This is a genomic window from Bradyrhizobium sp. USDA 4538, from assembly GCF_024171045.1.
Lineage (GTDB): Bacteria > Pseudomonadota > Alphaproteobacteria > Rhizobiales > Xanthobacteraceae > Bradyrhizobium > Bradyrhizobium australafricanum.
Genome location: NZ_JALJZE010000001.1, coordinates 4118639 through 4233981, shown reverse-complemented (window position 1 = coordinate 4233981; position 115343 = coordinate 4118639). Strand labels below are relative to the sequence as shown.

At 65.4% G+C, this 115343-nt stretch carries 99 protein-coding genes (2 of these 99 running past the window's edge); 49 read left to right on the top strand and 50 right to left on the bottom strand.

Features of this window, described 5'->3' with window-relative positions:
• The 5 genes from J2R78_RS19040 to J2R78_RS19020 form a co-directional block, all read left to right on the top strand.
• Positions 1-379, top strand: the final stretch of a protein-coding gene (locus tag J2R78_RS19040; RefSeq protein WP_253606134.1) for an NADH:flavin oxidoreductase/NADH oxidase. It extends 755 nt beyond the left edge of the window; the window shows 379 of its 1134 coding nt (coding positions 756-1134); its start codon lies beyond the left edge, outside the window; the stop codon is at positions 377-379.
• 2 nt (positions 380-381) lie between these two features.
• The gene (locus J2R78_RS19035; protein WP_057020165.1) at positions 382-1233 is read left to right on the top strand and encodes an IclR family transcriptional regulator; all 852 of its coding nucleotides are present in this window, start codon (positions 382-384) and stop codon (positions 1231-1233) included.
• Positions 1234-1463: 230 nt separating this feature from the next.
• Complete coding sequence (locus tag J2R78_RS19030; RefSeq protein WP_057020166.1) at positions 1464-2531, top strand: acyl-CoA dehydrogenase family protein; 1068 nt, start codon at positions 1464-1466, stop codon at positions 2529-2531.
• Between the two features lie 30 nt (positions 2532-2561).
• Positions 2562-3722, top strand: a complete 1161-nt coding sequence (locus J2R78_RS19025) for an acyl-CoA dehydrogenase family protein (RefSeq protein WP_018269158.1) — start codon at positions 2562-2564, stop codon at positions 3720-3722.
• 40 nt (positions 3723-3762) lie between these two features.
• The gene (locus J2R78_RS19020; RefSeq protein WP_253606132.1) at positions 3763-4563 is read left to right on the top strand and encodes an enoyl-CoA hydratase/isomerase family protein; all 801 of its coding nucleotides are present in this window, start codon (positions 3763-3765) and stop codon (positions 4561-4563) included.
• Positions 4564-4730: 167 nt separating this feature from the next.
• Here the strand turns inward: J2R78_RS19020 and J2R78_RS19015 are convergent, their stop codons facing one another.
• The 7 genes from J2R78_RS19015 to J2R78_RS18970 form a co-directional block, all read right to left on the bottom strand.
• A complete protein-coding gene (locus J2R78_RS19015; RefSeq protein WP_253606130.1) occupies positions 4731-6842 on the bottom strand; it encodes an acetate--CoA ligase family protein in 2112 nt (703 codons plus the stop codon).
• 204 nt (positions 6843-7046) lie between these two features.
• Positions 7047-7883: an IS5 family transposase gene (locus J2R78_RS19010; protein WP_253605076.1), complete on the bottom strand. Its 837-nt coding sequence runs from the start codon at positions 7881-7883 to the stop codon at positions 7047-7049.
• 194 nt (positions 7884-8077) lie between these two features.
• The gene (locus J2R78_RS19005) at positions 8078-8833 is read right to left on the bottom strand and encodes a hypothetical protein (protein WP_253606129.1); all 756 of its coding nucleotides are present in this window, start codon (positions 8831-8833) and stop codon (positions 8078-8080) included.
• Between the two features lie 3 nt (positions 8834-8836).
• Positions 8837-9631: an enoyl-CoA hydratase gene (locus tag J2R78_RS19000; RefSeq protein ID WP_076832822.1), complete on the bottom strand. Its 795-nt coding sequence runs from the start codon at positions 9629-9631 to the stop codon at positions 8837-8839.
• Positions 9632-9762: 131 nt separating this feature from the next.
• Positions 9763-10968, bottom strand: a complete 1206-nt coding sequence (locus J2R78_RS18995) for an ABC transporter substrate-binding protein (RefSeq protein ID WP_253606127.1) — start codon at positions 10966-10968, stop codon at positions 9763-9765.
• A gap of 158 nt (positions 10969-11126) precedes the next feature.
• Positions 11127-18644, bottom strand: coding sequence for an Ig-like domain-containing protein (locus J2R78_RS44910; RefSeq protein WP_309145004.1), 7518 nt, complete (start codon positions 18642-18644; stop codon positions 11127-11129).
• Between the two features lie 190 nt (positions 18645-18834).
• The gene (locus tag J2R78_RS18970; protein WP_253606125.1) at positions 18835-19134 is read right to left on the bottom strand and encodes a hypothetical protein; all 300 of its coding nucleotides are present in this window, start codon (positions 19132-19134) and stop codon (positions 18835-18837) included.
• Here J2R78_RS18970 and J2R78_RS18965 point away from each other — a divergent pair.
• Together J2R78_RS18965 and J2R78_RS18960 are read left to right on the top strand one after the other, a co-directional pair.
• On the top strand, positions 19122-19868 hold the full coding sequence (locus tag J2R78_RS18965; RefSeq protein ID WP_253606123.1) for a thermonuclease family protein: 747 nt from the start codon (positions 19122-19124) through the stop codon (positions 19866-19868). The genes J2R78_RS18970 and J2R78_RS18965 overlap by 13 nt on opposite strands.
• A gap of 72 nt (positions 19869-19940) precedes the next feature.
• Complete coding sequence (locus J2R78_RS18960; RefSeq protein ID WP_253606121.1) at positions 19941-21434, top strand: M48 family metalloprotease; 1494 nt, start codon at positions 19941-19943, stop codon at positions 21432-21434.
• Between the two features lie 174 nt (positions 21435-21608).
• Here J2R78_RS18960 and J2R78_RS18955 read toward each other — a convergent pair whose 3' ends face one another.
• Positions 21609-22010, bottom strand: a complete 402-nt coding sequence (locus J2R78_RS18955) for a cytochrome c family protein (protein ID WP_253606119.1) — start codon at positions 22008-22010, stop codon at positions 21609-21611.
• Between the two features lie 192 nt (positions 22011-22202).
• Here J2R78_RS18955 and J2R78_RS18950 point away from each other — a divergent pair, with 192 nt between their 5' ends.
• Positions 22203-23012, top strand: a complete 810-nt coding sequence (locus tag J2R78_RS18950; protein WP_253606117.1) for a transporter — start codon at positions 22203-22205, stop codon at positions 23010-23012.
• A gap of 137 nt (positions 23013-23149) precedes the next feature.
• On the opposite strand, the gene J2R78_RS18945 is transcribed toward J2R78_RS18950, so the two are convergent.
• Complete coding sequence (locus tag J2R78_RS18945; protein WP_253606115.1) at positions 23150-24439, bottom strand: MFS transporter; 1290 nt, start codon at positions 24437-24439, stop codon at positions 23150-23152.
• Positions 24440-24672: 233 nt separating this feature from the next.
• Here J2R78_RS18945 and cyoA point away from each other — a divergent pair, with 233 nt between their 5' ends.
• The 7 genes from cyoA to J2R78_RS18910 are packed head-to-tail and all read left to right on the top strand — an operon-like array spanning position 24673 to position 31587.
• On the top strand, positions 24673-25839 hold the full coding sequence (gene cyoA, locus J2R78_RS18940) for a ubiquinol oxidase subunit II (RefSeq protein WP_253606114.1): 1167 nt from the start codon (positions 24673-24675) through the stop codon (positions 25837-25839).
• A gap of 10 nt (positions 25840-25849) precedes the next feature.
• The gene (gene cyoB, locus J2R78_RS18935) at positions 25850-27853 is read left to right on the top strand and encodes a cytochrome o ubiquinol oxidase subunit I (RefSeq protein ID WP_253606112.1); all 2004 of its coding nucleotides are present in this window, start codon (positions 25850-25852) and stop codon (positions 27851-27853) included.
• A complete protein-coding gene (cyoC, locus tag J2R78_RS18930) occupies positions 27850-28482 on the top strand; it encodes a cytochrome o ubiquinol oxidase subunit III (RefSeq protein WP_225163208.1) in 633 nt (210 codons plus the stop codon). Before cyoB ends, cyoC begins: the two co-directional genes overlap by 4 nt.
• Complete coding sequence (cyoD, locus tag J2R78_RS18925) at positions 28479-28871, top strand: cytochrome o ubiquinol oxidase subunit IV (RefSeq protein WP_253606110.1); 393 nt, start codon at positions 28479-28481, stop codon at positions 28869-28871. Before cyoC ends, cyoD begins: the two co-directional genes overlap by 4 nt.
• A gap of 26 nt (positions 28872-28897) precedes the next feature.
• Positions 28898-29704: an SURF1 family protein gene (locus tag J2R78_RS18920; RefSeq protein WP_375166755.1), complete on the top strand. Its 807-nt coding sequence runs from the start codon at positions 28898-28900 to the stop codon at positions 29702-29704.
• Positions 29676-31061, top strand: coding sequence for an ATP-binding protein (locus J2R78_RS18915; protein ID WP_253606107.1), 1386 nt, complete (start codon positions 29676-29678; stop codon positions 31059-31061). The genes J2R78_RS18920 and J2R78_RS18915 overlap by 29 nt, the downstream gene beginning before the upstream one ends.
• Complete coding sequence (locus J2R78_RS18910; RefSeq protein WP_253606106.1) at positions 31051-31587, top strand: response regulator transcription factor; 537 nt, start codon at positions 31051-31053, stop codon at positions 31585-31587. The genes J2R78_RS18915 and J2R78_RS18910 overlap by 11 nt, the downstream gene beginning before the upstream one ends.
• 58 nt (positions 31588-31645) lie before the next feature.
• Here J2R78_RS18910 and J2R78_RS18905 read toward each other — a convergent pair whose 3' ends face one another.
• Positions 31646-32044, bottom strand: coding sequence for a nuclear transport factor 2 family protein (locus J2R78_RS18905; RefSeq protein ID WP_057015516.1), 399 nt, complete (start codon positions 32042-32044; stop codon positions 31646-31648).
• A 194-nt stretch (positions 32045-32238) separates the two neighbouring features.
• Between J2R78_RS18905 and J2R78_RS18900 the strand changes: the two genes are divergently transcribed.
• Positions 32239-32658, top strand: coding sequence for a hypothetical protein (locus J2R78_RS18900; RefSeq protein WP_253606105.1), 420 nt, complete (start codon positions 32239-32241; stop codon positions 32656-32658).
• Positions 32659-32992: 334 nt separating this feature from the next.
• On the opposite strand, the gene J2R78_RS18895 is transcribed toward J2R78_RS18900, so the two are convergent.
• The 6 genes from J2R78_RS18895 to J2R78_RS18870 all read right to left on the bottom strand — a co-directional run bounded on the left by J2R78_RS18895 (position 32993) and on the right by J2R78_RS18870 (position 40818).
• Positions 32993-33547: a hypothetical protein gene (locus J2R78_RS18895; protein WP_156436051.1), complete on the bottom strand. Its 555-nt coding sequence runs from the start codon at positions 33545-33547 to the stop codon at positions 32993-32995.
• A gap of 311 nt (positions 33548-33858) precedes the next feature.
• The gene (locus tag J2R78_RS18890) at positions 33859-34665 is read right to left on the bottom strand and encodes a CarD family transcriptional regulator (protein ID WP_080686805.1); all 807 of its coding nucleotides are present in this window, start codon (positions 34663-34665) and stop codon (positions 33859-33861) included.
• Between the two features lie 411 nt (positions 34666-35076).
• The gene (gene fdxA, locus J2R78_RS18885; protein WP_016844914.1) at positions 35077-35415 is read right to left on the bottom strand and encodes a ferredoxin FdxA; all 339 of its coding nucleotides are present in this window, start codon (positions 35413-35415) and stop codon (positions 35077-35079) included.
• Between the two features lie 136 nt (positions 35416-35551).
• Positions 35552-35836, bottom strand: a complete 285-nt coding sequence (locus J2R78_RS18880) for an RNA-binding S4 domain-containing protein (protein WP_076824784.1) — start codon at positions 35834-35836, stop codon at positions 35552-35554.
• A 30-nt stretch (positions 35837-35866) separates the two neighbouring features.
• Positions 35867-39403, bottom strand: coding sequence for a helicase-related protein (locus J2R78_RS18875; RefSeq protein ID WP_253606104.1), 3537 nt, complete (start codon positions 39401-39403; stop codon positions 35867-35869).
• Between the two features lie 584 nt (positions 39404-39987).
• Complete coding sequence (locus tag J2R78_RS18870; RefSeq protein ID WP_375167126.1) at positions 39988-40818, bottom strand: DUF3108 domain-containing protein; 831 nt, start codon at positions 40816-40818, stop codon at positions 39988-39990.
• Between the two features lie 354 nt (positions 40819-41172).
• Between J2R78_RS18870 and rpmB the strand changes: the two genes are divergently transcribed.
• The 4 genes from rpmB (at position 41173) to J2R78_RS18850 (ending at position 44742) form a co-directional block, all read left to right on the top strand.
• The gene (gene rpmB, locus J2R78_RS18865; RefSeq protein WP_028341882.1) at positions 41173-41481 is read left to right on the top strand and encodes a 50S ribosomal protein L28; all 309 of its coding nucleotides are present in this window, start codon (positions 41173-41175) and stop codon (positions 41479-41481) included.
• A 281-nt stretch (positions 41482-41762) separates the two neighbouring features.
• Positions 41763-42194: a DNA adenine methylase gene (locus J2R78_RS18860; protein WP_309145003.1), complete on the top strand. Its 432-nt coding sequence runs from the start codon at positions 41763-41765 to the stop codon at positions 42192-42194.
• 815 nt (positions 42195-43009) lie between these two features.
• Positions 43010-43237 (top strand): hypothetical protein, encoded by a 228-nt coding sequence (locus J2R78_RS18855; protein ID WP_028336196.1) that lies wholly within the window; start codon positions 43010-43012, stop codon positions 43235-43237.
• Positions 43238-43536: 299 nt separating this feature from the next.
• Entirely contained in the window at positions 43537-44742 is a 1206-nt protein-coding gene (locus J2R78_RS18850; RefSeq protein WP_253606101.1) for an ABC transporter substrate-binding protein, read from the top strand.
• 238 nt (positions 44743-44980) lie between these two features.
• Here J2R78_RS18850 and J2R78_RS18845 read toward each other — a convergent pair whose 3' ends face one another.
• From J2R78_RS18845 to J2R78_RS18830, 4 genes are all read right to left on the bottom strand, one after another.
• Positions 44981-45943, bottom strand: a complete 963-nt coding sequence (locus tag J2R78_RS18845; protein WP_253606099.1) for an alpha/beta hydrolase — start codon at positions 45941-45943, stop codon at positions 44981-44983.
• 29 nt (positions 45944-45972) lie between these two features.
• Entirely contained in the window at positions 45973-47748 is a 1776-nt protein-coding gene (locus J2R78_RS18840) for an NAD(P)-binding domain-containing protein (protein ID WP_253606097.1), read from the bottom strand.
• A gap of 75 nt (positions 47749-47823) precedes the next feature.
• Positions 47824-51294 carry an acyl-[ACP]--phospholipid O-acyltransferase gene (locus J2R78_RS18835; protein ID WP_253606095.1) on the bottom strand — a complete coding sequence of 1157 codons (3471 nt, stop codon included), beginning with the start codon at positions 51292-51294 and terminating at the stop codon, positions 47824-47826.
• A 287-nt stretch (positions 51295-51581) separates the two neighbouring features.
• On the bottom strand, positions 51582-51839 hold the full coding sequence (locus J2R78_RS18830) for a hypothetical protein (RefSeq protein WP_253606093.1): 258 nt from the start codon (positions 51837-51839) through the stop codon (positions 51582-51584).
• A gap of 52 nt (positions 51840-51891) precedes the next feature.
• Between J2R78_RS18830 and J2R78_RS18825 the strand changes: the two genes are divergently transcribed.
• Positions 51892-52512, top strand: a complete 621-nt coding sequence (locus tag J2R78_RS18825; protein WP_253609854.1) for a TetR/AcrR family transcriptional regulator — start codon at positions 51892-51894, stop codon at positions 52510-52512.
• Between the two features lie 20 nt (positions 52513-52532).
• Here J2R78_RS18825 and J2R78_RS18820 read toward each other — a convergent pair whose 3' ends face one another.
• Positions 52533-53531, bottom strand: a complete 999-nt coding sequence (locus J2R78_RS18820) for a winged helix-turn-helix domain-containing protein (RefSeq protein ID WP_253606091.1) — start codon at positions 53529-53531, stop codon at positions 52533-52535.
• Between the two features lie 151 nt (positions 53532-53682).
• Between J2R78_RS18820 and J2R78_RS18815 the strand changes: the two genes are divergently transcribed.
• Entirely contained in the window at positions 53683-54861 is a 1179-nt protein-coding gene (locus J2R78_RS18815) for an ABC transporter substrate-binding protein (RefSeq protein WP_309145002.1), read from the top strand.
• 160 nt (positions 54862-55021) lie between these two features.
• Here J2R78_RS18815 and J2R78_RS18810 read toward each other — a convergent pair whose 3' ends face one another.
• The gene (locus J2R78_RS18810; protein WP_028343281.1) at positions 55022-55441 is read right to left on the bottom strand and encodes a hypothetical protein; all 420 of its coding nucleotides are present in this window, start codon (positions 55439-55441) and stop codon (positions 55022-55024) included.
• Positions 55442-55661: 220 nt separating this feature from the next.
• Between J2R78_RS18810 and J2R78_RS18805 the strand changes: the two genes are divergently transcribed.
• Together J2R78_RS18805 and J2R78_RS18800 are read left to right on the top strand one after the other, a co-directional pair.
• The gene (locus J2R78_RS18805; protein ID WP_253606089.1) at positions 55662-57929 is read left to right on the top strand and encodes a DUF2235 domain-containing protein; all 2268 of its coding nucleotides are present in this window, start codon (positions 55662-55664) and stop codon (positions 57927-57929) included.
• Positions 57930-58160: 231 nt separating this feature from the next.
• On the top strand, positions 58161-59843 hold the full coding sequence (locus J2R78_RS18800) for a phospholipase D-like domain-containing protein (RefSeq protein WP_253606087.1): 1683 nt from the start codon (positions 58161-58163) through the stop codon (positions 59841-59843).
• Between the two features lie 66 nt (positions 59844-59909).
• On the opposite strand, the gene J2R78_RS18795 is transcribed toward J2R78_RS18800, so the two are convergent.
• Both J2R78_RS18795 and J2R78_RS18790 read right to left on the bottom strand, forming a co-directional pair.
• Positions 59910-61010: an LLM class flavin-dependent oxidoreductase gene (locus J2R78_RS18795; RefSeq protein WP_057015535.1), complete on the bottom strand. Its 1101-nt coding sequence runs from the start codon at positions 61008-61010 to the stop codon at positions 59910-59912.
• Positions 61011-61114: 104 nt separating this feature from the next.
• The gene (locus tag J2R78_RS18790; protein ID WP_253606085.1) at positions 61115-61753 is read right to left on the bottom strand and encodes a TetR/AcrR family transcriptional regulator; all 639 of its coding nucleotides are present in this window, start codon (positions 61751-61753) and stop codon (positions 61115-61117) included.
• 55 nt (positions 61754-61808) lie between these two features.
• On the opposite strand from J2R78_RS18790, the gene J2R78_RS18785 reads away from it, so the two are divergent.
• The gene (locus tag J2R78_RS18785) at positions 61809-63320 is read left to right on the top strand and encodes an FAD-dependent monooxygenase (RefSeq protein WP_253606083.1); all 1512 of its coding nucleotides are present in this window, start codon (positions 61809-61811) and stop codon (positions 63318-63320) included.
• A gap of 21 nt (positions 63321-63341) precedes the next feature.
• On the opposite strand, the gene J2R78_RS18780 is transcribed toward J2R78_RS18785, so the two are convergent.
• From J2R78_RS18780 to cobS, 5 genes are all read right to left on the bottom strand, one after another.
• The gene (locus J2R78_RS18780; protein ID WP_253606082.1) at positions 63342-64454 is read right to left on the bottom strand and encodes an NADH:flavin oxidoreductase/NADH oxidase; all 1113 of its coding nucleotides are present in this window, start codon (positions 64452-64454) and stop codon (positions 63342-63344) included.
• 137 nt (positions 64455-64591) lie between these two features.
• Positions 64592-65680: an esterase-like activity of phytase family protein gene (locus J2R78_RS18775; RefSeq protein WP_253606080.1), complete on the bottom strand. Its 1089-nt coding sequence runs from the start codon at positions 65678-65680 to the stop codon at positions 64592-64594.
• 3 nt (positions 65681-65683) lie between these two features.
• The gene (gene cobT, locus J2R78_RS18770) at positions 65684-67582 is read right to left on the bottom strand and encodes a cobaltochelatase subunit CobT (protein ID WP_028343273.1); all 1899 of its coding nucleotides are present in this window, start codon (positions 67580-67582) and stop codon (positions 65684-65686) included.
• Complete coding sequence (locus J2R78_RS18765) at positions 67579-67989, bottom strand: GNAT family N-acetyltransferase (protein ID WP_028343272.1); 411 nt, start codon at positions 67987-67989, stop codon at positions 67579-67581. The genes cobT and J2R78_RS18765 overlap by 4 nt, the downstream gene beginning before the upstream one ends.
• A gap of 3 nt (positions 67990-67992) precedes the next feature.
• Positions 67993-68991, bottom strand: coding sequence for a cobaltochelatase subunit CobS (gene cobS, locus J2R78_RS18760; protein ID WP_057015539.1), 999 nt, complete (start codon positions 68989-68991; stop codon positions 67993-67995).
• Positions 68992-69283: 292 nt separating this feature from the next.
• On the opposite strand from cobS, the gene J2R78_RS18755 reads away from it, so the two are divergent.
• The gene (locus J2R78_RS18755) at positions 69284-69946 is read left to right on the top strand and encodes a DedA family protein (protein ID WP_225646908.1); all 663 of its coding nucleotides are present in this window, start codon (positions 69284-69286) and stop codon (positions 69944-69946) included.
• Positions 69947-70006: 60 nt separating this feature from the next.
• Here the strand turns inward: J2R78_RS18755 and J2R78_RS18750 are convergent, their stop codons facing one another.
• The gene (locus tag J2R78_RS18750) at positions 70007-71230 is read right to left on the bottom strand and encodes a citrate synthase family protein (RefSeq protein ID WP_253606078.1); all 1224 of its coding nucleotides are present in this window, start codon (positions 71228-71230) and stop codon (positions 70007-70009) included.
• A gap of 76 nt (positions 71231-71306) precedes the next feature.
• On the opposite strand from J2R78_RS18750, the gene J2R78_RS18745 reads away from it, so the two are divergent.
• A complete protein-coding gene (locus J2R78_RS18745; protein ID WP_253606076.1) occupies positions 71307-72401 on the top strand; it encodes a citrate synthase/methylcitrate synthase in 1095 nt (364 codons plus the stop codon).
• A 390-nt stretch (positions 72402-72791) separates the two neighbouring features.
• Here the strand turns inward: J2R78_RS18745 and J2R78_RS18740 are convergent, their stop codons facing one another.
• Positions 72792-73430: a J domain-containing protein gene (locus J2R78_RS18740; protein WP_028338207.1), complete on the bottom strand. Its 639-nt coding sequence runs from the start codon at positions 73428-73430 to the stop codon at positions 72792-72794.
• Between the two features lie 109 nt (positions 73431-73539).
• Between J2R78_RS18740 and J2R78_RS18735 the strand changes: the two genes are divergently transcribed.
• Together J2R78_RS18735 and J2R78_RS18730 are read left to right on the top strand one after the other, a co-directional pair.
• The gene (locus tag J2R78_RS18735; RefSeq protein ID WP_253606074.1) at positions 73540-73815 is read left to right on the top strand and encodes a BolA family transcriptional regulator; all 276 of its coding nucleotides are present in this window, start codon (positions 73540-73542) and stop codon (positions 73813-73815) included.
• Positions 73816-73933: 118 nt separating this feature from the next.
• Positions 73934-74383 (top strand): hypothetical protein, encoded by a 450-nt coding sequence (locus J2R78_RS18730; protein WP_057015542.1) that lies wholly within the window; start codon positions 73934-73936, stop codon positions 74381-74383.
• A 176-nt stretch (positions 74384-74559) separates the two neighbouring features.
• Here J2R78_RS18730 and J2R78_RS18725 read toward each other — a convergent pair whose 3' ends face one another.
• From J2R78_RS18725 to J2R78_RS18715, 3 genes are all read right to left on the bottom strand, one after another.
• Positions 74560-75867, bottom strand: coding sequence for an HlyC/CorC family transporter (locus J2R78_RS18725; protein WP_253606072.1), 1308 nt, complete (start codon positions 75865-75867; stop codon positions 74560-74562).
• Between the two features lie 117 nt (positions 75868-75984).
• Positions 75985-77127 carry a 3-dehydroquinate synthase gene (gene aroB / locus J2R78_RS18720; RefSeq protein ID WP_253606070.1) on the bottom strand — a complete coding sequence of 381 codons (1143 nt, stop codon included), beginning with the start codon at positions 77125-77127 and terminating at the stop codon, positions 75985-75987.
• Between the two features lie 10 nt (positions 77128-77137).
• Entirely contained in the window at positions 77138-77758 is a 621-nt protein-coding gene (locus J2R78_RS18715; protein WP_076824827.1) for a shikimate kinase, read from the bottom strand.
• A gap of 145 nt (positions 77759-77903) precedes the next feature.
• On the opposite strand from J2R78_RS18715, the gene J2R78_RS18710 reads away from it, so the two are divergent.
• The 4 genes from J2R78_RS18710 to J2R78_RS18695 all read left to right on the top strand — a co-directional run bounded on the left by J2R78_RS18710 (position 77904) and on the right by J2R78_RS18695 (position 82043).
• A complete protein-coding gene (locus J2R78_RS18710) occupies positions 77904-78050 on the top strand; it encodes a hypothetical protein (protein ID WP_016843561.1) in 147 nt (48 codons plus the stop codon).
• Between the two features lie 16 nt (positions 78051-78066).
• A complete protein-coding gene (gene xerD, locus J2R78_RS18705) occupies positions 78067-79050 on the top strand; it encodes a site-specific tyrosine recombinase XerD (protein WP_057015546.1) in 984 nt (327 codons plus the stop codon).
• A gap of 289 nt (positions 79051-79339) precedes the next feature.
• The gene (locus tag J2R78_RS18700) at positions 79340-80302 is read left to right on the top strand and encodes an acetyl-CoA carboxylase carboxyltransferase subunit alpha (RefSeq protein ID WP_092083128.1); all 963 of its coding nucleotides are present in this window, start codon (positions 79340-79342) and stop codon (positions 80300-80302) included.
• Between the two features lie 229 nt (positions 80303-80531).
• Positions 80532-82043: a murein L,D-transpeptidase family protein gene (locus tag J2R78_RS18695; RefSeq protein WP_253606068.1), complete on the top strand. Its 1512-nt coding sequence runs from the start codon at positions 80532-80534 to the stop codon at positions 82041-82043.
• 465 nt (positions 82044-82508) lie between these two features.
• Here the strand turns inward: J2R78_RS18695 and J2R78_RS18690 are convergent, their stop codons facing one another.
• Both J2R78_RS18690 and J2R78_RS18685 read right to left on the bottom strand, forming a co-directional pair.
• Positions 82509-82739, bottom strand: a complete 231-nt coding sequence (locus tag J2R78_RS18690; protein WP_253606066.1) for a hypothetical protein — start codon at positions 82737-82739, stop codon at positions 82509-82511.
• A 68-nt stretch (positions 82740-82807) separates the two neighbouring features.
• Positions 82808-83884, bottom strand: a complete 1077-nt coding sequence (locus J2R78_RS18685) for a flavodoxin family protein (RefSeq protein ID WP_253606065.1) — start codon at positions 83882-83884, stop codon at positions 82808-82810.
• A gap of 184 nt (positions 83885-84068) precedes the next feature.
• Between J2R78_RS18685 and J2R78_RS18680 the strand changes: the two genes are divergently transcribed.
• Genes J2R78_RS18680 through J2R78_RS18670 form a run of 3 tightly spaced genes read left to right on the top strand, consistent with a single transcriptional unit; the run spans position 84069 to position 85515 of the window.
• The gene (locus J2R78_RS18680; RefSeq protein WP_253606062.1) at positions 84069-84692 is read left to right on the top strand and encodes a phosphatase PAP2 family protein; all 624 of its coding nucleotides are present in this window, start codon (positions 84069-84071) and stop codon (positions 84690-84692) included.
• Complete coding sequence (locus J2R78_RS18675) at positions 84689-85036, top strand: DUF3147 family protein (protein ID WP_057015633.1); 348 nt, start codon at positions 84689-84691, stop codon at positions 85034-85036. Before J2R78_RS18680 ends, J2R78_RS18675 begins: the two co-directional genes overlap by 4 nt.
• Positions 85033-85515, top strand: coding sequence for a DUF3147 family protein (locus tag J2R78_RS18670; RefSeq protein WP_253606060.1), 483 nt, complete (start codon positions 85033-85035; stop codon positions 85513-85515). Before J2R78_RS18675 ends, J2R78_RS18670 begins: the two co-directional genes overlap by 4 nt.
• Positions 85516-85521: 6 nt before the next feature.
• On the opposite strand, the gene J2R78_RS18665 is transcribed toward J2R78_RS18670, so the two are convergent.
• The 8 genes from J2R78_RS18665 to J2R78_RS18630 form a co-directional block, all read right to left on the bottom strand.
• On the bottom strand, positions 85522-86223 hold the full coding sequence (locus J2R78_RS18665; RefSeq protein WP_253606059.1) for an ABC transporter ATP-binding protein: 702 nt from the start codon (positions 86221-86223) through the stop codon (positions 85522-85524).
• Positions 86216-86950, bottom strand: a complete 735-nt coding sequence (locus J2R78_RS18660) for an ABC transporter ATP-binding protein (RefSeq protein ID WP_028343255.1) — start codon at positions 86948-86950, stop codon at positions 86216-86218. The genes J2R78_RS18665 and J2R78_RS18660 overlap by 8 nt, the downstream gene beginning before the upstream one ends.
• The gene (locus J2R78_RS18655; protein WP_253588262.1) at positions 86937-88031 is read right to left on the bottom strand and encodes a branched-chain amino acid ABC transporter permease; all 1095 of its coding nucleotides are present in this window, start codon (positions 88029-88031) and stop codon (positions 86937-86939) included. The genes J2R78_RS18660 and J2R78_RS18655 overlap by 14 nt, the downstream gene beginning before the upstream one ends.
• Positions 88032-88038: 7 nt before the next feature.
• A complete protein-coding gene (locus tag J2R78_RS18650; RefSeq protein WP_253606058.1) occupies positions 88039-89256 on the bottom strand; it encodes a substrate-binding protein in 1218 nt (405 codons plus the stop codon).
• A gap of 4 nt (positions 89257-89260) precedes the next feature.
• Entirely contained in the window at positions 89261-90118 is an 858-nt protein-coding gene (locus J2R78_RS18645) for a branched-chain amino acid ABC transporter permease (protein ID WP_028337306.1), read from the bottom strand.
• 54 nt (positions 90119-90172) lie between these two features.
• Positions 90173-91687: an amidase gene (locus tag J2R78_RS18640; RefSeq protein ID WP_253606057.1), complete on the bottom strand. Its 1515-nt coding sequence runs from the start codon at positions 91685-91687 to the stop codon at positions 90173-90175.
• Between the two features lie 164 nt (positions 91688-91851).
• Positions 91852-93036: a substrate-binding domain-containing protein gene (locus J2R78_RS18635; protein WP_253609852.1), complete on the bottom strand. Its 1185-nt coding sequence runs from the start codon at positions 93034-93036 to the stop codon at positions 91852-91854.
• Positions 93037-93115: 79 nt separating this feature from the next.
• A complete protein-coding gene (locus tag J2R78_RS18630; RefSeq protein ID WP_253606056.1) occupies positions 93116-94297 on the bottom strand; it encodes a substrate-binding domain-containing protein in 1182 nt (393 codons plus the stop codon).
• A 178-nt stretch (positions 94298-94475) separates the two neighbouring features.
• Here J2R78_RS18630 and J2R78_RS18625 point away from each other — a divergent pair, with 178 nt between their 5' ends.
• On the top strand, positions 94476-94919 hold the full coding sequence (locus J2R78_RS18625; RefSeq protein WP_016847408.1) for a MarR family winged helix-turn-helix transcriptional regulator: 444 nt from the start codon (positions 94476-94478) through the stop codon (positions 94917-94919).
• Between the two features lie 166 nt (positions 94920-95085).
• Entirely contained in the window at positions 95086-95520 is a 435-nt protein-coding gene (locus tag J2R78_RS18620; protein WP_092083116.1) for a VOC family protein, read from the top strand.
• Between the two features lie 56 nt (positions 95521-95576).
• Here J2R78_RS18620 and secA read toward each other — a convergent pair whose 3' ends face one another.
• The gene (secA, locus tag J2R78_RS18615; protein WP_253606055.1) at positions 95577-98441 is read right to left on the bottom strand and encodes a preprotein translocase subunit SecA; all 2865 of its coding nucleotides are present in this window, start codon (positions 98439-98441) and stop codon (positions 95577-95579) included.
• 392 nt (positions 98442-98833) lie between these two features.
• On the opposite strand from secA, the gene J2R78_RS18610 reads away from it, so the two are divergent.
• Positions 98834-99760 (top strand): peptidylprolyl isomerase, encoded by a 927-nt coding sequence (locus J2R78_RS18610; protein WP_028337312.1) that lies wholly within the window; start codon positions 98834-98836, stop codon positions 99758-99760.
• A 284-nt stretch (positions 99761-100044) separates the two neighbouring features.
• On the top strand, positions 100045-101286 hold the full coding sequence (argJ, locus tag J2R78_RS18605; RefSeq protein WP_253606054.1) for a bifunctional glutamate N-acetyltransferase/amino-acid acetyltransferase ArgJ: 1242 nt from the start codon (positions 100045-100047) through the stop codon (positions 101284-101286).
• Positions 101287-101577: 291 nt separating this feature from the next.
• Here the strand turns inward: argJ and J2R78_RS18600 are convergent, their stop codons facing one another.
• Positions 101578-102906, bottom strand: coding sequence for a TadE/TadG family type IV pilus assembly protein (locus J2R78_RS18600; protein WP_253606053.1), 1329 nt, complete (start codon positions 102904-102906; stop codon positions 101578-101580).
• 174 nt (positions 102907-103080) lie between these two features.
• Between J2R78_RS18600 and J2R78_RS18595 the strand changes: the two genes are divergently transcribed.
• Positions 103081-103491: a (deoxy)nucleoside triphosphate pyrophosphohydrolase gene (locus J2R78_RS18595; RefSeq protein WP_028343243.1), complete on the top strand. Its 411-nt coding sequence runs from the start codon at positions 103081-103083 to the stop codon at positions 103489-103491.
• Between the two features lie 364 nt (positions 103492-103855).
• Here J2R78_RS18595 and J2R78_RS18590 read toward each other — a convergent pair whose 3' ends face one another.
• The gene (locus J2R78_RS18590) at positions 103856-104698 is read right to left on the bottom strand and encodes a methyltransferase domain-containing protein (RefSeq protein ID WP_253606052.1); all 843 of its coding nucleotides are present in this window, start codon (positions 104696-104698) and stop codon (positions 103856-103858) included.
• A gap of 78 nt (positions 104699-104776) precedes the next feature.
• Between J2R78_RS18590 and J2R78_RS18585 the strand changes: the two genes are divergently transcribed.
• The 5 genes from J2R78_RS18585 (at position 104777) to J2R78_RS18565 (ending at position 107783) form a co-directional block, all read left to right on the top strand.
• The gene (locus tag J2R78_RS18585; RefSeq protein ID WP_253606051.1) at positions 104777-105586 is read left to right on the top strand and encodes a ComF family protein; all 810 of its coding nucleotides are present in this window, start codon (positions 104777-104779) and stop codon (positions 105584-105586) included.
• Positions 105587-105615: 29 nt separating this feature from the next.
• Entirely contained in the window at positions 105616-105888 is a 273-nt protein-coding gene (gene grxC / locus J2R78_RS18580) for a glutaredoxin 3 (RefSeq protein WP_057015554.1), read from the top strand.
• On the top strand, positions 105888-106763 hold the full coding sequence (locus tag J2R78_RS18575; protein WP_057015555.1) for a carbon-nitrogen hydrolase family protein: 876 nt from the start codon (positions 105888-105890) through the stop codon (positions 106761-106763). Before grxC ends, J2R78_RS18575 begins: the two co-directional genes overlap by 1 nt.
• On the top strand, positions 106760-107230 hold the full coding sequence (locus tag J2R78_RS18570) for a DUF1178 family protein (protein WP_092083110.1): 471 nt from the start codon (positions 106760-106762) through the stop codon (positions 107228-107230). Before J2R78_RS18575 ends, J2R78_RS18570 begins: the two co-directional genes overlap by 4 nt.
• 112 nt (positions 107231-107342) lie before the next feature.
• On the top strand, positions 107343-107783 hold the full coding sequence (locus J2R78_RS18565; protein ID WP_253606049.1) for an EamA family transporter: 441 nt from the start codon (positions 107343-107345) through the stop codon (positions 107781-107783).
• On the opposite strand, the gene J2R78_RS18560 is transcribed toward J2R78_RS18565, so the two are convergent.
• From J2R78_RS18560 to J2R78_RS18550, 3 genes are all read right to left on the bottom strand, one after another.
• The gene (locus tag J2R78_RS18560) at positions 107784-108683 is read right to left on the bottom strand and encodes a DMT family transporter (protein ID WP_092083108.1); all 900 of its coding nucleotides are present in this window, start codon (positions 108681-108683) and stop codon (positions 107784-107786) included.
• A 256-nt stretch (positions 108684-108939) separates the two neighbouring features.
• On the bottom strand, positions 108940-109722 hold the full coding sequence (gene ubiG, locus J2R78_RS18555) for a bifunctional 2-polyprenyl-6-hydroxyphenol methylase/3-demethylubiquinol 3-O-methyltransferase UbiG (RefSeq protein WP_225647091.1): 783 nt from the start codon (positions 109720-109722) through the stop codon (positions 108940-108942).
• 14 nt (positions 109723-109736) lie between these two features.
• Positions 109737-110204, bottom strand: a complete 468-nt coding sequence (locus tag J2R78_RS18550; RefSeq protein WP_057015559.1) for a PH domain-containing protein — start codon at positions 110202-110204, stop codon at positions 109737-109739.
• A 209-nt stretch (positions 110205-110413) separates the two neighbouring features.
• Here J2R78_RS18550 and J2R78_RS18545 point away from each other — a divergent pair, with 209 nt between their 5' ends.
• From J2R78_RS18545 to prfA, 3 genes are all read left to right on the top strand, one after another.
• On the top strand, positions 110414-111670 hold the full coding sequence (locus J2R78_RS18545) for an aspartate kinase (protein WP_253606048.1): 1257 nt from the start codon (positions 110414-110416) through the stop codon (positions 111668-111670).
• Between the two features lie 423 nt (positions 111671-112093).
• Positions 112094-114361 (top strand): phosphoenolpyruvate--protein phosphotransferase, encoded by a 2268-nt coding sequence (gene ptsP, locus J2R78_RS18540; protein WP_253606047.1) that lies wholly within the window; start codon positions 112094-112096, stop codon positions 114359-114361.
• A gap of 57 nt (positions 114362-114418) precedes the next feature.
• Positions 114419-115343, top strand: partial view of a peptide chain release factor 1 gene (prfA, locus tag J2R78_RS18535; protein WP_018269196.1) — the 5' portion only. Its footprint extends 155 nt past the window's final position; 925 of the gene's 1080 nt are visible here — the first part of the coding sequence; it begins with the start codon at positions 114419-114421; its stop codon lies beyond the right edge, outside the window.

The window sequence follows — 115343 nt, the reverse complement described above, 5'->3', positions numbered from 1 at the left end:
GGACTCGATCGCGTTTGCGGCGGAGCTGAAGGCGATCGGGATCGACATGGTGGACTGCTCGTCGGGCGGCATGAAGCTACCGCGCGGCAATTCGCTGGTGTCGCGCACCCCGGGCTTCCAGGTGCCGTTCGCCGAGCGCATCCAGAAGGAAGTCGGCATGCCGACGGTGGCGGTCGGGCTGATCCGCGAACCGGACTACGCCGAAGCCATTTTGCGGGACGGCAAGGCGACGCTTATTGCACTCGGCCGCGAACTGCTGTGGAATCCGAACTGGCCCGCGCAGACGGCACTTGCGCTCGGATGCGATCCGGAGTGGACGAGTTGGCCGGAGCAATATGGCTGGTGGCTGAAGCGGCGGGTGGCGCAGCAGGGACGATAGCGATGCCGGTGGCGAAGAAGGATGTAGCGAAGGCCGGCGCGGCTGCCGGCGCGCGGTCTTTCGACGGCCCCGATTTCCCCGGCGACACCTCGCGCGACCTGCCGAAGATGGACAATGCAGTCAAGTCGGCGCGGCGCGTGTTCGACGTGCTCGAATTCTTCGAAGAGCACCAGCGCGCCGCCTCCGCGATCGAAGTCGCGGCCGCGCTCAAGTTCCCGCAATCCAGCACCTCGGCGTTGATGCGGACGATGACGGCGTTCGGCTATCTCCACTATGACACCAGCCGCCGCACCTATATCCCGACGCCGCGGATCTCGATGCTGGGGCACTGGCTGAGCCCGGCGTTGTTCACGAAGGGACGCCTGGTCAATCTGATGGAAGAGCTCTCCGCGCGGACCGGAGAGACCATCATGCTCGCGGTGCGCAACGGGCTCAGCGCGCAGTATGTCCATATCATTCAGGCCAAGCTGCCGATGCGGCTGTATGTCAAGGCCGGAACGCTGCGGCCGCTGGCGCGATCCGCGTCGGGTTACGCGCTGCTGTCGGCCTATCCGGACAAGGAGGTGCGCCGCCTGGTGCGCCTGATCAACGCCAACGAGAGCCGGCCCGATCGTCAGGTCGACATCAAGGCGCTGCTGCTTGAACTGAAGAAGGTCCGCGCCAAGGGGCACGCCTTCTCGCTCGGCCTGGTCACGCCGGGCGCGGGCGCCGTCGCCATGAACCTGCCGCCGATTGCGGAATCGAACGAACCGCTGGTGCTGTGCGTGGCCGGATTGAACGACGCGCTGGTCACCCAGGAGACCGAGTTCGCCGACCTGATGCGGAAGGCAATCGAGTTTCATCTGGCGGACTGAACTTATGTCGGCGGCCGGTTTGCGCGTGTGCGTGGCATACAAACGGGGACAATCGAAAGTTCACTATGCGGAATTCATGCGCCAAGTCCGGCTTCATGCCATCCGCGCAAGTGGCCCTGCGGGCAGCGCTTGTCACGGCTATGGCTTTTCCGCATCATTGAGCGCAAGACAACATCGCAAGCAGGGCATGGCCGAACAGCCAGCCCGAGCCAATCAACACGAGGAACGCTGTGGCGGAGAGTGAAAACATCGTCGCCGAGACCGCGGAAAAGATTTTCGCCGATCTCGCGGATGCCCAAACCATCAATCACGACAAGCAGGGCGCATGGAAGGCGCCGCTGTGGCAGGCGCTGACCGAAGCCGGCCTGCCGCTGTCCTGGGTGCCCGACGATCTCGGCGGTTCCGGCGCCAGCCTCGCCGAAGGATTCAGCGTCCTCAACGTCGCTGGGCGGCATGCGATCGCTGTTCCGCTGGCCGAAACAATGCTGGCCGGCTGGCTGCTGACGCAAGCCAGGATCGCCTCTCCCGAAGGCGAGATGACCGTGCTGCCGGCAAGCCCGAAGGACCGCGTGACGCTCAACGCCGACGGCTCGCTCTCCGGCCGCGCCCGCGGCGTGCCGTTCGCCAAGGACGCAAAACATTTCGCGGTGCTGGCTGAAGGCAATGGCGGCGTGTCGATCGCGCTGATCGATGCAGCGAAGTGCCGGATCGAATCCGGCATCGGGCTCGGCGGCGATCACAACGACATTGTCACGCTCGACAAGGTGCAGCCGGTCACGACCAGGCCGGCGCCGAAGGGTTTTGACCAGTCCACGCTGATGCTGATGGGCGGCGTGGTGCGCAGCCTGCAGATCGCCGGCGCGCTGGAAGCGATGCTCGACATCTCGGTGCGCTATTCCAATGAGCGCATCGCCTTCGAGAAGAAAATCTCGAAATTCCAGGCGGTGCAGCACAACCTCGCGCGTCTCGCCGGCGAAAACGCCGCGGCACTGGCCGCTGCGACCTCGGCGGCGGACACGATCGTGAACGCCAAGTCGCTGGACACTGATGCGGTGTTCCTGGAAGCCGCAGCGGCCAAGGTCCGCTGCTCGGAAGCGGCGGAGAAGGGCAGCGGCATCGCGCATCAGGTGCATGGCGCGATCGGCTTCACCATCGAGCACATCCTGCACCGCTATTCGCTGCGGGCGCTGGCCTGGCGCGACGATTTCGGCTCGGAGAGCTACTGGGCGGTCGAGCTCGGCAAGCTCGTCGCGAATCGTGGCGCCGATGAATTGTGGCCGCTGGTGGCTTCGCGCTGAGATCAGGCAGAAAGATCAGGACTGGACATCATGACTGCAGCCCTTCGTTTCGATCCGATCCGCCTGCCGGAAAAATGCGAGCAGCTCCGCAAGGAGGTGCGCGCCTTCCTCGCCGAGGAAATCGCCGCCGGCACCTTCGATCCCCACGCGCCGAACCGCGAGGACAATGACGCGCCGGAATTCTCCCGTCGCGTCGGCGCCAAGGGCTGGCTCGGCATGACCTGGCCGAAGAAATACGGCGGCCAGGAGCGCTCGTTCCTCGAGCGTTATGTGGTGACCGAGGAGATGCGGGTGGCGAACGCGCCGACCCGGCGCTTCTTCGTCGCCGACCGCCAGAGCGGGCCGGTGCTGCTGAAATACGCGCCCGAGCACATCAAGATGGACATCCTGCCGCGCATCTGCCGCGGCGAGGTCTGCTTCGCCATCGGCATGAGCGAACCGAACTCCGGCTCCGATTTGTTCGCGGCGAAGACCCGTGCAACCAAGACCGACGGCGGCTATCTGATCAACGGCACCAAGATCTGGACCTCGTCGGCGCACATTGCCGACTACATGATCGCGATTTTCCGCACCTCGCCGCCGACCAAGGAAAACCGCCGCCACGGCCTGACCCAGTTCCTGGTCAAGATGAAGCAGCCGGGCATCCAGGTGAATCCGATCGGCCAGATCACCGGCCAGTTCGAGTTCAACGAGGTCGTGTTCACCGACTACTTCGTGCCCGACGATCACGTGCTGGGCGAGGTCGATGGCGCCTGGAAGCAGGCGACGTCGGAGCTCGCCTATGAGCGAAGTGGTCCCGAGCGGTTTCTCGAGACCTATTACGTGCTCACCGAGCTCGTGCGCGCGGTCGGTAAGAACCCGGACACCCGCAGCGCCGAGGGCATCGGCCGCCTGGTGGCGCAGGTTCACACCATGCGCCGCATGTCGGTATCGGTCGCCGGCATGCTGCAGGCCGGCAAGGAGCCGGTGGTGGAGGCCTCGATCGTCAAGGACATCGGCACGGTGTGGGAGCAGCAGCTGCCGCATCGCGTGCGCGATCTCGCCGCGTTCGTCGAGGAGACCGCGACCAACCGCGAGACGCTGGAAAAGCAGCTCGATTTCGCCATCAAGACCGCGCCCAAGCTGACGATCCAGGGCGGCACCACGGAAGTGCTGCGCGGCATCATCGCCCGCGGACTTGGTCTGCGCTAGCCGCGCGGGCTCGCCTGCGCTAATTCAACGAGGACAGATCATGACCAAGTACACTGATATCGGCGTCGAAACCCACGGCCATGTCGGCCTGATCGAAATCCGAAAACCCCCGCTGAACTTCTTCGACGTCGCGCTGATCAACCAGATCGCCGACGCGCTGGAGGAGTTCGACAACAATATCGAGATCCGCGCCTCGGTGCTCGCAGCCCAGGGCAAGGCGTTCTGCGCCGGCGCCAATTTCGGTGATCCCGCCCGCCAGGAGCAGGAGGAACGCGCCAAGAGCGATCCGGCCTCGAACCTGCCGATCAACCATCTCTACGTTCAGGCGGTGCGCATCTTCCGCAACAAGAAGTCGATCGTCGCGGCGATCCATGGCGCCGCGATCGGCGGCGGCCTCGGCCTTGCCGTCTCCGCCGACTTCCGCGTCGCGTGCCCCGAGGCACGCTTTTCGGCCAACTTCACCAAGCTCGGCTTCCATCCGGGCTTCGGCCTGACCGCAACGCTGCCGGAACTGATCGGCAAGAACAATGCCGAGCTGATGTTCTACACCAGCCGCCGCGTCACCGGCGAAGAGGCCTATCGCTGGGGCCTCGCCAATGTGCTGGTGCCGCAGGATCAGGTGCGGGCGGAAGCGATGAAACTCGCGCAGGAGATCGCCGAATGCTCGCCGCTCGGCCTGGTCTCGACCCGCGCCACCATGCGCGCCAACCTCGCCGACCGCGTGCTCGCCGCGACCAACCATGAGCTCGCCGAGCAGACCAAGCTGCGCGCGACCGAAGACTTCAAGGAAGGCGTCAAGGCCACCGCCGAGCGCCGCGTCGCCAACTTCAAGGGGCGGTAGCTGCAAGCGCCGCTCTCTCCACGGGTCGTCCCGGCCTAGTGCGCAATTGCGCACGGGAGCCGGGACCTATACGCCGCGGCCCGTGGAAAGGGCACAAGCGGCGTCGGCTCCTCTTACAACTCACTTCGGTGGTTATGGGTCCCGGCCTTCGCCGGGACGACACCGAGTTATTTCGGCACCACCAGCGCATCGACGATCGTGACGCCCTGCCCCTCCGGGTGCACCAGCACCGGATTGACCTCAATCTCGGCGATTTCGTTCGCGTGCTGCGCCGCCAGCACCGAAATCTGCGAGATCAACCGCGCCAGTGCCGCGACATCGGCCTTCGGCGCGCCGCGGAAGCCGTGCAGCAGCGGCGCGGCCTTCAGCGTCTCAAGCATCGTGCTCGCTTCAGCCGGGCTCACCGGCGCGGGGCGATAGACCACGTCCTTGAACAGTTCGGTAGTGATGCCGCCGAGCCCCACCATCACCATCGGCCCGAAGGTCGCGTCCGTCATGGTGCCGACGATGATCTCGACGCCCTTCCTGGCCATCGGCCCGACCAGCACGCCCTGGATTTCAGCGCCCGGCCGCTGCTTCTGCACCGTCTCCAGCATGTCGCGATAGGCCGTGAATGCCGCGCCCTTGGCGGCGATGTTGACGCGGACGCCGCCGACCTCGCTCTTGTGCGCGATCGCGGGCGACTGGATCTTCATGACCAGTGGAAATCCGGCGCGCTCGATCGCAGCGTCGAGCCCGTCGCGGTCGGTCACCAGCACCTCATCCGGCAGCGCAATGCCGGCCGCGCGCAGCAGCGATTTGCTGTCATATTCCGACAACGTCTTCGACGTGAGATGCATGGAGAGATCGTGCGCCGGCGACGCTGATGCCGAGATCTCCGGCGCGGGCTTGAAGGCGGCATAGTCCGCCAGCCGCCGCATCGCGACGCCGACATGGGTTAGCCCCGACAGCACCACCACGCCCGACTTCGCCAGTTCCTGCCGCGCGAATTGCGACGGCAGCGTGTAGGAATAGAACACCACCGGCTTGTTCTGCGCGGCGATCAACGGCTTCAGCTCGGCTTCCTTGAACGGCATCCGCGTCTCGCTCGACAGCGACAGCACGACCAGCGTCGCGTCCACTTCATCAGACGTGTCGAACAGCTCGATGCTCTTCTGCAGTCCGCCGGATGACACGCCCTGCGCGGTCACGTCGACCGGATTGCCCGCCGCTCCGTAGGACGGCATCCATTGCTTGATCTGGCTCTGGATCGCGGCTGAAAGCTCCGGCACGCGCAGGCCCTGCATCGAGACGGTATCGGCGCCCCAGATGCCGGCGCCACCTGACACCGTCAGCACCGCGACGCGATCGCCCTTCGGCAGCGGATTGGTGGTCAGAACCGCGGCAATGGTCACGGCCTCGTCGAGGTCGTTGGAGACGATGAAGCCGTATTTCGCGAACACCGCGTCATAGGCCGCCGACCAGCCGGCCATGCTCGCGGTGTGCGAGGCCGCCGCGCGCTCGCCAGCGCCGGAGCGGCCCACTTTAGTTACGATGACGGGCTTTTTGAGCTCTGCCGCGCGCTTCGCCGCCGCCAAGAACTTGTCGACGTCGCGGATACCCTCGATGAACAGCAGGATCACGTCGGTCGAGGCATCCTGCACCATGTAGTCGAGGAACTCGCCGGCGCCGAGATCGCTCTCATTGCCGGCGCTGACGACATAGCTGAGCGCGACGCCGAGCGCCTTGGCGCGATGATAGATCGCAAAGCCGATGCCGCCGCTCTGCGCGACGATGCCGATCCGCCGCTTGCCGGCGATCAGATCGGGCGCATCCGGCTTGACGTCGACGGTCGGGCTGAAGGTCGCGGCGACCTTCTGCGCCTGGCTGTAAAACCCTTCCGCGTTCGGCCCACTGATCCGCATCCCGGTCCGCTTCGCCAGCGCGACGATCGCATCCTGCATGTCAGCGCTGTCGCCGCCTTCCTCGGCAAAGCCGGACGAGATGATGACGGCGTTCTTCACGCCGGTGGCGGCACACTGCTCCAGCGCCGGCAGCACCGCACGGGCGGGAATGACGATAACGGCAAGATCGATCGGCGCGCCGATCTCGGCGACCGACTTGAAGCATTTCAGCCCGTCGATCTCGTCATAGTTCGGATTGATCGGATAGAGCGCGCCGGGATAGCCGTTCTTGCGCAGCATCGCGAGCAGCCGCCCGGGAATCTTCTCATGATCGCGCGAGGCGCCGATCAGCGCGATGCTTTTTGGGGCGAAGAAGGTATCGAGCGGATGCGGCATGGGGAGCGTGTTCCCGATTGTTGTTGTTGCTCTTGACGATATTGGATCACCGCCGCCGGCTCAACCGCTCTCCCCGCAAGCACCAATCGTTCACCGTCACCCTGAGGTGCGAGCGAAGAGAGCCTCGAAGGGTGCACGGCCACCAGCCGGGCCGTGCACCCTTCGAGACGCGCGTTCCGCGCTCCTCAGAGTCTGACTCATAAGTCACCCAACCTTACCAGCAGCGGCAAGTCTGCGGGTCAGGAGCCTGATGTGTGCAATCAGCAGCCAGGCAGCTTCGGTTGCCACCGTCGCCTCGAAGTCCTTGGCGAGGCGGCGGCATCTGCCGAACCAAGCGAATGTGCGTTCAACCACCCACCGCCTCGGCAGAAGCTGGAAGCCTTTGACGCCTTGAGGCCGCTCGACGATCTCGACAGTCCATGGACCGCAGTCTGAGAGCGCGTCGAGGAGTTGATTTCCGCGGTAGATCCGGTCGGCAAAGACGTGGCGCAGCCGGGGGAAGTTCATCCGCACGTTCTTCAGCAGCGGTACGGCGCCATGGCAGTCCTGAACGTTGGCCGGATGAACATGAACCCCGAGGAGGAGGCCATTGGTATCCGTCACGATATGCCGCTTGCGGCCGTAGATGCGCTTGCCTGCATCGTAGCCGCGCGGTCCGCCAGCTTGGGTGGTCGGCGCACTTTGACTGTCGATCACGGCTGCCGTCGGCTTCGGTGTCCGTCCAAGCTTTTTTCGCGCCCGTCGGACAAGCACGCTGACAATCCTCTGCCACCGGCCTGTATCCCGCCATCTATAAAAATAGCCCTGCACCGTCGAATAGGGCGGGAACTCCTGCGGCAACGCCCGCCACTGGCAGCCGGTCGAAACGATATAGAGGATCGCTTCGATCACACGACGCAGCTCCGTCTTACGCGGCCGGCCGCGCCGGTTCGCTCGCGGCAACAGGCGTCTGATCAGCGCCCACTCCGCATCGGTCATATCGCTTGCATAACGCAGATCGTCCCGCCGATATTGCTCCCGAGTGATCTTGGTCCAGGGCATCGTGCTCTCCCTCGAATCTCTGCAAATCCGATGGAATCACACCCCACTGAGATCACTCACTCATTTTTCAGTCAGGCTCTCAGGATGACGGGAGAAAGATGCGTAGCGCGGATGCAACGGAGCGCAATCCGGGGTCGGTCTACCCGCGGAGAGCACAGTCCCGGATTTCGCTCTGCTCCATCCGGGCTACGACGTCACGACGTCAGCTTGAACATCACGCCGCAGAGCAGGAACTCGTCGCCCTTCACCGCACAGCCTCTGGCTTTTGCGGCTTCCAGCACCTTCGCCTTGTCGGCGACCTTGAACGTCAAGCCGCTCATGATCTCGCTGTCGCCCTTGACGAAGCGGAAGGTGCCGTTCGGCAACTTCACCACGGCACCATCGGCGGGAATGCCGATGATCCTGCCCCAATGCGTCGCCAACGCCTCAGGCTCGGGGCTCTGCATCTCGACCGTGGTCAGCGCCAAAGTCGTGTCCTTGCGGATCGACTTCTGCCAGTCGGGGCCGGCCGGCGGGTACGGTCCCAGCACGTCGTCGCTGCCGTCGGTGTGGTTGAACTCGATGAAGGCGGCTCGGCAGTCGCGCGGGTGCAGTTGCACGCCGTGATACGGCGCGTGCGTGATCACGTTGGCGGTGCGCACGCCCATCGCGTTGGCCTTGGCGCCGCGCGCGTCGGGATCCTCGCAAGCGAAGATCGCCATATAGCCGCCGCGGCGGCCGGTCTTCTCGATGAAGCGGCCGGCCGCCGTGCCCGGCCCCGACTGGAACGGCGCGACGACTTCGAGCAGGATGGTATCGACCGGCAGCAGCGCATTCTCGAGGCCGTATTTCGCGACGTTGCCGTCGCGATAGCAGACGTCGAGGCCCATGATCGCGGAGATGTCCGCGATCACGGGCGCAAGCTGCGGCGCCACCAGGCAGATCTGCCGCAGCCGCATGTACTCGGCCATGGTTTACTGCCCCTGGAAGGTGGGCTTGCGCTTCTCGACGAAGGCTTTTGCCGCTTCCTTGTGGTCCGTGGTCTCGCCGGCACGCGTGTGATGGATCGCCTCGCCGTCGAAGCAGGCCTCCAGCGTCATGGTCTCGGCGTTGTTGATGTTGCGCTTGATGTAGCCGAGCGCCACTGACGGGCCCTGCGCCAGCGAGCGCGCCAGTTCCAGAGTTTCGGCCTCGACATCGGCATCGGGCACCACCTTGGAGACCATGCCGAGGTTGTAGGCTTCCTGCGCCGACAGCACCGGCGACATCATGTAGAGTTCGCGCGCCTTGGCGCTGCCGAGCATCTTGGTCAGGAAATAGGTACCGCCGTAGTCGCCGGAAAAGCCAACCTTGGCAAAGGCGGTGGTGATCTTGCAGGAGGCGCCGGCAACGCGGAGGTCGCAGGACAGCGCGATCGAGAGCCCGGCGCCGGCCGCGGCGCCGTCGAGCTGCGCCACCACCGGCTTCGGCATCTGGTGCAGGATGCGCGAGACCTCCATGCCGCGGCGCAGGTTGGCCATCTTGGCCTCGAACGGCAGCGGGGCGCGGCCTTCCGCCATCGACTTGACGTCGCCGCCGACGCAGAAGGTGCCGCCGGCGCCCCTGATCAGCACGGCGCGCACCTCGGTATCGTCCTGCGCCCGCCGCGCCGCCTCGACGAGGCCGCGCGTCATGTCGGGATTGAGCGCATTGCGCCGATCGGGACGGTTCATGGTGATGGTGAGCAGGCCCTTGTCGAGGGATTGGAGGACCATCTGATTATCGCTCATGGCGTTTTGCCTTTCGTTGTTATTTTGAATCCGTCGTTCCGGGATGGTGCGTAAGCACCAGCCCCGGAACCTCGAGATCCCGGGTTCGTGCTTCGCACGCCCCGGGATGACTGCGTGACTTCGTCACTTCGTCACTTCTTCACCAGCGGGCAGCGCGACTCCGACAGCGGCTGGAAGGCCTGGTCGCCCGGCACGGTCGCTACCAGCTTGTAGTCGTCCCAGCGGCCCTTCGATTCCGACGGCTTCTTGACCTCGAACAAATACATGTCGTGCACCATACGGCCGTCCTCGCGGATCTTGCCGTTCTTGGTGAACATGTCGTTGATCGGTGTCTCCTTCATCACCTTCATGACGGCGGCCGCATCGGTGGTGCCGGCGGCCTTCACCGCCTTGAGATAGTGCGTCACCGAGGAATAGACGCCGGCCTGTGCCGAAGTCGGCACCCGCTTGGTGCGTTCCATGAAGCGCTTCGTGAAGGCGCGGCTGTCGTCGTTGAGATCCCAGTAGAAGGCTTCCGCCAGCAACAGGCCCTGCGCGGTCTCGAGCCCGACGCTGTCGATGTCGGTGACGAAGGCCAATAGCGGCGACAGTTTCTGGCCGCTCTTGGTGAGGCCGAATTCCGCCGCCTGCTTGATCGCGTTGATGGTGTCGCCGCCGGCATTGGCAAGGCCGATCACCTTGGCCTTCGAGGCCTGCGCCTGCAGCAGGAAGGAGGAGAAGTCCGAGGTGTTGATCGGATGTCGCACGCTGCCGAGCACCTTGCCGCCCGACTTCACCACGACATTGCTGGTGTCCTTTTCCAGGTCCTGGCCGAACGCGTAGTCCGCGGTCAGGAAGAACCAGGTATCGAGACCGGATTTCACCGCGGCAAGGCCGGTCACATTGGCCTGCGCGAAGGTGTCGAACACGTAGTGCACGGTATAGGGGCCGCAGGCCTCGTTGGAGAGGCGGATCGAGCCCGGACCGTTGAACATGATGATCTTGTTGCGCGCCTTGGCGATTTCGGCAGCGGCGAGCGCGGTCGCGGATGCCGCGACGTCGAAGATCATCTCGACGCCCTGGTTGTCGATCATGTCGCGGGCGATGTTGGCGGAGAGGTCAGCCTTGTTGAGATGGTCGCCGACCACGATCTCGACCTTGCGGCCAAGCACCTCGCCGCCGAAATCCTCCACCGCCATCTTGGCGGCGGTTTCGCTGCCCGAGCCGGTGATGTCGGCATAGAGGCTCGACATATCGAGGATGCCGCCGAGCTTCAGCGGAGGCTTGTCCTGCGCCAGCGACGCATTCGCCGAGATCGCAAACGCACAGGCCAACACGCCGGCCAAAACTCGTCTCATTCCAATTCTCCCTTGCAGCGCGGACCTCGTTCCATCAGGTCCGTTTCGAGGGCCGGATCATGCCGCATGGCCTGTACTGCAGCAAGCCGCAGCGGCAGCAATCTGTTTTCCGCTAAGCGGAATGAAGCGCCGCGCCGGAGCTTCCGGCTGCGCTGCGATCAGAGATGAAAGTCGGGAACGGTCTGATGGGGCGTTCCCGCCGGCAGGCCGAGGAACAGATACTGCATGCCATAATGTCCGGCGAATGCCGATGCCGTTGCATCCATGATGATGCGACCGCCGAGATCCAGATGCAATTCCGGCCGGGTAATGGCGCCGAGTGTGTAGGCCGGCACGATGGTCTCGTTGATATGCAGGGCGTCGAACACGGCGGACACCGCCGAAAGCGAGGCCGCATTGCCGGCTAGGTCGACGACATCGGCGCCATTGGCGGCGAAGCCGGTCACCGCCAGCGAGCCGGCCCGATCCGTCGACGACACGATGTGATCGAATACCAGCTTCGAGGAATCGCCGAGCAACGCCGTTGCCGCAGCGTCGTAGATTGCGGTGCCGCCATCGTTCAGCGTCAGGCTCGGCGTGCCGCCATTGACGTGAACCGCCTCGTTGAACCCGACCGTCAGTTGCACCAGCGAACCCGGCGCCGCGACGCCGCCGGAGGGCGTCGCCGTGATCCCGGTGAAATGGGGCGCCGTGGTGTCGAGGGTGAACGTCAGGCTCGACGACGCGCTGACATTGCCGGCGGCGTCGACCTCCTGCACCGTGACGGAGTGCATACCATCAGTCGTAAAGACCGGCGCCGCCGTGGAGAAGCCCGACGCGCCGTCGGCCTTGTAGCGCAGCGTGTCGGCCGCATCGAACTTGGTGTAATCGATCAGCGGATTGCTGGTGATGTGGTCGGCGCTGGAGACGCCGGTGTCGCGGTGCAGTGCCAGCGTCGGCGCCGATGGCGCCTTGGTGTCGCCGGTGAAGCTGACCGCATTGCTCGCTCCGCCGGCATTGCCGGCGATGTCGGTGTAGCTCGCCCCGGCAACCGAAAGGTCAGCCGACAGATGGTCGGTGACATCGGCCGTGAAGGTCGCGGTGTAGATATCGTGGCCTGCGCCATTGATGCCGACATGGACGAGGCTGCCCAGCAGGCCGCCATGGACGGTGACGTCGCCGAGTCCGAAACCGGCGACCGCCTCGGAGAAGGTGAACGTCATCAGCGCGGTGTCGCCGGCGTGCAGCAGGGTATGATCGGCCGCCACCGATACCGTCGGCGGATGCGTGTCGCCACCGATCGCCGCGGTATTGCTCGCCGCGCCGGTATTGCCTGATACGTCGGCATAGCTTGCGGCGGTGACCCGGACCGAGCCCGCCACGACGTCGTTGATATCAGGCGTGAAGATCGCGGTGTAGACGTCCTGGCCTGAACCATTGAGCCCGACATGGACCAGATTGGTCACCGTGCCGCCGGCGACGGCCGTGTCGCCGAGCGCAAAGCCCGCGATCTCTTCGGAGAAGGTGAAGGTGACGGCCGAAGTCTGGCCGGAAAGCACCGTGCTCGGGCTCACCGCAACCGACACGGTCGGGGCCCTGGTATCGCCGGTGAAATTGATGGCGTTGCTGGCCGCGCCGCTATTACCGGCGACGTCGGTGTAACCAGACGCGGTGACCTGTACCGAACCGGCTTCAGTGTTGCTTTCGTCCGGCGTGAAAATTGCGGTGTAGACGTCCTCGCCCGATGCGTTGACGCCGAGATGGACCAGATTGCCCAACGCCCCGCCATGCACCGTGACGTCACCGAGCGCGAAGCTCGCGATTTGTTCGGAGAACGTGAACGTCACCAGCGCGGTCTGGCCCGCCAGCAGCGCGTTACGGTCAGCTACGATCGACACCGTCGGCGCCAGCGTATCGCCGCCGATCGTCGCGGTGTTGCTTGCCGCGCCGGCATTGCCGGCCACATCGCTGTAACCGGACGCATTCACCTTCACCGAGCCGGTCTCGGTGTCGCTGACATCGGGCGTGAAGGTCGCGGTGTAGACGTCCTGCCCAGCGCCATCGAGCCCGACATGCACGAGATTGCTCAGCGCGCCGCCATGGACGGTGATGTCGCCAAGGGCGAAGCCCGACACGGTCTCCGAGAAGGTGAAGGTCGCGACGGAGAGGTCGCCGGCCAGCACCGTGTCGGGATTGAGCGTGACGGAGACCGTCGGCGCCAGCGTGTCACCGGTGAAGTTGATGGCGTTGCTGGCGGCGCCGGCGTTGCCGGCCGTATCGCTATAGCTCGATGCATTGACCTGCACCGAGCCAGCCTCGGCGTTGGTGACGTCGGGCGTGAAGGTCGCGGTGTAGATGTCCTGGCCGGCGCCGTTGACGCCGACATGGACAAGGCTGCCCAGCGCGCCGCCGCTGACGCTGACATCGCCGAGCGCGAAGCCCGCGACGGCCTCGGAGAAGGCGAAGGTCACGACCGCGGTCTGGCCGGCGAGCAGCGTGCCATGGTCAGCTGAAACCGACACGGTCGGCGCCTTGGTGTCGCCGCTGAAGCTGATCGTGTTGCTCGACGAGCCGGAATTGCCGGCAACGTCGCTATAGCTCGACGCATTGACCTGCACCGAGCCTGCCTCGGTGTTGGTCACATCGGGCGTGAAGGTCGCGGTGTAGACGTCGTGGCCGGAGCCATCGACGCCGACATGGGTGAGATTGCCTAGCGTACCGCCCTGGACGGCGACATCACCCAATCCAAAGCCGCTGACGGCCTCGGAGAAGGTGAACGTGACAACCGCGCTATCGCCGGCAACCAGCGTGGTGTGATCGGCTGCAACCGCCACCGTCGGCGCCTTGGTATCACCGGTGAAGCTGATCGCGCTGCTTGCCGCGCCGGCGTTTCCGGCGCTGTCGGTATAGCTTGACGCGTTGACCTGCACCGAGCCCGCCTCGGCGTTGGTCACGTCGGGTGTGAAGGTTGCCGTGTAGATGTCCTGGTGCGCGGCGTTGACGCCGACATGCACGAGGTTGCTCAGCGCGCCGCCGCTCACCGTCGTGTCCGTCAACGCGAAGCCGGTGACCGCCTCGGAGAAGGTGAAGGTGACGGTCGAGGTCTGCCCGGCCAGCAGCGCGGTCGAACTCGCCGCAACCGACACGGTCGGCGCGATCGCGTCGATCACGAGATGCAAATCGGTCGCCGCATGGGTCACGTCGGCGTCCTGGCCGCCGGGATCCCTGATCGTGCCGCCGTTGAGCGAGAGGCTCTGCACCTGCAGATCAGACGTGCTGTCACCGTCCTGCACCGTGTAGCTGAACACCAGCGCCTGCGAGCCGCTGCCGCTGAGATAGGTCGCGGCCTTGCCGTCATTGAGCAGCAATTCGGGCGCGCCGGTCACGCTCACCGTATTGCTGAAGTTGACGGTGATGGTCACGACCTTGCCGGCGTTCAGCGTCGTGAGATGATCGGTGGTGTCAGCCGTGACCGAGGCGATGCTCGCCTGTGACCGGATCTCGAGATGCGGAGAGGCCGAGCCGTCGGAACCAAGAAGCAGCGAGCCGGCCGAGGCGCCGGCGCCAAAGCTCAGGTTCAGCGAGGCGAGCGTCGTGCCGCTGCCGCTCTTCACCAGCAACACGCCGTTCGCATAAGACAGCGTCGCCGTGGTGTCATAGGCGATGTTGCCGAAGTCGATGGTGTCGCCGCCGGAAAGGCCGGTGATCGACGTGCCAAACGAGGTGCCGGAGAATGCCGCAGCATCGAGCACGAGTTTTTCGGTGCTGCCGTCGGTGAAGGCGATCGCGCCGGTTCCCGCCGCACCGCTCGCCGCCAGCTCGAGGATCGAGCCCTTGATGACGGTGCCGCCGGAATAGGTGTTGTGCGCCGACAGCACAAGCCGCCCGCCGCCGGTCACCTCGACATCACCAGGCGTCGCGCCGTCGGAGATCACGCCGCTCTGGGTAACGGTTTCGCCGGCCGCGACATTGAAGACCGGATCGCCCGCGACGGTGATGTTGCGGGTCTGCGTGAAGCCGTCGGTGAAGCTGATGCCGGTGCCGTCGCCCAGCTTCAGCACATTGGTGACCGCGCCGAGATTCACGTTGGCGGAGATCGACACCCTTGTGCCGGCGCCGCTGACCGTGGTGTTGCCGGTGTAGGTGTTGTTGCCGCCGAGGATGACGGTGCCGCCGCCGCTGATGGCGAGGCCCCCAATGCCCGCATTGGCACCGGTGCCGCCATTGCCGCTCTGGTCCGCGATGTCGTTGGCAACCGTCAGCGTCTGGCCGCTGGCCGGCGTGAAGCTGAGATTGTTGTTGCCCTGGATGAAGATGCCGGAGCCGAAACCCGAGCCGCTGGCCTGGCCGATGCCATTGGTGCCGCCCTTGACGGCGCTGAAGCCGGAATCGTTCGACAGCGAGCCGCTCTTGATGGTCAGCGAGCCGCCTTGCTGGACGAAGACGTCGCCGCCCGCGCCAAGGCCGCCACCGCCGCCGGGCGCGCCGTTGCCGTTGGTGCCGCCATTGCCGCCGCCAAAGCCGCCGACACCGCCGATGCCACCGCCGCCACCGAAGCCGCCGTCGCCATTGTAGCCGCCGCCACCGCCGAAGCCGCCGTTGCCGCCATCGCCGCCGCCACCACCGAAGCCGCCATTGCCGCCATCGGCCCCGTTGCCGCCGCCGACACCGCCACCCGGACCATAGGGTGCGCGGACGCCGCTGCCGATCCACCCCGCCGCGCCACCGCCTCCACCGTTGGCGCCGCCTGCTCCGCCATACCAGTAAAGCTCGGTCCCGCCCCCGATCGAGACCAGGTAACCGTCGCTCCCTTTGCCGCCCCCAGCGGTGTTGGGGACAATGCCCGGTGAACCGTTTCTGAAGAGATCATCATCCGCGCCCTGAGCGCCGAGGCCGATCCCCCCGCCGCCGCTGCTTCCGCCGCGTCCGCCCATCCCGCCGCCGCCGCCGAAGCCGTAGCCGGAGCTGATACTGCCAGTGCCGCCGGCACCGCCGTTGCCGCCGATCGCGGCGCTGTTGTGGAAGGTGACGTTGTCGATGGTGGCGCTGCCGTTCGACGAGACGAACAGCGCGCCGCCGAGCCCGGCGCCGCCACCGCCGCCGCCGCGAACGACACCGCCGCCTGCGGCCACCGTGTTCTGGATGGTCAGGTTCTCGAGATTGACGTTGCCCGCATAGACGAAGAAGCCGCGCTGGGCGTTGAGGCCGTCGATCGTATGCGTGCCGCCGTGGCCGTCGCTGCCATTGATCGTGACGCTCGATCCGCTCAAGAGATTGAGCGCGTACAGCTCCGACGTCAGGCTGAAGTTCGCAGTGATGTTGATTGTGTAGTTGGCATTCGGCGCGGCGTTCTGCCCGCCGGAATCCATCTGCAGGATGGCCGCATTGAGCTCGGCGACGTTGGAGACGTTGAAGACGCGGGTCGAGACGACCTGCACGATCGTTCCGCCGTTGGCATCCTGCGAGAGCTGAAAACTGGTCCCGGCGCCGACGCCGGCAAGGGTCAGCGTATCGGTCGTGGTGCCGTTCGAGATCGAGAGCGTGTTGCCGGACAGGCTGACCGTGTTGAGCGACGGATTCTGGGTGTTGTACTGCAGCCCGGTCAGGTCGATGAGCTGGCCGGGATTGAAGTTCGCGATCGTGTTGGCGAACGCATTGCCGCTCAGCGCGGCGTTGTCGATCTTCAGCGTGCCGGCGATGCCGGTCGTGAACGAGATGTTGCCGGTTCCGGCGGCGCCGGCCGCGGTGAGCCACACCGTGCCCGAATAGATCGTCGTGCTTCCGTAGGTATTGGCGGCATGGCCAAGCACGAGCGTACCGCCGCCATCGACGCCGAGATTGCCGCTGCCGGTGACGAGGGCCGTGTCGGACACGGTCTTGCCGTTCGCGATCGACAGGATCGAATTGCCGGTGACCGAGAGCGTGTCGTCGAAAGTGCCGCTCGATGTCAGCGACAGATGCGCGCTGCTCAGACCGAACGTCCCGGTCAGCCCCGCGAGCTGACCCATCCCGAGCTGCAACGTGCCGGCGCCGGACAGCATGAACGTACCGGAGCCGCTGATCGAGCCGGTGTCCGCGATCGTGCCGGACGATATGTCGAAGGTGCCGCCATTGGCGGTGAGCTGAATATCGTGCGTGAAAGTGTAGCCGCCGGTCGTGGTCAGCGTGCCGCCGTTGAGGATCAGCGCACCGGCCGAACCGCCGATGTTGTTGTCGGCCGTGATCGAGAGAGTGTTGCCGGCATCGATCTGCGTACCGCCGACATAGGTGCTCGCACCCGTCAACGTCAGCGTACCGCCGCCGGAGACGACCAGCTTGCCAGTGGTGCCGCTGCCGCTGATGCCCCGCTCATCGGCGATGCTGTCGCCGATCGTCAGCGTGGTGACGGTCTGCAATCCCTCGAAGACCGTGGAAACGGCGTGCGTCGGCGTGACCACCATCGTGCCCTGGATGAAGATGTCGCCATAGGCGGAGCCGTTGCCGGCACCGTTGGCGCCGGTGCCGCCGGTCTCGGTGGCATCCATCAAGGTGCCGCCGATGACGGTCAGCGTTCCGCCTTGCTGAACGAAGATGTCGCCGCCGGCGCCAAGGCCCCCGCCTCCGCCGCCGGCGAGCGAGCCGCTGCCCGCGCCAAAGCCGCCGGTGCCGGGCGTGCCGTTCGAACCGCCGCCTCCGCCGCCGAAACCGCCATTGCCGCCGGTGTGCGCGTATCCGCTGCCGTTGCCGGAGCCGCCGCCACCGCCGGCGAAACCACCATTGCCGCCGCCATAAATGCCGCCGCCGCCACCGCCGCCCATGCCGCCGGCGCCGCCGAAGCCGATCAGGATGCCCGAGGGGCCGCCGCCCACCGAGTTGGCGCCGCCGATACCGCCGCCGCCACCACCGACACCGCCGCCACCACCGCCGCCGCTCGCGCCACCGCCGGCATGTGCGCCGTAGCCTGAGCCGCCGTAATTGTCGGCGCCCTGTCCGCCGCCCGCCGCACCTTCGATCGTCGCCGGCGTGCCGCCCGCGGTCTGCGCCCCGGTCGAGGGATGCTGGCTGTCGGAGCCCGCCTCGCTGTAACCGCTGCCGCCATTGCCGTGATAGCCGTAATAGTCCTGGCCGCCGAAGCCGCCGCCACCACCGCCGCCACCATTGCCGCTGCCGCCGTCGGCACCGATGCCGCCGCCACCGCCGCCGCCACCGGCCGGATCGACCACGCCGCCATCGCCGCCCTTGGCCGTGTTGCTGCCGAAATTGACGTTGTTCAGCGTGACGTTGGCGTTCTGTCCGACGAACAAGCCGCCGCCAAGACCCGCGCCGCCGCCGCCACCGCCGACCCCGCCATTGCCGCCGCTCGCAACCGCGTTGACGATCGTGAGGTTCTTGAACGTCACCGTGCCTGATGTGACGACGAAGCCTTGGTAGCCGCGCGCGTCGATGACGTCGCTATAGTCCTGTCCGCCGAGCTGATTGTTGTAGTCGGAGTTGCCGTCGAAGGTCAGCGTTGAGCCGTTCATCAGATTGATGGCCGGCAGATCGTCCAGCAATTGCAGCGTGCGCGCGCCGGACGAGAGCGAGAAGTTGATGACGTAATCGGTGTTGGCCGCAGCCAGACCACCGCCGACGCTGATCGCCGAGATCGCGTTGTAGAGCTGGAGATAATCGTGGAGCGGATCGCTGGTCGTCAGCGTCAGAACAACGGGATTCGACACAAGGACCTCGGCAATATGCGTGAGCGACCGCAACCGGTCGCCTTTCAAAAAATTGCCGAATAGTTACCTTGCGCCGCAAGTCATTGGCAACAATAACGAATTCTCATTCCGCGCACGGAGTTGCGATCATGAATGGGTAAGGTTGACGCGTGTGAGGGCCGCTCGACGCACGATCGGACGGCAATTTTCGTCACGACAAGGCGCGCTGAAGACGAGTTCGTCCCGCGACAGGCACGCATTGATGTGAAACACGAATCTCGCCTGTGCACGCGATGAGAAGCGCCGCAGAAAAATTGACCACCGAATCAACGATGGCATCCTCGATGCGATCTCGCTTCGCTTGTGGTGGCTCTGAAGCGATCTTTCCGTCAGACTGTCCTTGTTGGCGACCACGCTCCGAGCGGAGCGCGCCGAAGTGACGAGTGCCGTATGACGCCTCCACGCGATAGAGCATGGCGTCGCCGTCCGTGGGCGGTGATGATGACAGCATGCGTCCTCGCGATCGGCGCGTGCAGCGGACGCGCCGAAGCGGATGGATGCAATTTCGAGATTCAGGGTGAGGGTCGCGTCGCCGCCATCGTCGATGCGCGCAGCCTGCGGCTGGACGACGGCCGTGAGGTCAAGCTCGCCGGTATCGAGGTGGCCGACAAGGCGAAGACCATCGCTGCACTGACGGCGCTGCTGGTCGGCCGCGAGGTGACGTTGCGCGGACAGGATGACACGCCGGACCGCTATGGCCGGCAGCCGGCCTACGCATTCCTCGAAGGCAGTGAGAAGCCCGTGCAAAGCGAGCTGCTGCGCCAGGGCCTCGCTGTGGCGTCATCCGAGGTCGCCGACAAGGACTGTGCTGCGGCGCTGATGGCGGCCGAGGCCGAGGCAAGGGCCGCCCGATCGGGAACCTGGGCCGAGGCCACCGTCATAAAAAACGCCGAAAGCTCCGCCGATATTTTGACCGGGATCGGGCGTTTTACAGTGGTCGAGGGCAGGGTTTTGTCCGTGCGTCAGGCGGGCGCGACGACTTACCTGAATTTCGGTCGAAACTGGACTCAGGACTTTGCCGCGACTATTTCAAGGCGCATAGTCCCTGCGTTCGAGGCGGCCGGGCTTGCGCCCAAGTCTCTGGAAAATCGTAAGATTCGTGTACGAGGCTGGGTGGAAGCACGACGTGGGCCGCGAATCGAACTGCTCCGGGTGGGGCAGCTTGAAGTGCTCGGCGGGAACTAGAGGCCCAAGGGACTCAAGAAACCCAGGGGCCCTGCCCCGGTCTTTTTACGGGACAATTTGTGAGTTTTTGACGTGATTGAGCGCGCAGGACGGCGTGAAGAGGGGACTGGCCGCCGCCTTTTGGCTGCGCCGGCGCTCGTCTGCGCCGCCCTGACGCTGTCGGCCTGCGGCAATGTCGGCCGGTTCGAGCAGGCCGCGCCCACGGCAGCGGCGGCGCCGGTAAAGCCGAACCGCGTGGTGCAGCAGACGCCCACGAGCGAACGCGAGCATGAGCGCATCCTGTCGTCCTATGGCGGCGCCTATGACGACCCGAAGCTCGAGGCCCTGATCAGCAAGACCGTCGAGCGGCTGGTCGCCGCCTCCGAACGGCCCGACCAGGCCTACAAGGTCACCATCCTCAATTCCGGCGCGGTCAACGCCTTCGCGCTGCCGACCGGCCAGCTCTATGTCACGCGCGGCCTGATTGCGCTCGCCAGCGACACCTCCGAGCTGTCCTCGGTGCTGAGCCACGAGATGGCGCATGTGCTGGCCAAGCACGCGGCGATGCGCGAGGACCAGGCCCGCCAGGCGGCGGTGGTGACGCGCGTCGTCACCGACATGAGCACCGATCCCGATCTCACCGCGCTGGCGCTCGCCAAGACCAAGCTGACGATGGCGAGCTTCTCGCGCCAGCAGGAATTCGAGGCCGACGGCATCGGCGTCGGGATCGCCGCCCGCGCGCATTTCGATCCCTACGGCGCGGCGCGCTTCCTGACCGCGATGGAGCGCAATGCTGCGCTCAAGATCGGCAAGACCGCGCTCGATCCGCGCGCGCAGGACTTCACCTCGTCGCATCCGGCAACGCCCGAGCGCATCAACAATGCGCAGACCACCGCACGGCAATACTCGTCGCCCGAGAGCAACGAGCGCGATCGCGAGACCTATCTCGCCGCGATCGACAACATCGTCTATGGCGAGGATCCCAGCGAAGGGTTCGTGCGCGGCCGCCGCTTCCTGCATCCCAAGCTCGGCTTCACCTTCACCGCGCCCGATAATTTCACGCTCGACAACACCGCGCAGGCGGTGATCGGCGTGCGCGAGGGCGGCAGCCAGGCGATGCGCTTCGACGTGGTGCGGGTGCCGGCCGAGCAGTCGCTCGGCGATTACCTGAATTCGGGCTGGATGGAAGGCGTCGAGAAGTCCTCGACCGAGGACCTCAACATCAACGGCTTTCCGGCGGCGTCGGCCACCGCGCATGGCGACCAGTGGCAGTTCAAGGTCTATGCGTTGCGCTTCGGCAGCGACGTCTACCGCTTCATCTTCGCCGCCAAGCAGAAGTCCACCGAGAGCGAGCGTAACGCGCGCGAGACCGTCAACTCGTTCCGCCGCCTGACGCTCGACGAGATCCAGGCCGCGCGCCCGCTGCGCATCAAGGTCATCAACGTGCAGCCCGGCGACACCGTGGAATCGCTGTCGCACCGCATGTCCGGCGTCGACCACCCGTCCGAGCGCTTCCGCGTGCTCAACGGCCTCGACGCCCATGCCCAGGTGAAGCCGCGCGACCGCGTCAAGATCGTGGTGGATTGAGGTTGCGAGGTGTCGCGCTCGCGCCTCACTACCGCTGTCGTCCCGGCGAAGGCCGGGACCCATAACCACAGCTATCGATTGATTGAAAAAAGCTGGGGCCACAGCGCGCCCTAACAACGTATTCCGGTGGTTATGGGTCCCTGCTTCCGCAGGGACGACATGAGAGATAGCCCGCTACTTCGCCTTCTCCTTGAGGAAGGCAATGATGTCGGCGCGATCCTTCGGATCCTGAACCTCGTAGAACATCTTGGTGCCCGGAACCATCGTGTCCGGACCGGTGAGCCATTTGTCGAGATTCTCCTCGGTCCACACGATCTTCGAGTTCTTCAGCGCCGGCGAGTAGTCGTAGCCTGCGACGGAGCCGGCTAGGCGGCCGACGACACCCTTGTGCATCGGGCCGACGTCGTTCTTGTCGATCGAGTGGCAATCGCCGCAGCCCTGGTACAGCGTGGCGCCGCGCGCCGCATCTCCCGCGGCACGGGCGCTGTTCAGGGCGAGCAGAATCGCGATGGCCGCCATCGCGGCAATTCTGGCTTGCCGCGGCGCCAGCACGCCTGCGATCGAACGAATGGTCATTCCCGGGGCTCTCCTGTTTGCCACCACAACAGGAGCAGCCATGCTGCCATTCTATTCCCTAAAATGTCGCGCGCTCGCGCCGCCGACGACTGACGAAGATTTTTGAGCCAACCGGGAATTTCCCCGCGCGCCGCCGATCTCTATCGAAAGCTGCCACCTCCGCAGCGGCGCCGGGCTATTGGAGCATCCCCAGTGTTTCAGAATCGGTTCGGCGCCGTCGCTCGACTTGCCGAACTCGGGTGCGTGCTTGCTGCGCTCACACTCGCAGCAGCCACCGCCGCGCGCGCGGACGGCTGTCCCAAGCCGAGCGACGAAATCGCGACCGACCGGCCCGACGTCACCAATTCGAGTATCGTCGTGCCGGTCGGGAGCTTGCAGAACGAGAACGGCATCAACCTGACCGGCCGCAGCAGTGGCCGCAGCATCGACGGCAGCAATAGCCGCTGGCGGCTCGGGATTGCGCCCTGCCTCGAAGTGCTGGTCGACCTGCCGAGCTATGTCGGCACCGTGAAATCGCCCGGCGCCTCGGGCTTTTCCGACGTCGCGCCGGGGATCAAATGGCAGATCAGTCCGCTGCCGGGGAAGCTCGACCTCTCGATCACGGCCGGCGTCGCGCTGCCGACGGGCGCTGCCGAGATCGCCGGGCGCGGCGCGCAGCCCTATCTCCAACTGCCATGGTCATGGGCGCTGCATGACGGCTGGGGCGTCAGCGGCATGTTCACGGAATTCTTCCGCCCTGCCGAGCTGACCGGCCGGCACATGTCGGAAGCGACCTTCGTGATCGAGAAGAAGCTGACCGAGCGGATCAGCGTGTTCACCGAATATGTCGGCGACTATCCCGACGGCACGCGGCCGACTCAGCTCATCAACTCCGGCGGCCTGTACCAGATCACGCCGACCCAGCAGGTCGACTTCCATGTCGCGTTCGGACTCAACCGCAACTCACCGAACTACATCGTCGGCCTGGGCTACTCGTTCCGCGTCGACGGATTGTTCCGCTAGCCCACCTCCCCTTGAAAAGGGGAGGTCGCTTTGCTCGCCAGAGCAAAGCGGGTGGGGATCTGCTCTCTCCGCTTGCAGCGGAGCCTGTGGCTGACCCCCATCCCAACCTTCCCCCTTTCAGGGGGAAGGAGAAGAGCTCAACCCTCGGCTTCGCGCAATCCGCTCAGCCACAGCGCCAGCAGCGTCCACACCGCGCCCGACAGCAGGTAGGCGCCGGCCGAGATCAGGCCGAAATGCGTCGCCAGCAGCAGCGCCGCGAGCGGCGCAAAGCCGGCGCCGAACAGCCAGGCGAGATCCGAGGTCAGTGCCGAGGCCGTGTAGCGATAGTTGCGCGCGAAGCTCGAGGCGATCGCGCCCGACGACTGACCGAACGACAGGCCGAGCAGCACGAAGCCGAGCACCATGTACACCGTTTCGCCGAACGCGCCGGCGTCGAGCAGCTGCGGCGCGAAGCCGCTATACACCGCGATCGCGACCGCCGATCCCAGCAGCAGCGGCTTGCGGCCGACACGGTCGGCGATCATGCCGGAGGCGACGATCGCGGCGACGCCGACCATGGCGCCGATCATCTCGATGATCAGGAAGCGCACCGGGCTTTCCTTGGTGAACAGGAACACCCAGGACAGCGGAAACACCGTGACCATGTGGAACAGCGCAAAGCTCGCCAGCGGCGCGAAGGCGCCGAGCAGGATGTTGCGGCCCTCCTGCGCGATGGTCTCGCCGACCCGCGCCGGCTCCAGATCGCGGCTTTCGAACAGCTCGGAATATTCATCCGTCGCCACCATGCGCAGCCGCGCGAACAGCGCCACCACGTTGATGGCGAAGGCGACGAAGAACGGATAGCGCCAGCCCCAGTCGAAGAAATCATCCGCCGAGAGGTTGCCGGCGAAGAAGGCGAACAGCGCGCTCGCCACGATCAGCCCGAGCGGCGCGCCGAGCTGCGGCACCATCGCGTACCAGCCGCGGCGGTTTGCCGGCGAATTCATCGCCAGCAGCGAGGCAAGGCCGTCCCAGGCGCCGCCCCAGGCGATGCCCTGCAGCACGCGCGCGGCGGCCAACAGCCAGATCGCCGCGACGCCGATCGTGTCGTAGCCGGGCAGGAACGCGAGCGCCACAGTGGCGGTGCCGAGCAGGAACAGCGCGATGACGAGCTTGGCGCCCTTGCCGTGGCGGCGGTCGACCGCCATGAAGATGACGGTGCCGAGTGGCCGCGCGGCGAAGGCCAGCGCGAAGATGCCGAACGAATAGAGCGTGCCGGTCAGCTCATTGACGAACGGGAACACCAGCTTCGGGAACACGATGACCGAGGCGATCGCATAGACGAAGAAATCGAAGAATTCCGACGTGCGTCCGATGATGACGCCGATGGCGATTTCGCCGGGTTTCGCCTGCCCGTGACCTGATGCGGTCGGGGTGCCGTGAGCCATTGCTGGGGCTTGTGCCATCGCCGGAGAACCGTCCTTTTCAGCGTGATCCAACCGGTTTTCCGAATAGACCGTGCTCAAACAAGAAGTGAGGCCACGGGCAGATTGCCACGCGGTCCACCTCACCTTCTGCCCCTCCATCCCGCAGTGCAACATTGGACAAATTGTCCAATGTGAACTTTGCTGCATCGCAGCTACCCCTTGGCGGAACTCATAAAATTCAAGTGGGGTGAGCCGTGCGCGCCTTGAAATTATTGGCCTTATTGCCGTTCGCGGCGCTCCTTGGCGGGTGCGATTTCGTCGTCCTAGCGCCTGCCGGCGACATCGCCGCCCAGCAGCGCGACCTCGTCGTCATCTCGACCGTCCTGATGCTCATCATCGTGCTTCCGGTGATGGCGCTGACCGTGTTCTTCGCCTGGCGCTACCGCCAGTCCAACGCTGCGGCCCCCTATGAGCCGGAGTGGGATCACTCCACCCAGCTCGAGCTCGTGATCTGGTCGGCGCCGCTGCTGATCATCATCTGCCTCGGCGCGCTGACCTGGATGGGCACCCATCTGCTCGATCCCTACCGCTCGCTCGGCCGCATCGCCGCCGACAAGCCGATCGAGAGCAAGGACGCCCCGCTCAATGTCGAGGTGGTCGCGCTCGACTGGAAGTGGCTGTTCATCTACCCGGACTACGGCGTCGCCGCCGTCAACGAGCTCGCAGCTCCGGTCGACCGCCCGATCCGCTTCCGCATCACGGCGTCCTCCGTGATGAACTCGTTCTATATCCCCGCGCTTGCCGGCCAGATCTACGCCATGCCCGGCATGGAGACCAAGCTGCACGCGGTCGCCAACAAGGAAGGCACCTATCGCGGCTTCTCCGCCAACTACAGCGGCGCCGGCTTCTCCGGCATGCACTTCGACTTCAAGAGCCTGTCTGGCGCCGATTTCGACAAGTGGATCGCCACCGCCAAGACCAGCGCCAATATGCTCGGCCGCACCGACTATCTGCAGCTTGAGCGTCCGAGCCAGAACGATCCGGTCCGGCTCTACCGCTCGGTCGACCGCGATCTCTACAAGGCGGTCCTCAACATGTGCGTCGAGCCCGGCAAGATGTGCATGAGCGAGATGATGGCGATCGACGCCAAGGGCGGCCTCGGCCGCGAAGGCTTCAACAACACGCTGCCGCTGACCTACGACAAATACGCCCGCCGCGGCGCGCCGCTCGGCTCCGAGCCGACCTTCGTCGCCGGCATCTGTTCGATGGACGAGATCAAGGACGCGCCGTCGCACGAGATCACCGCGCCGCTCGACCTGACGCCGCTGCGCGGCTTCGGGCTGAAGCGCCCGCCGTTCTCGCCCGCGCACCCCTCGTCGACATCCTTGCTGCTCGGTCAGCGTCCGAAATCAGAGTCCTGAGGAGGACCGCATGAATCCCGATCTCGTCAAGATGATCTTCGGTCGCCTCAATCTGGAGGCGCTGCCGATCCACGAGCCGATCCTGGTCGGCACCTTCGCGGTGGTGGCGACCGGCGGCCTCGCGCTGTTTGCGATCGTCACCTATTTCCGGCTCTGGACCTATCTGTGGCGCGAGTGGTTCACCACCGTGGACCACAAGCGCATCGGCATCATGTACATGATCCTCGGCATCGTGATGCTGCTGCGCGGCTTCGCGGACGCGTTGATGATGCGGCTGCAGCAGGCGATCGCCTTTGGCGGCTCCGACGGTTACCTCCCGGCCCATCACTACGACCAGATCTTCACCGCGCACGGCGTGATCATGATCTTCTTCGTGGCGATGCCGCTGGTCACCGGCCTGATGAACTATGTGGTGCCGCTGCAGATCGGTGCCCGCGACGTCTCCTTCCCGTTTCTGAACAATTTCAGCTTCTGGATGACGGTCGGCGGCGCCGTGCTGGTGATGATGTCGCTGTTCGTCGGCGAATTCGCCCGCACCGGCTGGCTCGCCTACCCGCCGCTGTCGAACATCGGCTACAGTCCCGACGTCGGCGTCGACTATTACATATGGGGACTACAGGTCGCCGGCGTCGGCACGACGCTATCGGGCATCAACCTGATCTGCACCATCGTCAAGCTGCGCGCGCCGGGCATGACGATGATGAAGATGCCGGTGTTCACCTGGACCTCGCTCTGCACCAACGTCCTGATCGTCGCCTCCTTCCCGGTACTGACGGCGGTGCTGGCGCTGCTGTCGCTCGACCGTTACGTCGGCACCAACTTCTTCACGAACGACTTCGGCGGCAACCCGATGATGTACGTGAACCTGATCTGGATCTGGGGCCACCCCGAGGTCTACATCCTGGTGCTGCCGGCGTTCGGCATCTTCTCCGAGGTGACCGCGACGTTCTCCGGCAAGCGGCTGTTCGGCTACACCTCGATGGTCTACGCCACCGTCGTCATCACCATCCTGTCCTACCTGGTCTGGCTGCACCACTTCTTCACGATGGGCTCCGGCGCCAGCGTGAACTCGTTCTTCGGCATCACCACCATGATCATCTCGATCCCGACGGGCGCGAAGATGTTCAACTGGCTGTTCACGATGTATCGCGGCCGCATCCGCTTCGAACTGCCGATGATGTGGACGGTGGCATTCATGCTGACCTTCGTGATCGGCGGCATGACCGGCGTGCTGCTGGCGGTGCCGCCGGCCGATTTCGTGCTGCATAACAGCCTGTTCCTGATCGCGCATTTCCACAACGTGATCATCGGCGGCGTGCTGTTCGGCCTGTTCGCCGGCATCAACTACTGGTTCCCGAAGGCGTTCGGCTTCAGGCTCGATCCGTTCTGGGGCAAGCTGTCGTTCTGGTTCTGGGTCTCGGGCTTCTACTTCGCCTTCATGCCGCTCTACGTGCTCGGCCTGATGGGCGTGACCCGAAGGCTCCGCGTGTTCGACGATCCCTCCCTGCAGATCTGGTTCATCATCGCGGGCTTCGGCGCGTTCCTGATCCTGCTCGGCATCGTCGCGATGCTGGTGCAGTTCGCGGTCAGCATTCTGCGCCGCGAGCAGCTGAAGGACACCACCGGCGATCCCTGGAACGCGCGGACGCTCGAATGGGCGACCTCGTCGCCGCCGCCGGACTACAACTTCGCCTTCACGCCCGTGGTCTACGACAACGATGCCTGGTGGGACATGAAGCGCCGCGGCTACAGGCGCCCGCTGACCGGCTTCAAGCCGATCCACATGCCGTCCAACACCGGCACCGGCATCATCCTCGCCGGCCTCGCGACGGTAATGGGGTTCGGCCTGATCTGGTACATCTGGTGGCTCGCCGCCGTCAGCTTCGTTGCGCTGCTCGCGGTCGCGATCGGCCACACCTTCAACTATCAGCGCGACTTCCACATCCAGGCGGATGAGGTGGTGCGGACTGAAGACGCGCGGACACGCGTGCTCGCCGCGGGAGCCCAGACATGAGCGTAGCAACAACCGTCTCCACCCAGGACTCCGAGCCGATCTTTCACGTTGTGGACGAGCACGATCATCCGGAAGGCGCCAGCACCATGCTGGGCTTCTGGATCTACCTGATGAGCGATTGCCTCATCTTCGCGATGCTGTTTGCGACCTATGGCGTGCTCGGCGGTAACTATGCCGCTGGCCCATCGCCGAAGGACCTGTTCGACCTCAAGCTGGTCGCGCTCAACACCACGATGCTGCTGCTCTCCTCGATCACCTATGGCTTCGCCATGCTGACGATGGAGAAATCGAGGATCGGCGCGACGCAAGCCTGGCTCGCCATCACCGGGCTGTTCGGCCTCGCCTTCCTCGGCATCGAGCTCACCGAGTTCGCGCATATGATCCACGAGGGCGCAACGCCCCAGCGCAGCGCCTTCCTGTCGTCATTCTTCACCCTGGTCGGCACCCACGGCCTGCACGTCACCTTCGGCCTGGTCTGGCTGGTGACGCTGATGGTGCAGACCGCGCGCTTCGGCCTCACCGAAGCCAACCGGCGCCGGCTGATGTGCCTCTCGATGTTCTGGCACTTCCTCGACGTGGTCTGGATCGGCGTCTTCACCTTCGTCTATCTCCTGGGAATGCTGCGATGACAAAAGAAGCTCACGCTCTCGAAGCCAACGCCGGCGGGCACGGCCACGACGCTCACGGCGGGGCATCCCATGGCTCGCTGCAGAGCTATCTGATCGGCTTCGGTCTCTCCGTCGTCCTCACCGCGGTGCCGTTCTGGCTGGTGATGACCGGCGCCATCGCCGACAAGCAGGTCACCGCGCTGATCGTGCTGGTGCTCGCCGCGGTGCAGATCGTCGTGCACATGGTGTACTTCCTGCACATGAACACGCGGTCCGAAAACGGCTGGACCATGATGGCGATGATCTTCACCGTGGTCATGGTGGTGATCGCGCTGACCGGCTCGCTGTGGGTCATGCATCATCTCAACATCAACATGATGCCGCTGCACGACATGAGCCAGATGCCGTGACGATGCGGTCTGCCAGACCGTCGCTGTTGCTGCTCACGCTCGGCATGCTGGGCGTGGTGCTGCTGAGCGCGCTCGGGATCTGGCAGATCGAACGCCGGACCTGGAAGCTGGCGCTGATCGAGCGGGTCGAGCAGCGCATGCATGCGGCGCCGGTCGCGCCGCCGCCCCCATCGTCATGGCCGGCGGTCACGGCCGCGAGCGATGAATACCGACGCGTCACCGTACGCGGCACGTTCCTCAACGCCGATGAGACGCTGGTGCAGGCCGTCACGGCCGAGGGCCCCGGCTTCTGGGTGCTGACCCCGCTGCAAGCCGCCGACGGAACCACCGTGCTGGTCAACCGCGGCTTTGTTCCCTCTGATAAACGCGATCCCGCGACACGGCGCGATGGCGAGCGGCAGGGCGCCGTCAGCGTCACCGGACTGCTGCGGATGTCGGAGCCCAAGGGCGGATTCCTGCGCAGCAACGATGCTTCGGCCGGCCGCTGGTATTCCCGCGACGTCGCCGCGATCGCTGCCGCGCACGGACTGTCGAAAGCAGCCCCCTTCTTCATCGATGTCGATGCGACGCCAAATCCGGGCGGCGCCCCGATCGGCGGGCTCACGATCGTGCGGTTTCCGAACAACCACCTGATTTACGCGCTGACATGGTTCGCACTGGCCCTTATGCTGGTGGGCGCGCTCCTGCGCGTCTTCAGCGGCAGGAGCCGCGCCGGCGCCTCCGATCCAAGGTGGGGCTCACGGCGCGCCGCCGTGCGCCGCTTGATCGGCGCAGCCCGCAATCTGTCTCGCGACACAGGCCCAGATGCTCGAGCGCACATCGGATCTGCATGACGACAAGGCCGCGACCGGCGCGGCGGTAACGCCGTCCGCCGCGGGCGCGGCCGCCGGCATGCCGTTCGACCTCGCAGCGCCCGCCGACATCGCGACCAATCGCAAGAACATGGCCCTCCTGGTCCAGCTGCGCTGGATCGCCGTGATCGGCCAGATCGCCACCATCGGCTTCGTGCAGTTCTGGATGGGCGTCGCGCTGCCGCTGCTGCCCTTGGCGGCCGTGATCTCCGGGCTGGTGGCACTCAATGTCGTCAGCCTGCTGTGGCTGCGCTACCGCGCCGACATCAACAACCGCGAGCTGCTGGTCGCGCTGGCGCTCGACGTCGCGGCGCTGACCGCCCTGCTCTATCTCAGCGGCGGCGCCACCAACCCCTTCACCTCGCTCTACCTGCTGCAGGTGACGCTTGGCGCGGTGCTGCTCGATGCGCCTTCGACCTGGTCGCTGGTGGCGCTGGTCTGCATGAACTTCGCCTGGCTGACCAGCTATTACCGGCCGCTCGAGCTGCCGCAGCACGGCTTCGCCGATGCCTTCAACCTCTATATCGCCGGCACCTTCATCGGCCTCGTGCTCGACGCCGTGCTGCTCGTGGTGTTCATGACCCGGATCAACCGCAATCTGCGCGATCGCGACCTGCGCCTCGCGGCGCTGCGCCAGCACGCCGCCGAGCAGGATCACATCGTCCGGATCGGCCTCCTGGCCTCCGGCGCCGCGCATGAGCTCGGCACGCCGCTCGCCTCGCTCTCGGTCATCCTCGGCGACTGGCGCCGGATGCCCGCGCTCGCCTCCGACCCTGAAATGTCGCAGGACCTCGGCGAGATGGAGATCTCGGTGCAGCGCTGCAAGTCGATCGTGACGGGCATCCTGCTCTCGGCGGGCGAAGCCCGCGGCGAAGGCTCCTCGCCGACCACGGTCACGGCGTTCCTGACGGCATTGGTGGAGGAATGGCGGACGACGCGGCCCTCGGCCACGCTGTATTTCCGCAACGCCTTCGGCGCTGATCTCGCGATCGTATCCGACATCGCGCTCAAGCAGGCGATCTTCAACGTGCTCGACAACGCCGCCGAGGTGTCGCGCGACTGGATCGAGCTGATGGCCGAGCGCAATGCCGACACGCTGGTGCTGTCGGTGACCGATCGCGGCCCGGGCTTCTCGCACGAGATGCTGGCGCATATCGGCAAGCCGTATCAATCGACCAAGGGCAGCCCCGGCAGCGGCCTCGGCCTGTTCCTGGTGGTCAACGTGGTGCGCAAGCTGGGCGGCGTGGTGACGGCGCGCAACCGGCCGGACATCGGCGCCGCGGTCAGGCTCGAGCTGCCGCTCTCGACGCTTGCGATCGGAGACCATCTTGACGGATGAACGCCAGCTCCTGATCGTCGAGGACGATGCGGGTTTCGCCCGCACATTGAAGCGCTCGTTCGAGCGCCGCGGCTATGATGTGGCGGTGTCGGCCTCGCTCGACGAGGTCCGCCAGCTGCTCGAGCAGCAATCGCCCGGCTATGCGGTGGTCGACCTGAAGCTCGCCGGCGGCGCATCGGGCCTTGCCTGCGTCGAAGCGCTGCACGCGCATGACCCTGAGATGCTGATCGTCGTGCTGACCGGATTTGCCAGCATCGCGACCGCGGTCGAGGCGATCAAGCTCGGCGCCTGCCACTATCTGGCCAAGCCGTCAAACACCGACGACATCGAGGCCGCGTTCCAGAAGGCCGCCGGCAACGCCGCCATCGAGCTTGGCGCGCGGCCGACCTCGATCAAGACGCTGGAATGGGAGCGCATCCACCAGACCCTGATGGAGACCGACTTCAACATCTCCGAAGCCGCCCGCCGCCTCGGCATGCATCGCCGGACATTGGCGCGCAAGCTCGAGAAGCAGCGGGTGAAGTAGGCGATAGAGGCGGATGACGCCGACGACATCCGCGCATGCGCGCCTGCCTCTTGCTTTGTCACGACATCGCGGCAACATCCGCCGCAGTGTCAATGTACTCCTGAAAGCGGACCGCCTTCCCGTCACGGTACTTGAAAACGTGGGCCCATTCGTTCGTTACAGTCTTGCCTGTTTTCTTTGCCCGCGCCGTGAGTGTACCCAGGACCACGACGGTGTCGCCCTGCTCAATCATCTCACGCGGCGCGAACTCGCTGAATTCCAGATTCTCGCCAACCTGGACGAAGAAGTTTGCAATCTGCTGCTTTCCCTTGAAGGTCCCGGCCCAAGGCAGTTTGTCCTGGGGACCCGGGGTTATCCACGTGCAGTCGTCATCGATCAGATCCCTCATGAGCGTCGGAATGTCACCACGTTGAAAGGCCTCATAACCCTTCCTGGTTGCCTCAACATTGGATGTCATCGAATTTCTCCTCGCTGCAAATTGATGGGGTCAGTTTAATGTCGATCAAATAACGGCAGGGCGGTCAGCATAGCACGCCGCGCTCCCGTTGCCGTCGTCATCCATGAAGCAAGACAAGACGATACTGGTCAGGATCGTTTACGTAGCTTCGAGCGTCATTGCGGCTCGCTTCGCTGCCAGTGTAAAGCGACGGCATGAGTAATGCCGACAAGCTCTTCCAACCCGCCCCTGACAATGCCGACCATGCGGCCATGATCGCGGCGGCGATCCGTTGCATCGACGATTTCACCGACCGCTTCAACGCTCGCGATCTCGCCGGCATGGACGCGCTGCTGCACTTCCCGCACGTCATCCTGTCCGGCGAGCAGCTCGTGATCTGGGATGGCCCGGGCCAGCTGCCGCCGTCGTTCTTCAACGATCTGGCGCGCACCACGGGATGGACGAAGAGCACCTATCAGCGCAAGGAGCCGGTGCTGGTCGGGCCGCGCAAGGTGCATCTGCTGGTCGAATACAGCCGCCACCGCGCCGACGGATCGATTGCCAGCCGTCACCGCAATCTATGGATCGTGACCTCCGAGAACCGCCGCTGGGGCATCGAGCAGCGCTCGTATTGAGCACGCGGCGCGGCAGCATCAACGGCGTAGCCGACGGCTACCGCCGAGCCAGGAAGACCCCCAGCAAGAATGCAACGGCAAGCGATTGAAGCGGAGCCGCCCTGGTCGCTTCACTCAAGTGATGCAGCCACCGATCTTGTTGCGGCAAAGGTTCGAATACGCCGCGCTCAGCCATCTGACGGATCGCCTCTGACGCCTGCTCTATGCGTTGTTCAGGACTGGCAGTTGAAGCAATGGAGTTTTCGTTAGCCATCAGACGAACGGGCCTTCTGTATCAGCACTAACGTCCCTCGATTGCGGACTGTTCCTCGGCTCCTTCACTAAAGCGATGCGCTCAGTCATTCCTGAAGAAATTCGCGAACGGACGCGGCGGGGAGTCATCGTCTTCAGACGCCATGATCGGCACTTCGTGGCGTCGCGCCTGCTCCAAGAGCACCGGAGCTTCGCGGCGTTGCTCGCCTTGTTCGATGCGCCGCTGTTGACGCCTCGCCTGCTCGGTCGCGACGCGCTTCGCCTTGCGTTCGGCGTAGCGCTTACGCCGCTCCTTTTCTGCAATGTCAGATTTTCTCGTGTCCACCACGTCCGCCTGCTTCTCGACAGGCGCTTGTACGTCCTTGACCGGCTCCAGTGGCGGCTGCGGCGGTGAGGCTGCGTCTGGCGTGGCGGGCTCTCGTTGGGTGGCAGGCTGCGGTGGCTGCGCGGCTTCTGCCGTGGATGGCAGGATAACGCGCGCTGGTTCCGCAGGCGCTGGCGAAGAGACGCGCGCGGGGGCGCCGGCAGAATCCTTAAGCGCCGAATTCGCCATGAACAGTCCACCACCGAACCCAGCGCCTAGGATAATAAAAGTTGTTCCAACGCCTGCGAAAAAAATGCCTGCCTTTGATGTCATGGTCCGCTCTCCTCATTGGCGAGCGAACGCGCGAAAGTTACCGGCGTTCCGTTTCGGGATAAGTCGGCAACGAGTGCCGCTGGTCCAAGAGTCCAGCGGCGCGGACAGTTTGGAATATCGATCTGCCCGGGCGAAGATCGCGGTCGAGGGGCTGCAACTTGCGGAGAGCCTGCACCCTCACCCGGATTGCATTTGCCATGCAATCCGACCTCTCCCACCAGGGGAGAGGTAAGCGTGCCCCACGGACACGCCGCCAAAGCAAAAAGCCCGGTCTTGCGACCGGGCTTTTGTTTTCAATCCGTCGAACCCTTTCAGGCGGCTTCGTCCTCGACGGCGGTATCGTCGCCATCGGTATCGGCATCCTCGCCGTCGGCATCGCCCTCGCCTTCACCCTCGGCTTCTGCCTTGGCGCCGCGGCGCGGGCTCTTGGCGAGCTGGCCTTCGATCTCCTTGATCGCCTCGGTCTCGGTCGAGTGCTGCACGACCGCGATCTCGCGCGACAGACGGTCGAGCGCCGCTTCATAGAGCTGGCGTTCGCTATAGGACTGCTCGGGCTGCGATTCCGAACGATAGAGGTCGCGGACCACCTCGGCGATCGCGACGATGTCGCCCGAGTTGATCTTCGCTTCGTATTCCTGGGCGCGGCGCGACCACATGGTGCGCTTGACGCGGGCGCGGCCCTTCAGCGTCTCCAGCGCCTTCTTGACCAGCGCCGGCTCCGACAGCTTGCGCATGCCGACATTGGCGACCTTCGCCGTCGGGACGCGCAGCGTCATCTTGTCCTTCATGAAATTGATCACGAACAGCTCGAGCTTGGCGCCCGCGATCTCCTGCTCCTCGATCGCCAGGATCTGGCCGACGCCGTGAGCGGGATAGACCACGAATTCATTGGCCTTGAAGCCCTGACGCTGCGTCACGACCTTCTTCGGCTCCTCGACGCGCGGCGCGGCGGCCGGCTTGGCGGCAGCCTTCGGAGCAGCGGCGGGGACGGCAGCCTTCGGGGCGGCCGGCTTCGGCGCAGCAGCCGTCTTGGTCGCGGCAGGCTTGGGGGCGACCTTGGCAGCAGCGGGCTTCGCAGCTGCCGCTTTCGCGGCAGTCTTGGCAGTCTTTTCTGGCATCACGCTTCTTTTGTTCTTTGAGGACTTTGCAGCCGCCGCCTTCTTGGCCCCCTTCACGGAAGCCTTGGCACGGCCCTTGGTTGCGCTGCGAGCAACGACAGCGGCTTTTTTCGTCGTCTTTGAAGCACTCTTTTTACGCGTTTTCTGTGACACAGCCTGCGCGCGGAAACTGCCACGCCCCTGTTCGAGTTTGCGGGAACCTCGAAGCCACAAGGTACGCATGGCAGGGGGTTCTTGGCCTGTAATGTGTCAGATATAGCACATTTTCCGCAAAAATCAATGGTTTACGCCCGATTCCGGGCATAACAGGGGCCGTTCAGGTCATATGTCCGTCATTAGGGTTAAATCGGCGGCCGAACGGAGGGCCGCGGCGGACCAGAGCCCGACCTTACCACGGTATTCCCTGGCGAATCAGTCGCCGCTGCCGGGATTCGGAGAAAAATATTTCTCGAACTTGCCTTCCTTGCCTTCCCACTCCTTGGCGTCTTCCGGCGAGTCCTTCTTCTGGGTGATATTGGGCCAGCTCTTGGCGTAGTCGCGGTTGACCTCGAGCCACTTTTCCAGGCCCGGCTCGGTGTCCGGCTTGATGGCGTCCGCCGGGCATTCCGGCTCGCACACGCCGCAATCGATGCATTCGTCGGGATGGATGACCAGCATGTTCTCGCCCTCGTAGAAGCAATCGACGGGGCAGACCTCGACGCAGTCGGTATATTTGCACTTGATGCAGGCTTCAGTGACGACGTAGGTCATCCAAAACTCCGGAACGATCGGTTTTTCTGGGGTTGCGTAGCGCAGGAATACCGGGGCCGCAAGGGAAGCGGCCCTCGAAAAACGCCAGTATTCTCACGCTCCTGCCACCCAAATTGAGATAGCAAGCGCTAGATAACTACTCCTTACCGGCCTGCAAATTGCCGGCCTGCAAATCCTCGTACAGCACCCGCGCCGAACTGGCATCGCCGCGCCGCTCGGCAAAGCCGATCACCTTGAGCACGCGGACGCTGTTGTCGAGCGCGACGGTGACGACATCACCCGCCTTCACCGCATGGCCCGGCGATTTCTCACGCGCGCCGTTGATCCGGACATGACCCGATACGACGAGTTCAGCGGCGCTGGTGCGGGCCTTCACCAGGCGCGCATGCCACAGCCATTTGTCGAGGCGCTGTCGATCCAAACTAGACCAAGCGTTAAACCAAGGGTTGGACTATTCCTTCCGGCCTGCGAGCTGCTCTTTCAGGGCAGCGAGCTTGGCGAATGGCGAATTCGGATCGATCGGCCGGTCGCGCTCGCGCGGCGCGCTCGAGGCGTAGGGCCGATGCGACGGGCCGCCCTCGCGCTTGTCGCGGCCGCCCTTGCCGAAATCGCGGCCGCCGCGATCACGATCGCCGCGCTCGCCCTTGCGGTCGCCGCCGAACTTGTTGTCGCGGCGACGCTCGTTGTCGCGGTCGCGACCCTTGCCTTCGAAGCGCTCGCGGCGCTGACCCTTGTCGTCCCTGTTGTCGCGGGCCTGCGCGCCTTCGGCGGGGGCCGCAGCCGGATCCGCGGGCGCGCCCGGACGCGGCGCGCGGAAATCCTGGTGACGGCGCGGACGGCGATGCTGCTCGCGCTTGCTGTTGCCCCCCTCACCGCCGCCTTCGGCGGCCTGGGCGCCCTCGGCGGGCTTGCCCTGGTGACGGCCGCGGTTCCGATCGTGGCCGCGATGATGCGGACGGCGCTCGTCGGAGCGGCCACCGGGACGCCAGACTTCGACCAGCTGCGGCTCGGCCGGCGTCTCCGCGGCGGCGGCAGTGGCTTCAGCTGGTGCTGCCTCAGCACTCGCGGTCTCCGCGGCCGCCTCAGTGGCGGTCTCGGAGGGCGTCTCTGCAGTGGCTTCCACGGCAGGCGCGGACTCGGATACCGCTTCCGAAGCGGGCGCCTCAGCAGCGGGCTCTTCGGCGACAGCGGCGGGCTCCGCGGCAGCTTCTGCCGCCGGCTCGGGCTTGGTCTCGACGACGACCGGCGTCGCCTCGCTGGACACCACCTCGGCAAAGCCGACATCGGGCAGCAGCGCGGCCGACGGTGCGGGATCGCCCGACACTGGCTGATCCGTGGCGGCCTCCGGCGCTTCGGCCACAACCTCGGCGGTGGCACCAACCGGCGCATCCACGGCGGCCTCAGAGGTCGCCTCGACTGGCGGCGTCTCGGCGGCGACCGTCTCGGTGGTCTCGGCCACGGCCTCCGTGGTCTCGGCTACGGCCTCCGTGGTCTCGGCCGGCGCGGCCTCGACGGGCTTCGGCGGCAGCGGCGGACGGCGGTCCATGCGGTAGCCGAGCGCGCGCAGGATCGAGGCAAAATCCTCGCCCGCGGAGCCGGTCAGCGAGGTCATCGCCTGCGTCACGACAAAGCCGCGGCCGTCGAACGCGCCCGCGGGCTTCTCGCCCGGCGAGGTCTCGCGCCAGGCCAGAGCGGGGCGGATCAGGTCGGCGAGCCGCTCCAGGATGTCGACGCGCACCGCGCGCTCGCCGCACTGGCGATAGCCGAGCACGCGATAGGCATCGCGCGGCAACGCCTTGTCGACCGGGAACGAGGTGCGGCCGCTGGAGGCCAGATGCTGCACATTCGACAGCGCCGCCATGTCGGCATTGCTCTGCTTCTCGGCCCACAGCAGCGAGGCCAGCGAGCGCGCCGCGGGCTTCAAGAGCTGCGGGAAATAGATGTGGTAGGCGCCGAACCGCACGCCGTATTTGCGCAGGGCCGCGCGCGAGGGCTGGTCGAGATCCTTCATCTCGGCCGCGATCTTCGCGCGTTCGAGCACGCCGAGCGCCTCGACCAGCTGGAAGGCGATGCCGCGGGCGATGCCCTGCAGGTCCTCGGCCTTGGACAGTTCGAACAGCGGCCCGAGCAGCTTTTCGATATGCGTCTTGAGCCAGAGATCGAGCCGGGTCTGCACCGCTTCGCGCGAGGCGCCGGTCAGCCGCTCGTCGGAGATGATGCGCAGCCGCGGATGCAGCGCGTCCTCGGCGGACACCAGCTTGGCGACCGCATCGCCGGTCCAGCGGATGGTGCCGTCGGAGGTCAGCACGAACTGCTCGTCGGGGGCGGCGCCCAGTTTCTCGGCACGCGCATCGATCTCGCGCGCCAGCACCTGCTGGGCGGCGGCTTGCAGCGCCTTGGCGTCGCTGCCGGCCTCGGCCGCATCAGGTGCGAAGGTGAAACCATCGAGCCGGCCGATCACGTGGCCTTCCACGATCACTTCACCGGTCTTGCCAATTTCCGTATTCAAAACTGAGTTCTCCCGCAGGCGGCGCATCAATACACTGGTCCGCCTGTCAACGAAACGCTCCGTGAGCCGTTCATGCAGCGCATCGGATAATTTATTTTCGAGCTCGCGCGTGATCCCCTGCCAGTGGTCCGGGTCGTAGAGCCAGTCCGGCCGGTTGGCAACAAAGGTCCAGGTCCTGATCTGCGCGATCCGGCCCGATAGCGTGTCGATATCGCCGTCGGTCCGGTTGGCCTGGTCGACCTGGGCGGCAAACCATGCGTCAGGGATACGCCCCTTTTGCATCAGGAAGCTATACAGCGTGGTCACGAGTTCGGCATGGGCGGCCGGCGACAGCTTTCGGTAGTCCGGAACCTGGCAGGCCTCCCACAGCCGCTCCACCGCGGCCGCCCCATGCGCGAGATTGCGCACCTCGGCGTCGCGCGCGACATGCTCGAGCACGCGCAGGTCCTCGGCCACCGGGGCCCGCGTCAGTGCCTCATGATTGGGCGACAGCGCCAGCGACACCTGCAACGCGCCGAGCGAGGCGAAGTCCAACTTCGCGTTGCGCCATTGCAGCACCTTGACGGCATCGAAGGTGTGGTTCTGCAGCGCGTTGACGAGCTCCGGCTCGAACGGCGCGCAGCGCCCGGTGGTGCCGAAGGTGCCGTTGCGCGTCGCGCGGCCGGCGCGGCCGGCGATCTGCGCGAATTCGGCCGGCGTCAGCCGGCGGAACTGATAGCCGTCATACTTGCGGTCGGAAGCGAAGGCGACGTGATCGACGTCGAGATTGAGCCCCATGCCGACCGCGTCGGTGGCGACGAGATAATCGACGTCGCCGTTCTGGAACATCGCGACCTGCGCATTGCGCGTGCGTGGCGACAGGGAGCCAAGCACCACGGCCGCGCCGCCATGCTGACGGCGGATCAATTCGGCGATCGCGTAGACTTCGTCGGCGGAGAACGCGACGATCGCCGTTCTGCGCGGCTGCCGCGTGATCTTGCGGTCGCCGGCGAATTCGAGCTGCGACAGCCGCGGCCGCGTAATGATCGAGGCACCCGGCAACAGCCGCTCGATCATCGGCCGCATCGTCGCCGCGCCGAGCAGCAGCGTCTCGTCGCGGCCGCGGCGATTGAGGATGCGATCGGTGAACACATGCCCGCGCTCGAGATCGGCCGCGATCTGGATCTCGTCGACCGCGAGAAACGACACATCGAGATCACGCGGCATCGCCTCGACGGTCGAGACCCAGAAGCGCGGCGCCTTCGGCTTGATCTTCTCCTCGCCCGTGACCAGCGCGACATTGTCGACGCCGGCACGATCCGCGATCTTGTTGTAGACCTCGCGCGCCAAGAGCCGCAGCGGCAGCCCGATCAGGCCGGACGAATGCGCCAGCATGCGCTCGATGGCCAGATGCGTCTTGCCGGTGTTGGTCGGCCCGAGCACCGCGGTGACGCCTGCACCGGGCACGCGGTCATTTCCGAACGAAGTTGAGAAAACCATATTTTGCAGGTTGTTTCTTTTGGTCGATGCGCCGCTGTTAGCCGTCATTGCGAGCCAACGGGTCGCGCGAATGCGCGCCCGATGACAGGCTCCGCTGAAGCAATCCATTCGGACCGCTTGCCGCGATAGTGGATTGCTTCGTCGCTTCGCTCCTCGCAATGACGCTGAAATCCGGAAACTGATCGATCATCGACACCATCTGCGGCGAAATCTGTCTCACAATGCGACGCTTTCCGCGCCTCCCTTAAGCTCTGGAACGACTCTAGAACGAATCGCGGCCGAATCGCTGACTCCATTCCGGGCTCGAAACGTTCACCGCAACATCTCGGGTAGGCTGACGGCGGCGGCACTAGATCAAGTTTGAGAGGGCTCCACAAGCACAGGATATGCGGACTGAATTCCTTAAGTTCCAGGGGCGTCCGAGTCGAATCAGAAGCGGACAAGAGTCAACTGGATTCCGGTGACGTTCGTTGCATGCCCCGCACGCTGAGTGCCCCGTCATTCCGGGGGGCGCGCAGCGCGAACCCGGAATCTCGAGATTCCGGGTTCGATGCTTCCGCATCGCCCCGGAATGACGGCACGATCTACTGCGTCTTCGCCACGCGCGGCGGCGCGGCTGTGGTGACGAACGAGGTGGCTTCCAGCATGGCCTGGCCGAGCGGGGTCGGGATCGTCATGCGGAACGGCACCAGGAGGCGAGTGCCGGCGATCGGCACGAAGGCGATCTCGATGTTGCGCTGGGCGGCGAGATATTTGATCACGGGCCGATCCGGGATGTAGCCCGAGATCGGCACGAAATAGAGCGCGCAGACCAGCGCCGGGCCGTGATAGCCGCGCTCGGCCTTGACGATCTCGACCCGCTTGAAATCGAGCTTGAGGTCATAGCGCATGCGGCCGTCGAAGATGCCGGCGCCGCTGCGGCAGATATCCGGGCTCATCAATTCGGCATTGCCGGGTGCGCGCAGGAACGAGCCGGTCATCGGATCGAACACGTTCTTCTTCTGCGCATCGGTCACCGGCAGGCGGTCGGGATCGACCGGCGGCTCCGGCTCGATCGCGGATTCCTTGATGCCGCCATTGGCCAGCACCATCCGGATCGTCTCCGACTTCTTCGAGGTGGTGGTGGTCGCGGTATAGGACGAGGCGGCCAGCGCGCCGTTGACGACGCGGCCCTGCGAGGCGCCCGCGCCGGAGCCGCCGGAAAACGCCTTCAAGAGGCCCGCGGTGCCGCCCTGGGCCGAGGCGGAGAAGCTGTCGTCGCCGACTTCGATGGTCCAGCTGCCCTTGCCGACCGGGATACCGGCGAGCGTCGCCTCATACTGGGCGTCGAGCCGCCCCTGCGCGCTCGCACGCTCGGCGCAGAACAGCAGCAATGCGCCCGCGCACAGGCCGAGCAGCCGGCCGAGCGGGGGCAAAATGGCAATGGCGGTGGTCACTTAACCTACCTGACGGTCCTGCTATCGGCGCTCTATCCGTTGTCCATTTCGGCGTTCAATTCGGCCGGACAACAAGGCGCATCTTGTATGGAACCTAGACTTGCAGCCGAATACGCCCTTTATATGGTTGCCATATCCGCCGTTAAGTGGCTGGAAGACCTTATGAACCGGCAATTCCGGTGCCCCGCATGCGGCGATATAATCTTGACGCTCGGGTATTCTCCCCCTATACACCCGCGGTTCCTGGAAAATGGACGCGAATTCAAAACCCCCGCGCGGGCCGTGTGATTGCACGCCCTTCGAGCGGCGGGGATGCAATAAGGATTTTGTAAGATGTCCCGGCGCTGCGAACTGACGGCCAAGGGCCCCCAGACGGGCCACAAGGTGAGCCACTCGAACATCAAGACCAAGCGGCGCTTCCTGCCGAACCTGGCCAACATCACCTTCATCTCCGAAGCGCTCGGCCGCAACGTGCGCCTGCGCGTCTCGACCAACGCGCTGAAGAGCGTCGACCACAATGGCGGCCTCGACGCCTACCTGCTCAAGGCCAAGGCCGACGTGCTCTCGCCCCGCGCCCTCGACCTGAAGCGCGCGATCGAGAAGAAGGTCGGCAAGCCGGCGCCGGTGAAGAAGGCGAGCTGAGCGAAACGCGAGAGCGGAATTCGCGGAGAGTTTTGGAACGGCCGGGTCGATGACCCGGCCGTTTTTGTTTTGGCCGAGCCTCAGTCAAGCGCTTGGCGAGTAGCAACCCGTCTCGAGTTTTGCACCGCGCCATCAACGCTTCGCGCCTCCACCCAAGAAGGTTGTATTGACATCCAACCGGAGATTGCGAGCAGTAGCACAAAGCAGAATCAGGAGGTTAGCTCGCATGGCGAGGGGTAGGCGTGCAACAAGCGCGAGAAGAGATCGACCGGAGGTAGTTGGTGCCAGCCCTAAGGATCTTCCCGTCCTGGGGACCCTTGTCAGCGAGAAGCACGAGCGCATCTCTGAGTACAAGCGACGCAAACCGCGATTGCTACAAAAGAAAGTCGGCCCTACCGAAGTTGAGACCTATCTTTCTTCGGGCTGGACAGTCCGAAGATCCTCCCTACACAGTGCTCCACAACACAAACGGCTTTGTGAAGTACAATCAAAAGATATTCACGTGGAAGGATCAGATCCGGCTGCGAGATGAGGTACGTGCTGCCGCAGAGCGGGGAGCAAAATGCCTCGTTACAAACGCCAACCATCCGAGCATCGCCGAGCTCTATGCTGGTATTGGCACTCCGCACACGCTTGAGCGTCCAAGTGTTATCTCCGGGTCTTCGGGGTCGCGAGGCAGGTATTCAGAGCTAGCTATCACCGTGGGCTACTGACGGACTCGTCGAACGAGCAGCATCGGATCGATTCGCAAAAGTGGGCTTGGAATCCTGCCGTGCATTTCGCCGTTACCTAAGGCGACCAGCAACATGTCCGTCCGCCAACGGCCCGTTTCAACGCGACCCTGCCCAGCCCCGCGAAGAAAATATTCCTCTTCCTCGACGCCCCAACTCGCGAGTACGAGCACCGCGTCCTGCCTCCTCTGAGAGGGGCGCATCGCACGCACACCCCCCTCTCCCGCCGTCTGACAGGTGAATCGGTCCGACCGACGCGCGTACACGACGAGACGCAAGTAGATTCTTCTTTGTGTAATCACGCGTGAAGCAAAACAATCCATCGCAATCGGCATTGAGAGATGGATTGCGTCGTTGCTGCGCTCCTCGCAATGACGGAGCCATCATTGTCATCTGCTGCCAATGACAGCGGTGTCATCGGTTGTCACTGCGTGAATCTATGTTGACGCCTTCTAAGCGAGTGAAGAAACGCTTAACGCCCGCGCCTGACCAACCAAGAATGCCTATAAATAAAGGCAAAAGCGGCTCGTCGCGCCCGTTAATCACAACATCACTGCGCATCATCACGAGCGCATGAGGCGCATGCAAAACGCCACGATCTCTTCCAACTATTAGTGTGCAAACAAGCCGTCCTACACGAATGCGATTCGACGCGGTACGCCGCATCGTCTCGAAGACCGTGAGGGACATCACGGCCAGCACAACTGATTGTGAGGCATGTGCGCCGCACTCTTGGGAAGAAGCCTGGCCGTTCCTATGTCACGTCCAAAGAACGACCCCGATAAAGGAATTGCTCGATGCAAGTTCGCGCAGCCGATCCGCGCGGAAGACTGGTGCCTGCGATTGCAACCGCCGCCGTGGCGGTGCTCGCCACGGCCGCCCTCGTCATCCTCGAATTCAACCCGCCGCGCAATGTGCAGGCCGCGGCCGAGCCCGGCATGATCACCTCCGCCGCCGCGAGCCGCGCAGGCGCCACCGTGCTGCCGACCGATCCGGTGACCACCGGCAGCGTGCGGGTGCGCTGAGGCGCGACTCTCTCATCATCGTCGTCCCGGCCGAGTGCGCAATTGCGCACGGGAGCCGGGACCCATTATCACTAAAGTTTGCCGTTACGCGGAATGTTGCCCCAGCGTCGCTCCAAATAGGCAGTTGGGGTAATGGGTCCCGGCCTTCGCCGGGACGACGCTGGTGGTTACACCGCCCCGCCATCGCACCAGCCGCATTTTCGCATCCCTGCCCCGGCGTCTCGTCGCAAGCCCACCTCGCTCGACCTGCGTAAGCTCTCCCTCGCGAACAAAACAAAAAAGCCACAGGGAGGCTCACGATGATCTGGAAGGCCATTGCGGCAACAGTCGCGCTTGCGCTCGCGACACAGGTTCACGCCGCCGAAAAGAAATATGGCACCGGCGCCAGCGACACCGAGATCAAGCTCGGACAGACCTCGCCATTCTCCGGCGCGGCGTCGGCCTACAGCGTGATCGCGAAGACGCAGGCCGCCTACTTCAGGATGATCAACGACCAGGGTGGCGTGAACGGGCGCAAGATCAACCTGATCACGCTCGACGACGGCTACTCGCCGCCGAAGACGGTGGAGCAGACCCGCAAGCTGGTGGAGCAGGAGGAGGTCGCCGCGATCCTCAATCCGCTGGGCACGCCGACCGGCCTGGCCGTGCGCAAATATCTCAACGACAAGAAGGTGCCGCAGCTGTTCGTCGGCGCCGGCGCCACGCTGTGGGGCGACTACGCGCATTATCCGTGGACGATCGGCTTCCAGCCGTCGTACCAGGCCGAGACCGCGGTCTACGCCAAGTATGTCCTGACCAACAAGCCGGACGCCAAGATCGCGCTGTTCTACCAGAACGACGACGCCGGCAAGGATTACGGCAACGGCTTCAAGAAGGGGCTCGGGCCGGAGAACACCGCGAAGATGGTGGTGGCGGAGACGACCTATGAATCGACCGATCCGACGGTCGACAGCCAGATCGTGAAGCTGAAATCCTCCGGCGCCAACGTGCTGTTCATGCACGCGATCCCCAAGCAGGCGGCGCAGGCGATCAAGAAGATCGGCGAGATCGGCTGGAAGCCGGATTTGTTCTTCCTCGCGGCGACCTCGACCTCGGTGTCCTCGGTGCTGAAGCCGGCCGGCTTCGACTATTCCAGGGACATCATCTCGTCCTACTCGCTGAAGGATCCGAACGATCCGCAATGGAAGGCGGACCCGGACGTGATCGCCTGGCAGGACTTCATGAAGAAGTATTTTCCGGACGGCAATCTGCAGGACCAGCTGATCGTCTACGGCTATGTGGTGGCGGAGGCGACGGTGCAGGTGCTGAAGCAGTGCGGCGACGACCTCACCCATGAGAACATCATGAAGCAGGCCGCCAATCTCGACATCGCGCTGCCGATGTTCCTGCCCGGCATCAAGGTGAAGACCTCGCCGACCGACTATTTCCCGGTCGAAGCGATGCGGCTGCAGAAGTTCAACGGCGAGACCTGGCAGCTGTTCGGCGACACGATCGGGAATGATTGAGGGGGTTAAACGCAAATCCATCCACATCGTCGTCCCGGCGAAAGCCGGGACCCATTACCCCGACTGGATGGCGTGGCGCGACGCTGGGGCCGCAGCCCGCTGCAATAACAGGCTGCGGTGGTTATGGGTCCCGGCCTTCGCCGGGACGACGAGGAGGTTAGAGTCCGTTCGCCAACAAAGGCCGGGACGACGCGGAGGTTAGAGTCCCATTGCCAACAACGACCGGGACGACCGGAGATTAGACGCCCCGCTCCAGCAACACCCGAAAATCCGCCCGCGCACGCTGCGCCTCCGCGCGTGCGGCCTCCGAGGCATCGCCAAGACCAAAGTAGCCGTGAATCAGCCCCTCGCCGGAATGATACGCGACCGGCACGCCGGCCGCCTGCAACGCCTCGGCGTAGGCATGGCCCTCGTCGCGCAGCGGGTCGAACCAGGCTGTGGTGACCACCGCCGGTGCCACGCCCGCGAGGCTCTTCGCGCGCAGCGGCGAGACGCGCCAGTCGGCGCCCTCAGCCTTGCCGGCGAGATAGTGCCCGCAGAACCACTGCATCGTCGCCCGCGTCAGGAAGTAGCCGTCCGCATTCTCGGCGCGTGACGGAAATTTGGCGTTCTCGGCCGCGTCGGCAAAATTGCCGACCACGTCGGTGACGGGATAGACCAGCAATTGCCCGGCGAGCCTGATGCCGGCGTCGCGGCAGGCCAGCGCGGTGGCGGCGGCGAGATTGCCGCCCGCGGAATCGCCGGCAACGCCGACGCGGGCGAGATCGCCGCCGAATTCATCGATCCGCGCGACCACGTCGCGGATCGCGGCGAACGCATCCTCGAAGGCCCCTGGAAAGTGCGTCTCCGGCGGGCGGCGGTAATCGACCGAGATCACGACAGCGCCGGTGTCGATCACGAGGTTGCGGGCCTGGCGATCATGCGTCTCGAGATCGCCGGCGACCCAGCCGCCGCCGTGGAAGAAGATCACGGTCGGCGCCGTGCCGCGGCCGTTGCGATAGAGCCGCGCGCCGAGCTTGCCGGCGGCGCCAGCGACCTCGATATCGCGTGCCACGTCGACCGGCGGCGGCGGCACCGCCTTGCGCGCCTCCGCCAACGCCCGGAGCGAATCGCGACAGCTCTGCGGCGTCATGGTTTCGGGATCGCGCAGCGGCAGCAGCGGGATGATCTTCTCAATGACGGGGTCGAGCGGAAGCGGCATGGGAGTCTTTCAGTGCGAGTGCGTGGAGTTCAGGTGAGTTGCTTGGAAAGCGTGCCGGCCTCGATCGCTGCGATCTGCAGCGCGATGAAGCGGCTGTAGATGCGGGCCTGCGAGAACGCGCCGCCGGCGAACCAAAGGCCGGGCTGCGGCGTGCGTGTCCACATGTTGCGCAGCTCTTGCGTCGCATCGTCGAAGCCCCAGACCCGGCCGACGCGCTCGGCGACGTCCTCGCCGAACAATCTGCCGACCAGATGGTCCGGCCCCTTGTAGCCGGTAGCGAGCACGAACAGCTCGGCGCCGAGCGACGTGCCGTCCTTCAGCGCAAGACCGGTGGCGGTGATATCAGCGATGTCGGCGGCCTGGATCAGGCGGATCTTACCGTCGGCGATCAGCTCGGAGCAGCCGACATTGAAGTAATAGCCGCCGCCGCGGGAGCGGAACTTCAGCGGCCAGCCGGTGCCGTCCTCGCCGAACTCGAGCCGGAAGCCGGCGCGCTCCAGCCGCGACAGCAACGACGCATCGAGCCGCTTCACCTCGTCGGTGATGATCCTGTGCGCGATCTTCATCACCGGGAGCGGCACGCCGGAATTGAGGATGTCGCGCACCTCGATCGCCGGTCCGTCGCCGAGATAGGTCTTGTCGTAGAGCTGCGCGGGCTCGACATTGACCACCATGGTCGGGCTGCGCTGCACCATGGTGACGTCGGCACCGGCGGCGTGCAGCTCCTGGCAGATGTCATGCGCGCTGGTGCCGGTGCCGAACACGACGACCGAACGCCCGGCCCATTCGCGCCCGGCCGCGAAGGCGCTGGAGTGCAGCACCTTCCCCTCGAAATTCCCGATGTCGTCGATCCTGGGAATGTTCGGCGTGCCGCTGACGCTGGTCGCGAGCACGATGTGCTTCGGATGCAGCGTGCGCGGGCCGCTGGTCCCTTGCAGCGTCACGGTCCAGCGCTGCGTCGTATCGTCATAGCGCGCGCCTTCGAACGAGGTCTCGGTCCAGAAGTCGAGCTCCATGATGTCGACATGGCTTTCCAGCCAGTTCGCGATCTTGTCCTTCGGGATGTAGTCCGGAAAGCTCGGCGGGAACGGCAAATAGCGAAACAGATTGACTGGCGTCTTGTTGTGCAGCTTGAGGCCGCGATACCGCAGCCGCCAATTGTCGCCGATACGCCGCTCGCGATCGACGATCAGGGCATCGAGCCCGATCCGCTTGCACTCGACCGCGGCCGCGATGCCGGCATGGCCGCCGCCGACGATCAGCACATCGGGCTCGCGGTCGGCATAGGCGCGCGAGGCCTGCCGCTGCTCCAGCCAGTCGGGTGCGGCGAAATCGCGCGCATGGGATTGCTCGGCGGCGCCGTCGGCGCGCGCCTCGCAGATGCGGTTGAAGTCGAGCATCGTGGAGAACGTCCACGCCACGGAATTTCCGTCAGCATCGTGGAGCAGCCGCACCGCGCCGGTGCCGGGGCCATTCGATGTGTCGAAGGTGAAGACAGCCTCGATCGCCTCGCGTCCGGCCACCACGGCCTGCCGCGGTATCAAGGCACGGTCATCGAGACGAAATCCGCGCGCGCCGGCCGCTTCAGCGCGCGCAAGCAGTTCGGCAACGACGCGCTGCCGCCCGCTGAAGGTCGCAAACTGCCAGGAGATGCCGAAGATATTGCGCCAGTGGCTCTCCGGCGCAAACAATGCGGATAGAGCCTCCGTGGAGCGGCTCGCGAGCGCCGCATCCAGCGCGCCGATCCATCGCTCAGCGGCAAGTTCAGGCGCGTCCTCCGTGGCCGGGTTCAGTTTGTCCAGCATGATCGTGCTTTCTCGGGAGCAGTTGCCGTCTATCTGACAACATGCTCCCGAAAAGCACAACCATCATGCCAAGCCTCATGCAACGTGTTGCGCCAGCTGCGCCGGCTCGGCCTCGCCCTCATCGCCGGCGGGCTCGACCTGCGGCGCAGGCGCCGCGGCAAGTTCCGCTGCTATTTCCTTGGCCAGCGCAGTGGCGCCGACATAGTCGGTCTTGCCGGTGCCGAGCAGAGGCACCTTGTCGACGACGCGGATATCGGCCGGCACCGCGAGCTCGGAGGCGCCGACGCTCTTGGCCTGGCGCTGCATCGCGGCGCGGTCGGCGTCCTTCTGCGTGGTGAGCAGCACGATGCGTTCGCCCTTGCGCTGATCGGGCAGCGTGACCGCAACCGACATCGCCTGCGGCCAGATCGCAGCCGCGATCGCCTCCACCGCCGAGAGCGAGACCATCTCGCCGGCGATCTTGGCGAAGCGCTTGGCACGGCCCTTGATCGCGATGAAACCCTGCGCGTCGACCGTGACGATGTCGCCGGTGTCGTGCCAGCCCTCGGGCAGCGGCTCAAGCACGCCGGGATTCTCGGCGCGGAGATAGCCGAGCATGACGTTCGGGCCCTTCACCGACAGCCGGCCGCCTTCCTCGATGCCGGGGACCGGATCGAGACGGTACTGCATCAGCGGCGAGATCCGGCCGACGGTGCCCTGACGGTTGGCCATCGGCGTGTTCATCGCCAGCACCGGCGCGGTCTCGGTGACGCCGTAGCCCTCGAGGATGCGGATGCCGTAGCGCTCCATGTAGATCTGCCGCGTGCGCTCCTTCACCGCCTCCGCACCGGCGATGACGAGCCGCAGCGTGCGGAAGTCATAGGCATGCGCCGAGCGGGCATAGCCGGTGAGGAAGGTGTCGGTGCCGAACAGGATCGTCGCGCCGGTCTGGTAGATCAGCTCGGGCACGATGCGGTAATGCAGCGGCGACGGATACATGAAGATCGGGATGCCGCCGAGGATCGGCATCATCATGCCGCCGGTCAAACCAAACGAGTGGAACACCGGCAGCACGTTGAACACCTTGTCGTTGGCATTGGCATCGACCCGTGCCAGCGCCTGCGCCGCGTTGGCGAGGATGTTGCGATGGGACAGCACGACGCCCTTCGGTGTGCCTTCCGAGCCCGAGGTAAACAGGATGACCGCGGGATCGTTGGCCTTGCGGGCGACGCGCGGCGCGATGCCGGCGCGGAAGCCCGCGACCTTGTCGGCGAGGCCGATGCCGGCCCTGACATCCTCGAGATAGACGACGCGCGCCTGGCCGGCGAGCGCCGCGATCAGCTTGTCGAGCTTGCCCTTCTCGATGAAGGCCTGCGAGGTCAGCACGGTCTTCACCTGCGCCGCCTTCATCGCCGCCAGCACATTGACTGGACCTGCCGAGAAGTTGAGCATCGCCGGCACGCGGCCGATGGTCTGCAGCGCCATGAACACGACGGCAACGCCGGCCGAGTTCGGCAGCAGCACCCCGACATTCTCGCCGACCGCGGTGCCCTGCTCGAGCTTGCGGCTCAGCACCTGGGCGCCGAGGATCAGCTTGCGATAGGTCAGCTTGGTGCCGAGCGCGTCCTCGATGATCGGCTTCCCGGTATCGCGGTCGCGATAGGCGTGGCCGAGGCCCTCGAACAGCGTGTGGTCGAGCATCGCGTTCTGGACCATGGCGTTGATCATCACGTCCTGCAGCGCGGCGCCGGCGGCATTGCGGCGCGCCTTGCCTCGCAGCGATTCGTCGACCGGCAGCTTCACCGGCGGCAGGATCGAGATCGTCACCTTGGGGAACCAGGAGCGCTTGATCTCGCCATTCTTGAGATAGCTGAGATGCGAACGCTGCGCACCCTCGATGCGGACCGGGACGACGACCGCATCGGCCTTGTCGGCGATCATCGCGGTGCCGTCATAGACCTTCATCAACGAACCCGAGACCGTGATGCGCCCTTCCGGGAAGATCACCACCGGCTCGCCGGCGGCGACCAGCTTGATCAGGTCGCGCGCGGCCAGCGGCTTCGACGGATCCATCGTGTAGTGCTTGATCATCTTCAGGAACGGCTTGGCCCACCACGCCTTGGAGATGCCGGTGTCGACCGCGAAGCTCGCATCGATCGGCAAGGTGGCGTGCAGCAGCGGGCCGTCGACCAGGCTGACATGGTTGGGCGCGATCAGCATCCGCGTACCCGATGGCGGCAGATTCTCCATGCCGCGCACCTCGACGCGGAACAGCGCCCGGAACAGCAGCGCGCCGAAGTCGCGCACGCCCTCCTTGCCCCACTTGCTCAGCACGAACCAGACGGTGCCGAAGCTCGCGACGGCGAGGCCGAAGAAAATCCAGGCGATCGGCAGGCCGATATATTGCAGGGCGCCGACGAACACCGCGCCGGCGACCATGAAGCCAGCCTGCAGGATATTGCCGGCGGCGATGATGCGGGCGCGCTCGGACGGCGCGGTCCAGGCCTGCACGGCGGCAAACGACGGCACCACGAACAGGCCGCCGCCGAAGGCGAACAGGAAGAAGTCGGCCAGCATGCGGAAGCCGCCGAACGAGGTCGCAAACGCGGCCGCGGTGACGTCCTTGCCGAGCGAGGTGGTGGCGATCGCCCAGGCGAGGTCGAGGCCGACCACGCCCATCACGATGGCGCCGATCGGCACCAGCGCGAGGTTCGGGCGGACATGGCTCAGCTGCGCGGCGAACAGCGAGCCGGCGGCAATGCCGATCGCGAACACGGCAAGGCACAGCGTGACCACACCCTCGGTGCCGCCGACGCCTTCCTTGATCAGCGCGGGCAGCAGCGACAGCACGATCGCGCCGACCATCCAGAACCAGGACACGATCACCATGCCGTCCCACAGCCGCGGCTCGGCATAGAGCGACTTCAACAGGCGCACGGTCGAGGTCCAGGGATTTTTGGTGATCGGCAGATCCGGCGCGGACGGCTGCGTCACCGGGATCCGTGACGCGAAGCCCCAGGACAGCACCGACAGGCCGACCACGGCGGCACAGATCCAGCCCATGTGGCTGGCGCCGGCGACGAACATGCCGCCCGCGATGGTGCCGATCAGGATCGCCATGAAGGTTGCGCCCTCGACCAGCGCGTTGCCGGTCGCGAGTTCGGACACCGACAGCTGGTCGGGCAGAACGGCATATTTCACCGGGCCGAACAGCGCCGCGACGATGCCGAACAGCGCCAGCGCGATGAACAGCAGCGGGATCGAATGAGTGAAGAAGCCGGCGGCGGCAAACGCCGCGGCGAAGATCTCGAAGAACTTCAGCCGGCGGGCGACGACGGACTTGATGTAGCGGTCGGCGAGCTCGCCGCCGAGCGCCGACAGCACGAAGAACGGAGCGATGAAGACCGCCCCCGCGAGCTGGACCAGCGCCGGCCCCTGCTCGTTGGCGACGCCATACAGCAGCATGATGACGAGCGCGTTCTTCAGCACGTTGTCGTTCAACGCCGAGCAGAACTGCGACCAGAACAGCGGCGCGAAGCGGCGGGACGTCATCAATTCCTTGATCATGACCGGTTCCTTGGGTTAGCGCGCACGGCGCTGGCAGGTCTGCGAATTCGGGTGGCGGAGAATGGTGAGCGTGGAGAAAATGACGGAGATGCCGCAGCCTTTAGTCTTTTCCGCAACGTATCGGTTCGAAGGCGCGCAAAATCGGGCGCACCGGGACGTCGCGACATTGCCCGCCAGAGATGTACGAGACCTTATCCAGACCTGGGGTTGACCGACGCCGGATGGGCTCGCAGAGGACATGGTGAGCGCTTTGTTGAGGTTTCGCCGACAATTGCCGGGGGCCCGCTTCAGGTCAGTTCACTCAAGCCGCCGAACGGTGACCATCGGCAGTTGCGCGGCTTGCAGCGGCCTCCGCTCGCAGCCGCCTGGCGCGGCGCGCGCCGATCCGCGCGCCGCTGCTCCAGGACGCCTGCGACGTCGCAGGCGCGGGCGATCCGCTCGATCGGCGCGGTCGCCAGATTGAGGACGGCGCGGCCGAAGCCCTTCACGAGCTCGATCGCGTCATCGACAAGGGTGGTGGTCGATTGAAGTGCTAGGGTCTGCATCTGAGTGGCCTCCTATGCCAATTTGAGCAACGCTCAAATTAGTAGTACGAAAATGAACATTGTTCAAGAAGAATCGCGACGAGACCGAAAAAAACTTCAGCGGCGGGCCCTGCTGATCGAGATCGCGCGTCGGTCAATCGCCACTAAAGGCTTGAGATCACTCAAGGTTCGCGATGTCGCCGAGGCCGCCGGCTGCTCCATCGGCAGTGTCTATAATGAGTTCGGCGACTTCGACGGGTTGATCCTGACCGTGAACCGGGAGACCGTTCACGCCCTGACCACACGCCTCAAGGCGGTCCCGGCCGACGATCCCCTGCACCAGCTGCACGGACTTGCCGACGCCTATCTCGGCTTCGCCACCGAGCACGCCAATCTGCTGCGCTCGCTGTTCGAGCACCGGATGGAGGACGACCGGCCGTTTCCGGAAGACATCCTCACGATGGTGATGGATGCGTTCGCGCTGATGCATGCGCCGCTGCTCCGGCTGCTGCCCGATCGTGATCCCGGCGACGTCGCGCTGCTGTCGCGGACGATGTTCTCCGCGGTCCACGGCATTATCTCGCTCGGCCTCGAGGAGCGCATGGTCGCGGTCCCGCCCGAGATGCTGCGCGAGCGGCTCGCGCAGTTCGTCGACACGCATCTGGCGGGGCTCGGTGTTTCGCGTCGCACGTAATCACACCGGGCGCGCCTCGATCAGGTTTGACTGCGTGCAATGCGGCCTGGATGGGCAAGGGTCCAGAGCGGTTCGAGGAACACGACACCCGTACCTCCCTCGCGGAAGACGAGCTTGAACTCGATCCGTCCATCCGCGGTGATGGAGGCGGAGTGCAGTCCGGTATTGCCGTCATAGCGCAAGACGTCGTCGAGGACATATCCGGTGAAGCCGCCGGAAAAGCCGGGCCCGGGTACACGGCTGTGCGGCATCGCCGGACCGTTCACGAGATAGCCGGTCGCGACACCATCCCGATCGACATTGGTGACGATCATCATGAATTGGCGGTGCGAATTGATCCATCCCTCGGCGCTCACCCACACGCCGAGAAAGCGGCGGATATTGTCCGGTACGTCACTTGCCGGCGCGCGAACGCGATAGGCGGGAAGCGGCAGCTGCTTCTCGGCGGCCAGCGCGGTGATCCGCTCGACATCCTGCTCCGGCACGATGCCGTGATCCTGCGGCACAAGCCAGTGCGCCAATTCGGCCAGAGGATGCCACATCCCGTTGGCGATCGGCGGCGCGGATGCGAATGATGCGAAGGCGATCACCGACAGGCCGGCGATCAGCAACCATCGGGGAAGTGCGGCCAAGCGTGCCGCGATGCCGCGGGGAGCGGACGTTCGGCGCGAGATGTTCTGCGATCCATGATCCTGCGGCGGCGGCACCGGCCTGGCGTCGAGGCGATAACCGCGGCGAGACACCGTCTTGATGATGCGGTGGTCATCATCGCGCAGCTTCAGGCGCAGCTCGCGGATGCACTGGACGAGCGAGTCGTCGGAAACCGCGACGTTGCCCCAGACCGCCTCGTGCAGATCCTGCTTGGATGCCAGCCGCCCGGCATTGCCGGCGAGATAGCCGAGCACCGCGAATGATTTCGGCCTGAGATCGAGATCGACGCCATCCACGCGGGCTACGCCGCGGGCGAGATCAAGCTCAAAGGAATCAAATATCAAAACGGAATCAGTCGCCGGGTCCATAGAGGTCACTCCATGCCCACAGACGGCACCAATCGGGAAAATTTAGCAGGAAATTCGCCGTTCTGTCACTTCTTCATCAGGACTTCCCTGGCGCGAAGCCGATAGTCGCGAACCGGCCCGGCATCATCTCCGGGCTCGCGGGAGGTTGGCCATGTCGAGTACCCGGTTTGCCATGTTGGTCGGGGCCGTTCTGGCGCTTGCGGCGGTGCGACCGGGACCCACCCAGGCGCAGGACGTCGTAAGGGTCGGGCTGGTGATGCCATTGACCGGCGTTCTGGGGCCGGTCGGCAAGCAGGCGGTCGCCGGGGCGCGGCTCTACATGGCGCAGCACGGTGACATGGTCGCCGGCCGCAAGATCGAATTGATCGTCCGGGACGATGCCAGCGTGCCCGACAATGCCAAGCGCATTGCGCAGGAGCTGATCGTCAACGACGAGGTGGCGATCCTCGGCGGCGGGCTAACGCCGAGCGTGCTGGCGCTCGCGCCGCTGGCCAATGAAAGCAAGACGGCAACCGTCGTCATGGTATCGGGCACCTCGATCGTGACCGAACGGTCGCCTTACTTCGTGCGCACCAGCTGGACGCACGCGCAGCAGGCCAGCGTGCTGGCGGATTGGGCGGCGCGGAACGGATCGAAACGGGCCACCATCATAGCGTCCGACTGGGCACCCGGGCGCGAAGCCGCCGGCGTATTTTCGGCGAGCTTCACCGTGGCCGGCGGAACGATTGTCGAAGCGCTGAAAGTGCCGCTGGCCAACCCCGATTTCGCGCCGTTCCTGCAGCGCGCGCGGGATGGCAATCCCGACACCCTGTTCATTTTTGTCCCGACAAGCCAGGCCGGTATCCTGGCCAAGCAGTTTGTCGAGCGCGGGCTCGACAAGAGCGGGATCAAGCTGATCGGCCCCGGCGACATCGCTGACGACGAGGACCTGCCGGGCATGAGCGATGCGATGATCGGCATGATCACGGCGGGGTTCTACTCCGCCGCGCATCCATCCGACCTGAACCGCGACTATGTCGCGGCGTTCCGCAAGGCCAACGCGAATGTTCGACCGAACTTCATCAGCGTCAGCGCCTATGACGGCATGCATCTGATCTACGAGGCGCTGAAGGTGACCGGCGGCAAGACCAATGGCGATGCGCTGGTCGAAGCCATGAAGGGCATGGCCTGGGAAAGCCCGCGCGGCCCGATGTCGATCGACCCGAAGACGCGCGAGGTCGTCCACGACATCTACATTCGCAAGGTCGAGAAGGTCGGCGGCGAGCTCTACAGCGTCGAGCAGGAGACGTTCAAGGCGGTCAAGGACCCCGCCAAGGTCGCGAACCGATGAGGGAGGCGGAGTAGCAGCTGATCCGGCTTGGCGTAGGCCTTTGCGGTGTCCCGGCGTAGCGGGTGACGGCCGACACAGGACTTGCGTTCAGACCATCCCCCCTGCAACACGACCGATCCCGAGCCAGCAAACCAGCCTCGTCCAACGCCACTCCGACGCTTCAAGCGCGCGCCCGCGCGATCGTGCCGCCGACGATCTGCATGGCAACGCCGAGCACCCAGCCCGCCATGATGGCCGCGGTCCAGCCGATGTCCGGCTCGCTGCGCAGCACGACGACGCCAACCGAGAAGAACGCAACCATTGTCGCGAGGAAGGTCCCGATCGCGCCGAGCAGCTCCGCCGCGTCGATCTTGCGCATCGAGGCCGTATCCTTCGGATGGAACAGCTTGGGGGGCGTATCGATGCCGAGATAGAAGCCGATCGCGCCGCCCAGCATCATGATGAGCAGGAACGCCTGCGAGGTCAGCGCCGAGACGCTCGAGCCGACATGGATGGCGACAAACAGACCGCTTGCAGCTCCCGCCAAAGCAAGGCCGAAGCGCTCAAGGACATGGGCAAATTTTCTGACGTGGCTGCGCATGGCTGTGCCTCATCAATGAATTGCGCCGCTATCAGGCTAGGCCTTTTCGCAGCAGCGCGAAAGCGGTCACCTCTCACATGGCCGCGACCACGTGACGCTTTGTGCGCTAGTTCACACCTATCGCGGCATGGAATGATTAAAGAGCGATCAAAGGTAGCAAACGATCCGGTCCCTGCTACGCTGCGCCATCCGCTTCATTCGTTTCAGCGAGCGTCTTTCAATGCCGAGTCCGAAGATCATTATTCTGTCCGATGGCACCGGCAACGCCGCTTCCAGCGTCTGGCGCACCAATGTCTGGCGAATCTTCCAGTCGCTCGATTTGCAGGGCAATACGCAGGCCGCCAAGTATGATGACGGCGTCGGCACGTCGAAATTCATTCCGCTGGCAATCCTCGGCGGCGCCTTCGGCTACGGCCTCAAGCGCAACATCCTCGACGCCTACAAGTTCATCTGCCGGAACTACGACCACGCGAAAGATTCGAAGGTCTACCTGTTCGGATTCAGCCGCGGCGCGTTCACCGTGCGCACGCTCGCCGCACTCATCCTCGATCAGGGCCTGATCGTCGCGGACACCGAATCCGAGCTCCACGACGGCGCGGTGAAGGCCTATCGCGCATACCGGGCCGAGGGCTACCACTCGATCTGGCGCATCGAGGTGCTGTTCCGCGCGCTGCGCGACTATGTTCTTGTGCCGCTGTGGGATCGCCTTCGAGGCAACAAGCCGTATGCAAGGATCGCGCGGAAGCCGGTGCCAGCGATCGAGTTCATCGGCATCTGGGACACCGTCGCGGCCTATGGCCTGCCGATCGACGAGATGACGCGCGGCATCTCCAACTGGGTGTGGCCGCTCGAACTGCCGAACCGGATTCTCAGCCCGAAGGTCAAGTGCGCGCGACACGCGCTGGCGCTTGACGACGAGCGCACGACCTTTCATCCGGTGCTCTGGACCGAGCAAGAGCCGGGACAGCCCGCGCCGGCGGTGCCGACCAGCATCGATGGCGAGCGCCTCGTCCAGGTCTGGTTCGTCGGAATGCATGCCAATGTCGGCGGCGGCTATCCGGACGACGCCGTCGCCTTCGTGCCGCTGGCCTGGCTGGTCGACGAAGCCGTCAAGCGCGGCCTCGCATTCAAGAGCGCACCGATCGCCGACCCTGACGCGATCAAGTCAATCAAGTCCTCCGAGGACAAGGATGGGCGCCTCTACGATTCCCGGGCCGGCCTCGGCGCGTACTACCGGTACGGTCCGCGCAAGGTCGCCGACCTCTGCAACGATCCCTATGCCGGCGTCAGCGTGCCGATGCCGAAGATCCACGAGAGCGTGTTCGAGCGGATCGACAGCGGCGCCAATGCCTATGCCCCGATCGGACTTCCGCCGAACTACGTGGTCGTCTCGCGCAGCGGCCAGGTCACCCCGCTCGGCGCCAATACGTTTGAGACGCCTGCGGGCGCACCGGCGCGCTATGCCGCGCAGGAGAAGCTGTGGAACTACGTCTGGATGCGGCGGATCGCCTACTTCGCCACGCTGGCGGCGTCGCTGCATCTGGCCGCGTTCTGGCTGTTCCATAACCAGCACAAGGAGCACGAATTCAGCTCACCTGTCAGGATGATCTCTGAGCTGGTGCGCTTCGTTCAATCGTTTCTGCCCGATTCCTTTCATTGGTGGACCGATTGGTACGCCGGCAACCCGGAATGGTTCGCCGGCGGCATCCTCGCTGTCATCGTGCTGATGGGTGCAGGCAGTTCGCTCAGCGCCACGATTCGGGACAGGATGCGGATCATCTGGCGTGACCGCGCGAAGCCTGTGCCGCTCTCCGGGTTCATGCACGATGCGATCTATCGATTCCGTACCAGCGCGGTCTATCAGTGGATTCTCAATGTCGGAAAGCGGCATGTCGTCCCTTTCCTGCTCACGGCCCTGCTGGTCTGGTTCAGCGCGACGCTGGTCAGCCACTTCCTGTTCAATCTCGCCGATTCGACGGGGGCATTCTGCAAGGGCACTGCAACGGACAAGCTTGTCGCCGTCGACAAGGGCATCCCGCAGGATGCCGCCGACTTCGACACCGGCGCCATCTGTGCGCCGACCGGTCTCAAGGTGCGCACGGGATTCAAGTACGAGATCGCGATCACGATGTCGGAGCCATGGGAGGACGCCGGCCGCGCGGTGACGCCGATCGGATACCGGACCTCGACCATCGAAGGCACAAAGCAGTTGCGCGGCTATTTTGCGATCTTCCTGCGGCGGATCCTGTTCCGGCCGTGGTTCAGGCTGATCGCACGGGTCGGAGAGACCGGCGTCGACGAGTATTTCCTCGACCCCCTGCCGGTGTCGAACACCGACCCGCAGGTCTACAAGGCGAGGTTCACCGCCGATCGCAGCGGCGAGATCTTCCTCTACGTCAACCAGGCCGTCATCGGCCTGCCCTGGATCTGCGGATGGTTCTACGGCGACCATAAGGGCAAGGCGAAGGTCACGGTGCGGCTGCTGTAGGGAGCCGCGATCGGGCCCACAGCATCGCGGCCCAACGGGTGCGCACGGCGTGACCGATCTGTGATCCTGCCGACAGATCAGGTTGTAGATTGTCTGGCATACTCTCCTTGCTAGATCAGCTGCCCCGACGCCCGGAACGATCCGACGCGACTTCAGGGATCGCCGGGCGACGTTGACGCGCCAGGTTCATGTCGACCGGAAAGTTCTCATCAGGGATTTGGAGGCATCACCATGATTTCCACAATTCAGGCGTTCCCGACCACCGACGGCATCTTCGTGGTCTGGGAGGTCGCGGCAATGATCCCGGACTGCCTCGGCTTTGCGCTGTATCGTCAGCAGCAGGGCAAAAGTGCAACCGTGGTCGACACCTGGGTCGGGTTCGAGGACCAGGCGCAGGATCACAAGCCGGGCGAACATCGGCCGAGCACCGAATGGCCGGTGCAGAAGACGAACTGGACCGATTTCCTGGCGCCGATTGACGCGCCGGTCCGCTATGGCGTCGTTCCGGTTCTCAAGGACGGCGCCGCCAAGGTGAAGCCCGCCTACAGTGCGCCAGCGACATGGACCGAATACGTCTCGGCCATGCCGTCGGGCCCGCTCAAGCCGTGGTTCAACCGCGGCACGATCTCGGCGCAATGGCTGTCGCGCGCGATCGGCAAGGACAAGAAGCCGGCGCAAACCCTGGAGAAGGCTATCTCGACCAAGGGCAACAAGATCCGCGACTTCCTCAAGGGCCAGCTCGGCGCCCGCATGCTGGCGCTGTTGGCCGATGCCAAGAAGAGCAAGCGCGACGTCTATCTCGCGCTCTACGAGCTCAACGACCCTGAGCTGATCGCCGCGCTGACCGCAATGAAAGGCAAGGCGCACGTCGTGCTCGGCAACAGCACCGGCAAGTCCGACGCCACCGCCAAGGACACCGAGAAGAACGCCGGCGTGCTGAAGAAGGCCGGCGTCGACATCGTCCGCCGCAAGATCGCGCCGAGCCGTTACGCTCACAACAAGTTCGCGGTGTTCTGCGACGGCGCGCAGAAGCCGAAGGTGGTCTGGACCGGCAGCACCAACTGGACCCGGACCGGACTGTGCACCCAGAACAACAACGGGCTCGAGATCACCGACGACAAGGTCGCGGCGGCCTATCATGACCATTGGAAAGCGATCTACGCCGACGGCAGCAAGTCGCCGAAGGCGCTGGCCGTGGCCGGCGATCACGAATGGCCCTTCACCATCGGCAAGTCGAAGCTCAGCGTCTGGTTCACGCCCACCACCAGGAGCGGCGACCTCAAGGAAGCCACCAAGATGATCGAGGACACCGAGCATGGCGCGGTGTGCCTGATGCTCAATCCCGGCAACAAGGGCCTGCTCGGCCCGATCCTGGAGAAGGCGCAGGACAAGAAGCTCTATGTGCGCGGGGTGCTCAACAATTTCCCGGCGCAGGGCAAGGACAGCCCGAAGGATCAGCTGCAGCTCCTGGCCGGCGACGGACAGCAGCAGGTCTTCAAGGGCAAGCAGATCGCCGACGTGATCCGGCCCGCCGGCATCGACAAGACCGCGGACTGGTGGGAGCACGAGATCAAGAACACCGGCAAATTCATGATCGCCGTGCACAGCAAGGTGATCGTGCTGGATCCGGCCGGCAAGAACCCGGTGGTCATGACCGGCTCGCACAATTTCTCCGACCGCGCCAGCACCAAGAACGACGACAACCTCGTCATCATCAGGGGCGATTCGCAGCTGGCGCTGACCTATGCCGCGCGCATCGTCAGCATCTACGGACAGTATCGCTGGCAGGCCTGGCGCAACACGCCGGAGGGCCAGAAGGACAAGGGTCTGAAGCGCAGCGACACCTGGCTGAGCAACCGCATCGGCAAGGGCTGGGCGGAAACCGAAACGCGGTTCTGGCTCGGCACCACCTGACGCCGGCGATCCGTCGTGAACACGGGGCAGCGTTACCGCTGCCCCTTGTTATCCTCTCCGCCAAACCTACGCCGCGCGGCCGACCGAGGCGTCGAGATGCTTCAGCCGCGGCAGCACCTCTTGCTTCAGGAGCCGCAGCGAATTGTGCCAGGCTTCCGGCTTGTGCTTGTAGTCGAAGCCGAACACCAGGAGCACGCCGAATCCGCCGACCTCCTGGTAGATCTGCTCGATCTTCTCGGTGACCGTCGCGGGCGAGCCGACGATCCAGTTGTTGCGCGCGCAATATTCGACCGTGACGTCGCTGTCCGGCACGTCGGGCGAGGCCTTCAGGTAATCCTTGAAACCAAAGTGGCCGAGCAGCGGCAGGAAGTACTCGCCCATCATCCGGCCCATCATGTCGCCGGTCGACAGCTTCCATGCTTCTTCATCAGTGTCGGCGACGAATACCTCGCGCACCATTCGCCAATCCTTGCGGCTCGGCGTGCGGCCGGTCTTGGCCGCGCCCGCCTCCACCGAGTCCCAGTGGCTGCCGACATAGGCCGGGTTGAGGTTGAGGCTCATCGGAATGAAGCCGCGCTCGCCGGCGAGCTTCAGCGTGTCCGAATTCTTGGAGAGCCCCGCGACGCCGATCGGCGGATGCGGCGCTTGCTGAGGCTTGATATGCGGCTTGAGGAAATCGAACATCGTGTCCGGCTTGGTCACGGTCCAGAACTTGCCCTTGTGGGTCCAGGGAGCCGGCTCGGTCCACATCTTCAAAATGATCTCGAGCGCCTCGCGGGTCATGTCGCGGTTCTGTCCTGACATGCCGTCGACATTGAACATCGCCCAGTCGCTCGGCAGCCCGGAGGCCGCGACGCCGAAGTTGAGCCGCCCGTTCGAGAGGTGATCAAGCATCGCGACGCGGTTGGCGAGCTCGGCCGGGTGATGATACGGCAGCAGGAAGCCGCCGGGCCCGATGCGGATGTTCTTGGTCTGCAGCAGCGCCTGCGCGATCAACAGATCAGGCGACGGATGCGGCTCCCAGGGTGCGGTGTGGTGCTCGCCGATCCAGGCTTCCTGATAGCCGAGCTCGTCGAGCCAGCGCAGCACCTGCAGGTCCCAGTCGTGGCCCTCCTTCAATCCGCACTCCGGCGGATGCGACGGCATCGCGAAGTATCCGAGTTCCATGGGTTTCCTCTCTTTGTTCGATGCGTGTCTTGCGCACGCGCTTCGAGAGTACCTGCCCGGGCTGCGGCAGAACAATGGCCCTGTCGCATCAGCTCGGCCCGGATCTATGCGTAGGGCGTATCCTTCAGCATGATCGCGATACCGGAAAAGCTTCGCTCCATGATCCGCAGGAAGGTCTCGCGTGACGTCGCAGCCGACCTGCGGGCCTTGTGCTCGCGAAGCCCTTCCGCATAGGCGACGGTCAGCGCCGTGACCACCATCGACGCGGCGAGCCGGGCATCGGCATCGGCGAGCGGGCGCTTGATGGCTGCCGCCAGCACGCTCGCGAGATCATCGACCAGTTCGTCACGCATCTCGCGCGCCCGCGCCGAGAGCGCCGGGCTTTCGGCGACGGTGCGCCAGAATTTCGCCGTCGCGTCGGTGAATTTCGCGAACGGATGCACGCGATCCGCCAGGCTGTGCACCAGCTTGCGGAGGGTTGCGATCGGCGCCTCGCCCGCCGGCCGCTCGGCAAAGCCGGCCCGCAGCATCTGCCGGCTTTCCTCTTCACGGTCGAAGAACAGGTCTTCCTTGCGTGGAAAGTAATTGAACACAGTCATCCGGGAGACCTCGGCGGCCTCGGCGACTTCGGCCACCGAAACATTGTCGAAGCCGCGTTCCAGGAACAGCTCGGTGGCGACATCCGAGATCGCCTGGCGCGTCGCCTCCTTCTTCCGCTCGCGCAATCCGCCCTGATTTGACATGCGGGAATTTGTACCATAGTAAATAGTATACTGAGTATAATTTTATGGTGACGGCGTGACGCGTGAACGAACCGATGTGGTTGTGGTCGGTGCCGGGCCGACCGGACTGCTGCTGGCGATCGAACTGACCCTGGGCGGCGCCGACGTGATCGTGATCGAGCGGCTGACCGAGCCCGACCAGACCATCAAGGCCGGCGCGATCGGCGCGCTGGCAGGCGAGGCTCTGGAGCGCCGCGGCCTCGGCGACGCGATGAATGCGGTCGAACGCAGCATGGCGGACAGCATGTCCAGGCTCATGAAGGGCTCGGGCGATGCGAGCGACCTGCCGTTCAAGAAATTCGGCGGTCACTTCTCGGGCATTTTCCTGATCGACCAGACGCGTCAGCGCGAGCCGGACCGGCGGTTGCGCGGGGTGAACCAGCAAGCCCTGGAAAGCATGCTTGCCGAGCGCGCCCACGCGCTCGGCATCGAGATCAGGCGCGGCTGCGAGTTGATCGATTTCGAGGATAGCGGCGACGGCGTCGTGGTGCAAACTAAGGACGCGTCCGGCGATGCCACGCTGCACGCGGCCTATCTGGTCGGCTGCGACGGCGGACGCAGCGCCGTGCGCAAGCGCGCGGGCTTCGCATTCCCCGGCACCGAACCGACCCTCACGGGACACCAGGCCATCGTCGATCTCGATCATCCGGATCGGCTTCTGCCGGTCGGCTGGCGACGGACGCCGGTCGGCATGATGGCGTATGGACCGATTCCTGGCCGGGTGTTCCTGGCCGAATTCGATGGGCCGCCGGCCGATCGCAGCGCGCCGGTCACGCGCGAGGAGATCGAGACCACCCTGCGCCGGATCAGCGGGGCCGACGTTCGCGTCACCGCCGTCAAGACCGCGACGCGCTTCACCGACAATGCGCGGCAGGCCGACAGCTATCGCAGGGGCCGCGTCCTCTTGGCGGGCGATGCGGCGCATGTGCACTCGCCATTCGGCGGACAAGGCCTCAATCTCGGCCTGCTCGATGCGGTCAATCTCGGCTGGAAACTTGCGGCAGTCGTGTGCGATCGCATGCCCGAAAGCCTGCTCGACAGCTACACCGAAGAGCGGCATCCGATCGCGGCAAGGGTGCTCGCCAACACCCGCGCCCAGGTCGCCTTGATGCGGCCTGATGTCATGACGGACGCCTTGCGCGAGATCGTTGCTGACCTGATGAGCCTTGACGAGGGCACCCGCTATTTCGGCGAAATGATCAGCGGCGTCAGGATCCGTTACGATCTCGGCAGCGACCATCCCTCGATCGGCCGGCTCTCCGGCAATTTTGCTCTCGGCGACGACGGCGCGGAAACAACCCTGTTCGATCAGATGGAGGACGGCAGGGCCGTGCTGGTCGATGCGACTGATGGAGCCGCGTCAGCGATCGCGGCACGCTGGGATATCTTCGTGCGATGCGTGCCGCGACGTAGCGGCGCTTCGCTGCTGATCCGCCCGGATGCCTGCATCGCCTGGGCGGCCGACGACGCCGACACGACGGGCCTCGACACCGCGCTGACGCGCTGGTTCGGGCCCGCCATGCAGTGATCTCGCAAGCGAGGTGCGCTGTCAGCGCGTCCCGAACGTGGTCTTGCCGAACAGCGCCTTCTGCGTCGAGGGCTGCGAGCGCCAGTATTGCGGCGGCGCGCTCACCTCGCCGCCGAGCTCGGCGGCGGCGTGCCAGCCCCAGCGTGGGTCGTAGAGCATGCCGCGGGCGAGCGCGACCATATCGGCCTTGCCGGACGAGACGATCTCCTCCGCCTGCTTCGCTTCCGTGATCAGGCCGACCGCCATCGTGGTAACGCCGGTCGCCTCCTTGACCGCCAGCGCCGCCGGCACCTGATAGCCCGGCCCGAGCGGGATCTTCTGCAACGGCGAGACGCCGCCGGAGGAGACATCCATCCAGTCGACGCCGCGCTTCTTCAGCTCCTTGGCAAACTCGATGGTCTGCGCAAGGTCCCAGGCGCCCTCGACCCAGTCGGTCGCCGACACCCGCATGCCGATCGGCTTGTGATCCGGGAATACGGCGCGCACGGCATCGAACACTTCGAGCGGGAAGCGCATGCGATTTTCCAGCGAGCCGCCATAGCGGTCGGTCCGCTTGTTGGCGATCGGCGACAGGAACTGGTGCAGCAGATAGCCATGCGCGCCGTGCAGCTCGAGCGCATCGATGCCGAGCCGGTCGGCGCGCTTTGCCGACGCGACAAAGGCCTCGCGGATGCGCGTCAGGCCGGCGTCGTCGAGCGCCACCGGCGCGGCCTCGCCTTCCTTGTGCGGGACGTTGGATGGTCCGACCGTCTGCCAGCCGCCTTCGGCAATCGGGATCAACTGCCCGCCCTCCCAGGGGCGCTGGCTCGACGCCTTGCGGCCGGCATGGGCGAGTTGCATGGCGACCGCCGCTTTCGAATGCTTGCGCACCGAGGCCAGGATCGGCTTCAGCGCCGCCTCGTTGGCGTCGTTGTAAAGACCGAGGCAGCCGGGCGTGATCCGCCCGATATCCTCGACATGGGTGGCCTCGATGCAGAACATCGCCGCGCCCGACAGGGCCAGCATGTTGATGTGGGTGAAGTGCCAGTCGTTGGCGGAGCCGTCGACGGCCGAATACTGGCACATCGGCGAGACCATGATGCGATTGGAGAGTTTCAGGTCGCGCAGTTCGATCGGAGAGAACAGGGTGCTCATGCGGCGGATATCCGGGATCGGGGAGAGGGCCCGGTTAAGATAGAGGCAGCACGGCCGATCACCAACCGTCCGGAAGGCCGCGCAGGCCGGGGCGCAGATCAGCAATGTCCTGACGGGGTCCCTCCGGGCCGGCGCTCTCAGTCCACCAGCGTGAACTGCAGCAGCAGATTGCGCTGGATCAGGGAGAAATTGTCGTCGGAGACCATGGTCAGCACGGTCTCGCCCTCCTCCGTGACATGGGCGTCGATGCCTTCCATATTGTCGATCTCGTTGCCGAGATCGGCATTGAAGATCGCGGGGCCATCGACCACGGCGCCGGGCGCGATCTCGGACAGCGCGAGACGGCGGATGCGGATGCCGACGCCGCCGAACCAGGAGAATTTCCGCTCCAGGATCAACAGGCCGCCCGACGGCAGCAGGACCGCGTCGCTGATGTCGAAATTCTCGGTGCGGCGGACGCTGAACTGGCCCGGCGTCTTGCCGCCGACCAGGAAGGCAATCAAATTGCCGCTCGCATCGAGCCCGCGTTCCGAGAACGCGATCAGCGTGCCGGCGAGCGGCTGGCCCATGGCCTTGGGCACGAAGACGAGGCCCTCCAGCCCCTTGTTGTTGGGAAGCCTGCGCGCCGCCGCCGGCAGCGCAATCACCTCGCCGCGCGAGCGGGTAAAGCCCTTGGCGAAGTCGAAGCGCAGCACCTGGTTGACCCGCTCGAGCCCGACATAGGCGAACGAGCCGTCGAGCGCCAGCGATTCCGAATCATACCAACCGCGGGTCGCGGTGATCGGCCTGCCGTCGGCGCCGAGCAGCGGTGCCGCCTCGACGTCGTCGAGCCCGACCATCTCCCGGCCACGATAAACGATGCGGCCGGTGAACCAGCTGCCCTGGTCGCTGACCGCGATGAAGCGTTCGCCCTTGGGATCGAGCCGTAGCGCGGAGAGGCCGCCGAAGCCGGAGAACGACGAGGTCAGGATCAGACCGCTGCGATATTCCAGCGCGCCGAACCGCGTGCGCGCGCGATCGCGGATGTCGAACGACGGCAGCGGCCGCGCGTTGACGCCGATCGAAACCGGTTCGTTGACCCGGTAGGGGCTCGGCCTCGCAGCCGGCCTCGGCGTTGCCGGCGGCTGGGTCGCGCTCTGCGCCTGCGCAAGACGCGGCAATGCGGCGGCCGACAGCCCCGCCGCCATACCCTGGAGGAAACGGCGGCGGCTAGGGGACGAGCGCATGTCTCACGAGTGGAGGCGGCGCCGGATGCCCGGCGCGGGCGCCGAGCCGTGGGTCTCGCTGAACAGCTCGGCGAGCTTTTCGGTGATGGCGCCGCCAAGCTCTTCGGCGTCCACGATGGTCACGGCGCGGCGATAGTAGCGCGTCACGTCGTGACCGATGCCGATCGCGATCAGCTCGACCGGCGAGCGGGTCTCGATCTCGTCGATGATGTGACGCAGATGCCGCTCGAGATAGTTGCCGGGATTGACCGACAGCGTGGAGTCGTCGACCGGCGCGCCGTCGGAGATCATCATCAGGATGCGGCGCTGCTCGGGGCGCGCGAGCAAGCGCTTGTGCGCCCAGTCGAGCGCCTCGCCGTCGATGTTCTCCTTGAGCAGGCCTTCGCGCATCATCAGCCCGAGGTTTTTCCGCGCGCGACGCCAGGGTGCGTCAGCCGACTTGTAGATGATGTGCCTGAGATCGTTGAGGCGGCCCGGATTGGCCGGCTTGCCGGCCGCGAGCCACGCCTCGCGCGACTGCCCGCCCTTCCAGGCGCGCGTGGTGAAGCCGAGGATCTCGACCTTGACGCCGCACCGCTCCAGCGTGCGCGCCAGAATGTCGGCGCAGGTGGCGGCGACCGTGATCGGGCGGCCGCGCATCGAGCCGGAGTTATCCAGCAGCAGCGTCACCACGGTGTCGCGGAAGGTCGCCTCCTTCTCATGCATGAAGGACAGCGGATGATAGGGATCGGTGACGACGCGCGACAGCCGCGCCGGATCGAGGATGCCCTCCTCGAGATCGAAATCCCAGGCGCGGTTCTGCTGCGCCATCAGCCGGCGCTGCAAGCGGTTGGCGAGCCGCGCCACGATGCCCTGCAGATGCGCGAGCTGCTTGTCGAGATAGGAGCGCAGCCGCTCGAGCTCGTCGTGATCGCAAAGGTCTTCGGCGGCGATCACCTCGTCGAACTTCGGCGCGAAGGCGTGATATTCCGGACCGCGCGGCTCGTTCTGTCCGCGCGCATTCGGCCGCGTCGCCTCGCCCGGCGTCTCGTCGTCGCCGAGCTCGCCGTCGTCGAACGTATCAGACGTGGAGGCCTGCGCGCTCTCCATCGCGCTTTCGCTCATCTCTTCCGCTGACGTCTGCGCCTGGTCGGCGCTCATCTCCTGCGCGGCATCGGAGTCGGGCGAGCCCTCGGCGCCGGACTGATCGCTCTCGCCGTCCTGGTTCTCGTCCTGGTCGTCGTCATCGTCCGAATCCATGTTGCGGTCGTCGCCGAGATCGAGCGCCGACAGCAGATCATGGACGAGGTCGCCGAACCTCGCCTGGTCCTCGGTGAAACGGCTGAGCTTGTCGAGCCGCGAGCCGATCTTGTCCTCCAGGGTCGGACGCCAGAGATCGACCATCTTCTTGGCGGCCGCGGGCGGCGCCATGCCGGTGAGACGTTCGCGCACCAGCATCGCCAGCGCATCCGACAGCGGCGCGTCGGCGCGATCGGTGATCTCGTCATACTTGCCGCGGTGGAAATGATCGTCGAGCATCGCGGTGAGGTTCTTCGCGACGCCCGCCATCCGCCGCGAACCGATCGCCTCGACGCGCGCCTGCTCGACCGCCTCGAACACGCCGCGCGCCTGCGGGTTACCCGGCATCAGCTTGCGATGCACCTTGGGATCGTGACAGGCGATCTTGAGCGCGATCGAATCGGCGTGGCCGCGCACGATCGCCGCATCGCGCTTGGTCATCTTGCGCGCCGGCTCCGGCAGCCGCGCCTTGCCGGGCGCGAGCCCCGGGCGCTCGGCGGCGAAGGAGACCTCGAGCTCCGGCTTCTTGGCGATCGCCTTCAGGCACGCCGACACCGAGCGCTTGAACGGCTCGGTCGGCGCTTCCTTGGATCCGGGACGGAATTTGATGTTGGAGGTTGTCATAGCGATTTCGTAAACCAATGGCGCGTTACGCCGCCGGGATACCCCTCAATCGAACCGAACTCTTTATATCCGTTGGCGCGGTAGAAGCCCGGCGCCTGGAAGCTCATCGTATCCAGATAGGATCGCGTCGCTCCGAAGCGCCGCGCCTCGTCCTCGATCGCCTTGATCAGCTTCGCGCCAAAGCCCTTGTTGCGAAACTTCTGCTCCATCCAGAACAACTGGATGAACAACACCGCGGTCCAGACCTCGCCGACGATGCCGCCGACAATCTCGTCGCCTTGCCGCAGCGAGATGGCGAAGCGCTTGTACTTCTGCTTCCCCATCTTCTCGTTGTTGTAGTGGAGCAATCCGCCGAGCACCGCTTTCTTCGTCTGTGTGACTGTGCGCTCGACGGAGATTTTCGGCATGGACTAGCTGAGCGCCACGTTGACCGAGGATTCCGGCAGCTCGACGTTGAAGCAGCGCTGGTAGAACTCGGCGACCAGCGGCCGTTCCAGCTCGTCACACTTGTTGAGGAAGGTGACGCGGAACGCGAAGCCGATGTCGCTGAAGATGTCGGCGTTCTCGGCCCAGGTGATCACCGTGCGCGGGCTCATCACCGTCGACAGGTCGCCGTTGGCGAACGCGTTGCGGGTGAGATCCGCCAGCCGCACCATCTTGTTGACGATGTCGCGGCCTTCCTGGGTGCGATAGTGCTTCGCCTTCGCCAGCACGATCTCCACTTCCTCGTCATGGGCGAGGTAGTTCAGCGTGGTGACGATCGACCAGCGGTCCATCTGGCCCTGGTTGATCTGCTGGGTGCCGTGATAGAGGCCCGAGGTATCGCCGAGGCCGACCGTGTTGGCGGTCGAGAACAGGCGGAACGCCGGATGCGGCTTGATCACCTTGTTCTGGTCGAGCAGCGTCAGGCGGCCGGAGACTTCCAGCACGCGCTGAATCACGAACATCACGTCCGGGCGGCCGGCGTCGTATTCGTCGAACACCAGCGCGATATTGTGCTGCAGCGCCCAGGGCAGGATGCCGTCGCGGAATTCGGTGACCTGCTTGCCTTCCTTGACCACGATCGCGTCCTTGCCGACGAGGTCGATACGGCTGATGTGGCTGTCGAGGTTGACGCGCACGCAGGGCCAGTTGAGGCGGGCCGCAACCTGCTCGATGTGGGTGGACTTGCCGGTGCCGTGATAGCCGGTGACCATCACGCGGCGGTTCTTGGCAAAGCCCGCGAGGATCGCGAGCGTGGTGGCGCGGTCGAAGCGGTAGTCGCTGTCGACTTCCGGCACATGCGGATCGACTTCGGAATAGGCGGGAACTTCCAGGTCGCTATCGATCCCGAAGACCTGCCGGACCGACACCTTCATGTCGGGCAAGCCGACGGGTTCCTGAGCTTTGGTCTGGACGGCGGTCGTCATTCATCCTCCGAGGTCGCGGGCGTTCCCGAAACCAGATTAATCGTTTGGCTGCGGATGGGGTGCTTCGCATAAGCCTAGCAGAGAGCAACGGTTGGCAGAAGCCCGCGAGCAAATCAAAGTTCCGTTGTTCTATCATAAAGATAGGAGCGAAACTCGGTTTTTGGAAGGCTGCCCTGCAAATCCCGCCGTACTTTTGCCGCAGCACCACGACGGCCGGCCCGGGCCGGGCACTTTTCAGCCCGGCGGGGAGTTGTTAGCTCTCAAATCGATAACACCGCCACATGGGAATTTTGTGACTTCATTCCTTGACCCTTTGATCGCGTTCGTTTCGGCCCATGCCTGGCTTGCCTATCTGACGCTGTTTCTGGCCGCCCTGCTGGAGGCGGTGCCGGTGGTCGGCTCCCTGGTGCCGGGGTCGACCATCATCCTGGCGTTGAGCGCGCTGGTGCCGGGCGGCGAATTAAAGCTGTTGCCGGTGCTCGCCGCGGCGGCCGCCGGCGCGATGCTCGGCGACGGCACCGCCTACCTGATCGGCCACCGCAGCCAGCGCGAGATCCTGTCGGCCTGGCCGCTTTCCAACTACCCGCGCGTGGTCGCGCAGAGCGAGGCCTTCTTCAACCGCTGGGGCGTGCTCGCGGTGTTCTTCGCCCGCTTCGTGCCGCCGATCCGCGCCTTCGTGCCGATCACGGCCGGCGCGCTCGACATGCCGCCGGTGCGCTTCTACGCGGTCAACATCCCCGCGATCCTGCTCTGGGCGCCGGCGCATGTGCTGCCCGGCGTGCTCGCCGTCACCGCGCTGCATGACTATGCCGGCCTGCCGCATCATGGCCATGTCGGCAAGCATCTGTGGATGTTTGCGGTCGCGGGCGGCGCCGTGATCCTGGCGCTGGCCGTCTGGACCATCCGCCGCCGGCACGGCGGCAGCCTGATCGAACCGGCCAAGCCGGCGAAATAATTCCTTTCACTTGCGCATGATCTTCTCGGAAAACCGGTCTCCACTTTTCCGGATCATGCGCTAGATGCTGTTGGTCGTTCCCGCCCGCCCGGGCGCCGGACCGACATAGCGCGCGCGAGGCCTGATCAACTTGCCGAGCTGAAGCTGCTCGCTGGCATGTGCGATCCAGCCGACGCTGCGGGCCATCGCAAACAGCGCCAGCTCGCTGCCCGCCGGCATCCGCAGCGCATGCACCAGCACCGCCAGCGCGTAATCGATGTTGACGAATTCGCCGGTCGCTTCCGCGATCCGCTCCGGCACTTCCCTGGTGAATTTCCGCGGCGCGCCGGCCCGCGTCAGCGCCTCGAGCAGCGAGATCGCCCGCGGATCGCCCTTCTTGTAGACGCCGTGCCCGAAGCCGGCGAAACGCTCGCCAAGCGCGACGCGCTCGCGGACCACCGGCGCAACGTCACTATCGAGCATCGTCTTGACGAGGCGCGAGGCGAGCACGCCGGCGCCGCCATGCATCGGTCCTTTCAGCGCGACGAGACCCGCAATGACAGCGTCGTACAGATTGAGCCCGGTCGATGCCGCGCAGCGTGCGGTGAAGGTCGACGCATTCAGTTCGTGATCGGCGAGCAGCACCAGCGCGCGGCGGATCAGGTCGGGCGCGTGCTTGTTGCCTGGCGTCCAAACCTGCGCCACCTGCTCGTGCAGCGGCTCGTTCGATGGCGTAGCGTTCAGCATGGTCGCGACCAGCAGCCGCAGGATGCGGCCGCCGACCATGGCGCGGCCGTCGGGCGCGCGCGTGAAGGCGCCGGGATCGGCACTTGCCGCCAGCGCCAGCACCGCGACCGTGCGGTCGATCGGCTGGGCGCGGCGCGCGGCTTCGGCGATCGCGCGCATTTCGTCCGAGACGTGCGGGCAATTGTCCGGTGCGAACGGATCGACGCCGGTGACATCCCACAGCAACGTCGCGGTGTGCTCCAGTGTGTCGCGCTCAGCGAGCTCGACGCAGTTGACGCCGCGATAGATCGGGCCCTGCTCGGTGATGGTCGCGATCGCCGAATCCATCACCGGCAGATCGGCGTCGAAATTACGGAAGCCGCGCGGCTCCGGCGACGGCACGCGGCGCTCCTTCAACCCCCTGATGTCCTCGGCGCGGTAGCGGTGGCTGCGCGAATCCAGCGACGGCTCGGAGCGGATCAGCCCGCGGCTGACATAGGCGTAGAGGGTCGCCGGCGAGATCGCGAGCTCGGCGGCGGCTTCGCGAGCGGAGAGGTAAAGCTCGGCGGATTTTTTCATATTGATTTATATAATCAAGATTGATCAACTCGTCGAGAGGCCTGACCTTGAAGGGGTGAAGCAAGGAGATCAGGCCATGAATATGCACCTCACCAAGAGCCAGATCGGTCTGGACGGCGTTCCTGCCGCCGAGACCGTGTTGAGCCATGTCGACGGCGAGCGCGGCGAATTGATCATCGCCGGCGAGCACGTCGCCGACCTCGCGGGCAAGTCGAGCTTCGAGGGCGTCACGGCGCGGCTGTGGAACGGCGCTACCGGCAAGTCGCTGAGTGAAGCCAATGTCCGCGCCAGCCTCGGCGCCGCCCGCGAACGCGCCTTCGCCCGCCTGCCGGACCTGCTGCCGGCGAGGCGCGGCATGTCGATCGTCGACGGCTTCCGGGCCGCGATCGCGGGCCTGCGCGGCGAGAACGGGCTTGAGCATGAGGCGACCATCGTCGGCGCCTTCCCGGTGATTGCGGGCGCCCTGGTCCGGCACGCCAAGGGACACGACCCGATCGCGCCGGACCCGAATGCCGGCCACGCCGCCGACACGCTGCGGATGCTGCTGGGCCGCAAGGTCGAGCCGCGCGAGGTCGCCGCGCTCGACGCCTATCTCGTCACGGTCTGCGACCACGGCATGAATGCGTCGACCTTCACCACGCGGGTGATCGCCTCGACGCAGGCCGACCTGTTCGCGGCGATCACCGGCGGCTATTGCGCGCTGACCGGCCCGCTGCATGGCGGCGCACCTGAGCCGGTGCTCGAAATGCTGGACGCGATCGGCACGCGCGAGCGGATCAAGCCCTGGGTCGACGGCGCGCTGGCGCACGGCGAACGGCTGATGGGATTCGGTCACCGCGTCTATCGCGTGCGCGACCCGCGCGCCGACGTGCTGAAGGTCGCGGTCGAGCGCCTCGAGGCCAGTGGTGCCGACCTGCCATTTGCCGGCGAGGTCGAGGCTTACATCCGCGAGGCGCTGCGGAAAAAGAATCCGGAGCGGCCGCTCGAGACCAATGTCGAGTTCTTCACCGCGATCCTGCTCGACGGGCTGGAAATCCCGCGGCAGGCGTTCACGCCGATCTTTGCCACCGCGCGCGCCGCCGGCTGGACCGCGCACGCCCTGGAGCAGCGGCGCACCGGGCGCCTGATCCGGCCGAGTTCGTCCTATGTCGGGGCAGTGCCGAACGGGTGAGAGCTAGACCGTTTCAACGCTTGCGACGGCGGAGCTACATATTCCGCCGTCGTCCCTGCGAAAGCACTAGCGTATATACATATCCTCCGCAGTCTTTCCGGAGTCTTCTCAAAGAGTTGGCCGAAAACCGCAGAGAACTTACTCATCTGCACTAGGGTTGCGCCCGCCGATTTCGGCTCTCGCCTAGTAGCTAACCCCTTGATGATGAGTCGGTTTTCTAGCCTCGAAGAGATGTGTAAATGCCCTAGTGCGAAAGCAGGGACCCATACGCCGCGGCCCGACAATGGGGCAATCGGGTAGACATCTTGTGCAAACGAGAACGGCCGGTGGTTATGGGCCCCTGCTCCCGTGCGCAACTGCGCACTAGGCAGGGGCGACGGAGGCAAGACTTCAGGCCTCGCGCACCACGGTCTTCAGATAATTGTACGCCTTGATGATCTCGATCAGGCGATCCTCGGTGGAGCGGTCGCCGCCATTGGCGTCGGGATGGTGCTGCTTGACCAGCGCCTTGTACTTCGACTTGACGTCTTCGAGCGTCGCCTCGGCCCCGAGCCCCATCACCTGCAGCGCCTTGCGCTCGGCGTTCATGACCTTGCGGGTCTCGGGCTTGGGCTCCGCGCCACCCGGTCCGGGGCGCCAGCGGCCGCGGCCGTTGAGCTCGGAGAATACGTGGAACGGATCGGAGGCGGCATCGAGACCGCTCTCGCCCTTCTTGCCGTTGTTGGCGCCCATCTTCCAGGTCGGACGGTGGCCGGTCAGCGCGTCCTTCTGGTAGCGCGCGACGTCGTCAGGATTCATACCCTGGAAGAAATTGTAGGACTGGTTGTATTCACGGACGTGGTCGAGACAGAAGTGCCAATACTCGCGTGAATTCTCGCGGCCTTTCGGGGCGCGATGCGCGCCCTTGTTCTGGCAACCCGCCCACTCGCAGGTCACGGCCTGCTCGCCGGCCTGCGCCTGGCGCTTCGCACTGACCTTGGTCGGCTTGATGCGAATGGAGTCGAAGAATTTTGATGAATCGATCGGCATGTTCTCTTTGACTACGCAATGCACAAATCTTCAAGTCTTGACATTGCGCGGACCTCGTTTCCCGCTTGCACCATTGACGAAAAGCTGTCGCGAACCTAACTCCGCCGCCATGAGCACCAAAGACGCTATCATAAACAAGTTGCGTGAAGCTTTCTTGCCGGAAAGCCTCGACGTCGTCGATGAGTCACATCTGCATGAGGGCCACGCCGGCCACAGGCCAGGCGGGGAGACGCACTTTCGGGTATATATTGTGTCTCCGGCCTTCGAAGGGAAGAGCCGGATCGAACGCCATCGCATGATAAATGCGACGCTGGCGCAGGAACTCGCCGGCTCGGTGCATGCTCTGGCGATCCACGCCCACGGCCCCGGGAAAAAGCCGCGCTAGTTCGCGCTTGCCTCAAGACGAAGCGGTGGTTTTCCTCTATGAGAACAGGATGGACCTGCTCCATAGGTGAGCAGGTGAAACTACGGATTGCACCGCCACGCATGATATGGGGCCATTGATGATCCCTTGCTGGCCACGTTTCCGGTCGATCGTCACCGCCGCCGGCCTGCTCCTGATCTGCGCGATGCGCCCGGCCTCGGCGCTGGACATGCCGAGCCCGTTCGTCCAGGAGGTGCTGATCAAGAGCATCCTGGTCTCGCTCAACGATGCGGTGGCCGCGAACAATTTCACCGTGTTCCACGCCAAGATCTCAAAGCCGTTCCGGGACCAGTTTCCGCCCGACAAGCTCAAGACCATCTTCAAGGATCTGGTCGACAAGCACGCGGTGTTCGACGCCGTAGTCGCCAAGCCGATCGTTCTCGACGAGGACGCCAAGATCGACGACAAGGGCGTGCTGCGGCTGAAGGGACATTTCGACACCACGCCCAAGCAGGTGAAGTATCAGCTCGGCTTCATCCCCTCCGACGGCGCCTGGAAGCTGTCGGGCATCTCGATCGATATCGAGTAGGTCCACGGCGCTGCCTGATCCGTCATCCCCGCGCAAAGGCTGCGCCTTTGTCGCTGGAGGAGCCGCGAAGCGGCGTCGCGAAGGATGCACGGCCACCGGCCGGGCCGTCGACCCTTCGAGACGCGCGCGATGCGCGCTCCTCAGGGTGACGGTGCTAGGAGACTGGCCAACTCGAACTAGAACGCCGTCCCCGCCCGCTTCGGCTTCTTCTCCTCCAGCTCGGCCTCGCGCGGGACGGCGACGATGCGCAGCGCGGTGATGCGGTTGCGCTCGCGGCGGAGCACGCGGAAGCGGAAGCCGTGGAAGGTGAAGCTCTGGCCGCGCTCCGGGATCGAGCGCGCCTCGTGGATCACGAGGCCGGCGACGGTGGTCGCCTCCTCGTCCGGCAGGCGCCAGTCCATCGCGCGGTTGAGATCGCGGATCGGTACCGAGCCGTCGACCACGACCGAGCCGTCCGGCTGCGCCCGCACGCCGGCAACGACGACGTCATGCTCGTCGGAGATGTCGCCGACGATCTCCTCCAGGATGTCCTCCAGCGTCACCATGCCTTCGACCTCGCCATACTCGTCGACCACGAGGGCGAAGTGGGTCTTGCGGCGACGGAACGCCTTCAGCTGTTCGGAGACCGGACGCATCTCCGGCACGAACCAGGGCGGCAGCGCGATCGCGGAGGCATCGATCGCCGACATGTCACCCTCGTTGGTGCGCATCGCGCGCAGCAGGTCCTTGGCGTGGAGCACGCCGACGATGTTCTCCGGCTTCTCCCGCCACAGCGGGATGCGGGTGTATTCGCTCGCCAGCACCTCGCGCACCAGTTCCTCGGGCGGCAGGTCGGCGTTGACCATGGTCATCTCGGTGCGATGGACCATGACGTCGGAGACCTGCAGCTCGCTGAGATCCAGCAACCCGCCGAGCATGTCGCGATCCTGCTTCTCGACCTTGCCCTCGTGATGCAACAGATCGACCGCACCGCGCAGACGTTCGGTCGGCGACAGCACCGCCTGATGCGCCCCGACCTTGATGCCGAGCAGCTTCATCAGCGCCAGCACGATGGTCTCGATGATGGTGAGCAGCGGCCCCAGCACGAAGATCGTCAGCCGCATCGGCCGCGCGACCAAAAGCGAGATGCGGTCGGGCGCGTTGATCGCGATGGTCTTGGGCAGCACCTCGGCAAACACCACGACCATCACGGTCATGACAGCGGTGGCATAGAGCACGCCGACGTCGCCAAACCAGGCGGTGAACACGCCGGTCGCCAGCGCCGAGGCGCCGATATTGGCGATGTTGTTGCCGAGCAGCAGCGCGCCGATCATGCGCTCGCGCATGTTGACCAGCTTGGAGACCACACCGGCATCGGTGTTGCCCTGCTTCGACAGCCGCAGCATGCTGGCGCGCGAGGCGCCGGTCAGCGCCGTCTCACTCGCCGCGAAAAACGCCGAGATGAACAGGCAGAGCAGCACGATCGAGAAGGTGAACCATCCCACTGAACTGATCCGTGGCTAGAGCATGATCCGGAAAAGTGTGTAGCGGTTTTCCGAAAAGATCATGCTCAAATCAAAAAGATAGAGCGGGATGACGATCCGAAGGAAAGGCATCCCGGTCTAGGCCTTCAGCTTGGCTTGCAGGAAGTCGCGCACCGGCTGCGGCTCGACATTGTTGGCGATCACGGCGCGGCCGACGGCCTCCAGCAGGATGAAGGTGAGCTTGCCGCGCTTGACCTTCTTGTCCTGCGCCATCAGCGCCAGCAGCGCGTCGGCGTCGGCAAGGCCTTCCTGCGCGAAGCCTGCGATATCCTGCAGGCGCGTCGGCAATCCGACCGCGGACAGATGACGCGCGATGCGCCCCGCATCGTCCGACGAAATCATGCCGAGCTGCGCCGAGAATTCCGCCGCCAGCACCATGCCGACCGCGACGCCCTCGCCGTGGAACAGCCGGTCGGAGAAGCCGGTTGCGGCTTCCAGCGCATGGCCGAAGGTATGGCCGAGATTGAGCAGCGCCCGCTCGCCGGTCTCGCGCTCGTCGCGCGAGACGACGCCCGCCTTGGCGCGGCAGGAGGTTGCGATCGCGTGCTCGCGCCCGGCGCCGCCGGCGAAGATGTCGGCGTGGTTCTTCTCGAGCCAGGCGAAGAAGGCCTCGTCGCCGAGGATGCCGTATTTCGCGACCTCGGCGTAGCCGGCGCGGAACTGGCGCGGCGACAGCGTGTCGAGCACCGAGGTGTCGGCGATGACCAGCACCGGCTGGTGGAATGCGCCGATCAGGTTCTTGCCCTGCGGCGAGTTGATGCCGGTCTTGCCGCCGACGGAGGAATCGACCTGCGCCAGCAGCGAGGTCGGCACCTGCACGAAATCGACGCCGCGGCGCAGGATCGCGGCCGCGAAGCCGGCGAGATCGCCGACCACGCCGCCGCCGAGCGCGATGACGAGGTCATTGCGCTCGATCTTCGCCGCGATCAGCGCCTCGCTGACCTCGGTCAGCGTGGCATAGCTCTTCGAGCCCTCGCCCTCCTCGACGACGATCCGCGACGTCGGCACGCCGGCGGCGGCAAGCGATGCCTCGGTCGGCTCCAGCCAGTGCTTGGCGACGGTGCGGTCGGTGACGATGGCGGTACGCACGCCGGGCCGCAGCGCCGCGACACGCTCGCCGAGCGACTGCAGCACGTCGCGGCCGATCACGATGTCATAGGCGCGGTCGCCGAGCGCGACGTCGACGGTAACGGAGGCGGAATGTTTCAAGGGCGCAGTCATGAGGTCGCGTTCAATCCATCACAGGTGGTTGCTCGTCGGCCGGACGCGCACCACACAGATGCGCATGCAGGGCCTCGAGGCATTCGTCGACGATGCGGTCGTGCGGCACGTCGCGCGAGGCAATCGTCAAATCGGCGGTGCCGTAGACCGGCTCGCGCTCGCTGAGCAGGCGGTTGACGGTCGCCTCCGGGTCGGGGGTGTGCAACAGCGGACGATCGGCGCGGCGGCGCACCCGGCGCATGATGATATCACTGTCGGCCTTGAGCCAGATCGAGATCGCGCGGTCGCGGATCCGGTTGCGGGTCTCCTCGCGCATGAAGGCGCCGCCGCCGGTCGCCAGCACGACCGGGCCATTGCCGAGGATGCGGGCGATCACCCGCGCCTCACCGTCGCGGAAATACGGCTCGCCCTTGCTCTCGAAGATCTCCGGGATCGTCATGTCCGCCGCCGCCTCGATCTCGGTGTCGGCATCGGTGAACGGCAGCTTGAGTCGCGCCGCCACCCGCCGGCCGATGGTCGACTTGCCGGCCCCCATCATGCCGACCAGCACGATCGACCGCGTCCCCAGCGCGGCCGCGATGTCGGCCTCCAGGGTCGGGTGGGTGGGCGCCGGTACGGCTGCGTCGGACATCAAAAAGCTCGGATATTGGGACGAATTGTTCAGAATTCGAGCCACCTATACTACCCCCGGCGACACCCTTACCAGCGACTCTTGCAACCGCGCGGGGAACATGTTGGATGATTTCATTGGTTAATTCGCCGCCCGAGTCGCCTCCATGCCCAGCCTGTTCCGCTTCCTGACGGTCGTCGCCGTGATTTTCGGGATCGGCTACGGCATCGTCTTCGCGCTGGCGAATTTCGTGCACCCGAAACCGCGGGAAATGACGGTGACCATCCCACCGGATAAGTTCCTCAAGAAATAGACGCTATGATTCCGGCATGCCCGCTGCTGCCAAAAATCCCGCCAAGACCCTCGCCAAGTCCTCCGACGCCAGACTGACCGCGTTGTTCCTCGACATGCTCGCCGCGGAACAGGGCGCAGGCGCCAACACGCTCGACGCCTACCGGCGCGACCTCACCGATTTCTCCGACTACCTCGCCCATGCCGGCGCCGATTTCACCAGCGCCGACACCGAGACGCTGCGTGGCTACCTCGCCGACCTCGATGTCAGAGGCTTCAAGTCGACCAGCGTGGCGCGGCGGCTGTCGGCGATGCGGCATCTCTACCGTTTCCTGCTCAATGAGCGGGTCCGCACCGACGATCCGGCCGCGATCCTGTCCGGCCCGAAGCGCGGCCGCGGCCTGCCCAAGGTGCTGTCGATCGCCGATGTCGACCGCATGCTGACCCGCGCCAAGGAACTGACCCAGACCGACGTCTCGCCGGCGCAGCGGCTGCGCGCGCTGCGGCTGTATTGCCTGCTCGAGGTGCTCTACGCCACCGGCCTGCGCGTCTCCGAGCTGGTGTCGCTGCCGGTCTCGGCGGCGCGGCGCGATGCGCGGATGATCGTGGTGCGCGGCAAGGGCAACAAGGAGCGGCTGGTGCCGCTGAACGACGCCTCGCGCCAGGCGATGGCAGACTATCTCGCAGCGCTGGAGGTGATGCAGCCGAAGGCGAAGAAGGCCGCGCCGGCGAAATGGCTGTTTCCGTCCTCCGGCGAGAGCGGCCATCTGACCCGGCAGCATTTCGCCCGCGATCTGAAGGAGCTCGCGAGCGCCTCCGGCCTTGCGCCGCGGCTGGTCTCCCCGCACGTGCTGCGTCATGCGTTTGCCAGCCATCTGCTGCACAATGGCGCGGACCTGCGCATCGTGCAGACCCTGCTCGGCCACACCGACATCTCGACCACCCAGATCTACACCCATGTGGTCGAGGAGCGGCTGAAGAGCCTGGTCCGCGACCTGCATCCGTTGGCGGAGAAGTCCTAGGGATCCGTAGCCCGGATGAAGCGCAGCGAAATCCGGGAATGGAATATCGGTCGATATAGCTCCCCGGATTGCGCTTCGCTCCATCCGGGCTACGCGCGTGGAGACCTCGATACCTTCATCTGATCCGCCTTGACTTCCGCTTCGTCTCCGCAGAAAGAGCGTCACCTGCTTGCGATCCCGAAGCGTGCATTCCACCCGGATGCGCGTTAACCGTTTGAAGTTACAAAGCTTCTCTTTCCGACGCCGAAACCGCTTCGCCCCTCGCACCGATCTTCCCTATATTGAGTTGATGCCCGACCCGATGCGCAGCTATCTCGACTTCGAAAAACCTGTCGCCGAGCTTGAATCCAAGATCGACGAGTTGCGCACGCTTGCCGCGAGCGGCAGCGACATCGGCGACGAGGTCGCGCGGATCGAGGACAAGGCGGCGCAGGCGCTCACCGAGCTCTATTCCAATCTGACGCCGTGGCAGAAGACGCTGGTGGCGCGGCATCCGCAGCGACCGCACTTCACCGATTTCATCGGCGGCCTGATCACCGAATTCACGCCGATGGCCGGCGACCGCAAATTCGCCGACGACGAGGCCCTGGTCGGCGGCTTCGGCCGCTTCCGCGGCGAGAGCATCTGTGTGGTCGGCCAGGAGAAGGGCGCCACCACCGAGAGCCGCATCAAGCACAATTTCGGCATGGCGCGCCCCGAAGGCTACCGCAAGGCGGTGCGCCTGATGGAAATGGCCGACCGGTTCGGCATCCCGGTGCTGTCGATCGTCGATTCCGCCGGCGCCTATCCCGGCATCGGCGCCGAGGAACGCGGCCAGGCCGAGGCGATCGCGCGCTCGACCGACGCCTGCCTGTCGCTCGGTGTGCCCAATGTCGCGATCGTCACCGGCGAAGGCATGTCGGGCGGCGCCATCGCCATCACCACGGCGAACCGCGTCCTGATGATGGAGCACGCGATCTACAGCGTGATCTCGCCGGAGGCGGCATCCTCGATCCTGTGGCGCGACGGCACCAAGGCGCAGGAAGCCGCCAACAGCATGAAGATCACCGCCCAGGACATGCTGCGCTTCGGCGTGATCGACCAGATCCTGAAGGAGCCCTCCGGCGGCGCTCATCGCGACCCGGGCGCGATGATCGCGACCACGGGCGATGCCATCGCCCAGGCGCTCAACGACCTACGAAATCTTGATCCGGACGCGATTCGCAAACAGCGGCGCCAGAAGTTTCTCGATATCGGCCGCAAGCTCGGCTGAGGCACCCAAACCGCCCGATTTTTCGCCCAAATCGACCAATTTTGCCCTAATTGGGCCCCGAGCCGGGTCTTTAACATTCCTTGAACCATGCCTGCTACCGTGAGGGCTGTCCGCCCCGGTTCAGGTTGCGAGCAGGGGTCGTCGAAGGCTAATATTTTACACAATGGCTTCAGGGCATATTCGCCGTGTTGGGGTCGCGAAAATCGCCCGGTGGGTGTGGAGCTCGGACTTGACTCATCGCACGCTCGTACGCGCGCTTCTGACCTCGGCGGTCCTCGCCGCAGGCGTCATGCTCGCCGGTTGTGACAGCGACCAGATCTCGCTCGCGCAGAACGCCAAGGCCAACCAGCCGGTCCCGCCAAAGCTCGTCGCTGCCATGACCGAAAAGGACATGGACATGCAGTCGCCGATCCTGGTGCGGCTGTTCAAGCAGGAGGCCGAGCTCGAGGTCTGGAAGCAAAACCGCTCCGGCCAGTTCGCGCTGCTCAAGACCTATCCGATCTGCCGCTGGTCGGGCGACCTCGGTCCGAAGGTCCGCGAAGGCGACCGCCAGGCGCCCGAAGGGTTCTATTCGATCAACCCGAGCCAGATGAACCCGCAATCGGCCTATTACCTGTCGTTCAACACCGGCTATCCCAACGCCTTCGACAAGGCGCTCGGCCGCACCGGCTCGCAGCTGATGGTGCACGGCGATTGCTCCTCGCGCGGCTGCTACGCAATGACGGACGAGCAGATCGCAGAGATCTACTCGCTCGGCCGCGAATCCTTCTTCGGCGGCCAGAAGGCGTTCCAGCTGCAGGCCTATCCGTTCCGGATGACGCCGGTGAACATGGCCAAGCACCGCAACAATCCGAACATGCCTTTCTGGAAGATGATCAAGGAAGGCTATGATCATTTCGAGGTGACCAAGCAGGAGCCGAGGGTCGACTTCTGCGAAAAGAAGTACGTGTTCGACGCGGTGAAGGCGCCGGGCGCGACACGCGATCCGGTGTTCGACGCCTCCGCGAGGTGCCCGGCCTATGTGATCCCCGAGGAGATCGCGAGCGCCGTGCACGAGAAGGAGCAGAAGGACGCCGCCGAGACCGCCAAGCTGGTGTCCAAGGGCACGCCCGTTGCGCGCCTCAACACCGGCATCGACGGCGGCATGAACGCGATCTTCGCCTCGAAGATTCCGGAAGGAAACACCGGCCTCTCCGAAGGCGGCGACAGCCAGGCGCTGGCATCGATGTCGCTGGCACGCGCGCCCGGCACGATCCCCGGTACGGTCAATCCGCCGAAGCCCAATCTCGCGGTCCAGCAGGAAGAGCCGGTCGTGGCGACGACGTCGTCCACCGCATCGTCAGCCGGCACCCGCATTGCCTCGGCGAACCCGTCCGACAAATCCGCCTCTGACAAGTCCGCCTCTGACAAATCCACCTCTGACAAGTCCGAAGGCTTCTTCTCCAGCTTCGCGCGCAAGGTCGGCATCGGCGGCACCGCCGACGCCAGCAAGACGACCGCGCCGCCGGCTCCGGCCGCTGCTGCCCCGGCCAAGCCCAAGGTCGCCGAGACCAAGCCGCAATCAGTGGTTCGCGTCGCCCCCAAGGCTGAGCCGAAGCAGGCCGCCAAGCCCGCGCCGAAGCCCGCAATGACCACGGCCGCAGCCGCTGCACCGGCCCCGTCGTCGTCGACCCAACTCGCCGGCTCCGCGCCTGTGGTGCAGACCAACTCGTTCGACACCCGCTTCTCGGCGGTGAAGTAGGCGGGGCGCGTCTGCGCGAAGACAGCTCGCTGCCGCTCGTCGCAATGCTGCTGTAGCGCAAACTATTTCCAGCCGTCGTCCCTGCGAAAGCAGGGACCCATAACCACCGAACTTGATCGTGAATGGGATCGTGGCCCCAGCGTCGCGCAACAACTCTCATTTGGGGTAATGGGTCCTGGCTTTCGCCAGGACGACATTGAGTGTGTGGCGCGGTCTGCGAGTCACACCACAACGTTCTCGCGACATGATTTGTCCGAGCTTTGCTCTTCGTTCCGCCCTCTCCGTTGGCAGAGCGCGCAGGGAAAGCCGGGCGCCGATCGCACCCAAAGCGTCAGGCCTGCACGATTTCGCCGTCCGCGTTGCGTGCTTTCGTCAGTACCGCGCGCAGACGCCTCGTCGCTGCCGCACCGCCACGCTCGCAGGTTCGAACACCACGCTCCGTCACCGTCGCATGCACGTTGACCGTTACATTCCGTGGCTTTCGAAAACCTTCTTGCAGCTTCGGCTCAGGCTGGCCCGCTTCATCTGAAGACAGTTCTGCACGGCACCGTCATTGCCGAGGTCCTTCCGGCAGAAGCGCTGTGCATCGCGGGTGCACGCGCTCTGTTCCGATGGCGTACCGGAATGCTGCGCCAACGCGGCACTGCTGCTCATCACCGCAGCAGCAACAAGAGCTGCAATCGAAATATAGCGCATTGTGACTTCCTCCCGCGGCCTAACGGGCAGCCGGGGCGCTTCGTTCCTTTGGGAACCCGGATTCCATCCTACTTCGGCCGCGGGTCCTCAAGCCCCTTGCCGGGATCTTCCAGATGCCCGGTGCGCGCGAGGTCGACGGCGGCGCCGAGCGCCAGCGCGACATTGCGCACCTGTTCCTGGAAGGCCCTGTCTTCGTCGAGATCGCGGTGCGACGTCGCATAGGGCTTCATGTAGCCGACATAGCCATCGATTTCGGCCCTGCCGCCGGCCGAGATCAACTCCATGTCGGTGAGCCAGTCCGCAAGGAAGCGGCGGCATGTTTCCGCACCGACGCTGTCGCCGTGGACCACGATGCCGAAATGCCGGCCGCGCAAATGCTTGGGGTATGGCCAGCCCTTGAGTTCGAGCGCCTTGGCTTTGCTCGCGGTCTTGCCGTGGGTCGAGGTCGGATCGGGATTGCCGCCATCGGCGCAGACCAGGCGATCGATCATCGCCTTGAGTCCGGTCGGCGTCTGGTACCAGTTGACCGGCGAGATGATCATGATGCCGTGCGCGCGCACCCACAGCGGATAGATCTCGTTCATCCAGTCGTCGGTTTGCCCGAGCGAGTGGTTCGGATAGCAGCTGCACGGCCAGTGGCAAAGCGCCATCGAGGTCGACACGCAGGACTTGCAGGGGTGAATCTCCCTGCCGAACTCGGACGTCAGCCGCGACAGATCGAGCACATCGACCGCCAAGCCCATCTCGCGGAAGGCGGCCTCGGCGATCTCGACCATGCGCCAGCTTTTGGACATCTCGCCGGGACACGTATGTTCGCTGCGCGAGGAGCCGTTGATCAGCAGGATATGCGGCGCTTCGTTTGGATCGTCGTGCCTGCGCTGCCCTTCATCGATGGCATCGCGCGCGGACAGCCAATCGACCGCGAGATCATAGTCGGGATCGGCAAAACCGGGGCCGGCCTTGCGGGTAACCGGCGCCTTGCGCGAATGACGATAGGCGTCCCAGGCGCCGGCGAGGATTGTCGCAAGCTCCGTCTGCATGGATTGAACGACCGGATCGGCAAATCGCTTGCGGTAGCGCCGTTCGAATTCATCGCGCGAAAGCTTGACCGGCGGCATCCCCTTGCGAACGTCCGGCTCCTTCATCGAGACCTCTCCCGCCTACAATCCATCGCCCGCCGTGCATCCCGGTTAGCGCGCGAAACCTCGGGATTGAGCCTTGGGATCAGGTCGAGACGGGCAAGAGTTCAAGAGCATCGATCTGCATTTGGTTCCTTGCACGCCGGTTAGGACCCATGCCGCGCCTGGTGCGTTGGATGGGAACCTGATCATGCATACGACAGCCCGAGTTCGCGCACGCCGCCATCGAGGCGCCCCCTTCCCGATCACCATTCGCCCGACCGCGGCGGACGCCATGATCGCGCGTGCGATCGCCCGCAACACCGCACCTGCGCCGGAAGAGATCGCCCGCACGCTGACCTGGGGCGCTGACGAAAAGGTCCTGCTTGTGCTCGCCGCCGCAGGCTGGCTCGCCTCACGCGGGCGCGGCGCCTCGCTCGAGCGCGCCGGCAATCACGCGCTGCTGGTGACGGTCGCAGCATCGCTGCTGCCGCATGGCCTGAAGTTGCTGTTCAACCAGACTCGCCCGGATCGCCTGACCGTGGCCGGCCATGCCAACGGCATCCCGATCTCTGGCAGGCGCGACGACGCCTTCCCATCCGGCCACGCGCTGCATATGGGCGCGCTGGCGTCGGCGGCAGCGACATTGCCCGCCGGCGCGCGCCGCCCAATCCAGGCACTCGCGGTCGGCCTCTCGCTGACGCGCATTATGGTTCTCGCACACTGGACGAGCGACGTGATCGCGGGATTCGGGCTCGGAGCACTTCTCGAGCGGCTGCTGCGATTGTGGACCGGCTATCCCGGTGACGATCCACCGCGGGGCAAGGCGCGATGAGCGAATATGTCATCCGCTTTCTCGTGGGCGGGGCCGTGGTGTCGGCCTTCGCGATGCTGGGTGACGTGCTGCGTCCGAAGAGCTTCGCCGGGCTGTTCGGCGCGGCGCCGTCGGTTGCGCTCGCCACCCTCGGCATCGCCGTGTACCAGCACGGCACCGACTATGCCGGCCTGCAGAGCCGCGCGATGATGGCTGGCGCCGTTGCGCTTGCCATCTATAGCTTCGTGGTCTGCCAATTGCTGATTCGCGCGAGGCTCCGCGCTGCCCCCGCCACCTTGCTGGCGCTTGTCGTCTGGCTCGCGATCGTCTTCGGCTTGCTGGGCGTTGCCGGAGGACAGGCATGACACCGGTCCGCGTCTCACTGTCCTCGCTCAGGGAAAGCCGCTGGACCGAATATCTGATCCGCTTCGTGCTCGGTGGCGGCGCCACTGTCCTGACCGGCCTGATCAGCAGCACTTGCGGCGCCTATGTCGGCGGCGCCTTTCTTGCACTCCCCGCCATCTTCTGCGCCAGCGCCACCCTGATCGAGAAGCATGAAATCCGCCGCAAGCGGAACGCCGGCCTCGATGGCACGTGGCGCGGGCAGCAGGCCGCGGCGCTCGATGCGGCGGGCGCTGCGCTCGGCGCGGTCGGCATGCTGGCATTTGCTGTCGTCTTCCTGCTGACGGTCGATCGCAGCGTGCCGGCCGCCTTCATCGCCGCATCGCTGGCCTGGCTGATCTGCTCGGTCGCGACCTGGTATGTGCGTCGCGAGATGCGATCGGCACGGCGGACGCCGGGAGACGGCGTGATCGGCCGCAAGGCCGATCGCCTGCCGCACTGAAGCCTGCTACGGCGCCAGATAGCGCAGCAGTTCGGGATCGCTCCGCACCTCGCTCGCGCCGCCCTGCAGCGCGACGCGGCCGCGGTCCAGCACATAGGCATAGTCGGCGACGCGCAGCGCGAGGTCGAGATGCTGCTCGACGATCACGACCGAGATGCTTTTGGCGAGCTCGATCAGCCGTTCGGTGATCTCCTCGATCACGCCGATCCAGACGCCTTCGGTCGGCTCGTCCAGCAGCAGCAGCTTCGGATTGCCGAGCATGGCGCGGCCGATCGCCAGCATCTTGCGCTCGCCGCCGGACAGCGTGCCGGCCGGCTGGTCGAGCCGCTGGCCGAGTTTCGGGAAGATCGTCAGCACGCGATCGACCGCGCTGGCATCGGAATTGAACAGCGACCCGACCGCGAGGTTGTCGCGCACCGACAGGCGGGCGAACACCGAATGCTCCTGCGGCACATAGCCGATGCCGGAGCGCACCCGCTCCTCGGTGCGGCGGCGGGTGATGTCGCGGCCGTCGAAGAACAACTCGCCCTGCGAGCTCGTGAGCTCGCCGACGATGGTCTTCATCAGCGTGGTCTTGCCGGCGCCGTTGCGGCCGAGCACGGCGACGCCGCCGCGCCAGGGAATGCCGATGTTGACATCGAACAGGACCTGGCTGCGGCCATAACCGGCATCGAGATGCCGGATATCGAGGAAGGTTTGCTCAGGCACGGCGAAGATAGATCTCCTGGACGCTTTTGTTGGCCTGGATTTCCGCGACCGTTCCCGAGGCCAGCACCTTGCCCTGGTCGAGCACGGTGAGGCGGTCGCAGATGTCGCGGATGAAATCGAGGTCGTGTTCGACGATGACGAGCGAGCAATGCTGCTTGATCGGCTGCAACAGCTCGCCGGTGACGCGGCGCTCCTCGAGGCTCATGCCGCCGGTCGGCTCGTCCAGCAGCAACAGCCGTGGCTTGCCGGCGAGCGCCATCGCGATCTCGAGCCATTGCTGCTGGCCGTGCGACAGCGCCGCGGCGGCATCATGCGCGCGATCGGCGAGCCGGAACTGGGTCAGCATCGTCATCACCTGATCGTGCAGCTTCTTGCGGGTGCGCGACAGCACCAGGTCGAACAGCGAGCAGTGCGCCTGCAGCGCCAGCAGGATGTTGTCATACAGCGTCAGCGTCGGCAGCACCGAGGTGATCTGGAACTTCAGGCTCATGCCGGCGCGGGCGCGCTCGGTCGGCGTGAACGCCGTGATGTCGGTGTTGATGAAGCTGACCTTGCCGGTGGTCGGCACCTCGGCGCCGGCGACGCATTTCATCAGCGTGCTCTTGCCCGAGCCGTTCGGGCCGATCAGGCCGTGGAACTCGTTCTCGCCGACGGTCAGCGCCGCACCGTCGAGCGCGGTCAGCTTGCCGAACACTTTGCTGATGCCTTGCGCCTCAAGGAGCGGCATTGCCGGTCTCCTTCGGGGCTTTGCCGAAACTGCCGACCCGCTCGCGCTCGCCGAGCACGAAGGAGATCAGCCCGAGCGGCCGGAACATGATGACGAGCAGCAGCAGCACGCCGAGGATGATCGGCCAGACGTCGCGGTAATTGTCCGACAGCCAGAAGCTGACGCCCTCGATGATCACGGTGCCGATCACGGCGCCGATCAGCGTGCCGGAGCCGCCGAACAGGACGTAGAGCACGACCTGGGTCGAGAACACGACGCCCAGCATGTTGGGCCAGACGAAGCCCTCGTGGAAGGCATAGAGGCTGCCGGCGAGACCGGCGATGGTGCCGCCGACCGCGAAGATGATCGCCTTCAGGTGCTGCGCCTTGTAGCCGAAGAAGGCGATGCGCTGCTCGTTCTCGCGCAGCCCCGCGAGCGCGAGGCCAAATTGCGAGCGCACCAGGAAGCGGCAGAGCAGGTAGACGACCACGAGGATGCCGAGCACCATGTAGTAGTAGATCGGGCCCTCCTCGAACTCGTAGCTGCCGAGGGTGAGCGGCGGGATCGACGGGATGCCGTTCTGGCCGCCGAGATAATACCAGCCGCGCGCCAGCCGGTCCGCGGCATAGGAGCCGGTGAGGGTGCCGAGCGAGACGAAGATCACGCTCGAGGGATAACGCCCGAGCAGCAGGAAGCCGCCGAGCAGCAGCGACGCAGTGAGCCCGATCAGCGTGCCGGCAGGCAGGATCAGGAGGATCGAGGTGACATTGAGATCGCGTGCCAAGAGCGCCACGCCGTAGCCGGCGGCGCCGAAGAACAGCGCCTGGCCGAAGCTCATGATGCCGGCATAGCCCCACACCAGGTCGAACGACAGGGCGAACAACGCGAGGATCACCACGCGGGTGGCGAACACCGTCAGATAGTCCTGCAGCACCCATGGCAGGACCAGTGCGATCAGCAGCACCAGCCCTTCCACGATCGGCAGGACCTTCCATCCTGCCGATACCCGTCCCGCCGGCGCGCTTGCGGCCGGTGCACCCTCGCCCGTCACGACATCTGGTTCCTCACCGACGCGTGCGACAGCCTCTCTTGCTCCAACCATGGATCGCTCAGCATTCCTTGGGATCAACGAGACCGTCGCTGCGCGCGACGATCTCATAGTTCCCGCCTTTGGCAACAGCGGTGTACATCTTCATCTTGCAATGACGCTTGCCCGGCACCATCTCCGCCGGTCCGCCCGGCCCTTCGGCGATCTTGGCGTGGTCGAGCGCGGCCGCAACGGAGTCGCGGTCGACCTTGCCGGCCTCCTTGACCGCCGCCTCCCACAGCTTGAGGCCGCGATAGGTTCCGGTGGCGGCGCTGCCGGCCGCGAACAGGAAGTTGCCGGGGAAATCCTTCTCATAGGCTGCCTGGAGCTTGGCGTCGAACGGATCCTCCTTGGTCAGCACCTTGAAATAGTCGAGGCAGCTCGCAAGGCCCTCGATCTCGTTGGCCTGATTGATGTTGAGCGTGTTCTCGTCATAGTAGACGCAGGCGAGCCGCCCGCCGTTCTTGAGGAAGCCGGCTTCATAGAGCTGCTTGAAGAACGGACCGACGCCGGGCGGGATCACGGTGTTGAAGACGACGTCGACCTTGTTGGAGATGACGCGGTTGACGGTGGCCGAGAAGTCGACCTGGTCGAGCGGGTAGTATTCCTCGAACACCACCTCGCCGCCGCTCGACTCGATCACCTTGCGGGCGTAGACGTTGAGCGTGTGCGGCCAGACATAGTTGGCGCTCGGCAGCGCGAATTTCTTGCCGCCGTTCTTGATCAGCCAGGGAATGAAGGTGTCGCATTGCTGCGCCGGGGTCGGTCCGGTGCAGAACAGATAGGGCGTGCACTCCTTGCCCTCGTAGAGCTGCGGATAGATGTAGAGCGTCTTGCCGCGCGCCACGATCGGATCCTTGATCGCGTTGCGCATCGACGAGGTGATGCCGCCGAGCACCATGTCGACCTTGTCGCGCTGGATCAGCTTGCGGACATTGCCGACCGCGACCGATTCGTTCGAGGCGGTGTCCTCGATATAGAGCTCGAGCGGCCGGCCGAGCAGGCCGCCGCCGGCGTTGATCTCCTTGATCACCATCTTGGCGACGTTGGCGTCGGCGTTGCCGGCATAGGCGATCGGGCCGGTCAGGTCGGTCGCGATGCCGACCTTGATCGGTCCCTCGGCGGCGTTGGCCCAGTCGGGCCTGACCACCCAGCTGCCGACCCCGGTCGCGAGCGCGCCGGTCGCGAACGCGAAATTGCTCATGAAGCGGCGGCGCGTGAGATTGGTGCGATCGAACATCTGACTAAACCCCTTTTCCCGATATGAGGCCCTGCGGGCGGAATTTGATGAAGGCAATTGCGAGCACGAAGACGAGGACGTCGGCGACGACCGGAGACATCACCCATGGCAGCGCCGCGCTGAGCGTGCCGATCACACCGGCGCCGGCGACCGGACCGATGAAGGAGCCGACCCCACCGACCATCACGGCGACGAAGCCCTGGATCAGGAAGCGGATGCCGAGGTCGGCAAACAGGCTGAACACCGGCACGATCAGCGCGCCGGCAAGCCCGGCCAGTGCCGCGCCGAACGCGAAGGTCGCCCCGTAGATCAGGGGCGTCGAGATGCCCGACGCGCGCGCCAGCGCCGGATTCTCCAGCGTGGCGCGGACCCGAAGCCCGAACGAGGTGCGCGCCAGCAAGAGATAGCAGCCACCCATCACCAACAGCGTGATCACGATGATGGTGAAGCGCCAGGCCGAGATGTGGACCGAGCCGAGGTCGATCGAGCCGCCGATCGGCTCCGGCACCGTGAGATAGAAGCCGCCGATCAGGCCGCGCACGCTTTCGCGGATGATCAGGCCGAGCGCATAGGTGCCGAGCATCGCCACGATCGGCGCGGCGTAGAAGCGCCGGATTATGAGCGCCTCGAGCACGAAGCCGATCGCGCCGACCACGAAGGGCGCCGCGACCATGCCGGCCCAGACCGGTGCGCCATGGGCGTAGGCCAGATAGGTGACATAGGCCCCGAGCAGGACGAACTCGCCCTGCGCGAAGTTGAAGATGCCCATCATGCTGGCGATGATGCCGAGCCCGAGCACCACCAGCACGATGATCGCGCCGAAGCTCACGATCTCGAACGCCGCGGCAAAAGTGCTAGCCATGTCGTTCGATCCGGCGTTCGATCCATCCAGCCTGCGTCTGCAACAAGCGGCGCCTCACATCTTCTTCCAGTCGCCGGCCTGCTCGAAGGCGTGCGCGGCGCGGTAGATGGTGGATTCCTCGAACATCCGGCCGACCAGCATCAACCCGACCGGCAGGCCATCGACCATGCCGCAGGGCAGCGACATCGCCGGGTGATGGGTGATGTCGAACGGCGCGGTGTTGGTGATCATCTCGAGCGCGCGGGCGACATAGTCCTCGCGGCTGGCATTGGCCGCCGGCAAAGGCGGCGCCTTCATCGGCGTGGTCGGCAGCAGCAGCAGGTCGTAATCCTTGAATGCCTTGTCATAGGCCGCGGTGAGGCGGCGCGAGATGTTGAGCGCCTTGCCGTAGAAGCGCGGACCGAAGCTGTTGTTGATGTAGGTGCCGAGCATCATGAACAGCTTGGTGGTCTCCGACAGCGAATCCGCCTGGCGGCGCCAGCCGCGATGGAAATCCATCAGCGAGGTCGAATAGAGGTCGGGCCGGCTGAGGCCGTAGCCGTCGCCGAACATCATGGTCTGGGTCAGGCCTTCGGTGCCGATCGGGGTCCAGATCGCGGGGCCGACCATGTGCATCGGGATCGACACGGTGTCGACCGACGCACCGAGGTCCTTGAAACGCTTGGCCGCCTCGCGCACGCTTTCATTGACCGCGGCTTCCGCGGTCGGCTGCTCGAAACCTTCCTTGAGGATGCCGATCTTCATGCCCTTGACGCCCTTGCCCAGCGCCTTGGTGTAATCCTCGACCTTGGGCGCCTTGATGCGCGGATCGTAGCCGTCGTCACCGGCGATCACCTCGAGCAGCAGCGCGTTGTCCTCCACAGTCGCGGTCATCGGTCCGGTGTGGTCGACGAAAATCTCGATCGGCATGATGCCGGTATAGGGCACGAGGCCCCAGGTCGGCTTCATGCCGTAGGTGCCGCAGAACGAGGACGGCATGCGGATCGAGCCGCCCTGGTCGCCGCCGATCGCCATGTCGACCTCGCCGAGCGCGACCACGACGCCGGAGCCCGACGACGAGCCGCCGGCCGAGTAGCCCATCTTGTGCGGATTGTGCACCGCTCCGTAGGAGTTGGTGTGGCTGCCGCCGGACAGGCAGAAGTGCTCGCAATGGGTCTTGCCGGCGATTTCGGCGCCCGCATCGAGCATGCGCGTGACGATGGTGGCGTCGAAATCGGGGATATAGCCTTCCAGCGTCGACGAGCCGTTCGTCATCGGCACGCCGGCCAGCATGATGTTGTCCTTCAGCGCCACCGTCTTGCCCTTGAGCTTGCCGGAGGCCGCGCCCTTCACGGTCGACTTGTAGTACCAGGCGTTGCGCGGGTTCTCCTCTGGCGCCGGGCGATAGCCGGGCGTGCGCGGATATTTCACCGCAGGCAGTTCGTCCGGCATCGCGGCGATCACGTTGTAGGCGTCGATCGAGCCCTGCATCAGGCCGCGGAACGAGGCCACATCCTCATCGGTCAGTGACAGGCCGCACTGCTCGGCGACGGCACGAAGTTGCGTTGGTGTGGGAAGGACGACGGTCACGGCGCTCTCCTGATAGCTTTTGATCTTTGGATTTGATCCTTCGAGGCAGGTGCAGCGGCGCGTTGCCCGCGCGAACCGCTCACCCCGTTGTTGTATTGAAAACGGAAATATTTTCCTTTTCAAGTATTATTTCGCAAAACCTTCCGGCGACGCCGTCGCACTGCTCAGATCGGCTTGATCACCCTGAAGTCGAGACCATCGGCTTCGGCAAGATACATCGGCATCCTGGCATGGCCGCTGTGCACCGTGACCGGACCGCGCGGGCCGCGATAGACGAGGTTGTCCGCCGCCGCGAGCAGCGGCCGCATGTCCAGCGTGCCGGCGCGCTTGGCGGCGGCCTCGAGCAGGCAGAACCCTTCATAGGCGGACTCGCTGCACGAGCCGACCGGCGGCGCGAACGCCCCGAACATCGCGCGATAGCGGTCCCTGAAATCGTCGCCGGCCTGCGAGCCGACGGAGGGGAAATAGCCGGAGGCGCAGTACAGGTTCTCGGTCTTGTCGGCGCCGATGCCGAGCAGCGCCGTCTCGTCGAAACAGCCGGCAAAGCGCAGCGTGGTAGCGGCAAGGCCGGCATCGGCGAAGGCGCGGTTGAAGGTCACGCTGTCGGTGCCGATCAGCGAGATCAGCACGACATCGGGCTTCGCGGCGCGGATGCGTTCCAGCTGCGCCTCGTGATTATCCTCGCCGACCGGCACGAACTCCTCGCCGACCACGAGACCGCCGGTCTCCTTGATGTAACGCTTCACCGCGCGGTGCGACTGCCATGGCCAGACATAATCGCTGCCGATCAGGTACCAGCGCGAGGCGCGCTTCGCCTCGGCCAGCCAGTGGATCGACGGCCGGTTCTGCCAGCGCGGCGTCTCGCCGATCGCAATGACGCCCGGCGTCCGCTCGCCACCCTCATAGACCGGCGTGTAGATGTAGGGGATCTTGCTGCGGGTGATCAGGCCACGCAACGCGACGCGCACCGCGCTGGTGTGCATGCCCATGATGAGATCGACGTCGTCGGATGCGATCGCCTGCTCGGCGCGATCGAGCACGTCCTCGATCGGTCCGCCGGCGTCATAGACCGAGAACTCGACCTCGCGGCCGAGGATGCCGCCGCGCCGGTTGATGTCGGCGACGGCGAGCTGTGCGCTCGAGGTCGCGGCCGGTCCCCACATCCCGGGCGAACCGGTGCAGCAGACGAAGCCGGCGATCCGAAGCCGGCTGCGCGCACCGCGCGGACCGAAACCGTCCCGATCCATCGGTGAAAATACGCGATCGGACCGCGCCGACGTCAGGTTCCGGAACAGCAGGGAAGGCGGGCATGGAAGGCCGCCATACCTGTTGCTCGAGGTTCGGGCCATGACGTAGGGCGTCGAATGCACACCTGCTCCTGTCTGGCACCGGCAAGCCGCGCGGCGAGCGCGGCATCGCCCGGTCCATCTAGATCGTCCTGATCACATTGAAGTCGAGACCGTCGGCCTCGGCAAGATAGATCGGCATCTCGGCGCGGCCGTCGCGGATGGTGACGGTGCCGCGCGCGCCGCTGTAGACGAGGTTGTGCGCTGCGGCGGACAACGGTCCGATCGACAGCGAGCGCGCCTGATTGGCCGCCGCCTCGAGAAAGCGCATCCCCTCATAATTGGACTGCCCGACCGAACCGATCGGCGGCGCATGCGCCCCGAACATCGCGCGGTAACTGGTCCGAAAGTCGTCATTGGCGCGCGAATCGATGCAGCCGAAATAGCCGGAGGCGCAGAACAGGTTCTCGGTCGAGTCCGGGCCGATGCCGAGCATCACGGTCTCGTCCATCGCGCCGGCGTAACGCAGCGTGGTCGCCGCAAGCCCCGCCTCGGCGAAGGCGCGGTTGAAGGTGATGCTGTCGGTGCCGATCAGGCTGATCAGCACGACGTCGGGCTTGGCGGCGCGAATCCGCGCCAGATGCGGCTCGTGATTGTCCTCGCCGAGCGGAACGAATTCCTCGCCGACGACATGGCCGCCGGCCTCCTTGATATAGCGCTTCACCGCGCGATGCGACTGCCAGGGCCAGACATAATCGCTGCCGATCAGATACCAGCGCTGCGTCTTCTTGACCTCGGTGAGCCAGTGGATCGCCGGGCGACTCTCGGCGCGCGGCGTCTCGCCGATCGCCATCACGCCGGGCGTCCTCTCGCCGCCCTCATAGACCGGCGTGTAGACATAGGGGATGCGGCCGGCCGTGACCTTGCGCAGCGCGAGGCGCACCGCCGAGATATGCGAGCCCATGATCACGTCGATCTCGTCGAACGCGATCGCCCGCTCGGCGCGGCGCACCACCTCCTCGATCGGGCCGCCGGCGTCGTACATCGACAATTCGACCTCGCGGCCGCGGATGCCGCCGCGGCGGTTGATCTCGGCGACCGCGAGCATGACGCTGTTGGCGGAGATCGGCCCCCAGATCCCGGGCGCGCCGGAGAAGGTGATGAAATTGCCGATTCGAAGCTTGCTGTCGGTGCCGCGACGGCGCGACGAGCCGGGCTTGAGGGTCAAAGCGAGATCGGCCGCGCAGGACGACGGATTTCGAAACAGCAGCGGCGGCGCGACGGGCATGCCGCCATACGCCTGGAAAGAGACCGTCGAGAGCACGCCAACTCCTGTCTGGGAAGCAGTACGCAACGCAGCCAGCGGGCGGTCGCGGCATCCGCCCCTTGGTTGGGGGAATATCCTAGGTGAAAATATTGAATATTCAACAATTGAAGTGCATATAGAAACGGCATGAGTTGCCGGACATTCATTCACCGGGTCAGGAACCAGGTCTCACGCCGTGGCTAAACCGCCGAAAGAAAATTCCCCGATCACCGAACATCTCGCCTACCTGCTGGCGCAAGCCAACCGGGAGATCAACCGGCAGTTGGAGACGCGGCTCGCCAAGGAAGGCGTGCCGGTCGAGCAGTGGCGCATCCTGAAGGTGCTGTCCGACGGCAACGGCCACTCGATGGGCGAGCTTGCGGATGCTGTGCTGCTCAACCATCCGACGCTGACCAAGATGATCGACCGCATGGTGTCGGACGCGCTGGTCTATCGCGTCCAGGATCCCAAGGATCGCCGCAAGGTGCTGATGTTCGTCTCCGACCGCGGCAAGGCGCTGTGCCGGCGGCTCAACTCGCTCGCGGTGAGCCAGGAGGAGCACATCGTCGAGAGCTATGGCGACAAGTCGACCACCGAGCTCAAGCGCCTGCTGGAAAGCCTGATCGGCAGCGCCAATTAGGCCAGCGCCGGCCCGGCGCGCTCTTACCGAAACCATCGAAAAAAGACCGGCAGGAAAATGTCGGGATGCGGCGGTTTGGTGCGTCCTTGGGGCGCGCCCTGCGGCGCAGCCTTCGCGCTTGGCCGCGCTGGTCCACCCGATTACTCGTTAGTGAGGATTTCCCGTCATGACTTCGATCACGCCGTTCCTCTGGCTCGACAACAACGTCCGCGACGCGGTTGCCTTCTACCAATCGGTGTTTCCGAACGCCAAGATCGAGACCGTCAGCGATTTCATGGCGAGCTTCGAGCTCGAAGGGCAGCGGTTCCACGCGCTCAATGGCGGGCCGCAGCACAAGTTCAACGAGGCGGTGTCGTTCTTCCTGAGCGTCGAGACCCAGGAGCAGGTGGACTACTTCTGGGAGAAGCTCACCGACGGCGGCCAGGAATCGCGCTGCGGCTGGCTCAAGGACCGCTTCGGCCTGTCCTGGCAGGTGATCCCGACCGCGCTCGGCCGCTATCTCAGCGCCCCCGATCGCAAGGCAGCCGACCGCGCGATGCAGGCGATGCTGAAGATGCAGAAGATCGTGATCGCCGATCTCGACAGGGCCTTCGCCGGCTGAAGGCGCTGCGGCTCGACGGGCGGGCCAGTCGCCCGCGGCGTCGGCGCGCGCGGCGGCTACGCGTACCGGCCGTGGCAGTGCTTGTACTTCTTGCCAGACCCGCAGGGGCAGTCCTCGTTGCGGCCGACCTTGCCCCAGCTCGCCGGATCGTTCGGATCGCGGTCGGTGGCAATCATCCCCGGCGCCAGCGAGGCCTGGGCGTAGGTCGCCTCGGTCAGGCGGGCCTGCGCGAACTCGTCCTCGCCGGTGTTGGGATCGAGCTTGTGCGCTTCCATCAGCGGCAGCGGCTGCGGCGGCTCCTCCGGCGGCACGATCTCGACCCGCATCAGCTGCGCGGTGACGGCCTCGCGCAGATGCGCGCTCATCTCCTGGAACAGGTTGAAGGCCTCGGTCTTGTACTCCTGCAACGGATCGCGCTGGCCATAGCCGCGCAGCCCGATCACCTGGCGCAGGTGGTCGAGCATGATCAGGTGCTCGCGCCAGAGATGGTCCAGCGTCTGCAGCAGGATGGTCTTCTCGACGTAACGCATCACGTCGGGACCCCATTGCGCGACCTTCGCCGCCATGCGCTCGTCGACGTGGGTCTCGATGCGGGTCAGCAGCTCCTCGTCGGCGATGCCCTCTTCCTTGGCCCATTCGTCAACCGGCAGATCGACATCGAGCACGCGCTTCAGCTCGTCCTTGAGGCCCGCAGTGTCCCACTGCTCGGCATAGGCGTGCTCGGGAATGTATTTGGCGACCACGTCCTCGACGAAGGCATGGCGCATGTCGGTCACGGTCTCGACGACGCTGTCGTCCTTCATCAGGTCGACGCGCTGGTCGAAGATCACCTTGCGCTGGTCGTTCTGGACGTTGTCGAACTTCAAGAGGTTCTTGCGGATGTCGAAGTTGCGCGCCTCGACCTTCTGCTGCGCCTTCTCGAGCGCCTTGTTGATCCAGGGATGGATGATGGCTTCGCCTTCCTGCAGGCCGAGCCGCTGCAGCATGCTGTCGAGCCGATCGGAGCCGAAGATGCGCATCAGATCGTCTTCCAGCGACAGGAAGAACTTCGAGCGGCCGGGATCGCCCTGACGGCCGGAACGGCCGCGCAGCTGGTTGTCGATGCGGCGGGATTCGTGACGCTCGGAGCCGATGATGTAGAGGCCGCCCGGCTTCTTCACGGTTTTCGCGGGCTTGTTGCCCTTGGCGGGCTCGACCTCGAAATCCTCTTCCGCCTTCAGCACGATCTCGCGGAAGCGCTCGATGTCGGCCTTGATCTGCTCGATCTTCTTGGCCTTCTCGGCCTCATCCGTGATCCCGGCGGTCTCCTGCTGGATCCGCATCTCGAGCGAGCCGCCGAGCTTGATGTCGGTGCCGCGGCCGGCCATGTTGGTCGCGATCGTGATCGCGCCCGGCACACCGGCTTCCGCGACGATATAGGCTTCCTGCTCGTGGAAGCGCGCGTTCAGCACCGCGAACAGCTTTGCCGGCTTGCCGGCGCGCGCCGCGGCATAGAGCTTCTCCATGCCGGATTCGGACGTGAAGTCGATCTGCTTGTAGCCGTGCTTCTTCAGGTACTCGGCCAGCACTTCCGACTTCTCGATCGACGCCGTGCCGACCAGCACTGGCTGCAGCCGCTTGTTGGCGCGCTCGATCTCGGCAAGGATCGCGGCGTATTTCTCGTTCTGGGTGCGGTAGACCTCGTCGTCCTCGTCAAGGCGCGCCACCGGCAGGTTAGTCGGGATCTCAACGACCTCGAGCTTGTAGATGTCGAACAGTTCGTCGGCTTCGGTCAGCGCCGTGCCGGTCATGCCGGACAGCTTCTGGTACATCCGGAAATAGTTCTGGAAGGTGATCGAGGCCAGCGTCTGGTTCTCGGGCTGGACCGTGACGTGCTCCTTGGCTTCCAGCGCCTGGTGCAGGCCTTCCGAATAGCGGCGGCCCTGCATCATGCGGCCGGTGAACTCGTCGATGATGACGACCTCGTCGTCGCGGACGATGTAGTCCTTGTCGCGCGTGAACAGCGTGTGCGCGCGCAGCGCCTGGTTGACGTGATGCACGACGGAGACGTTCTCGACGTCGTAAAGCGAGTCGCCCTTGAGCTGGCCGGCGTCGCGCAGCAGGTTCTCCAGCTTCTCCATGCCGCCTTCGGTCAGCGTCACCGTGCGCTGCTTCTCGTCGACCTCGTAGTCGTCCTTCTTGGCGAGATTCGGCATGAAGGTGTCGATCGTGTTGTAGAAATCCGAGCGGTCGTCGAGCGGGCCGGAGATGATCAGCGGCGTGCGCGCCTCGTCGATCAGGATCGAGTCCACTTCGTCGACGATCGCGTAGTAGTGCTCGCGCTGGACCATGTCCTCCAGGCGGTACTTCATGTTGTCGCGCAGATAGTCGAAGCCGTATTCGTTGTTGGTGCCGTAGGTGATGTCGCAGGCATAGGCGGCCTTGCGCTCGGCGTCGTCGAGGCCGTGCACGATCACGCCGGTGGTCAGCCCCAGGAAGGCGTAGATCTGGCCCATCCAGCCGGAGTCGCGGCGGGCGAGGTAGTCGTTGACGGTGACGACGTGGACGCCCTTGCCGGCGAGCGCGTTCAGGTAGACCGCGAGCGTTGCGACCAGCGTCTTGCCTTCGCCGGTCTTCATCTCGGCGATGTCGCCCTCGTGCAGCACCATGCCGCCGATCAGCTGAACGTCGAAATGGCGCTGGCCGAGCGTCCGCTTGGCGGCCTCGCGCACCGTGGCGAAGGCCGGAACCAGGATGTCGTCCAGCGTCTTGCCGCTGGCGAGCTGCTGCTTGAACTCGGCGGTGCGGGCCTTGAGCTGATCGTCCGTCAGTTTGACGAGCTCGGGCTCCAGCGCGTTGATGGCGTTGACGCGGGACTGATACCCCTTGACCCGACGGTCGTTGGCGGAGCCGAAAAACTTGCGGGCGAGAGCGCCGATCATGCGAAATTCCTGTTCTTCGGTCTCGAGTTCGGTCTTCGTTCAGTGTTGGAATTCAACTTGGAATTCAGTCTTGGATTACAGCCTGAGATGGTCCGCCGGATCGCCTATCAACTCACCGTGACGCGCTACGGTTCGAGCCCCGGCCCGGGGGCTCCTCCGCCAATTGAGTGGGAAACAGGCCATCCTGGGTTCAACGGCGAAAAACGCAGCAAAATAAGCGCTCTCGCCGCTGACGCGGTTGGCCAGAGATATGGCCCGGTCGGGGGGTTGTCAACGCTGGCAAGATGTCAAGGAATTCATCATTTTGACAAGACTTTCGCGTTGCCAATGTAACACGATTGGGCGAGTGTCCGCCCCGCTCGAGCTTCCCCCCTTTGAGACAAGGATTTTGCATGACCACCTCGCCCCCGGAAACCAAAACCGGCCTGCGCCTCGGCCTCGCCACCCTGGCCGCGACGGGCTGTCTTGTCGCAGTGCTGGCTGCCGGCCTCCCGGTCCGGGCCGCGGAATCCGACCCGGTGCTGGCGAAGGTCAACGGCTCGGAGATCCACGCCAGCGACGTGGCGCTCGCCGAGGAGGAACTCGGCCCGAGCCTGCAGCAGATGGACCCCTCGACCCGCAAGGACAACGTGCTGTCCTTCCTGATCGACATGAAGATCGTGTCCAAGGCCGCCGAGGACAAGAAGATCGAGAACAATGACGACTTCAAGAAGCGGCTCGCCTTCACCCGCAACCGCCTGTTGATGGACAGCCTGCTTGCCAGCGAGGGCAAGGCCGCGACCACCGACGACGCCATGAAGAAGGTCTATGAGGAGGCCGCCAAGCAGATCACCGGCGAGCAGGAGGTGCGCGCCCGCCACATCCTGGTCGAGACCGAGGACGAGGCCAAGGCGATCAAGGCCGAGCTCGACAAGGGCGCCGACTTCGGCGAGCTCGCCAAGAAGAAGTCCAAGGACCCCGGCGCCTCCGACGGCGGCGACCTCGGCTTCTTCACCAAGGAGCAGATGGTGCCGGAATTCTCCGCGGTCGCCTTCTCGCTCGAGCCGGGCAAGATCTCCGATCCGGTCAAGTCGCAGTTCGGCTGGCACATCATCAAGGTCGAGGAAAAGCGCAACCGCAAGGCGCCCGACTTCGAGCAGGTGAAGGCCCAGATCGAGACCTATGTGACCCGCAAGGCCCAGGCCGATTATGTCGCCAAGCTGCGCGAGGCCGCCAAGGTCGAGCGCATGGACAAGCCGGCCGATGCGGCCGCGCCGGCGGATGCCGCCAAGGACGCGCCGAAGCCGGCCGACAACAAGATGGCGCCGGCGAAGAAGTAAGCTTCGCGACGTCAATAGCTTCACTGCGCGATGGCCGGGCATGTCCCGGCCATTTTGCTTTTTTGCAGCCTCCTCGTAGCCCGGATGAAGCGCAGCGAAATCCGGGGTCTGTTGCCGCGGAGGGACTCGTCCCGGATTGCGCTGCGCTCCATCCGGGCTACGCATTCGTCGCCCTGCTGCTTCCTTGAACGATTCATGACAGCGCGTTCGCATCGCAGCCCTCTCCCGCTTCTTGCGGCGAGATGTTATGGAGCGCTTCCCTCCCCGTAGCCGGAAGCTTGCCGATGTCCACCGCCGTCTCCCCCCTCGCCCCGCCCGACGTTCCCGAGATGCCCGTGATCGCGGGTGTGCGGCTTGCGACCGCTGCCGCCGGCATCCGCTACAAGGGGCGCACCGACGTGCTGCTCGCACTGCTCGACAAGGGCACCGCGGTGGCCGGCGTCTTCACCAAGTCGAAGTGCCCGTCGGCGCCAGTCGAATGGTGCCGCGCCAAGCTGAAGGGCGGCGCCGCGCGCGCGCTGGTGGTCAATTCCGGCAACGCCAACGCCTTCACCGGCAAGACCGGCAAGGCGTCCACCGCGCTGACCGCGCAGATCGCGGCGAAGGCGGTCGGCTGCTCGACGTCGGACGTGTTCCTCGCCTCCACCGGCGTGATCGGCGAGCCGCTCGACGCCACCAAGTTCGACGGCGTGCTGGCGCAGCTCGCCGAGACCGCGACCCCCGATCTCTGGATGGACGCGGCGAAGGCGATCATGACCACCGACACCTTTCCGAAGGTCGCCACCGCGACCGTCAAGCTCGGCAAGGCCAAGGTGACGATCAACGGCATGGCCAAGGGCGCCGGCATGATCATGCCGGACATGGCGACCATGCTGTCGTTCGTCTTCACCGACGCGCCGCTGTCGGCCTCGGTGCTGCAATCGCTGCTCAAGGCCGGCGTCGAGGACACCTTCAATGCGCTGACCATCGACGGCGATACCTCGACCTCGGACACGCTGCTCGCCTTCGCGACCGGCGCCGCCGCTGCCAACGGCGCGCCGAAGATCTCGCGCGCCGGCGACCCGCGGCTGAAGGCCTTCACCAAGGCGTTCCAGCAGATCCTCGCTGATCTGTCCGAGCAGGTGGCGCGCGACGGCGAAGGCGCGCGCAAGCTGGTCGAGGTCGTGGTCGAGGGCGCCACCACCAAACCGTCGGCACGCAGAATCGCGATGTCGATCGCCAATTCGCCGCTGGTGAAGACCGCGATCGCCGGCGAGGACGCCAATTGGGGCCGCGTGGTGATGGCGGTCGGCAAGGCCGGCGAGCCCGCCAACCGCGACAAGCTCTCGATCTCCTTCAACGGCATCCGCGTCGCCAAGAGCGGCGCGCGCGATCCGTCCTACAACGAGAAAGAGGTGTCGGAGGCGATGAAGGCGCCGAAGATCCAGATCAAGGTCGCGCTCGGCCTCGGCAAGGCCAAAGACCGCGTGCTGACCTGCGACCTCACCAAGGAATACGTCGCGATCAACGGCGACTACAGGTCGTAATCGCTTTCCCAATCACCGCCGTCATTGCGAGGAGCGAAGCGACGAAGCAATCCATCCGTCCATGCATGCGGACAGATGGATTGCTTCGCGGAGCCTGTCATCGGGCGCGCGTTCGCGCGACCCGTTGGCTCGCAATGACGGCGTGAGTCCCGTCATCCTGAGGAGCGCGTAGCGCGTCTCGAAGGATGCACGGCCCGATAGCGCCGCGCGGAGAAAATCGGGCCGTCGACCCTTCGAGACGGCCGCTTTGCGGCCTCTTCAGGGTGACGGTGATAGAGCGTGTGCGCTTCGCTAGCTGCTGATCCGCGCGTCGGCGACGGCCTTCTTGAACAGCGCGTTCATCGCGTCGGCGATGCCTTGCGTCGGGCTGACCTCGAAATAGAAGCCCGGCGACGCGCAGGCCTGCATGTTCTGCGCGATCTGGCTGTTCGGCGACGGGCCGAACGGGCCCTGGTTGAACGGATCGATCCAGGTCATGTACCAGCTGTTGGTCGGTAGCTGCAGGTAAGTCGTGTAGAGCACCGCAATCTTGATGCCGCGGTTCTTGATCGCCGTGCACAGCGCCGGATTGATCGGCGACTGGCAGCGATTGCCGCCGCTGATCGGCTTCAGGCAGCTTGAATTCGGCTCGTCGGCCACGCCGTCGGATACGAAGAACAGGTATTTCATCGGCGCTGCCGCCGTGCCCGGGCCCGGCGCGCTGATCGCGTTGCTGATGGCCGGAAGCACCGTCGAGAACTGGCTGTCCTTGTCGGCGGTGTAGGTATCGTTGTTGCCGTAGACGCCCATCAGGTCGATGTTGCCGGCCGCGGTCTTGGCGCTCGACAGGCTGGTCGACAGCGAGAACAGCGCGCGCAGGCCGATCGTCTTCGACGAGGCGCCGAAATCGTAGATCGCCATCCGGTACTGGCTGGCATAGGTCGCAGTGTTCGCGGCCGTGTCCATCAATTGCTGGGTCGCGCTGCGCAGCACGTCGATCCGCGTCGTCACGCCGAGCGTCTTGGCGAGATTGTAGTAGTTGTCGGCGTCGTTGTAGTCGTGACAGGCGAAGGCGCACTTGTCGGACGTGTTGTTGACCATCTTGGTCACGTCAGCGGGCGTCGCCGCAACCCCCATCGACGGCGAGTTGTCGAGCAGGAGATAGAAATCGATATAGAGCGGCATGTTCGCGGTCGAGGTCGACGCGCCGGTCACCGTCATCTTGCTTTGTCCGATCACGCCGAGGAACATGGTCGGGACATCGGCGGTGAACTTGACCGTCGAGGTGATGACGCCGCCGTTCTTGGTCATGGTCGGCGTCACGCTGGTCAGCGTGAAGCCGTTCTGGTTCAAGATGTTGCCGTTGAAGATCTTGGTTGCATCGGCTTCGCCCGCCTGGATCTCGCCGTCCGAGGTCATGGCGCCGGCGGCGATGAAGCCGGGCGACGCCTTGGCGATCGATCCGACGCTCGCGGCGTCGGCGGCCGATATCAGCTTGCTGCGGATCTGGTTGGCGCGGGAATAGTCGACCGCGCATCCGACTGCGACGACGAGCGGCAGCACAGCGAGGCCAAAGGTCATTGCGATGTTGCCGGAGCGATCGCGACGGAAACGGCTGATGGTCCGGATCAAGGTGCTCATGGGTTATGTCGGCAAAGAATATGATGGGCAGATAGATGAGAACCTTCACCCTGCCGGATACGAATTAAGGCCGGCTTATCGCGATCGCGGAAAGCCGCGCGGGCATAAATCGTTTGGCTGACAGCGCGTTGCTGGTTAATGAAAGCTTGCAGACTGGAAGGAATCCCCCGCCGCATGGCTGACATCAAGCTGACCCTCGTCGTCGCCTGCGCGCTTGTCGATGCCGACAAGCGCGTGCTGCTGGCGCAGCGCCCCGAGGGCAAGGCGCTGGCCGGCCTGTGGGAATTCCCCGGCGGCAAGATCGAGCCCGGCGAGCGGCCGGAGCAGACCCTGATCCGCGAACTGCACGAGGAGATCGGCATCACCGTGAGCGAGCCGTGCCTCGCGCCGCTGACCTTCGCCAGCCATGCCTACGAGACCTTCCATCTGCTGATGCCGCTCTACATCTGCCGGCGCTGGGAGGGCATCGCGGTGGCGCGCGAGGGCCAGAACCTCGCCTGGGTCCGCGCAAGCAAGCTACGCGACTACCCGATGCCGCCCGCGGACATCCCGCTGCTGCCGCATCTGATCGATCTGTTGCTGTGATCTTCTTCGCCTCTTCCGCTCGCGGGGAGGCGCGCTACCAAAATATCGAAAACAACCCCATGCAAAGCAGGTGGCGGTGGCCGGCGTCCGACCAGGCGACTTGACACGTCGGGCAACTCACCGGCATAATTCCATTATTCCGAAATCGCGTAAGCGCCCCCTCGCCTTCCCCGCAAGGGCAGGGCAATCGCATATGAACGCGACTTATCCGCTGGCTCGGTCGGCCTCTCCCGCTTGCGGGGGAGGCCGGATCGCATCGCAGATGCGATCCGGGTGGGGGCCATTTCCGCGATACGACTCGTGGAGAGACCCCACCCCAACCCTCCCCCGCAAGCGGGAGAGGGAGTCCTTGCATCGTGCGTCCCTAACGCTTCGTCCCCTTCACCGCCGCCTCCAAGCTCGCTTTCGCCGAGCCGGGCTTGAGCGGCTTCGGCTGGCCTTCATGCGGCGCCCAGCCGGACAGCCAGACGATGTCGAAGGTGGCGCGGATGCGGCCGTCGGGATCGGCGAAACGCTCGCCGTAGATCTGCGCCATGCGCAGCATGGTGGCGCGGCGGGTCAAGGTGTGCCGGCGCTCGCGCAGCACATTGGTGGCGCCCATGCGCCTGAGATCGGCCATCAGCGCGAAGGCGCTGGCATAGCGCACCACGACGCGGTCGACGTCGGTCACCGGCAGCGCGAATCCCGCCCGCTGCAGCAGCGCGCCGATATCGCGCAGATCGGCGAACGGCGCGACGCGCGGCGAGGCCCCGCCCTCGCACTCGGCCTCCGCCGCGGCAAAGCTCTGCCGCAGCTCGGTCAGCGTATCGCCGCCGAGCATCGCCGCAAGCAATAGCCCGTCCGGCTTCAGCCCCCGGCGGATCTGCGCCAGCACGCCCGGTAGGTCGTTGACGAACTGGAAGGCGAGCGCGGAGACCACGAGATCGCGCGACTCCGGCGCCAGTCCGAGCGCTTCCGCCTCACTGAATCCGATCGCATCGACCGCGGCGACACGCCCATGCAGGGCGTCCGCGAGCCCGTTGCCCGGCGTCCAGACATCGGCAGCCGCCGAAAAGCTGCGTGACACCGCCAGCAAGCGGTCCGCCATGTCTTCGCTGGCACGCTCGAGCAGGAATGTCGCCGCGCCCTCGCGCCGCGCGCGCGCCAGCCGCGCGCCGAGCAAGGCGCGATCGAACAGGATGGGGGCGGTCGGCGGGTTCGGTGTCATGCCGGCTGGTTACGCCGGACCGCCGCCGCAGGCAATGTGCCTTGAGCCTGCATTGATCAAACGCTAGCCTCGCCCGCCATGGACGCCGAGGCATCACCGACACGCTCCATTACCGGTCACGTCCACCGCGCGCTCGGCGCGATCGGGAGCGCGTGGCTGCGCACCGCGCGGCTGGCGCTCGATATCGCGCTGCCGACGCTATGCGTTTCGTGCCGTGAGCCAGTCGATGGCGAGGGGGTGTGCGCGACCTGCTGGGCCAGATTGTCGTTCATCGCGCCGCCGTTCTGCCCGCGGCTCGGGATTCCCTTCGTCTACGATCCCGGCCCCGAGCTGCTGTCGATGGAGGCGATCGCCAATCCGCCGGCCTACAGCAGAGCCCGCGCCGCGGTGCGCTATGACGATGTCGCGCGCACGCTGGTGCACGCATTGAAATACCAGGATCGCACCGATCTGGCGCCCACAATGGGTCGCTGGATGGCGCGGGCGGGGAAGGAATTGCTCCACGACGCCGATCTGCTGGTTCCGGTTCCTCTGCACTGGCGGCGCGGCTGGAGCCGGCGCTACAACCAGTCCGGGGCGCTCGCCAAGGTGATCGCGCTCCAGAGCGGCGTCAAAATGACTGCCGAAGCGCTGCGGCGCATCCGCGCCACCGAGCAGCAGATCGGGCTGTCACGCAAGGATCGCGCCAGCAATGTCCAGGGCGCATTCGGGGTCGCCGATGAACGCAAGGCTGACGTCCAGGGCCGCCGCGTGATCCTGATCGACGACGTCCTGACCTCGGGCGCGACAGTGGACGCCTGCGCACGGGCGCTGCTCCGCGCCAAAGCCGCGCAGGTCGACGTGCTGGTGTTTGCCCGGGTTGTCGATACCCACCGCGCTCCCATATAATCTGACATTCTGGTTCAACCGAGCGCACCATGACCGCTGCCATTGAAATCTACACCCGCCCGGGCTGCGGTTATTGCAGCGCGGCCAAATCGCTTTTGACGCGCAAGAACGCCGCGTTCACCGAATTGAGCGTCGCCAGCAACCCGGCCTATCGCGACGAGATGTATGGCCGCGCCGGTGCCGGCTCGACCTTCCCGCAGATCTTCATCGGCAAGACCCATGTCGGCGGCTGCGACGAGCTCTACGCGCTCGACCGCGAGGGCAAGCTCGACGGCCTGCTCAGCAACGGAGGCGGCGCCTGATGACGGAGAACATTTTCACCGCCGCCATGGTGCAGATGCGCACCGGATTGCTGCCGGAGCCGAGCCTCGAGCAGGGCACGCGGCTGATCCGCGAGGCGGCGGCGCAGGGTGCCAAGTACGTGCTGACCCCTGAGGTCAGCAACATGATGCAGCTCAACCGCAAGGCGCTGTTCGAGCATTTGGCGAGCGAAGAGGACGACCAGTCGCTCAAGGCGTATCGCGCGCTGGCCGCCGAACTGAAGATCCACCTGCATATCGGCTCGCTGGCGCTGCGCTACTCGCCGGAGAAGGCGGTCAACCGTTCGTTCCTGATCGGGCCCGAGGGCAATCTGCTCGCGAGCTACGACAAGATCCATATGTTCGATATCGATCTGCCGGGCGGCGAAAGCTATCGCGAATCGGCCAATTATCAGCCCGGCGAGACCGCCGTGATCTCCGACCTACCCTGGGGCCGAATCGGACTCACGATCTGCTACGACGTGCGCTTCCCGGCGCTGTACCGCGCGCTGGCCGAAGCCGGCGCATCGTTCCTCACCGTGCCGTCCGCCTTCACCCGCAAGACCGGCGAAGCGCATTGGCACACGCTGCTGCGCGCCCGCGCCATCGAGACCGGCTGCTTCGTGTTCGCAGCGGCGCAGGCCGGCCTGCATGAGAACAAGCGCGAGACCTTCGGGCATTCGCTGATCATCGACCCCTGGGGCGAGATCCTCGCCGAGGGCGGCGTCGAGCCGGGCGTGTTCCTGGCCGAGATCGACCCCGCCAAGGTCGAGACTGCGCGCAAGACCATTCCCTCGTTGCAGCATGGCAGGCGTTTCGGCATTGCCGACCCCAAGGCCGGCCCGGAGCATCTGCACCTCGTCCGGGGTTCGGCATGATCCGCTACACGCTGCGCTGCGAGCGCGGCCACCAGTTCGAGAGCTGGTTCCAGAGCTCCGCGGCCTATGAATCGCAGGAGCGGCGTCACCTGATCGATTGCCCGTCGTGCGGCTCGAGCAAGATCGAGCGCGCGATCATGGCGCCGCAGGTCGTCAGCAAGAAGGGCCGCGAACCGGCCCAGCCGGCGCCGGCCGCGCCCGTCGAGGCGACTGGCAATGAATCGACGTCGCTGATGATGGCGCAGGAGCGCGAGCTGCGCAGCAAGCTGAAGGAGCTGCGCGACCACATCGTGAAGAACGCCGACAATGTCGGCGACCGCTTCCCGAACGAAGCGCGCAAGATGCATTACGGCGATATCGAGCACCGGCCGATCTACGGCGAAGCCTCGCCCGAAGAGGCCCGCGCGCTGATCGACGAAGGCGTCGAGGTCTCGCCGCTGCCGACGCTGCCGGAAGACCGGAATTGACGCGCAGCGTCATTCCGGGGCACGCGAAGCGTGAACCCGGAATCTCGCGCCGCAACCTCGAGATTCCGGGTTCGGTGCTGCGCACGCCCCGGAATGACAATCTGGGAAGAGCATGACTCCCGACTCATTCTCCTCCTGGCAGGTCTGGGCGTTTCTTTCCGCCGTCTTCGCCGCGCTGACCGCAATCTTCGCCAAGGTCGGCGTCGAGGGCATCAACTCCGATCTCGCCACCCTGATCCGCACCGTGGTCGTGCTGATCACGCTGTCGGCCATCCTGTTCGCGACCGGACAGTTCACCCAGTCCGGCCCGATCTCGGGCAAGAGCTGGCTGTTCCTGCTGTTGTCCGGGCTCGGCACCGGCGCATCATGGATCTGCTATTTCCGCGCGCTCAAGCTCGGACCGGCCACGCTCGTCGCGCCGATCGACAAGCTCAGCGTCGTGCTGGTGGCGCTGTTCGGCGCCGTCTTCCTCGGCGAGCGCCCCTCGGCCTATGGCTGGATCGGGATCGCGCTGATCTCCGCGGGCGCGGTGCTGATCGCGGTGAAGGGGTAATTACGCGGCAATCAAGAGCGCGACGCCGATCACGATCAGGACGATGCCGAACACCTCGCGCAGCGAGAACGGCTGCTTGAGCGAGAAATACGCCACGCCCTGCGCGAACAGCACCTCGATCAGCGCCAGCGTGCGCACATTGGCGGCGGCGGTGAGCGCGAACGCCAGGAACCAGAATTGCGATGAGAACGCGCCCATGAAGCCCGCGAACATCGAGGGCCGCCACAGCTTGAGGATCGACCTCAGCACGTCGGGCGCGCGCAGCAACAGATAGACCGACAGGATCAGCGTCTGCACGAGGAGGCTCCACATCAGCGTGTAGGAGGCCGCCGTGACAAATGAGACTGAGGGCACCGCGATGATCGCGCCGCGAAAGCTCACCGCCGAGATCGCGAACACCGCGGCGGCGCCGAGGCCGAGCACGGTCGGGCGCAGGTCGGCAAAGCTCTTCTGCCCGCCGGGCCGCAGCGCGGTGATGACGACGCCGATGGTCGCGATCACGATCGCGATCACCTTGGTCGTGGTGAGATGGTCGCCGAGGAAGATGAAGCCGAAGATCGCGGTCTGGATCGCCTCGGTCTTCATGTAGGCCGTGGTGACCACGAAGGAGCGGTCGTTCATCGCCAGCAGCATGAAGCCGGTGCCGACGATCTGGCTGAGCGCGCCGGTCACCAGCCACGGCCAGAACGCCGCCGCCGGCCACGGCACGCGATCGCCGGTCAGCAGCACCGCCAGCGCGAAGAACACCACCGAGAACGGCAGGCCGAACAGGAAACGGATATTGGTGGCGCCCCAGGTCCCGAGCGGCCCGGTCAGATGCCGCTGCATCGCATTGCGCGCCACCTGCCCGAACGCAGCGACGATGGTGAAGGGAATCCAGAGCGAGGCGATCGTGAACATGGGGGATAAGGAAAGCATGCCGGCGGGAGTACACGCCCAGCGTGCCCGGCGTAACGCATGCGGTCAACCGAGTGGGCGCATGACAGGCCTGCGCGATGTCCACAAACTTCCGTAGCCCGGATGAAGCGAAGCGCAATCCGGGGCCAGCTCATCCGCGGACGAAGCAGTCCCGGATTACGCTACGCTCCATCCGGGCTACGCATTCTGTGTTCGCAGGGACGACACCTATTGTGTGGCCGAGGCCGTGACACTCAACTCACACCTCTTCCGCCACCACCATGTAGTTCACGTCCATGTCGGTCGACACGGTCCATTTGTCGGCGAGCGGGTTGTAGACCACGCCGGCCTGTTCGGTGACGGTGAGGTTGACGTCGCCGAGATAGCGCTCGAGCTCGGCGGGGGTGACGAACTTGCTCCACTCATGGGTGCCGCGCGGCAGCCAGCGCAGCACGTATTCGGCGCCGACGATCGCCAGCGCAAAACTTTTCCAGTTGCGGTTCAGGGTCGAGACCACCATCAGCCCGCCGGGCTTGAGCATGACCGCGCAGCGCTTGATGAAGGCGCCGACGTCGTTGACGTGCTCGACCACCTCCATCGCCAGCACGATGTCGAAGCGCTCGCGGGCGTCCATCTCCTCCACCGTGGTGCAGCGGTAGTCGATCGACAGATGGCCCTTGTCGGCGTGCAGCTTCGCCGCGGCGATGTTGGTGGCGGACGGATCGATCCCGATCACCTGGGCCCCTAACCGCGTGAACGGCTCGCACAACAGGCCGGCGCCGCAGCCGATGTCGAGCAGGCGCAGGCCGGACAGGCAGCTGAGGCTCTTGGCGTTGCGCTCGAACTTGCGGCAGGCGGCGTCGCGGATATAGGTCAGGCGCAGCGGGTTGATCTTGTGCAGCGGCGCCATCTTGCCGCGCGGATCCCACCATTCATCCGACAGTTTCGAGAATTTCGCGACCTCGGCCGGATCGACCGAGCTGGCGGAGGCATTGGCGGAGGAACTGGCGGAGGAACCGGAAAGAGTTGATTGCGTGGCCATGATTGCGCGCGCCCCTATCGCGCGGTGATCGAATTGCGGAACGACAGCGGCGCGGCGATGGTCCTGATGGTCTCGATGCCCTCGCCGACGCCGCGGATGGTGACGTCGCCATAATTGAGCAGGCGCCCCATGATGCTCTGGTTGACGTCGACGCTCTCGACCTTGTCGAGGCTCATCTCGAAGGTGCGCCGCTTGATGAAGCCGCTCTTGTGCACCACGCGGAAATTGGTGACGTCGGTTTCGGTGGTCCAGCGGTGGAACCAGGCCGCGGCGGTCCAGTACAGCGCCGCGACCGCGACCACGGCGGCGGCCGCAAAGCAGGCCATCACGAGGCCGTCGACCGTCGTCATCCGCGACAGGATCAAGAGCGCCAGCACCACGATCCAGGCCCCGATCGCCGGCAGATAGAACATCCAGTGCGCATTGGTGGAATACAGCACCTTCTCGCCAGGCTGCAGGATCTCGTCGATATAACGTCCCATCCAATCCGCCTTCGAGTTGCCCCGTGTTACCCGTGCGCCACAACCCGCCCGCAACCGGTCAAAACACCCCCAAAAGACACTCGAGGGCCCCCTACCTACCGGCTTGCCCCCGGGCGCGGCGCTATGTATACGCGCGTTTCGGTCCCCGCGCTTGCGGTTTTCGGCGTGGGTTAACCTACTTATCCTCTTAAAGGAATAGACGCGTCGTCATGGGCCGCCTCGTGATGAAATTCGGCGGTACGTCCGTCGCCAATATCGATCGTATCCGCAACGTCGCGCAGCATGTGAAGCGCGAGGTCGACGCGGGCCACGAGGTCGCCGTCGTCGTCTCCGCGATGTCCGGCAAGACCAATGAGCTGGTGGCCTGGTGCACCGATGCCTCGCCGATGCACGACGCGCGCGAATATGACGCGGTGGTCGCCTCCGGCGAACAGGTCACTTCGGGCCTGCTCGCGATCGTGCTGCAGGGCATCGGCATCCAGGCGCGCTCCTGGCAGGGCTGGCAGATCCCGATCAAGACCTCGGACGCGCATGCCTCGGCGCGCATCGTCGATATCGACGGCACCGAGATCATCACCCGCTTCAAGGAACGCAAGGAAGTCGCCGTGATCGCCGGCTTCCAGGGCATCAATCCCGACACCGGCCGCATCACCACGCTCGGCCGCGGCGGCTCGGACACCTCGGCGGTAGCGATCGCCGCCGCGCTGCGCGCCGACCGCTGCGACATCTACACCGACGTCGACGGCGTCTACACCACCGATCCCCGCGTGGTGCCGAAGGCGCGCCGGCTCGACAAGATCGCCTTCGAGGACATGCTGGAACTGGCCTCGCAGGGCGCCAAGGTGCTGCAGGTTCGCTCGGTGGAACTCGGCATGGTGCACAACATGCCGATCTTCGTGCGCTCCAGCTTCGACAAGCCAGAGGATATCGACCCGCACGCCAACCAGCCGCCGGGCACGCTGATCTGCAGCGAGGAGGAAATCATGGAAATGCACGTCGTCACCGGCATCGCCTTCTCCAAGGACGAAGCCCAGATTTCCGTGCGCCAGATCGAGGACAAGCCCGGCGTCGCCGCCGCGATCTTCGGGCCGCTCGCGGATGCCAACATCAATGTCGACATGATCGTGCAGAACGTGTCCGAGGACGGCAAGACCACCGACCTCACCTTCACCGTTCCGGCCGGCGACTATAACCGCGCCAAGGACACGATTACCGCCGCCAAGGCCAAGATCGGCTACGCCCGCCTCGACACCGCGACCGACGTCGCCAAGGTCTCGGTGATCGGCAGCGGCATGCGCAGCCATGCCGGCGTCGCGGCCAAGGCGTTCAAGGCGCTGGCCGACCGAAACATCAACATCCGCGCCATCACCACCTCCGAGATCAAGTTCTCGGTCCTGATCGACGCCGCCTATACCGAGCTCGCGGTCCGCACGCTGCACACGCTGTACGGGCTGGATCAGGCGTAGGCGCGACCGGCAGGGGCGGGGGCTCGCTCCGCTGTCAATTCCGGGGCGATGCGACAGCATCGAACCCGGAATCTCGAGTTTCCGGGTTCGCCGCTTCGCGACGCCCCGGAACGACGAGACCGAGCACTGGCCGTGTCCCCCAGCCCCGCCCCGGAGTTAGAATTTCTCTTAGCGGGCGCAGCATTGGGCTGACGCAGACGTTATTTGCTACTGGCAGGCGTTTTGCTTGGCAAAGCAAGCCTCGATTGGCTATACGGCCAGTCAGGTAGGCTGTCGCAAACTGTGGCACAGTTTCGGTGATCGCGAATCGGCGGGAACTGGCGAGCGGCGACACCGAATGACTAAAATTGTTGTTTTTGACGAGTTTTGCGCCAGCGGCCGGCCGCACCGGTGCGCTGGCTTCGCGGGGAGGGACTGAAACACATGCGGAGCGCGTCGGGAGGCCCCCGCATCCTGTTGAGACGGCTCCGCGAGACCATGGCGGAGCAAGTCTCCGCCCAGGAGCGGCTCGACAAGATCGTGGTGCTGATCGCGGCCAACATGGTGGCCGAGGTCTGCTCGTGCTACGTGCTGCGCATCGACAACACCCTCGAGCTCTACGCCACCGAAGGTCTGAACCGCGACGCCGTCCACCGCACCGTGATGAGTGCGCATGAAGGCCTGGTCGGCCTCGTCGCCAGCGAGGCGACGCCGCTCAATCTGTCCGACGCGCAAAGCCATCCCGCCTTCGCCTACCGCCCGGAGACCGGCGAAGAGGCCTACCACTCGTTCCTCGGCGTGCCGATCCTGCGCGCCGGCAACACGCTCGGCGTGCTCGTGGTGCAGAACCGCGCCAAGCGCACCTATGTCGAGGAAGAAGTCGAGGCGCTGCAGACCACCGCCATGGTGCTGGCGGAGATGATCGCCTCCGGCGAGCTTGCCGCGCTGGCGCAGCCTGGCGCCGAGCCCGCCGCACGGCACTCGCTGCACAAGACCGGCGCGGTGCTCTCCGACGGCATCGCGCTCGGCCATGTCGTGCTGCACGAGCCGCGCGTGGTGATCACCAACTACATCGCCGAGGATCTGCCGAAGGAGATCAAACGGCTCGACACTGCGCTCGCCAATTTGCGCGCCGATCTCGACCGCATGCTGGAGCGCGGCGACGTCGCCGACGGCGGCGAGCACCGCGAGGTGCTGGAAGCCTACCGCATGTTCGCCAACGACCAGGGCTGGTCGCACAAGCTGCATGAGGCGGTCGCCACCGGCCTCACCGCGGAAGCGGCCGTCGAACGCGTGCAGTCCGACACCCGCGCGCGCATGCTGCGCTCGACCGATCCCTATCTGCGCGACCGCCTGCACGACCTCGAGGATCTCGGCCATCGCCTGATGCGGCAGCTGGTCGGCCAGGACCATGCGCCGTCGCGCGAGCAATTGCCCGACAACGCCATCCTGATCGCCCGCGCGATGGGTCCGGCGGCCCTGCTCGACTATGACCGCAAGCGGCTGCGCGGCCTGGTGCTGGAGGAAGGCACCGCGAATTCCCACGTCTCGATCGTGGCGCGCGCGCTGGGCATTCCCGCGGTCGGCGAGGTGCCGAACGCGCCCGGCATCGCCGATCCGGGCGATGCCATCATCGTCGACGGCATTTCCGGCGAGATCTATGTCCGCCCCTCGACCGAGATCGAATCCGCCTATGCCGAGCGCGTCCGGTTCCGGGCGCGCCGGCAGGCGCAATATTCGGCGCTGCGCGACAAGGCCTGCGTGACCAAGGACGGCCAGCCGATCGAGCTTTTGATCAATGCCGGCCTGACCATCGACCTGCCGCATATCGACGACACCGGCAGCGCCGGCATCGGCCTGTTCCGCACCGAATTGCAATTCATGGTGAGCCCGAACCTGCCGCGCTCGAGCGACCAGCTCGCGCTGTACCGCACCGTGCTCGACGCCGCGGGCTCAAAGCCCGTCACCTTCCGCACGCTCGACATCGGCGGCGACAAGGCGCTGCCCTATATGGAGACCGTGATCGAGGAAAATCCCGCGCTCGGCTGGCGCGCGATCCGGCTCGGCCTCGACCGTCCCGGCCTTTTGCGCGGCCAGATCCGCGCGCTGCTGCGTGCTGGCGGCGGCCGCGCGCTGAAGATCATGTTCCCGATGATCTCGGACATCACCGAGTTCGACCAGGCCAAGGCGATCGTCGAGCGCGAGCTGACCTATCTGCGCCAGCACGGCCATTCGCTGCCCGAGCGGATCGATATCGGCACCATGGTCGAGGTGCCGGCGCTGCTCTACCAGCTCGACGAGCTGCTGAAGAAGGTCGACTTCGTCTCGGTCGGCTCCAACGATCTGTTCCAGTTCCTGTTTGCGGTCGACCGCGGCAATGCCAAGGTCTCCGAACGCTTCGACATTTTGTCGGCGCCGATCCTGCGCGCGCTGCGCGATATCGTGCGCAAGGCCAAGGCGGCGAAGAAGGCCGCCTCGCTGTGCGGCGAGATGGCGTCGAAGCCGATCGGCGCGCTGGCGCTGATCGCCATCGGCTACCGTTCGCTTTCATTGTCGGCAACCGCGCACGGCCCGGTCAAGGCGTTGATCCTTGACCTCGATGCCAAGAAGGCCGAAGCGATGATCAATCCGCTGCTGGACGCGCCGGTCGGCAGCGTCTCGATCCGCGCGGCGCTGACGAAGTTTGCGGAAACCGAGGGGCTGGCCTTGTAGCGACGCTGCCGTCGCCGCTGCCGCCCTTCCGTACCTTCCGCAATTCGAGATACCGCCATGCTACCCGAAGCCAAACTCGACGTCCTGCTCGCCCATCATGCCTCGCTCGAGGCCGAGCTGCTCGGCGAGGTCAAGTCCGAGCGCTATGTGCAGATCACGCGCGAGCTCGCCGAGCTCAACCCGCTGATCGATGCAGTGAAGCTCTATCGTTCTGCGCGTAGTGAACTCGCCGATACCGAGGCGATGCTGGCGGACGCCGGGACCGACGCCGAAATGCGCAGCATGGCGGAAGCCGAGCTGGAAACGCTGCAGGCGCGGCTCGGCGAGCTCGAGCAGCAGATCCGGATCGCGCTGTTGCCGAAGGATGCAATGGACGACCGCAACGTGATGCTGGAAATCCGCGCCGGCACCGGCGGCGACGAGGCCTCGCTGTTCGCCGGCGACCTGTTCCGGATGTATGAGCGCTTCGCGTCCTTGCAGGGCTGGAAGGTCGAGGTGATCTCGGCGAGCGAAGGCACCGTCGGCGGCTACAAGGAAATCATCGCCGAGGTGCAGGGCCGCGGCGCGTTCGCCAAGCTGAAATTCGAATCCGGCGTGCACCGCGTGCAGCGCGTGCCCGACACCGAGACGCAGGGCCGCATCCACACCTCGGCCGCCACGGTCGCCGTGCTGCCGGAGGTCGAGGACGTCGACGTCGATATCAAGGACACGGACTTGAGGATCGAGACCATGCGCGCGGGCGGCGCCGGCGGCCAGCACGTCAACAAGACCGAATCGGCGATCCGCATCACCCATCTGCCGACCGGCATCGTGGTGATGATGCAGGACAGCCGCTCGCAGCACAAGAACCGGGCGTCGGCGATGAACATCCTGCGCTCGCGCATCTACGATGCCGAGCGCCAGCGCGTCGAGGCGGCGCGCTCCGCCGACCGCAAGGAGAAGGTCGGCTCCGGCGACCGCTCGGAGCGCATCCGCACCTATA

What these genes read in the sequence shown, in the direction of transcription:
- J2R78_RS18970 (WP_253606125.1), bottom strand. Translation starts at nt 19,134, where the DNA reads ATGCTGTCATCATCACCGCCCACGGACGGCGACGCCATGCTCTATCGC.
- J2R78_RS18775 (WP_253606080.1), bottom strand. Translation starts at nt 65,680, where the DNA reads ATGCGCTCGTCCCCTAGCCGCCGCCGTTTCCTCCAGGGTATGGCGGCG.
- cyoD (WP_253606110.1), top strand. Translation starts at nt 28,479, where the DNA reads ATGACAAAAGAAGCTCACGCTCTCGAAGCCAACGCCGGCGGGCACGGC.
- J2R78_RS18965 (WP_253606123.1), top strand. Translation starts at nt 19,122, where the DNA reads ATGATGACAGCATGCGTCCTCGCGATCGGCGCGTGCAGCGGACGCGCC.
- argJ (WP_253606054.1), top strand. Translation starts at nt 100,045, where the DNA reads ATGTCCACCGCCGTCTCCCCCCTCGCCCCGCCCGACGTTCCCGAGATG.
- J2R78_RS18660 (WP_028343255.1), bottom strand. Translation starts at nt 86,950, where the DNA reads ATGCCGCTCCTTGAGGCGCAAGGCATCAGCAAAGTGTTCGGCAAGCTG.
- J2R78_RS18750 (WP_253606078.1), bottom strand. Translation starts at nt 71,230, where the DNA reads ATGAAAAAATCCGCCGAGCTTTACCTCTCCGCTCGCGAAGCCGCCGCC.
- J2R78_RS18945 (WP_253606115.1), bottom strand. Translation starts at nt 24,439, where the DNA reads ATGGCTCACGGCACCCCGACCGCATCAGGTCACGGGCAGGCGAAACCC.
- J2R78_RS19000 (WP_076832822.1), bottom strand. Translation starts at nt 9,631, where the DNA reads ATGAGCGATAATCAGATGGTCCTCCAATCCCTCGACAAGGGCCTGCTC.
- J2R78_RS18850 (WP_253606101.1), top strand. Translation starts at nt 43,537, where the DNA reads ATGATCTGGAAGGCCATTGCGGCAACAGTCGCGCTTGCGCTCGCGACA.
- J2R78_RS18545 (WP_253606048.1), top strand. Translation starts at nt 110,414, where the DNA reads ATGGGCCGCCTCGTGATGAAATTCGGCGGTACGTCCGTCGCCAATATC.
- J2R78_RS18900 (WP_253606105.1), top strand. Translation starts at nt 32,239, where the DNA reads ATGAGTAATGCCGACAAGCTCTTCCAACCCGCCCCTGACAATGCCGAC.
- J2R78_RS18740 (WP_028338207.1), bottom strand. Translation starts at nt 73,430, where the DNA reads ATGCCGATCGATTCATCAAAATTCTTCGACTCCATTCGCATCAAGCCG.
- J2R78_RS18905 (WP_057015516.1), bottom strand. Translation starts at nt 32,044, where the DNA reads ATGACATCCAATGTTGAGGCAACCAGGAAGGGTTATGAGGCCTTTCAA.
- J2R78_RS18675 (WP_057015633.1), top strand. Translation starts at nt 84,689, where the DNA reads ATGAGCGAATATGTCATCCGCTTTCTCGTGGGCGGGGCCGTGGTGTCG.
- J2R78_RS18670 (WP_253606060.1), top strand. Translation starts at nt 85,033, where the DNA reads ATGACACCGGTCCGCGTCTCACTGTCCTCGCTCAGGGAAAGCCGCTGG.
- rpmB (WP_028341882.1), top strand. Translation starts at nt 41,173, where the DNA reads ATGTCCCGGCGCTGCGAACTGACGGCCAAGGGCCCCCAGACGGGCCAC.
- aroB (WP_253606070.1), bottom strand. Translation starts at nt 77,127, where the DNA reads ATGACTGCGCCCTTGAAACATTCCGCCTCCGTTACCGTCGACGTCGCG.
- J2R78_RS18655 (WP_253588262.1), bottom strand. Translation starts at nt 88,031, where the DNA reads ATGGTTGGAGCAAGAGAGGCTGTCGCACGCGTCGGTGAGGAACCAGAT.
- J2R78_RS18715 (WP_076824827.1), bottom strand. Translation starts at nt 77,758, where the DNA reads ATGTCCGACGCAGCCGTACCGGCGCCCACCCACCCGACCCTGGAGGCC.
- J2R78_RS18835 (WP_253606095.1), bottom strand. Translation starts at nt 51,294, where the DNA reads ATGATCAAGGAATTGATGACGTCCCGCCGCTTCGCGCCGCTGTTCTGG.
- J2R78_RS18820 (WP_253606091.1), bottom strand. Translation starts at nt 53,531, where the DNA reads ATGGACCCGGCGACTGATTCCGTTTTGATATTTGATTCCTTTGAGCTT.
- J2R78_RS18730 (WP_057015542.1), top strand. Translation starts at nt 73,934, where the DNA reads ATGATCCCTTGCTGGCCACGTTTCCGGTCGATCGTCACCGCCGCCGGC.
- J2R78_RS18780 (WP_253606082.1), bottom strand. Translation starts at nt 64,454, where the DNA reads ATGAGCACCCTGTTCTCTCCGATCGAACTGCGCGACCTGAAACTCTCC.
- xerD (WP_057015546.1), top strand. Translation starts at nt 78,067, where the DNA reads ATGCCCGCTGCTGCCAAAAATCCCGCCAAGACCCTCGCCAAGTCCTCC.
- J2R78_RS18810 (WP_028343281.1), bottom strand. Translation starts at nt 55,441, where the DNA reads ATGCGCAGCCACGTCAGAAAATTTGCCCATGTCCTTGAGCGCTTCGGC.
- J2R78_RS19005 (WP_253606129.1), bottom strand. Translation starts at nt 8,833, where the DNA reads ATGGCCGAGTACATGCGGCTGCGGCAGATCTGCCTGGTGGCGCCGCAG.
- J2R78_RS18585 (WP_253606051.1), top strand. Translation starts at nt 104,777, where the DNA reads ATGGACGCCGAGGCATCACCGACACGCTCCATTACCGGTCACGTCCAC.
- secA (WP_253606055.1), bottom strand. Translation starts at nt 98,441, where the DNA reads ATGATCGGCGCTCTCGCCCGCAAGTTTTTCGGCTCCGCCAACGACCGT.
- J2R78_RS18710 (WP_016843561.1), top strand. Translation starts at nt 77,904, where the DNA reads ATGCCCAGCCTGTTCCGCTTCCTGACGGTCGTCGCCGTGATTTTCGGG.
- J2R78_RS18840 (WP_253606097.1), bottom strand. Translation starts at nt 47,748, where the DNA reads ATGCTGGACAAACTGAACCCGGCCACGGAGGACGCGCCTGAACTTGCC.
- J2R78_RS18955 (WP_253606119.1), bottom strand. Translation starts at nt 22,010, where the DNA reads ATGACCATTCGTTCGATCGCAGGCGTGCTGGCGCCGCGGCAAGCCAGA.
- J2R78_RS18550 (WP_057015559.1), bottom strand. Translation starts at nt 110,204, where the DNA reads ATGGGACGTTATATCGACGAGATCCTGCAGCCTGGCGAGAAGGTGCTG.
- J2R78_RS18600 (WP_253606053.1), bottom strand. Translation starts at nt 102,906, where the DNA reads ATGAGCACCTTGATCCGGACCATCAGCCGTTTCCGTCGCGATCGCTCC.
- J2R78_RS18845 (WP_253606099.1), bottom strand. Translation starts at nt 45,943, where the DNA reads ATGCCGCTTCCGCTCGACCCCGTCATTGAGAAGATCATCCCGCTGCTG.
- J2R78_RS18650 (WP_253606058.1), bottom strand. Translation starts at nt 89,256, where the DNA reads ATGTTCGATCGCACCAATCTCACGCGCCGCCGCTTCATGAGCAATTTC.
- J2R78_RS18565 (WP_253606049.1), top strand. Translation starts at nt 107,343, where the DNA reads ATGACTCCCGACTCATTCTCCTCCTGGCAGGTCTGGGCGTTTCTTTCC.
- J2R78_RS18795 (WP_057015535.1), bottom strand. Translation starts at nt 61,010, where the DNA reads ATGGAACTCGGATACTTCGCGATGCCGTCGCATCCGCCGGAGTGCGGA.
- J2R78_RS18645 (WP_028337306.1), bottom strand. Translation starts at nt 90,118, where the DNA reads ATGGCTAGCACTTTTGCCGCGGCGTTCGAGATCGTGAGCTTCGGCGCG.
- J2R78_RS18815 (WP_309145002.1), top strand. Translation starts at nt 53,683, where the DNA reads ATGTCGAGTACCCGGTTTGCCATGTTGGTCGGGGCCGTTCTGGCGCTT.
- J2R78_RS18825 (WP_253609854.1), top strand. Translation starts at nt 51,892, where the DNA reads ATGAACATTGTTCAAGAAGAATCGCGACGAGACCGAAAAAAACTTCAG.
- cyoB (WP_253606112.1), top strand. Translation starts at nt 25,850, where the DNA reads ATGAATCCCGATCTCGTCAAGATGATCTTCGGTCGCCTCAATCTGGAG.
- J2R78_RS18685 (WP_253606065.1), bottom strand. Translation starts at nt 83,884, where the DNA reads ATGAAGGAGCCGGACGTTCGCAAGGGGATGCCGCCGGTCAAGCTTTCG.
- J2R78_RS18875 (WP_253606104.1), bottom strand. Translation starts at nt 39,403, where the DNA reads ATGGTTTTCTCAACTTCGTTCGGAAATGACCGCGTGCCCGGTGCAGGC.
- J2R78_RS18570 (WP_092083110.1), top strand. Translation starts at nt 106,760, where the DNA reads ATGATCCGCTACACGCTGCGCTGCGAGCGCGGCCACCAGTTCGAGAGC.
- J2R78_RS18745 (WP_253606076.1), top strand. Translation starts at nt 71,307, where the DNA reads ATGAATATGCACCTCACCAAGAGCCAGATCGGTCTGGACGGCGTTCCT.
- grxC (WP_057015554.1), top strand. Translation starts at nt 105,616, where the DNA reads ATGACCGCTGCCATTGAAATCTACACCCGCCCGGGCTGCGGTTATTGC.
- J2R78_RS18735 (WP_253606074.1), top strand. Translation starts at nt 73,540, where the DNA reads ATGAGCACCAAAGACGCTATCATAAACAAGTTGCGTGAAGCTTTCTTG.
- J2R78_RS18805 (WP_253606089.1), top strand. Translation starts at nt 55,662, where the DNA reads ATGCCGAGTCCGAAGATCATTATTCTGTCCGATGGCACCGGCAACGCC.
- J2R78_RS18700 (WP_092083128.1), top strand. Translation starts at nt 79,340, where the DNA reads ATGCCCGACCCGATGCGCAGCTATCTCGACTTCGAAAAACCTGTCGCC.
- J2R78_RS18680 (WP_253606062.1), top strand. Translation starts at nt 84,069, where the DNA reads ATGCATACGACAGCCCGAGTTCGCGCACGCCGCCATCGAGGCGCCCCC.
- J2R78_RS19025 (WP_018269158.1), top strand. Translation starts at nt 2,562, where the DNA reads ATGACTGCAGCCCTTCGTTTCGATCCGATCCGCCTGCCGGAAAAATGC.
- J2R78_RS18765 (WP_028343272.1), bottom strand. Translation starts at nt 67,989, where the DNA reads ATGCCGAAAATCTCCGTCGAGCGCACAGTCACACAGACGAAGAAAGCG.
- J2R78_RS18800 (WP_253606087.1), top strand. Translation starts at nt 58,161, where the DNA reads ATGATTTCCACAATTCAGGCGTTCCCGACCACCGACGGCATCTTCGTG.
- ubiG (WP_225647091.1), bottom strand. Translation starts at nt 109,722, where the DNA reads ATGGCCACGCAATCAACTCTTTCCGGTTCCTCCGCCAGTTCCTCCGCC.
- J2R78_RS18610 (WP_028337312.1), top strand. Translation starts at nt 98,834, where the DNA reads ATGACCACCTCGCCCCCGGAAACCAAAACCGGCCTGCGCCTCGGCCTC.
- J2R78_RS18620 (WP_092083116.1), top strand. Translation starts at nt 95,086, where the DNA reads ATGACTTCGATCACGCCGTTCCTCTGGCTCGACAACAACGTCCGCGAC.
- J2R78_RS18590 (WP_253606052.1), bottom strand. Translation starts at nt 104,698, where the DNA reads ATGACACCGAACCCGCCGACCGCCCCCATCCTGTTCGATCGCGCCTTG.
- J2R78_RS18890 (WP_080686805.1), bottom strand. Translation starts at nt 34,665, where the DNA reads ATGCCAGAAAAGACTGCCAAGACTGCCGCGAAAGCGGCAGCTGCGAAG.
- cobS (WP_057015539.1), bottom strand. Translation starts at nt 68,991, where the DNA reads ATGACGACCGCCGTCCAGACCAAAGCTCAGGAACCCGTCGGCTTGCCC.
- J2R78_RS18575 (WP_057015555.1), top strand. Translation starts at nt 105,888, where the DNA reads ATGACGGAGAACATTTTCACCGCCGCCATGGTGCAGATGCGCACCGGA.
- J2R78_RS19020 (WP_253606132.1), top strand. Translation starts at nt 3,763, where the DNA reads ATGACCAAGTACACTGATATCGGCGTCGAAACCCACGGCCATGTCGGC.
- J2R78_RS18560 (WP_092083108.1), bottom strand. Translation starts at nt 108,683, where the DNA reads ATGTTCACGATCGCCTCGCTCTGGATTCCCTTCACCATCGTCGCTGCG.
- J2R78_RS18595 (WP_028343243.1), top strand. Translation starts at nt 103,081, where the DNA reads ATGGCTGACATCAAGCTGACCCTCGTCGTCGCCTGCGCGCTTGTCGAT.
- J2R78_RS18790 (WP_253606085.1), bottom strand. Translation starts at nt 61,753, where the DNA reads ATGTCAAATCAGGGCGGATTGCGCGAGCGGAAGAAGGAGGCGACGCGC.
- ptsP (WP_253606047.1), top strand. Translation starts at nt 112,094, where the DNA reads ATGCGGAGCGCGTCGGGAGGCCCCCGCATCCTGTTGAGACGGCTCCGC.
- J2R78_RS19035 (WP_057020165.1), top strand. Translation starts at nt 382, where the DNA reads ATGCCGGTGGCGAAGAAGGATGTAGCGAAGGCCGGCGCGGCTGCCGGC.
- J2R78_RS18690 (WP_253606066.1), bottom strand. Translation starts at nt 82,739, where the DNA reads ATGCGCTATATTTCGATTGCAGCTCTTGTTGCTGCTGCGGTGATGAGC.
- J2R78_RS18895 (WP_156436051.1), bottom strand. Translation starts at nt 33,547, where the DNA reads ATGACATCAAAGGCAGGCATTTTTTTCGCAGGCGTTGGAACAACTTTT.
- fdxA (WP_016844914.1), bottom strand. Translation starts at nt 35,415, where the DNA reads ATGACCTACGTCGTCACTGAAGCCTGCATCAAGTGCAAATATACCGAC.
- J2R78_RS18830 (WP_253606093.1), bottom strand. Translation starts at nt 51,839, where the DNA reads ATGCAGACCCTAGCACTTCAATCGACCACCACCCTTGTCGATGACGCG.
- J2R78_RS18635 (WP_253609852.1), bottom strand. Translation starts at nt 93,036, where the DNA reads ATGGCCCGAACCTCGAGCAACAGGTATGGCGGCCTTCCATGCCCGCCT.
- J2R78_RS19015 (WP_253606130.1), bottom strand. Translation starts at nt 6,842, where the DNA reads ATGCCGCATCCGCTCGATACCTTCTTCGCCCCAAAAAGCATCGCGCTG.
- J2R78_RS18855 (WP_028336196.1), top strand. Translation starts at nt 43,010, where the DNA reads ATGCAAGTTCGCGCAGCCGATCCGCGCGGAAGACTGGTGCCTGCGATT.
- cobT (WP_028343273.1), bottom strand. Translation starts at nt 67,582, where the DNA reads ATGACAACCTCCAACATCAAATTCCGTCCCGGATCCAAGGAAGCGCCG.
- J2R78_RS19010 (WP_253605076.1), bottom strand. Translation starts at nt 7,883, where the DNA reads ATGCCCTGGACCAAGATCACTCGGGAGCAATATCGGCGGGACGATCTG.
- J2R78_RS18995 (WP_253606127.1), bottom strand. Translation starts at nt 10,968, where the DNA reads ATGAGACGAGTTTTGGCCGGCGTGTTGGCCTGTGCGTTTGCGATCTCG.
- cyoC (WP_225163208.1), top strand. Translation starts at nt 27,850, where the DNA reads ATGAGCGTAGCAACAACCGTCTCCACCCAGGACTCCGAGCCGATCTTT.
- J2R78_RS18915 (WP_253606107.1), top strand. Translation starts at nt 29,676, where the DNA reads ATGCTCGAGCGCACATCGGATCTGCATGACGACAAGGCCGCGACCGGC.